Here is a 115,343-nt window from a genome sequence, read left to right as displayed (position 1 = left end):
CGGCTCTTCGTCGCAGCCTGGTCGTAGCCGTGCAGAATGATCGCGTCGCCGAGGTCCCGACGGTTACGCAGCCAGTCCTGGGTGCTCTCGTCCTGCGTCAGCCGATACTTGTCCTTCAATCGCGGGGCAACGAGGAGTGAGAGCGCCACACCGCGCTTGTCGAGCTCGCGTGCAAACTCCGCCGCGTACTCGCAAGTGTCGTCCCTGATTCCGCTCACCGACACGATCAGTGCTCCAGACATGCCGCGAGCCTCGCACACCAGGGTGAACGAGGCTCGACGTCAGGATTGATCGCTGCTAAACGGCGATGGATTCCTTCGGCAGAATCTTGTCGATCGCTGCGAGGACCTCGGGCGCGTCCGGTTCGGTACGAGGACGAAAGCGGTTGGTGACGACGCCGTCGGGCGAGATCAGGAACTTCTCGAAGTTCCACTGGATGTCGCCTGCGGTGCCGTCGGCATCCTCGGTCTTGGTGAGCTCGGCGTACAGCGGGTGCCGGTTCTCGCCGTTGACCTCGATCTTCTCCGTGATGGGGAAAGTGACGCCGTAGGTGGTCGAGCAGAACGTCTCGATCTCCTCGGCGGTGCCGGGTTCCTGTCCGCCGAACTGGTTGCAGGGAACGCCGATGACCGACAGTCCCTTCGCCGCGTATTCGGTGGCCAGCTTCTCGAGCGTGGCGTACTGCGGGGTCAAGCCGCACTTGGAGGCGACATTGACCACCAAGACCGCCCTCCCTGCGTACTCATCGAGCGAGGTGGGCGCACCGCCCAGCGTGTTGATGCCGATGTTCTGGACTTCAGTCATTCCCTGAACTTACCCGTGGGTACCGACTTTCGGTGAGTCGGCTGCACGAAGCCTGTCCGCGCACACACAAGAGCGGCCCTCGGGTAGGAGGGCCGCTCTTGTACTACACACCTGGTGACGGGGGGTGCGCGTCACCAGGTGGGGTCTCTATGCCTTGGCGACGGCTTTATCGAGGGCGACGTGACGGTCATCGCCGTCGACCACTCGCTTGTCGTCTTCGGGCAGGTGGTCGTCGACCATGGTCTCCTCGTCGAACGGCATGTCGCCGTCGAGCACGGTCTTGACGCGTGAGGCGTCGATCGTCTTGGTCCAAGTGCCGATGAGCAGGGTGGCGACGGCGTTGCCCGAGAAGTTCGTGACCGCACGAGCCTCGGACATGAACCGGTCGATGCCGACGATCAGGCCGACGCCGTCGAGGAGCTCGGGACGGTGGCTCGACAGGCCGCCGGCCAACGTTGCCAGACCGGCACCGGATACACCGGCCGCGCCCTTGGACGCGATGATCATGAACAGAAGCAAGGAGAACTGCTCGGGGATCGAGAGCGGCATGTTCATGGCATCGGCGATGAAGATCGAGGCCATCGTCAGGTAGATCGCGGTGCCGTCCAGGTTGAACGAGTAGCCGGTCGGGACGACGATGCCGACGGTGGTGCGCTCGACTCCGACGTGCTCCATCTTGGCGATCAGACGCGGCAGCGCCGACTCGGAGGAGCTGGTGGCGACGATGAGCAGGTACTCACGAGCGAGGTACTTGACGAGCTTGAAGATCGAGAAGCCGGAGACGAACTTCAGGATCATTCCGAGGAAGCCGAACACGAAGATGAAGCAGGTGATGTAGAACGCCAGCATCAGCGTGCCGAGCTGAATCACTGCGTCGAAGCCGGTCTTGCCGACGACGCCTGCAATGGCGCCGAAGGCACCGATCGGCGCGAGCCACAGGATCATCGTCAAGATGCGGAAGACGAGCTTCTGCACTGCACCGATGCCCTTGAGGATGCCTTCGCCTTGCTTGCCCATTGCCTGCAGTGCGAAGCCGACCAGGATCGCGACGAAGAGTGTCTGCAGCACGGATCCGGCAGTCAGCGACGAGAGCAGCGATTCGGGGATGATGCCGGCGATGAAGTCCATCGTGCCGCCGGCGCCCTCCGCGGTCTTGGCGTACTCTTCGCCGGCTCCTGAAGAGGGGATGTCCAGGCCGGTGCCCGGCTGGATCAGGTTACCGACGACCATGCCGATTCCAAGGGCGATGGTCGACATCGCGATGAAGTAAGCGAGGGCCAGGCCACCGACCTTGCCGACACTCGCGGCGGCCCGGACCGAACCGATGCCGAGCACGATCGTGCAGAAGATGACCGGGCTGATCATCATCTTGATCAAGCTGACGAACAGTGTTCCGAGCACTGCCAGCTCGACCGCGAACGTCTTTGCCGTCAGACCGACGATGACGCCGCCGATCACGGCAATGATCACCGCAATGTAGAGCCAGTGAGTCCTGTCGCGCTTCTTCTTGGGTTCGGCGACCGGGTTTCCGTTGCCGTCAGCATCGATGCTGGTAGTCATGGGTACGTCCTTTGTGACTTATGGAGTGAGTTGGATCACGCCTTGCTAGAAGATGATGTTGGTGGAAATCGTGACCGTAGTCACGGATACGTTCATTCTGTTCACGAGAACCGGTTACCGAAACGAGGCACGAGACGTGGCGAAGCGCCCGATGAGCGTTGCGGGACAAGTCCTGGTTCTGCAGTTGATCGTCATGGCCGTCATCGTGCTCGCCGGTGGCTTCCTGACGATCGTCAACGAGAGAACCAACAGCGACGACGCGACGCGACGCGAGGTGACCGCCATCGCGGCCAGCATCGCGAACGAACCATCGACGCCGATATCGATCGCGTCCGAAGACCCGACGGCTCGCCTCCAACCGGAGACAGAACGGATCCGAGCGATCACAGGAGTCGACTTCATCGTCGTGATGGCCCCCGACCGAACGCGTTTCACCCACACGACCGTCGACCTCATCGGTCAGCCGTTCAGTGGAAACATCGATCGTGCTCTCGCGGGCGAGACGTTCACGGAGACATACGTCGGCTCTCTCGGCCCGTCGATCCGCGCGGTCACGCCCGTCACCGACGTCGACGGCGACATCGTCGGACTCGTCTCGGCCGGTGTGACCCGCGACAAGATCAGTGACCAATTCTTGGCCGGGCTGCCGCTGATCATCGGGGTCGTCATCTCGGCCTTCATCGTCGCGACCGCAGGCTCGGTAGCCCTGAGCCGGCGACTGCGTCGGCAAACGCTCGGCATGGCGCCGGACGAACTGCGTTCGATGTACGAGCATCACGACGCCGTACTCCACTCGATCAGCGAGGGCCTGGTCGTCTTCGGCAAAGGCGATACCGCCGAAATCGTCAACGACGAAGCCAGGCGGCTTCTCGATCTTCCCGACGGGCCGGTCCGTCGCCAAGATCTTCCCGAGTCGTTGCGGGACATGAGTTCCGGCGGCGAACTTCACCTGACCGACACCCGCGTGCTCGTCGTCAATCAGGATCCGGTGATGTGGGAGGGACGAAGCCTCGGCGACGTCCTTACCATTCGCGATCGAACCGAGCTTCAAGGCGTGATGGGCGAGCTGGACTCGGTGCGCAGTTTCGCCGAATCGCTGCGGTCCCAGGCGCACGAGTCCGCCAACCGGTTGCACACGGTCATCACCATGGTGGAATTGGGACGTCCGCAGGAAGCCGTCGAATTCGCGACGGCCGATCTCGAACTCTCGCAGAACCTCATCGACCGGCTGATGGGCTCCGTCAACGAGCCTGCCCTCGCTGCACTCCTACTCGGAAAGGCGAGCCAGGCTGCCGAGCAGGGCGTGGAACTCACCATCACCGAGGACACCGCGCTCGATCACGCCGGGATACTCACTCCACGCGAATTGGTCACCCTGGTCGGCAATCTGATAGACAATGCAATCGATGCGTCGAAGGAATCCGAACAGCCGTGGGTCGAAGTGACCGTTCGTGATTCGGCGACGGAACTGCTGGTCAGAGTCTCCGACAGCGGACCGGGCATGGGTGAGGATGTTCTCCGGAACGCGCTGCGGCGGGGCTACTCCACCAAATCCGGATCGCGCGGGCTCGGACTCGCGCTCGTGACACAGATCGTGGGGCGCTATCACGGATCGCTGACGTCGGAGGTCACCTACGGTTCCGTTCTGACGGTCACTATCCCTGCCGACGCCTCATGAGTCGGGCACTGCAATGATTCGCGTACTGATCGTCGAGGACGAACCCCTCATCGCCGAGGCTCACCGCAGCTATGTCGAGCGGGTTTCCGGCTTCACCGTCGTCGCCATGGCGCACACCGGATCAGCCGCATTGCGAGCAGCCGCGGAGGCCGTCGATCCGATCGACCTGGTGCTGCTGGACATCGGACTACCCGACGCCAACGGCATCGACGTAGCCGCGGCACTCGGAGGGCTGCGACCGAGTCCCGACGTCATAGCCATCACCTCCGAGCGCGACCTGTCGGTGGTGCGCTCGGCGGTGGCGCACGGCGTGGTTCTGTATCTACTGAAGCCGTTCACGTTCGCGGCATTTCGCGACAAACTCGAACGATATCGCGAATTTCACGACGCACTGCCCGCAGGCGAGAACGCGGCGAGCCAGCGCGACATCGATCGAGCGATGTCGCACCTGCGCACGGCCGACGAACGAGCGTCGACACCCAAAGGCATTGCGCCGCAGACCATGGACGGTGTCACCGCCATCGTTCGCGACGCTCCGGGCGGCCTCAATGCGTCCGAGGCCGCCGCGCTTGTCGGAGTGTCCCGCGTGACGGCCTGGCGCTACCTCGAACGCCTCGCCGACGACGGTCTGGTCACCCGAAACACCGAGTACGGCAAAGCCGGTCGCCCCCAGGTGCGGTACGTCTGGCGGTAGGCGGCTCCGCCACCAGTGGCATGGTTGAGTGCCCTAGAAGGCACCTAACCACGCCACTGGGCGCCCACAGATCTCAGGCCGCGCCGGTCTGCTGCACGATCCAGGCGTACTCGAACGCCGCTTCCTTCCACTTCTCGTACCGACCGCTGACACCGCCATGACCTGCGCTCATTTCCGTCTTGAGCAACAAGTCCGAATCACCGGTCTTGGTAGCCCGCAGAGCCGCAACCCATTTGGCGGGTTCGACGTAGAGCACCCTGGTGTCGTTGATCGAAGTGATCGCGAGGATCGCCGGGTAGTCCTTGGCCTCGATGTTCTCGTAAGGGCTGTACGACTTCATGTACTCGTACACTTCCTTGTCCGCCAACGGGTTACCCCACTCGTCCCACTCGATGACCGTCAACGGTAGCGACGGATCGAGAATGGAGGTCAACGGATCGACGAACGGCACGTTGGCGAGAATCCCGTTGAACAGCTCGGGCGCCAGGTTCGCGACGGCTCCCATCAACAGCCCGCCCGCGCTACCACCGTCGGCGACGAGGTGCTTCGGTGACGTGCGACCACTGTCGATCAAATGCTGTGCAGCCGCTACGAAGTCGGTGAAGGTGTTCTTCTTCGTGAGCGTCTTGCCGTTTTCGTACCAGTGACGGCCCATCTCGCCGCCACCGCGCACGTGTGCGACGACGAACACGATTCCGCGGTCGAGCAGCGAGAGTCGTGCCACCGAGAACGCCGGATCCATCGACGCCTCGTAGGAGCCGTAGCCGTACAGCAGCGTGGGTGCAGGCCCGTCGGGAACATCCTTGCGCAGGACGATCGACAGCGGAATCCGGGTACCGTCCGGTGCCACCGCCCAATCACGGTGCTGGACGTACTGGGAAGCATCGAAATCCCCCAGCACCGGCTGCGACTTACGCAAGAGCAGCTCGCCCGTCGCCAGGTCGTAGTCGTAGACCTGGCCAGGAGTGATGAACGAGGTGTACACCAGACGCAGCAACGGCTGCTTCCACTCGGGATTCGAGCCTGCACCGACGGCAAAGAGTTCCTCGTCGAATTCGAGTTCCTTGTATTCGCCGTAGCCCTCGGGTCCGAGTGGCCAGATCGCCAGTCGCGTCAGCGCTTCGCGGCGGTAGTTGAGCACGAGGTGGTCGGCAAAGGCGTCGACGTCCTCGAGACGAACATCGTCGCGGTGCGGGACCAGGATCGTCTGATTCGACGGATCGTCGACGGGTGCGTCGGCGAGCAGGAAGTTCTCCGCTTTCTCGCCCTCGGTGCCCCATCCGTTGACGGACCCGTTGTGCTGGATCAGGAATCGGTCTTCTCCCTTGACCACAGCATGGTCGACGCTGTACTCGACACCGGTCTCACGGGGAAGTACGACGCGGAACTCGCCCTCGGGGTTCTCGGATTCGAGGACCAGGCACTCCGAGGTGATCTTCGAGCCGACCCAGATCATCAGGTACTTCTCGCTGCGGGTCGACCCGAACCCGACCCAGTAGCTTTCGTCGGGCTCGTGGAAGACCTTGACGTCCTCCGAGGAGGGCGTTCCGAGCTTGTGACGCCACACGGTGTCGGGACGCCAGGACTCGTCGACGGTCTGATAGAAGACGTGTTGGTGGTCCACGGCCCACGTTGCACCCGTCGACACCTTCTCGATCTCGTCGGCGAGCAGTTCGCCGGTGCGAAGATCCTTGAAGCGCAACGTGTATCGCTCGTCACCCTCGGTGTCCGTCGAATAGGCGAGCAGGTTGCCGTCCTCGCTGATGGAGAAGGCACCGAGCGAGAAGAAGGAGTGGCCCTCCGCCTCGACGTTGGAGTCCAGAAGAACTTGCTCACCGGGTACCTCTCCGGAGAGAGTCGGCGGCGTCCAGTCGTCGGGTGAATCTACGGCGCACCGGCACTGGAGACCGTACGACTTGCCCTCCAACGTGCGCGAGTAGTACCACCAGTTACCGACTCGGGTCGGGACCGACAGGTCCGCCTCCTGCGTACGCGATTTGATCTCGTCGAAGATCTTGCCGCGTAGCTCTTCGAGTCCTTCGGTCTGCTGCTGCGTGTACGCGTTCTCGGCTTCGAGGTAGGCGATCACCTCGGGATCTTCCTTCGCACGCAACCACTCGTAGTTGTCGACGAAGGTGTCCCCGTGGTGGGTGCGCTCGAGCGGGACTTGCTTGGCAATAGGAGGAGTAACTGTCATGGCTTGACCCAATCGTCGAAGTTGAGGCCCGAAATACGTTCGTAGGCCTCGATGTACCGTGCACGTGTCGCCGCGACGACCTCGTCGGGCAGCGCTGGTGGCGGTGCGTCGCCGTGACGATCCCACCCCGACTCGCCCGTCAGCCAGTCGCGAACGTATTGCTTGTCGAAACTCGGCTGGACGCGCCCTTCGGAGTAGCTGTCAGCAGGCCAGTAGCGCGAGGAGTCCGGCGTCAGGACCTCGTCGGCGAGAACGAGATTGCCGTCCGAGTCCTGCCCGAATTCGAACTTGGTATCGGCCAGGATGATTCCGCGATCCAGCGCGAAGTTCGCAGCGCGGACGTAGATTTCGAGCGTGTCCTCGCGGAGTTTGAACGCCAGCTCTTCGCCGACCTTGTCGACCACGGCCGCGTAATCCACGTTCTCGTCGTGCTCACCGAGGGCGGCCTTTGCCGCCGGAGTGAAGATCGGCTCGTCGAGCTTGCTCGATTCGACAAGGCCCTCCGGCAGAGCGACGCCGCAGACCGCGCCGGTCTTCTGGTAGTCCGACAAGCCGGAGCCCGTCAGGTATCCACGCGCGACGCATTCGATCGGGACCATCTCGAGACGCTTGACGACGAGTGCTCGGCCGAGCAGCTCCTGCGGAATCCGCTCGTCGAGCGGATCGCCGGCGAGGTGATTCACTCCCCCGAGTTCTTCGAAGAAGAACACGCTCATCGCCGTCAGAACACGTCCCTTGTCGGGGATCGGAGTGTCGAGGACGTGGTCGTAGGCAGAGATGCGGTCGCTTGCGACGAGGAGAAGGTGGTCGTCGTCGACGATGTAGAGATCACGAACCTTGCCGCCGGCCAGATGCTGGTAGCTACTCAGTGTTGGGCGCACGGAACCAACCCTATCTGGGCCTGATGTCACCGTGCCTCGGTGACGGGAGAACAATGGTTGGTGATGGCAACGAACAAGATCGCAGACGTCGGCTTCCGCTCCGAACGTGGGCCCGTACTCATTTCTCTGATGCTGAGCACCTCCCTCGTCGCGCTCGATTCGACGATCATCGCGACAGCCGTCCTGTCGATCGTGGACGACCTCGGCGGTTTCAGCCAGTTTCCCTGGTTGTTCTCGATCTACCTGCTGGCACAGGCCGTATCGGTGCCGATCTACGGCAAGTTGGCCGACTTGTTCGGACGCAAGAAGGTCATGCTCTGGGGCATCGGCGTCTTTCTGCTCGGCTCGATTCTGTGCGGACTGGCGTGGTCGATGCCTGCGTTGATCGCGTTCCGCGCGGTCCAGGGCCTCGGCGCAGGCGCCGTTCAGCCGATGTCCATAACGATCGCGGGCGATATCTACACGCTGCAGGAACGCGCGAAAGTGCAGGGCTATCTGGCAAGTGTGTGGGCGATGTCGTCGGTGCTGGGACCGGCCCTCGGCGGGATCTTCTCCGAGTTCCTGTCGTGGCGATGGATCTTCTTCGTCAACATCCCGCTGTGCCTGTTGGCCGCCTGGATGCTGATCCGACGCTTCCACGAGGGGCCAGTCGAGCGCTCGAAGCCCAAGATCGACTACCTTGGCGCCGGACTGCTCACCGTCGGCGCCGCCGCACTGCTGCTCGGGTTGTTGGAGGGCGGTCAGACGTGGGCATGGGCGTCGGGCATGTCCGTCGGGATCTTCGCCCTCGGCGTCGTCTCGCTCGCACTGTTCACGTGGCAGCAGACCCGCGCTGAAGAACCGATCCTGCCGCTGTGGGTGTTCACGCGACGCGTACTCGTCGTCAGCAGTCTCGTCTCCCTGCTCGTCGGCGCGGTGGTGCTGGGGTTGACGTCGTACGTCCCGACCTTCGTTCAGGGTGTACTCGGCACCGGCGCCATCGTGGCCGGGTTCGCGCTGGCAACTCTGACGCTCGGTTGGCCGATCGCCGCGTCGCTGTCGGGCAAGTTCTATCTACGTTTCGGGTTCCGTGCCACGGCGTTGACGGGTGGTTCCATCGCGGTTCTCGGCACCGGGTTGGCGACGTTGATCGGCAAGGGCTCCCAGATCTGGATGATCGCCGCGGTGTGCTTCGTCGTCGGCCTCGGGATGGGTCTCATCGCGAGCCCCACGTTGATCGCCGCGCAGTCCGCGGTCGATTGGTCCGAGCGAGGCGTCGCGACGTCCACCAACATGTTCGCCCGGTCCATCGGCAGCGCCGTGGGCGTCGCGGTCTTCGGCGCGATCGTCAACGCCCGAGTCTCAGGGGATCCGGAGCCCGAACAACTGTCCGACGCCATCCATCTGGTCTTCCTCGGTGTCTTCGGGGCCGCGGTCCTGATGCTCCTTGCCGCTGCCCTGATGCCCGGCCGGGGCTCCGCCCCAGTGGCGCGATTAGGTGCCGCGGAAGGCACTTAACCGCGCCACTGGGCCGGGGACTGGACGAGTGCTTCGGTCCGGCAACCAGAATCTTCTCGCCCGGCTGCACGCGATACGCCCAGTCGGATGCGAGACCGCCGTCGTGAATCGCGAAATCGACGGCCATCTCACCGGTGGATTCGTCGAACTTCCTGACCGTGTAGGTCCTGCTGTACGGAAAGGCCCCAGCAGGCCAGTCCACTGTTCCGTTGTCCAGATTTCGCGGAATGTCGAACGGCAAGGATCCGGTGGCGGGATCGACCGGAAGCAGCTTGATGTCGTCGTCGAAACCTGTTGTCCTGACGTCGGGAAGCTCGACGCCGTCGCGGTGGTGACTCCGCATCGACGGCCCACCCAGGATCACCCGTCGCATACCAGGAGTGACGTCCTCGACCTCGAGGACATCCATCTCGCGCATGCAGATCGGGAAGACCTCGACCTCACGTACCGTCCCTGCCATCTACTTGGCGAACAGCGTCTGGACCTGATCCAGGGTCGAGATGACCCCGTCGTAATCCGGTCGGTAACTCGTGGCGGGCAATTCGAAAACGTTGCCCGACGCGAATGCCGGCAAGCCTGCGTAGGCGGGATCCTGCTTCAGTTCTTCCAGGCTCCGGCCGGCCACCGGAACGACGATGATCACCGGTGCGCTCGCGACCGGCGCGAGAAGTTCGGGGCTGATGATGAACGAATCACCCGAACCGTACAGCTCGGGATTGTTCGCCTTGGTGAGCACGTCGTCCGGCTCTAGTCCGACGTTCTTCAGCAGGTCCGGCAACGTAGCGGTCTGAGGAATGAACGCCGGTTCGTTGGTGCTGAGCGACAACAGGTACGAGACGGGCGATCCCGGAACGGTGATGGCGTCCTTGACCTCGGCCACCTTGTCGTCGTACGCCTGAAGAAGCCCGTCGACCTTGTCGGACTCGCCTGCTGCATCGGCTACGGCTTCGAGCTGGCCCTGCCAGGTGTTGACGGTCGTCGGGATCAACACAGTCGGCGCTATTGCAGTCAACTGGTCGTACGCCTCGTCGGCCTGGACCGCTGAAATGCCCTGTCCACCACCGATGATGAGGTCGGGTTCGGCCTGCGCTATCGCCTCGATGTTCAATGCCTCGCCTGCGGGGAGCTCCTTGGTGCCCTGCTCCTCCGCCTTCTCTGCCCACTGCGGCGGGAACCCGCCGTCGAGGTTGGTGACACCGAGCAACCGGGTATCGGTGATCGCGATCGGCGCGTCGAGCGTGAACAGGTAACCGGCCAGGCCTGCCGACAGAACGGCAATGCGCTGCGGTTCTGCAGGCACGGTGACATCACCTTTGTCCGTCGAGATCACCCGGGTGTCGTTGCTCGCATCGCCGGTGGTGCCGCTATCACTACTACTGCACCCGGACAAACCGATCGCAACCCCTGCTAAGACAGCAAGGACACGCAGACCGCGTCGTCGAATAAGTGTGTCGGACAAAGTGGATCCTTTCGAAATCACGGTCGTACCGCATGACTGAGTCGAACGAAGTCTCGCCAAGCACTCCCCGGCAGAAGCCGGACCTTTGAGAAGCACTCGACCAACATCGAATGGGAGGTGAATAACTCGCCGTTGTGGTGGGTCAGGTTGTGCGGCGAAGCCGCCTACAGACCTACCCGCTCGAGCAAGGCGTCGAATTCTTCGCTCGCCTCGCCCTGGCTGCGCCCGGCTTCGAGCGCGCCGTTGTACACGGCAAGCGCTTCTTCCTGGTACTTCTCGTACTTCTTCAACCACTGTTCGGAGTTGGCGCGCCAGTACCCGATGATCTCGAATTGCCGGACGGGATAACCGAGTTCCTTGCGGAAGTACTTCCGCACCGTCCGCGATGACGCCGCTTCTCCGGCGAACCAGATGTACCCCTCGCCCTCGGGCAATGCGTAGTCACGAACAGCGTTTTCCAGCACGCTCGCGCAATCGCCGTTGCCGGAACCGATTCGCCAGTCGAACGTGACATCGCCCGCGGTCTCGAACTGCTGGATGTCACCACGTTCGAGCACCTCGACGATGGCATGTGCCTTCGCGCCAGCAGGCAGTTCTTCTATAACGCGGCCCAATGCGGGCAGTCCCGTCATATCGGCAACCAGCAGCTGCCACTCCGCGGTCTCGGGAATGTCGTACCAGGAACGGGGCCGAGTCCACAGAACAACCTGTCCGACGGTTGCGTTCAGCGCCCAGGTCGCCGCGACCCCACCCTCGTGCGCCACGAAATCGATGACGAGCTGCCCTGCCTCGGAGTCGATTCGGCGCACCGTGTAGTTGCGCCCATCCGGAACGGGCTCGACGTCGTGGTACCACCATTCGCCGTCGATCTCGGTCATGGCAGGCGGCCGTTCCTCACCTTCGCGGGCGAAGAAGATGGTGACACACTCGTCGGGCGCTCCGATGCCGACGTACCGAGCAACATCGTCACCTCCGAATGTCACCCGGACCATGTGTGTAGTCAATTGCTCGACAGCGACCACTTCGGCGAAGTAGAAACCCTTCTCGGTCATTCGTCGTCCTCGTCTTCGTCCAGATGTTCGGGCGTGCGCCTGCGGCTCCTAGGCTAGCCTACCCTCAGCCCTCACTCACCCTTCCGCGTCCGATACGAGTTAGGTGAGGCTATGGTGAACCGACCGAGTACCCTCCCACCGGAACATGAGCCTGCCGAAATATGACATCCGCCTGGAATCCGCCCAAGCACATACCTGTCTTCTTCGACATCCCGGACACGCCACCCCAGCGCCGAATCAGAATCCACGACGGCATGTCGCCGCAGCGCCTGGCGGCGTCGATCATCCGATCGGCCGGCTGGCATGCGGCACTCGGGTGCCTGCTCCTGGTGCTGTACAACACCGCGATGACGCTCGTTCCGCTGGCATTGGGTGCTGCGATCGATCGCGGCATCGGGCCGGTCACCACGGGCACCCCTGCCGGTGAGGCCGTCGGCGGGTTCCTGCAGTGGCTCGCCGTCCTCGCAGCCCTCTATGTGGCCATCAACCTGACGTACCGCTTCGGCGGGCGCATCGGTTGGTTCGCTGTACAGCGTGCGAAGTACGAGCTGTCGTCGCGAGTGATCGAGCGCATCCTCGACGCACGCGGAACCGCCGGTGGACCGCAGCTTCCAGGGCGGCTGCTGTCGGTGGCAACCTCCGACAGCGACCGGGCCAGCAGCGCAATCTATTTCGCGGTGTACCCACTCGGCAATGTCGTCGCCGTCGTCGTCGCGGCTGTGTCGCTGTTCGCGATCCACCCGATGCTCGGCCTGACCGTCATTCTCGGGTCGCCGTTGCTGTTGGCACTCATGGCCGTTGTCGCGCGTCCACTGCAGAAACGCGCGGAAGAGGAACAGGAAGGTATCGCGGACGCTGCAGGTATCGCCGCCGATCTGGTGTCCGGGTACCGAGTGATCTCGGGCATCCACGCCCAGCGCGCCGCCGCGAACCATTACCGAGGCGTGTCCCGATCCGCCCTGCGCGGCACTCTCGCGGCCAACAAGGCGGAGGGCGCGGTCATCGGCATCAACAATGCTCTCACCAGTCTGTTCGCTGGCGTGGTGACCGTCATCGCCGCGGCGCTCGCGTTCAACGGATCCATCTCGATCGGTGGTCTGATCGCCGCTGCCGCCATGGCACAGGTGCTCCTCGATCCGCTGCGAAATCTCATCGAAGACGCCGCAACGCTGGGTGCGACGGTGTTGTCGTCAGCCAAGCGTGTTCTCGATCAACTCCACATCGGGCCCGATCCGGAGGCACTCGGAACCCAACCGATCCCGGCGTCTCCGACGCTTAGGATCCACCCGCCCCAGATGACCGACCCGATCGACGTCGCCCCCGGCGAATTTCTCGTGATCGACCCGTCCGCGATCGATGCCGACGGGCTCGTCGCCGCGATGACCTTGACCTCGCGCGGCGAGCAGGACAAGAGCCCGAACATCACACTCGACGGACGGCCCCTGCGAGAACATGACCCTGACGAGGTCCGACGCCGCATACTCGTCGCACCCCATCAGCCGGATCTCCTCGAACCGACGTTGTTCGCCAATGTGGCATCCTCGGAGGCAGTTCCGGGGTCGGACGAGCACACCCGAGCCCGCGACGCCTTGCGGACCGCCCGCTGCGACAGCCTCGAGCACGAACTCCCCGACGGCTACGACACCCATATCGGTGACGGCGGCAGAACCCTGTCCGGTGGCCAACGACAACGCGTGGCACTCGCCCGCGCACTACATCGCCGGCCGCCGGTACTCGTCCTGCACGATCCGACGAATTCCGTGGACTCGGCCACCGAGAACGACATCGCCACCAGAGTGCGTTCGGCGCGAGAAGGATTCACCACGATCGTCATCACGTCCTCGCCCGCCTTCCACGCAGTGTCCACGAACAGCATCGCAGGAGAACTTTCGTGAGCGATTCCGAAGTGCAGCGTCTCCCGGTCGCCGACTGGCGCGAGATGCGCAACGAGATAACAGAACTCGCAGAGGGTAAGAAGGCGAGGATCGCGGGGATCCTCCTGCTGCTGCTGATCTCGGCGGCCACGACGCTCGTCCTCCCACTGACCATCGGATGGATCGTCGACACGGTGACCGCCAGCGGCGCGTCGGAAGTTCCCGCGGTGTTCTGGTGGCAGTTGACTGCGTTGGTCGCGGCTGCCCTCATCGGCGGCATCGTCGAGTTCTTCGGCATGGTCGCGCTCGGGCGCGTCATCGACATGATGGTCGCGGACCTGCGTGAGAAGTTCATGTCGGCGACACTGGATCTGCCGGAGACCGAAGTGGAACGAGTGGGTTTCGGAGACATCGTAACTCGCGCCGCTTCCGACACACGCAACGTGTCCGAGGATCTCCCGTCGATTCTGCCGACACTGTCGGCAGCGATCTTCACGATCGTGCTGACCGTCATCGGGGCGGCGGCCATCGACTGGCGCTTCGGCATCGCATTCTTGCTTGCCACGCCGCTGTACGTACGAGCATTGAGGTGGTATCTCCCGGCGGTGCCGCCGGTGTACGGAGCACTGCGCTCGGCAGACAGCACTCGCGGCGAACGCGTACTCACCACACTCACCGCGCTTCCCACTGTTACCGCATTTCAGACCGGCAAAGCTCGTGTCGACGAAATCCAGAGCGCTACTTGGGGTGTGGCCCGGTGGGAGGTGCGCGCTCGAATCATGCAGAACCGCTTCTTCGGCCGCATCAACCTCGCCGAGGCCATCTGTCTGCTGTTGATCGTCGGATGTGGGTTCGTCCTCGCTGCGCGCTACGGCACATCACTGGGTTCGATCACCGCCGCGTCGCTGTTGTTCCTGCAGGTCACCGGACCGATCTCGATGCTGATGTTCGTCATGGACGACTTGCAGTCCGCCGCAGCATCTCTCGCACGGGTCGTGGGTGTCACGAAGAACTACACTCCCCCTGCGGCCGCGCCGGCTTCAGTAGTCGGGCAGGACGGCCCCGTCGTCGCAGTTCGTGATGCATCCTTCTCCTACCTACCGGAGCACCCGGTTCTGAACGGCATCGATCTGACTCTCCACGCCGGGGAACACCTCGCCATCGTCGGCACGAGCGGTTCGGGCAAGACAACGCTCGCCCGCCTGATTGCCGGGGTGCGCGAGCCGGCCAGTGGAACCATCGACGCTTCGGTACATCGATCACAGATCGCGTACCTGAACCAGGAGGGACGGGTCTTCTCGGCAACTCTGCGCGAGAATCTGGCGTTAGCCGCGCCGGACGCTTCGGACGAGTCACTGACGCACGCACTGTCACTCGTCGGCGGCGATTCCCTTCTCGCGTCGCTCCCAGATGGCCTCGACACCGAACTCGGCGAGGAAGGCCACCGCATCACCGCAGCGGACGTTCAGCTGCTCGCGCTGGCCAGGCTGGTCCTGCACGACCCCGCAGTCGCGATCCTGGACGAGGCCACGGCAGAAGCGGATTCGCGCAACTCGGCTCTGCTCGACCAGGCGACGGCGAGGGCGCTGGAGGATCGGTCGGCGATCGTCATCGCGCATCGACTCTCACAGGCACGTGCGTGCGACCGCATCGTCGTCCTCGAACACGGGTCGATCGTCGAGGAAGGCACCCACGAGGAGTTACTCGATGCCGCGGGCCGCTACGCCGAGCTGTGGTCTGTGTACAGCGCCGACATACATCACCGAAATCAGGTAAGGCTAGGTTAAGCTGAGCAAGGTTAGGCTATCTGACGTCAGGCCTCGCCGGACCTACGCCGAGGAGCACCTGTGAAGACCTGCATCGCCACCGTGTCGCTCGGCGGAACCCTCGCGGACAAACTCGACGGCATCGCCGCGGCAGGCTTCGACGGCGTCGAAATCCTCGACGCGGACCTCGCCGCATCACCGCTGACCGTCGCCGAAGTTGCCCAGCGTTGCAACGATCTCGGCTTGACGGTCGATCTCTACCAACCCTTCCGGCGCGCCGAGGGCGTCACGGACACCGAATTCATCCAAGTCCTCGAACGCTTCCACCGCGAATGCGACACCATGGAAGCTCTGGGGGCCGACGCCATCCTCGTCGTCTCCAACACCGACGCCGACGCCATAGACGACCGGGACCTCACCGCCTCACAGCTGCACGCACTCGGCGCCGCCGCAGCCGAACACGGCGCCACCGTCATGTTCGAAGCCCTTGCCTGGGGCACCCACATCAACCGAGTCGCCGACGTCGAAGACGCGCTCACACGCGCCGACCACCCTTCACTGTCCCTCGTCGTCGACACCTTCCACCTCTACGCCGTCGGCGACGACATCACGGACGTGCAAGCCCTTGTTCCCCGCAGCATCGGGTTCGTTCAAGTAGCCGACGCCCCCTGGATGGACCTCGAACTGATCCAGTGGAGTCGGAACCACCGCTGCTTCCCCGGCGACGGCGACTTCGACGTCTTCGCCCCCGTCGCCGCACTCCTCGAATCCGGCTACACCGGACCACTGTCGCTGGAAATCTTCAACCCCGGCTACCGCGAACGCCCTGCGGCCGAAGTCGCCGCACACGGAGCGGAATCCCTCAGCGCCTTGATCAACCGGCTCGAATACACGACCACCTGAACCACGAAAGGTACAGATGACTGCGTCCACGCACGACCTCGCACCCCTCGTCCTGGACGGAGTCGTCCCGTATCCACCCGAGTTCGCGCAGAAGTACCGCGAGAAGGGCATCTGGCTCGACGAGACGTTCACCGAGTTCCTGTTCGCCTCGATCGAACAGCACTCGGAGGACGTCGCCCTGATCTTCGGTGACACCCGAATCACGTACGGCCAACTGGGCGAACGGATTCTGACGCTCGCGGCGGGGTTCGAGCGGCTCGGAATCCGGCGGGGCGACCGCGTCGTGGTCCACCTACCGAACATTCCCGACTACGTGGCGCTGGTGTTCGCGCTCTACGAGATCGGCGCAGTACCCGTCCTCACCCCGATTGCGCTGCGCCTGCACGAAATCGGCTACATTGTCGAAGAGTCTGCGGCCCGCGGGTACATCACCACCGCCGCACACGACGGGAACGATCTCGCGGCTCTCGCAGCCGAGCTGAAGTCGTCGTCGTCCACGCTCGAACACACGATCATCGTCGGTTCCGGTGGACTCGAGCCGCTTCTTGCGCAGGGCACACTGGAACACCGTCGGCGATCCCTGCCGTCGGATGTCGCGTTCCTGGCATTGTCCGGCGGCACGACCGATCGCCCGAAGCTCGTTCCGCACACCCACGAGACCTACCTCGCGTCCGTCCGAGCCGCAGCGGCAATGACCGACATCACCTCCGACACCGTGCAACTCGTCGTGCTGCCGATGTCGCACAGCTTCGCGATGCGCTCCCCGGGATACCTCTCCACCCTGGCGGCCGGCGGCACCGTCGTCATGGCTCCCAACGGCAGCCCCGACGTCGCCTTCCCTCTCATCGCCGAGCACGGCGTCACCATCGTCGCGCTGGTCCCCCCGCTTGCACTCGCCTGGCTGAACTCGTCACTGAAACTGCAACACGACCTGTCCACGCTCGCCGTCATGCAGGTCGGCGGCGCCAAGTTCAGCCCCGACTCGGCCCGGCGCGTCCGGCCGGAGCTCGTCGCAACCGTCCAACAGTCCTTCGGCATGGCCGAAGGACTGCACACCTTCACCCGACTCGATGCGAGCGAGGACATCATCACCACCCGCCAGGGCCGGCCGACCACCGACGCCGAGGAAATCCGCGTCGTCGACGCTCACGACATGGACGTCGAAATCGGCAGCGCCGGTGACCTTCTGACCAGAGGACCCTCCACGATCCGTGGCTACTACAACGCCCCCCAGCACCAGCATGTCTTCACCGAGGACGGGTTCTATCGAACCGGCGACATCGTCGTCCAGGACGCCGACGGTTACCTGACGGTCACCGGACGATCCAAGGACCAGATCAACCGTGGCGGTGAGAAAGTCGCACCCGCCGAGGTCGAGGATCTGCTATTGGCACACGAATCGGTCCACGAAGCATCGGTACAAGGCATGCCCGACGCCGTCCTCGGTGAACGGGTGAAGGCCTTCCTGCTGCCACGCGCGGGTGTGGATCCGAAAACGCTGTCGCTACCCAAGGTTCGCCAGTTCCTGAAGGGCAAAGGTCTCGCCGCCTACAAGCTGCCCGACGTGGTCGAACTGGTCACCGAGTTCGAGCGGACAGCTGTCGGCAAGATCAGTAAGCGAAAGTAAAAACACTGCGCTGCAACGAGTGTGGGCTCGGATCTGATCCGGGCCCACACTCGTGTATCCCTACACCGATTCCGCAGGCTGCTGCAGGTCCGCCAGGACCTCGAGCCAACGTTCGAGCCGTGGATCCTCCGCCAGCACGATGTAGTCGACCTTCTCTACCCCTGCGGTGCGCCACTGCTCGACGAGTTGCATCACGCGCACCGAATCCATCCCCTGCTCACGCAGGTCCAGCCCGTGGTCGAGTTCGTCTACCGCCATGTACAGCACGTGTGCGACATCTTCCTGTGCCTGTTCGCTACTCAGCATCATTGTTGTTCGGCTCCTTCATCGCCTTGTTCCAGTAGTCGTGTGAGCTGTGCACCCCAGTGGGCTCGGCCGCCTGCGGTGAGGATCACCGACGTGTGGTCTTCGCCGTCGGCCTGTGTCATCACGGTCCGCGGGAGATGGGTACGCCAGGCGTCGACTCCAGCGGTGAGTCCCTGGGCTTCGAAACTGTCGATTGTTTCCTGGGCCACCACGACGAGCGACGCGCAGTCGAGTCGGCCTCTGGTGGGTTGCGCCATGAGTTGTTCACATCGGCTGCCTGACACCGCGAACGCTTTGACGAGCGTCTGGTTCGCAAACAAGGCGCGGCTTCCGTCGTCGCCGAGAATGGCGAACAAGTCCTCGCGTCTGCCTTCCAGGTACTCCAGCTGGGCCTGCCGGTCGTCGACGAGCGACACATCGGACGCAGGCGCCTCGTGGGCGCTCGTCGGATAGGTGTCGATGATCGTCAAGGAGTGGATCTCCTCTCCTCTCGAGCGAAGCTCCTGTGCCACAGCGAACATGATGTGTCCGCCGTAGGACCAGCCGAGGAGGTCGTACGGCCCGGTCGACTGCACACGTTGCACCGCATTCGCGTAGACGACGGCCAGATCGGCGAGCGTGTCGAATTCGATGTCGACGCCGCCGTGAGCCGGGTCCTGCAACCCCACGATCCCCAGCCCGGCCGGCACGTACTCGGCCAACACGTCGTACGCAGTAGCATCGCCGCCGTACATCGTGTGCGCACAGAACAGATAGCGCCCCGACGAGGACGGCGACAGCGGGACGAGTATCGCGTCGCACACGTCGGTCGAGGTGACCGTACTGTCCGCGCGCACCTGCGCTGCGACAGCCAAACTTGCAACGGTCGGGTTCTGGAACACGTCGTTCAGAAGCAACGACGTTCTGATCTCCTCGTTCGCCCGCGCGACCAACCGGACGGCGAGCAACGAGTGCCCGCCGAGACGGAAGAAGTGGTCGTCTGCGCTGAGCACAGTGTCGACTTCGAGTCCCAAGACCTCGCGGAACAACCGCCCGATGGCCTTCTCCACGTCGGTCGTAAGTTCCCGTCCGCCGGCGCGGGCTGCTGTGAGGTCGGGTGTGGGCAAGGCCCGGCGGTCGAGCTTGCCGTTCGGGGTGACGGGGACGGTGTCGATGGGGATGAACACCGTCGGGACCATGTAGTCCGGTACCCGGTCGGTGAGGAACGCGCGCAGTTCCTCACCGGTGACCTGGGTGCCGGTGTGGTAGGCGGCGAGGTATTTTCCGGTGCCGTTCGGGTGGTCGACGGCGGTGACGATCGCGGTCGACACGGCGGGGTGGTGCTCGAGGACGACGCGGATCTCGTCGAGTTCGATGCGGAACCCGCGGATTTTGACCTGATCGTCCGAACGCCCGAGGTAGTCGAGGTGCCCGGTGGTGTTCCAGCGGACGAGATCGCCGGTGCGGTAGAGACGTTCGCCTGCGGCGATGGCGATGAAGCGGGTGGCGGTGAGGTCGGGGCGGGAGAGGTAGCCGTCGGCGAGTTGGGTGCCGCCGAGGTAGAGCTCCCCTGTCACACCGACGGGTACGGGGCGTAGCCAGGTGTCGAGTACACGGGTGACGGTGTTGGCCACCGGCACCCCGATCGGCACGGTCACGGTGTCGGTCAACGCGTCGGCGTGGACGGGTTCGGCGGTGACGTCGACGGCGGCTTCGGTGGGGCCGTAGAGGTTGTGGAGTTCGGCGCCGGCGAAGAGTCGGTCGGCGGCGGCGGCGTTCGCGGCGGGGAGGGCTTCGCCGGAGAAGAACACCCGCCGCACCGAGGTCAGTCGGTGCGGGTCGGGGGTGGCGGTGAGGAATGCGGCGAGCATGGCGGGGACGAAGTGCAGGACGGTGATTCGGTGGCGGTCGATGATCTCGGCGAGATACGACGGGTCTTTGTGGCCGCCGTCCTTCGCGACGACGAGGGTGGCGCCGACTAGGGCGGGGAGGAAGAATTCCCACACCGAGACATCGAACACCGACGGTGTTTTCTGCAGGATCCGATCGCCGGCGCCGATCCGGTAGTCGGTGGCCATCCAGATAAGACGGTTGATGATCGCCCGGTGGGAGATCGCGACACCTTTGGGGCGTCCGGTGGTACCGGACGTGAAAATCACGTAGGCGGTGTCGGCAGGGGTCAGGGCCCGGGCCAGGACCGGCGCCGCGCTCTCACCCTGTGTGAGGCGTGCAGCCACTGCCGGGTCGCTCAAGAAATCGTCGGTGACGATCATGGCCGGGGCCGCGTCGTCGAGGATGTGCCCGATCCGTTCATCCGGATACTCAGGATCGATCGGCACATACGCGGCCCCTGCTCGGATCACCGCGAACAGCGCGGTGACCAAGTCGAGACTCCGCGGCAGGATGACTGCAACCCGGTCTCCTACGTGTACTCCGTGCTCGATCAACACATGTGCCAACGCGTTGACCCGGGCATCGAAGTCGATGTACGTCCACTCGGATCCGCGGTCGTCTATGACGGCGAGCGCATCCGGAGCGACAGTCACACGGTTCGCGATCAACGCATCCAACGTCGAATCCGCCACCGACACAACCGGACCGGCAGACCACGCAGCCACCGCCGCCACGTCGCGCGAGGGCAACACGTCCAGCGACGCGATCGAGCGGCCCGGGTCGGTTGCGAACACATCGACGATGCGTTTCAGAACAGTGGTGAACCTCGTGGCAACCTCGGCGTCGAACAGATCGGGCCGATACGACAACCGCACCCACGTCTCGGCGCCCGCTTGCGCGGCGAACGTGAGCGGGTAGTGCGTCGCTTCCCGCCCGGACTCGCCGAGAATCTTGATTCCAGCGTTGTCCCGGACGAGTTCGAGCGTCTCGGAGTCGGACGGATAGTTCTGGTAAACCATCAACGTGTCGAACAGCGGATGGTGTCCGCCCAGACGCTGCAACTCGGCGAGCGATACCTGATGGTGCTCGATGATCGCGGAGTTCTGGTCCTGCACCCGGCGCACCGTCTCGGCGAGGCTCGCATTGCCCTCGAGCTGCACGACCACCGGAACCGTGTTGATGAACGAACCGACTGCGTCCTCGACCGCGTCGACCTCGGGGGGACGACCCGACACGACGGCACCGAAGACCACCGTGCTCTGACCGGTGATCGTATTGAGGAAGACCGCCCATACGGTCTGCAGCAGGCTGCTCATCGTGGCGCCGGCAGATCGCGCCACATCGGCGAGCGCGGCGCTCGTCGCGGCGTCGAGAGTCACCACGATGTCTTCGGGCAGACTCGCGACGCTCGCCGCGGCACCCGGCGCAACGACGGTCGACTCGATGACCGGGGCGAGCACCTCGGCCCACCGCTGCAGCGAGGCGTGCGCATCGCGTGCAGTCATCCAGGACAGGAACTTCGCGAACGACAGGTCCGGTTCGACCACTTCGGCCGGCCGGCCGTACGCCTCCCACATCGTTTCGAGGAGTCGCACCATCGACCAACCGTCGACGAGTGCGTGGTGAATGGTCAGGATGAACGCGTGTCCGGTCGGATACCGCACAACCGTCGCACGCACCAACGGCGCACGGGAGAAATCGAAGCGAGTCGCGCGGTCGCGCTCGGCGACCTCACCGACGGCGGACTCGTCAGCGACGTCGATAACGGTGACCGGGAGGTCCACGGCGGCCGGCACGACTGCAACGGACTCGCCCCGTGACGTATGAGCGATCGCGATCTTCATGTTCGGGAACCGCTCGAGCAACTGGTCAAGGGCAACCCGGAATCGATCGGGCTCACCGGCACCGTCGAGGTGATACACGGTCTGAGCCGAGTAGACGTCGACTCCCCCGTCACTCGAACCGAGCATCGACTCCAGCACGAGCCCATGCTGCAGCGGAGTCAGCGGGTGCACATCGGCGAGCTCACCGTAGAAGCCCTCCCAGCGCTCGAGGTCGGCTTGCGTCACGCCGGGGGCGAGAACGTCCGACGGCGAGCGCCTGACCAGGACCGCAGAGCGAGCGTATTCGGCGAGAGCGCCCAGCGCCTGGACCCACAGTTCGACGAGCTCGGCGACCTCGTCCGCGGTCAGGACGCCGGACGCGTAAGCGATGTCGCCGCTGAGCATCCACCCGTCGCCTTCGGGCACCGCGGCTATGTTGATATCGGCCGCCGAGTCGATGCTTTGACCGGCTGTCTCGTACGCGTCGATACCCGGCAGTTCCGGCGCAAGATCCCACGCCGCATTCTCATCGGCAGCGTCTCCGCCAGCGAACTGACCGAGGTAATTGAACCCGATCTGTGGACCGCGCCCGGACCCAAGCCGCGTGCCCACGTCAGGATTCAGCTGCCACAGCATCCCGAAACCGATACCGCGGTCGGGGACCGCGGCGAGTTGTTCCTTGACGCGAAGCACCGCCTCCGCCGCGCTCTGCGGGTCGAGGACGGCGTTGACCGGATCGACATCTGCGGTGTCCAGCACCACGGGGAAGAACGATGTGAACCAGCCGACGGTGTGCGACAGGTCCGCACCGGGAACGATGTTCTCCTCCCTGCCATGGCCTTCGAGGCCGATGAGCACTCGCCGATCGGTCGTTCCCCGTCGTGCGCGCCATGCTCCGACTGCGATCGCCAAACCGCCGAGCAGGACGTCGTTGATCTCCGCCGAGAGCACATGAGGAACGTCGGTCAGCAACGCCGTCGTCAACGCAGGCGGTACTCGTACGGCGGCGACGGCCGTCGTGTCGGTGGTGTCGATCGCCGGGTCGAGTTCACGTGAACCCAGCAGTGGCTCCTCGATTTCCGACGCCGACCAATAGTCGGCCTGAGCGAGAAGGTCGGCGTCACGAGCACGCGCGGCCAGTGCACTCGACCACGCCGCGAGTGAAGTACCCACCGCAGGAAGCGGATCCGTCGCCACGCCGGTTTCCAATTCCCAGGCATGGGTCAAGTCGTCGCCGATGATGCGCCACGACACACCGTCCACGACCAGATGGTGGATGACGAGCACCAGGCGCCCGGTGGGCTCGGCGTCGCTGGTGACCCAGCTCGCCTGCCACAGCACACCGTCCTGCAGGTTCATCGACTGTCCGAACTCGGCGACCAACTCGCCGGCACGCGCGACCCAGTGCGGATCGGACCACATGTACGACGTCGCCTCGGAGCGTAGGCGATCGGCCGTCGAACTCTGTGATGCGATCTCGAATCGCCAATCCCTCTCTCGCACAAGCCTGCCGCGCAGTGCCGCATGGTGATCGACTACGCGGCTCAGTACCCGCGACACGAGCTTCTCGTCGGCACCCGCGGGTGTCACGAAGACTGCGGACTGCACGAACGTACCGAAGGTCGGTGAATCCACCATGGGAACCGCAATCGGCCACAGACCTGACGACAGCACCTCGGGGCTGGCGTCACCCGATTCCTCCGCGGCGCGCGCATCGGCCAGCCGGGCCAATGCCGAGACCTTTCGCGCAGTGAAGACCTCGGAGGCCTTGATCGTGACGCCGGCACGCCGAGCCCGCGACACCACCTGGATCGACAGGATGCTGTCACCGCCCAGCCGGAAGAAGTCGTCGTCGACCGAGAAGGCTGCGTCCGCCGACAGGCGGAGCACGTCCCGAAAGATCTCGGTGAGCGTGCGTTCGGTGTCGGTCTCCGCTGCCCGTCCCGAACCACCTGTCGGCGTCAACTCCGGCGCGGGCAGAGCGCGTCGATCGAGCTTGCCGTTCGGTGTCAGCGGGAAGGAGTCCACGCGGATGTAGCTACTCGGCACCATGTATTCGGGCAGTCGTTCTTCCGCGTGCGTGCGCAAGAACGTGCTCAGATCGTCGGTAGCGGTGTAGTACGCGGCGAGCATTTTTCCCCCACCCGGATGATCCGCCGCGATGACCGCAGCGGACACCACGTCCGGATGGGTTTCGAGCACCGCCCGAACTTCGTCGGGTTCGATGCGGTAGCCGCGGATCTTGACCTGCTCGTCGGCGCGACCGAGGTAGTCGATGTTCTCCGAAGAGTTCCAGCGGGCCAGGTCACCGGTGCGATACATACGCTCGCCCGGTTCCCACGGGCACGCGACGAAGCGGTCCGACGTGAGGGCGGCCTGCCCCCAGTAGCCGCGCGCGATGCCTGCGCCCGCGAGGTACAGCTCACCTGCAACACCCGGCAGGGTCGGCTGCAGATTTTCGTCGATGATGTAGGCACGCGTGTTGAAGATGGGGGTTCCCACGCTCGGCGTGGCGCTGTCGGAAAGGTCGGCACCGAGCGCGTTGATCGTGTACTCGGTCGGGCCGTAGAGGTTGTACGACTCGACCCCGGGTGCATCGCGCAGTTGCTGCCACAGGCGCTCCGGCACTGCCTCACCACCGAGTGAAACGAACACAACTCCGGGCGCATCGGACGACACCGATCGTCCCGCCGGACGGTCGCGTTCGAGAAGTCCCTCATCGACCAGTACCTGTCCGTACGACGGCGTGACATCGAAGCCGTCGACGCGTGTGTGGTCGTAATGCGTGAGCAATCCGTGTGGATCGCGGCGCAGCTCGTCGTCGATGACATGCACCTCGTGGCCGTTCAGCAGCCAGAACAGCTGTTCCCACGAGGCGTCGAACGAGAACGACGTGGTGTGCGCGATTCTCATCCGTCGTCCGGCCTGATGCGCGACGACGCGGTCGAAGATCTTCTCGACATGGTTGACGTACATGTTCGTCAGGCCGCGGTAGCCGACGGCGACGCCCTTGGGCCGACCCGTCGAGCCGGAGGTGAAGATGATGTACGCGAGGTGGTCGAGCTCGATCCGGCCGCCGCGGTCGGCATCCGTGATCGGGCCGGAGTCGAAGGCGGCGATGCGCTCGCGGGTCGCGAGATCGTCGAGGTCGACGCCGCGCGTTTCACCGATCCGGTTCGCGTCCCGACCGGTCACCAAGGTCACCGTCGGACGCGCGAGACCGAGCATGTAGCCGATGCGGTCGTCGGGCAGCTTGGCGTCGATCGGCACGTAGGCCGCACCGACGGCGAAGACCGCGAACATCGCGACGACCATGCGTTCGTCGCGTGGCAGAAGCAGCGCGACGCGGTGCTCGGACCGAACGCCCGCGTCGAGCAGCAGTCGAGCGTACTGATTGACCTCCGCGGCGAACTGCGTGAACGTCAGGACGCGGTTTCCCGCGACCAGCGCCGTCTCCGCCCCGGACAGGCGGACCTGCTCGTCGAGCAGATCCGCAACCGTGACTGCCGGGACCTCGCGGATCAGGTCCGCGGCGATGCCGGTGTGAGGCACTGCTTCGTCGGCCAGCAGGGCGGAGAGCGCGCCGACCGGACCGTCCAGCGTTGCCACGAGCGCGGTCAGCACCTGCAGGAAACGTTCGAGCAATTCCTGCGCAGCCGCCTCGGTGTACGCGTCGTGGCGGTACACCAGCCGAACATGCAGGAAGGGCTTACCGTCGACCTCGGACGGATCGATCGCGAACGTGACCGGATAGTGCGTCTCGTCGTCGACGTCCGTCGCCACCAGCTCGAGGTCGCCCTCTACGGCCGCGGCCTCGGGAGGAAGGTTCTGCACCACGAACAGCGTGTCGAACATCGTCGACATGTCGGCTGCGGCTTGGATTTTGGTCAGCGACGCGTAGGGATGATCGATCACCTGCAACTGCTCGCGCTGTACGCGGGTCAGCAGGGTTCGAATCGAGTCGAACGGTGAAAAGCTCACGCGCAACGGGACAGTGTTGAACAGCAGTCCGATGATTCGGTCGGAGTCGGCGAGCTCCGGCGGACGTCCGGAGACGGTGTTACCGAACACGACATCGCTGCTGCCGACCAACTGCCCGAGCGTCACGCCCCACGCTGCCTGAAGCACCGTGCCGACGGTGACACCGGACGTCCGCGCGGCAGCATGTACTGCGGCCGCGGCCGCGCTGTCGAGATCGCGATGCAGTTCACCCGACCCGTCGCGCCCTTCACCGGCGCCGAGCCCGGCCGGCCAGACGAGCGTCGGACCGGCCAGCTCGGCGAGGTACGAACTCCACGCGCGATATGCAGCGTCGACGTCCTGATCGGCCAGCCAGTCGAGGTAACTACGGAACGACGCCGGACGCACTCGCGCCGGGTACTCGGGGTCACGGTAGGTATCGAAGATCTCGTCGAGAACGGCGCTCGTCGACCAGCCGTCCAGCAGGATGTGCTCGAACGTCATCGCAAGCTTCCACTCGTCGACACCGTGCTCGACGAGGGTGAAGCGAATGAGCGGCGGCATTTCGAAGTCGAACGGCACACCGCATTCCTCGGCGAGGAATTCCGTTGTCCCGATACCCAGTTCGCGCCACTGCGCCAACCGGATGATCCGGATCGGTGCGTCGGCGATCGCCGGGATGACCTGAGCCTCGCCCGACGGCAGGAACGCCGAACGAAGATTCGGATAGCGACCGAGAACTATGCGGACGGCCGCCACCAGACGGTCCGGATCGAGCGCGCCGACGACGCCCTGCGTCACCTGGGACATGTACGAGTTGTGGCCACCCGACTCACGGGCCCGGACCATGTGATAGAGCAGACCCTGCTGCAGAGGTGACAGCGGAAGCAGTTCGGCGGCGCTGCCGTAGCGTGCTCGGACGCTCTCCTCGTCTGCGGCGGAGAGGGTCAACCGGTCCGCGCGACGCACACTGAGCGGTGAGCCTGCCGGGACCTGCGGGGCTGGCTGGACTGACGGGGCCGCCGCGATGACCAAGTCTGCGATCTCGTCCACGATGGCTGCAGCGATCTCGTCGGCCGGCAGGACAACTGCAGCGTCGGCGTCGACCTCGACCCGCACCGACCGTGTTCCCGAGTCGGTGCCAGGTGCGCCGACGAGTATCCGAACCGCGATCGGTGTGGTCGTTGGACCGGCCGACGTACTGTCGGCGTCGGTCGTGAAGACACTGACCCGCGCGTGCGGTGTCGGGAGGTCGTCGAAGAACGAACCGAATCTGGCATGCCCGGCAAGTCCGGCATAGTCCTCGGCACGTTCGCGAATCGGCTCTAGGCGTGCGGAAATCGACGTACCGGTGACATCCGCGGCACGCTGCGCGTCGTCGACGACAACCGGCAGGCCCACCACCGAGTCGATGTTCAACGGTTCGGCGACCTCGAGAACCAGATCGCCGTCGACGAGATCGCTCGCGTCGAGCGCACGCACCACCGCGGCGACGATCGCCGCCCGCACAACGCCCGCATCCGCAACCGCGGGAGTCTCGCGGACCGTGATCGTGGAAAGCTGCCGTGCCGATTCCACCGGCCCGCGGGCCGGCTCTGCGCCGTCGCAGTCGGCAAGTTCGTCGACCCAGTCCTCCCAGAACGGATCGTCGAGAACCGCGGTCCAGTCCTCGTCGGAACGCGAATCCCGATCGCTTGGAACAGCGACGATCTCCATCGCGGTACCAGCGCGGTACGCGGCAACAAGGGCGGTCACGACCTCCCGCGCAGTGTCGAGAAGCTCTGGGTTGACCACGTCGGCGGATAGCTCACCGCTGCCGTCGTCGCGGACGCCCAACCGAAGTGACGCCAATTGCGGCGCCGCGAGTGCGAGGTGCGAGGTCGCCGCGAGCCACATCGAGTCATCGCGAACATCGAAGTCAGGCAGCAGAATTCGGGAGCTGTACGAGTCGGCAGCGGTCGGTTGCGCCGTGCGATGAAGTGCCGCACGAACGAGCTGCGCGAGCTGCCGGACAGACAATCCGGGGTGACGGGCACCCAGGACCAGGAAATGTCGAGCGGTCTCGAGCAGGCGTGATGTCGTCTCCTCGACGAACAGTTCACGGGTGGCATCGAGTCCGATGCTCAGGGTTCCGTCGGACCGCCGATCGAGGGAGTACACCAGGTCGTACAGCGCCGGGATCGAATCGTCGACGCCATCCTGGGAAGGCAGTAAAGGCACGAGCGCCGCGTCCGGATTCGCGGCAGCCTCGCGATTGTCGCGGAATGCGGCCATGACCTGAAAGATCGGACTCAGACCGGGAATTCGCGTGGGGTTGACGGCCTCGACCACGTTCTCGAATGGCACGAGCTTGTGTTCCACCGCACCGAGGAGGCGGTCCCGGACGCCACTGAGCGTGTCGCCGAAGCCGAGCGCCGCATCGATGTCCACCCGCACGACCACGGAGTTGACGAAATATCCGACGAGGTCGGCCAATTCGGGTTCATCGCGCAGGGTCACGGGCGTACCGACCGGCACGCGTGGACCGGCGCCTTCATTCCACAGTGCGAGCGAAAGCGCCGTGATGACCGCATGCAGCGGCGTGGCCCGCTGCTCGACGAGGAGATCGTCGACCGTGTCGGTGTCGCCCATCGACAGCACTGCCTCGACGGATCGAATCGTGCGCTCGTCGGTGTCGCCGCGGGCATGATCGAGCGGCAGGGGCGTTTCGACCGGAAGGCCGGCGAGCAGGTCCCGCCAGTAGCCGAGTTCGACGTGGTGACGCGAACCGACATCGTCTCGGTCGCCGAGGACTTCGCGGTGCCACACCGCGAAGTCGGCGTACTGGACCGTGAGTGGTTCGACGTGATTGCCCGTGTAGAACGCCGTCAGGTCGCGGATGAGCGGCTCGACCGAATTCTCGTCGGTGACCATGTGATGCGCATGTGCCACCAGTACATCGCCGTCTTCGTGCCGCAGCAGCGTGAACTGCATACCGAAGTCGGTCGCCAGTTCGAGTGGTGCGACAAGGAGTTCGCCGATACGCGCGTCGACCTTGCTGCGCTCGATCTTCTCTTGTCTCAGCAGGCCCTGCCGAGCTTCGTGCACGACCTGAATCGGTCTCGACGATGCCTCGTCGAAGACGAACGTGGTGCGCAAGACTTCGTGTCGGTCGACCAGTCGGCGAATCGCGTCCTGCAGCGCGTCTACGTCTGCGCGATCTCGGAACTGCAGTGCCTCGACTGTGCGGTAGATCGTCCGGTCCGCGACCTGCTCGGCCAACCACAGCGATTGCTGACCGAACGACATCGGCAGCTTTTCGGGTCGTTCGACGTGACCGACTCGAACCACCGAAGGAGACACGCGCGAGGCGTCCCCGACGACCCGGGATAGTTCTGCGATCGTCGGATTGTCGAAAACCTCACGCAGAGACAGCGACACGTTCATTGCCGCATTGACTCGGGAGACCACGCCGCTCGCGAGCAGCGAGTGGCCGCCCAGGCGGAAGAAGTTGTCGTCGACGCTGAGGACGACGTCATCGCCGAGATGCAGAACTTCGGAGAACACGCGCGCGAGTGTCTGCTCGGACGCGGTTACCGGCAGTCGGCCGCCGTTTCCCGCGCCTGCTCCGAGATCGGGGGCGGGCAGAGCGCGACGGTCGAGCTTGCCGTTGACCGTCACCGGGAACGCATCGAGCACCGTGAAGGTCGACGGGACCATGTATTCGGGCAAGGTGCCTGCGGCTTGCTCCCGGAGTACCTCGACGAAGTTCGCAGGTGACTCGCCCGTGGCCGTGACGTAGGCGGCGAGGAACTTGCCACCTGCCGGGTGATCCAACGCAAGCACCGCTGCGCGCCGAACCCCGGGATGCGCCGAGATCGCAACCTCGACCTCCTGGAGCTCGAGGCGCTGGCCGCGGATCTTGACCTGGTTGTCGGCGCGGCCGAGGAACTCGAGCGTCCCGTCCTCGGTCCACCGTGCGAGGTCTCCGGTGCGATACATGCGCGAGCCGTCGGCATCGAACGGGTTCGCGACAAAGCTGCCCGCGGTGAGGTGCCCACTGCCGACGTATCCACGGCCCAACAGGAAACCGGCCGCGTACAACTCGCCGCCGGTACCGACCGGAGTCGGTTCGAGGTCCTCGTCCAGGACATAGAGCTGGGTGTGTGGATTCGGGCGACCGATCGAGGTCGCAATTCGCTCGGCCCGCTCGCGGTAGATGACGTGAGAGACACCGATCGTCGCTTCCGCCGGGCCGTATCCGTGGTACAGCGTCGTCGTCAACTGATCGCGGAACCGACTGAACAAGTCGGGGGTGAGGACCTCGCCGCCACACCACACGTGCCGGACACCCGTGAGCGCCGACGCGCCGCGTGCCGACCGTTCGAGGTCGAGCACAAGAAGCGCATCGAGCATCGACGAGACGAGGTACAGGTACGTGACCTGCTCCTTCGCGATCAAGTCGAGCAGGTACTCGGGGTCCTTCTCGCTGCCTGTCGCCGCGACGACGACACGTCCACCAGACACGAGCGGAAGCAGAATCTCGTTCACGGAGATGTCGAACGCGAGGGGCGCCTTGAACAGCGACGCGTCGTCGTTGCCGAACATGAGCACGTGGTCCCGCTGCCACGTGAGTCGCTCGCAGATCGCATCGTGTCGGATCATCGCGCCCTTCGGCGTTCCGGTCGATCCCGAAGTGAAGATCACGTATGCGAGCTGGCTGCCGTCGAGCTCGAGCTGTGGAGCCGCAGACGGGAAGTCACCGTACTGCCAGTCGTCGAGGTTCACCACGATCGACTCGATCGGAAGCGACGGCTGGTCCTCGGCCGAGACGACAGCGATCTTCGCTGCGGAGTCTGCGATCACGCGGTCACGTCGAGCCGCGGGCCATTGCGGGTCGACCGGCACGAAGGCACCACCGGCGGTCATGATCGCCAGCGCCGCGATGACCATCTCGGCCGATCGCGGCAGGCAGATCCCGACGACCCCTTCGGTGTCGAGGCCGGACCGGAGCAGCCGATGCGACAGTTGTGCGATCTTCTCGGACACGTCGGAATAGGTGAGTCTCCGGTCGCCGTCGACGAGAGCGACAGCATCCGGAGTAGCGCGAGCCGCTGCCGCGAACAGCTCGGGGACAGTGGCGGTGACCTTGGGAGAAGTGTGGTCGTTCCACCGTTCGTGCAGGTCGGCAATGTCCACGGACGCGGTCATGAATCTCCCAAAGTTAGCTTAGCCAAACCTATTGCTTTAATACTGTGTGCCGGCCGTTGGTGATGTCAAGCTGACAGCCGTTCACTCCCCGGTGACACACGTCGATACCTCCGGGGACAGCGATCTCAGCGTCGACGACGGACCTCTCGGATGAGCAACCACACGAGATATCCGCCTCCCGCAACCACGGTCACCACACCGACCGGCAACGCGACCGGGAGTAGGTGCTGCGCCGTGACGTCGGCCCCGGCCAGCAAGAACGCTCCCGTGAACGCCGCAGGCGCGAGGGTCATGCCTGGGCTGCGAGTTAGGCGACGGGCGATCTGCGGGGCCGCGAGCGCGACGAACACGATCGGGCCTGCCGCCGCCGTCACGGTCGCGGTGAGCGCGACACCGATCACGAGCACGACGAGGCGGACACGTTCCACACGCGCACCCGTGGCCTTCGCGGCGTCGTCGCCGAGTTCGAGCTGTTTGAGGGCGGGCGAAAACACGGCCATGATGCCGAACAGTAGGAGGATGACTCCAGTGCCCCAGAGCACTTGATCCCAGCTGGTACCGGTGAGCGATCCGGCACCCCACGCTGCGGCACTCAGAGCGACCTTGAGCTTTGCGCTGAGCATCAACCAGGTGTTCAGCGAGGTCAACATCGCGGAAATTGCGATTCCGACGATGATCAGGCGAAATCCCTGCACCCCGCCACGCCACGCGAGGAGGTAGACGACGGCCGCCGTAGCGATACCGCCGACCAGCGCCCCTGCGGCCAACTGCAGATAGGAACCCTGGATCAAGATGATCACGATCAAGGCGCCGGAGTAGGACCCTGCGGTGAACCCGATGATGTCCGGTGACGCCAGCGGATTGCGGATCAGCGACTGGAAGGCCGCGCCGGACACCCCCAGCGCGGCACCGAAAACGACCGCTGCGACTGCCCGCGGTGCCCGCCATTCGACGACGACAGTGCGAGCGAAAACGGCGTCCGGATCACCGGTAAGTGCCGCCCACACCTGGTCAAGGCTCAGCGGATAGTCGCCGAGGGTCAGTGCCCACACCGTCACCACGAGGGTCGCCACCGCCAGAAGGGCGCACACCACGGTACTTCGGCCGTGCCAGCGTGCGGCGTAACCACCCTTGCGAACCACGAGCGTGCGGTGTCCGAAATCCACCCGCCGCTCGGTAGCAGTCGCGAGAGAAACCGAATTCACAGGCCACTCACCTTTGCTCGGCGGACCAGATAGATGAGCACCGGGGCGCCGACGAACGCGGTCACGATGCCGGCCGGGAACTCGCCCGGCCGGATGACGACGCGTCCGACGAGGTCTGCGGCGAGCACGAGCGATGGGGCTAGGACGAGCGTGTATCCGATGATCCAGCGCTGATCCGGGCCCACAATCCAGCGCGCGACGTGCGGCACCATCAGGCCGACGAAACCGATCGGACCGGCGATCGCCGTCGCGCCACCGGCCAGTAGCGTCACCGCGATGATCACGATCACCCGCGTGCGAACGACGTTCGCGCCGAGCGCGCTGGCCAGATCGTCCCCCAGTGCGATGGTGTTCAGTGAACTGGCCGCGATCGCGGCCAGCACCACTCCGATGATCAGGAACGGGAGCACCGGCAGCAGAACGTCCCAACCACGATCGACGAGACTGCCTGCGTACCAGCCACGCATCTGGTCGAACGTCTTCGGATCGGTCAGAACCCAACCGGTCACAATGCCGGACAGGACCGCTCCGAATGCGACACCCGCCAGCGTCAGTTGGACGGGGTCGGCACCGCCGCGCCCCATCGATCCGATCACGTAGACGACGACGGTGACGACCAGTGCGCCGAGAAATGCGAACCACACGTACCCGCTGACGGTGGTTACCCCGAACGCCGCAATACCGACCACGACGAAGAATTCGGCGCCGGCGTTGACCCCGAGAATGCCGGGATCGGCGAGCGGATTGCGGGTCAACGCCTGGATGAGCGCGCCGGACACCCCGAGTGCGAGGCCGACGGCGAGACCCACTGCCGTCCGAGGAATACGCATGTCCCACACGACGAACGCGTCACCCTTGCCCGTGTTGTGCAGCAGTGCGTCGAACACGACCGACAGCGGGATGTCCTTCGATCCGACGGCGATGCTCAGGAGCACCAAGACGGCCAGCGAAGCGATCGCGACGATCAATCCCAGTGCGCGACGTCCGAGGCTCGTCGACGCAGTTGCGCGGCGAACCCCCTCCGGCGTTTGCGCGGGCGGAGGATTATGTCCAGTTCGTGTTGTCACTCGGCTTCTCTCATGACGGTGGACGCACATCCAGCCGCCTCGTTCGCTACGAGGCGGCTGGATGAAAGATGGCTCTGTCCTAGGCGCCCGTGTTGAGCGCCGATGCCTCCAACTGCGGAACAACCTCGTCGAGCCACCACTGCACGCTCGATGGAGTCGGCGGATTCACCGCCAGCCACTGCGGTCCGTAGAGGTAGACGAGCGTCCCGTTCTTCGCGGCGAGGAGCTCGGGAACGCGGGGATCGGCCTCGAACGCCGTCCTGAACTTGTTTTCCGGGTCGGCAGACTCGTGGGTGACGATGAAAACGACGTCAGCGGAGAACTTGTCGATATTTTCCATCGAGTACTTGGGCGCGTTCGCCCCGATACTGTCCGCCCCGCCTGTCGGCTGTCCGTCTCCGGGCGTCAAGCCCAAGGCCTCGATGGGTTCGTTCGCATATTCGGTGAGCTGAAGCTGCTGATCCTCGCCATCGAGCACACCCAGCTGAAATGTTTTGCCTTGCAGGCCAGGCAGTTTCGCGGCGGCATCCGACAACGCGGCGTCGTACTTGGCTTCGGTCTCCTCGACGATCTTCTCGTCATGCCCGGTGAGCGCCGCAAGCGACGTCAGATTGTCCTGCCAGCTGGTATCGCCGCCTTCGTCCGTCGTCTCCAGACCGACATAGGTTGGCGCGATGGAAGAAAGTCGCTCGTAGAGCTGCTCGTCGACGCTCCAGACACTCGTCAGAATCAGGTCTGGCTGCAGCGCTGCGATCGCCTCAGGCGAGTCCGTGTAGTCCGCAGTGAAGAGGTCTGCGTTGAAGTCACCGTCGTAGCGGCCCTGCAACCACGGGTAGTCGTCGAGGTCGGACTCTTCCCCCGAAACCGCGACGGGCTTCTCGCCGAGGATGTCCAACAACCCGATCCAGTCCGTTCCTACAGCGACGATTCGCTCGGGCTTCTTCTCAACGGTGACGTCACCGTAGGCGGCGTCGATCGTCACCGGGAACGCACCGTTGCTCGACGCACTGTCGCTCGGCGCACCGTTGGTGGCACCGTCGGACGAGTTGCTCGCGCAGCCCGCGAGCACCAAGCCGGCACTGACCACGCCGGCAAGGAGTGCTGTCGCGCGACTTCGCGCGGAAAGCGGTTTCATTGATGATCCTCTCGTTACTTCCAAAGTTCGGGGGTCGGTCAGATGTTCGCGGAAACGGTGACCTCGAAGGACTTTCGCTGCGCAATCACGTCTCGGAGCGACTTGGGACGCAGGTCGGTCCACTGCTGTTCGATCCACTCGAGCACTGCCGCGCGCGACGCACCGTCGGGGGCTCCGAAAACGATCGCCCATCCACCTGGGACCGGCTTGAAGGTAGGCCACAGCGAGTACTGCTCTTCATGGTTGACGAGCGCGAAGAAGCGGCCCTCGTCGTCGTCGAACGGGTTGTTCGCCAACTCTTCTCCTTCGGTTGGTCGCCTGCAGCTACTCGGTACAGCGATACGGATTGACCGACAGGTTGCTCGCGCAGCGGACATATCGCAGAGGAGAGTAGCAACGAAAGCGAGTTAAGGCTAGGCTATCTTCAGCACCGCACGCTCGCCTGGGTCCCGCGATTGCCGGATTCGAGCGTGAGGCCACCGGGCTCAGATAGAAGGATCAGACGATTGCCGAAAATGACCATCCACCAAGACGGTCGCTCCACCTCGTCTGGCCTCGCCTCCACACCGGTTTCCACTGACCGACTCAGCGTCGATTCCGCCACGATCGGTTACGACCGACGAGTTATCTCCGAGCAACTCAGCGTGTCGATTCCCGACCAGTCGTTCACCGTCATCGTCGGACCGAACGCCTGCGGCAAGTCGACGCTGCTACGCGCACTGTCTCGGCTCATCAAGCCGAACGCCGGGCAGGTGATTCTCGACGGGATGGACATTCGTACCTACCAGACCAAGGAGGTCGCCCGCCGTATCGGCCTGTTGCCGCAAAGCGCCATCGCGCCGGACGGAATCACCGTCGCCGACTTGGTCGCCCGCGGCCGGTTCCCGCATCAGAAGCTCATTCGGCAGTGGACCGCATCCGACGAGTCGGCGGTGCTGACGGCAATGGACGCAACGGGCGTCACCGAACTGTCCGGACGACCGGTCGACGAACTGTCGGGCGGACAGCGCCAACGCGTTTGGGTGGCAATGGCTTTGGCGCAAGAGACCGAGATCATGCTGCTCGACGAGCCGACCACCTTCCTCGACATTTCCCACCAGATCGAACTCCTCGAGCTGTTCACGGACCTGAATCACCTCGGCCGGACACTCGTCGCGGTACTGCACGACCTCAACCACGCGGCCCGGTACGGAACCCACCTCATCGCTATGAAGGACGGCGCCATCGTTGCCGAAGGCGCGCCGTCGGAAATCGTTACCGCCGAACTCGTGCACGAGGTCTTCGGACTCGAGTGCGTCGTCCAGCCCGACCCGATCACAGGCACTCCGGCGGTCACACCGCTAGGCCGACAGCGCATCCCGCAAACGGCGAAGTAGCAGCCCGCAACTCCTCCTCACAACGGCTCCAACACTAGTGTTAGGTTAGGCTAAGCATTTCCCTAGTGAAGGAGTTCGGTGTGATCGAGGTTCGTCTTCCGCTGACGTCCGCGCAGTTGGGCGTTTGGACTGCAGAGCAGGTCACACCGGGTGCCGACGCCTTTCGAATCTCGCAACTGATCTGGCTGGACGGCGAGATCGACACCCCGCTCTTGGAGCGTGCGATCGACGTCGCGATATCCGAAGCAGACGTCCTCGGCCTTCGCCCCGTCGAGGATGCCGACGGACTACCGGTGTTGCGCCGGACGAGCGGGGCAGTCGGCACGACGACTGTGGTCGAGGTCGCCCAACCGGATAACCGGATCCGGGCCGAAGCGTGGACGAGGTGCCACGAATTCGGCGCAGGCGACGACCGGTTCGAATCGATGTCGGTCATCCACCGCCGAGCCGAAGGCTGGGCGTGGGAGTTCGCCACCCATCACCTGTTCCTGGACGCCTACGGCCTCGGATTGGTGACCCGCCGCGTCGGCGAGGTATACACCGCGCTCGTCGACAACGAGGAGATCCCGCCGCGATGGTTCGGGGCGTACTCCGAGCTCGCAGAAGCGGGCGCCGCGAACGTCGACGACCACTGGTTGCAACGATTCGAAGCCGTCGACGACATCACTCCGATCACCTTCGACGCGTCCCGACAGTTCTTCCTCACCGACGCTCGAACGCACGTCACGATCTCGGCCACCGTGGCCGAGTCGATCGACCAGTTGGCTCGTACCGCCCGCGTGACGTGGTCCGATGTAGTCGCCCTGGGCTGGGGCCTCTACACCGCAGCCCTCGTCGGCCGAGATGCGTTCGCCGTGCGATTGCCGCAGATGAACCGGTCCGGGCGGCCCGCTCTGACGACTCCGGCCATGCTCGTCGGAGCAGCCCCGGTGGTCTTCCGTCCAAGCCCGTCGGCAACCGTGCGCGAACTCTTGCAGCAGGTGAGCAGTGAAGTCCGAACCGCTGCGCGTCACACCGTGGCCGGGGAGAAACTGGCGCGCATGTGGCCGAACGGGCCCGACGACTACCAAGCGATCCCACAGTTGAACATCAAGGCGTTCGACTACAACCAATCGTTCGGTCCGATCCGCGGACGCCAAGAGACGATCGCCAGCGGACCGGTCGGGTTCCTCGACCTCATGGCGTATCGCGATTCGATCCACGGCTTCCTCCTGGATGTGGCCACCAGCGATCCTGCGATGGCCGCTTCCGGAGTGATCGACACAGCGAATGGATTCGTGCAGTTCCTGGGTCGGCTCGCTGCCGATCCAGAGGCTCGGATCGCGTCGCTGAGGGTGGTCGACGCTGATGTCGCGTTTTCGTCCGGTCCGGTTGTGTCGGTGGCTGATTCGACGTTGGATGCGTTGATTCAACGCCGGGTGGCCGGGTCTGTGGGTGCGGTCGCGATCATCGACGACGGTGGTGTCAAGTGGTCGTACGCCGACTTCGATGCCCGGGTCAACGCGTTGGCACATGTCCTGATCGAACACGGTGTGCAGGTCGGCGACCGTGTCGCAGTCCAACTCCCCCGCAGTGTCGACTTGGTCACCGCGCTGTTCGCGGTGATCCGTGTCGGCGCCGCCTACGTCCCGATCGACCCCGAGTATCCGGCCGAACGCATCACCCACATCCTCGACGACGCGGCCCCGGCCCTGGTGGTCACCCTCGAGTTCCTCGACGACCCCACGGTTGCGGCACGCCTCACACAGGGTAAGAGTGCAGCACCGGTCCTGGCCCGGGCCCTGACCCCCGCCGACACCGCCTACGTCATCTTCACCTCCGGTACCACCGGACGGCCCAAAGGTGTCGCGATCTCGCATCGGGCGATCGTCAACCGCCTGTCGTGGATGGCCACCGACTACCGGATCGGCGCCGGCGATCGGATCCTGCAGAAAACCCCGTCGGTGTTCGACGTCTCCGTCTGGGAATTCTTCCTCCCCGCCGTCGTCGGCGCCACCCTCGTCGTCGCGAAAGACGGCGGCCACAAAGACCCCGACTACCTCGCCGACATCATCGACCGCCACCGAATCACCGTCCTGCACTTCGTCCCCGCCATGCTCGCCGCATTCCTCACCTCGGCCCCCGACCCGCATCGACTGACCTCGGTGCGGCGGGTGTTCTCCGGCGAAGCCCTCCCCGCCCCGAACGCCGCCGCCGCAGACCGGTTGTTTGCCGAAGCGGAGTTGCACAACCTCTACGGCCCCACCGAAGCCGCCGTCGACGTCACCGCCGAACCCGTCCACGCGCACGCCCTCGACGGTGCGGTGACCGTCCCCATCGGGGTGCCCGTCGCCAACACCGTCACCCGGGTACTCGACACCTGGCTACGCCCCGTACCAGTCGGTGTGACAGGGGAGCTCTACCTCGGCGGCATCCAACTCGCCGACGGCTACCTCGCCCGCCCCGACCTCACCGCCACCCGCTTCATCGCCGACCCCACCACCGATTCGGGTCAACGCCTCTACCGCACCGGCGATCTCGTCCGCTGGAACACCGACGGGCACCTCGACTACCTCGGGCGTTCGGACGATCAGGTCAAAATCCGCGGGTTCCGCATCGAACTCGACGACATCCGCACCGTCCTCGAACACCACCCCGCCGTATCGACCGCCATCGTCACCGCCGTCGACCACCCGAACGGCACCGGTACCTATCTCGCCGCCTACCACACCGGCACGGGTCACCGGTGAGGAACTGCGTTCCTCACCGACCGGATTTCCATCCCATCGACACCATTCCCGTCACACCAACGGCAAACTCGACCGCCTCCCACTTCCCACCACTGCTTCCACTCCACCACTCCACCGTGTTCACCGACATCCTGCACCACCCACCACCGATTTCTTTCCACGATTTTCGGCTCGATCCAGTCCACCGCCCATCATCCATCCACCGCCGCATTCCACCACCGCCCATCCAATTCCACACCACCACCACACCCGCCCGATCGCGGTCACCACCTCACCACTACTGCCGATCGCCGCCCGCTACATAGACCGACCCGGCTTCGACCACTTCACCCAATCCTTCGTCTTCACCACCCCACCCGACCTCACCACCGACACCCTCCAACGAATCCTCACCCAGGTCCTCGGACATCACCCGACCCTGCAGGGCCGCCTCGGAATCGACAACTCCGGCGCACCGCACTTCACCGGCGCCGCCACCCCGATCGAGGTCACCACGCGACTCGACACCACCGAGTTCACCGACGGCTGGTCCGGACCGCGCTGGCCTGCATACGTCACTGCTGTGACGACGCGGCTCTCGGAGCAACTCGATCCGACGAACGGGATTTTGTGGCGCGCCATGTGGTGCACCAACTCCGGTGACAGCACCGGCCGGCTCGTCATGGTCATCCATCACCTCGCCGTCGACGGCGTCTCCTGGCGCATCCTCGAAGACGACCTCACACACGCCTGGGCACTCGACACCGGCACCACCACAACCGAATTGCTACCGGTCGGTACCTCCATCACCACCTGGACCCACGCACTCACCGAACGCGCACACGACCGCGACCTCACCGACCAACTCGAACACTGGACCACCGTCGCCGACGCCACACACCCCCTCTTCGGCGACCGCAGCATCGACCCCGACCGCGACACCCACGCCACAACCGGACACATCCACCTCACCGTTCCCGCCGACCTCACCGCCACCCTTCTGGGCGACGTCACCATCGCACTCACCGCGAGCGTCGAAGACATCCTGCTCACCGCACTGACCATCGCAACCAGCGCCTGGCGCGCACGCCGCGGCCTCGACCCACTCCCGATCACCATCGGCATGGAAGGCCACGGCCGCCAAGAAACACTCGTCCCCGGGGCAGACCTCTCACGCTCGATCGGCTGGTTCACCACCTGGTACCCGGTCCTGGCCGACCTCACCGACCTCGACCCGAACACCACCGTCACCGACCCCACCCTCGCCGCCGACGCAGTACTACGCATCAAAGACGCACTCGCACGCATCCCCGACCGCGGCATCGGCCACGGCATACTCACCCACCTCAACCCCGACGTAGCCCTACCGACGACCACCCCCGACATCGGATTCAACTACCTCGGCAACTTCAGTGCCGGCAACGGTGCCGCCAAACCATGGTCCAATTCGCCGGAGTGCTCCGGAATTCGCGCACACCTACCCGCAGAACTGCCCGCCGCAGCAGTGGTGGATGTCAACATCGCGGTTCTCACAGGTAGCGACGGCGAGCCTACGTTCGACGGATCCGTCGCCTACGCCCAGAACATCCTGACGAGCGAACAGGCTCACGAACTCGTCAAGTTGTGGACCTCCGCGTTACAGACTCTCGTTACCTACGCCACCAGCGTGGGTGCAGGGCGCGTGCGCCGTTCCCTCACGGACTTCACCGCCAGCGGTACGACTTACGGTGACCTCACCGTGTGGGAAGAGCGCTACGGCGAGATCACCGACGTCCAACCCCTCACCCCACTCCAACACGGCATGGTCTTCGAATCCATGCTCGACGACACCACCGACGCCGACCTCTACCTCACCCACACATTGATCCACCTCACCGGCCCACTCGACACGGACCGGCTCGAAGGCGCACTACACACACTGACCGAGATCCACCCCAACCTCAAGGCCGCAATCACACCCACCACCCACGGCACCTACATCGCCGTCATCCCCACCCACGCCACCGTCGAACTCACCACAGTGAACGGCACCGGCGAGTCAGATGCCGTGGACAAAGCCGTGGCACAGAACCGGAAAACCGGGTTCGTTCTCGACGCCGCGCCGTTGATGCGTGTCACCGCCGTCACCACCGCAACAGACCAGCACACCCTGATCCTGACCATCCACCACGCCATCACCGACGGCTGGTCCACCCCACTGATCAGACACACTGCGCGCCTGCAACAACCCACCACCAGTCCCCGACCCGACCCCACCCCACCTTCCTGAACTGGCTCACCCACCACGACCACACCACCTCACTGCACACCTGGGCACCGCCCTCGCCCAGGTCACCAGACCCACCCTCATCGCCACCACCCACCAGCCAGGTTTCCAGGCACTGGTTCCTTCCCTTCCACCCCTGACATCCATCCTTCCAGCCTGTCCATTGTATCCATTTCCATTTGTTCCATCCACCACCTTCCATTCTTCCATGAACTCTGGTCCATCCCCATCCCTGCGTCCTCCATTCCACCACCACCACCCTCCACCATTCACCACTTCGACCACCCTCTACCGGCCTACCATCATTTGACATTGGCCACAACCAACTGACCTCCCCACCCTCACGTCACGTCCACGTCCACCACTACCCCCTCCCCCTCGTCCACCACCACCACATCCCGTCCTTCCACCATCCACGACAGAATCCACCCTCCACTCCTTCCACCACATCCGCCACCACTTGTTCCTTCCACTCCATTCCACCCTTCCTCCATCCTTCATCCACCTGACGTCCTTCCATCCCTTCCTCATTTCAGGCCCCCCCTGGGACTCCATTGTCCATTCCATCCTGATCCATCCACTCCCACCTTTGTCCAGTCTGGTCCCAGCCCCTCGATCCAGCCTGGCCATTCCATCGACTCCATTCCACCAGACGCATCACCCCCCATCCTCCCGAGACTCTGCCCATCGCAGTCATCACCACCATCGACCTCCACACCCGCCACCACAAAGCACTCGACGGCAACACCGTCGTCACCACCACCGCACTACACCAATCCCCAACTCCCGACACCACACTCGCTGACTCCACGCTCACACCCGCCGATACCGCGTACGTCATCTTCACCTCCGGCACCACCGGACGCCCCAAAGGCGTCATGATCTCCCACCACGCGATCATCAACCTCATCACCTGGCGCCAAACAGTCTTCCCCCTCACCGAAGGCGACCGCGTCCTCCAGAAAACCAGCATCGGATTCGACGTCTCCGTCCCCGAAATCTTCTGGCCCCTCACCATCGGCGCCACCATCCGCCTCACCGCCCCGGCGGCGACAAAGACCCCCACTACCTCACCGACATCCTCCACACCGAACCCATCGCCTTCGTCGAACTCGTCCCCACCATGGCCCACGCCATGCTCGACACCGGACTCGACCTCAACCACACACCCCCCTACGCCACCTCGCCCTCGGCGGCGAAACATTCCCACCACCCTCGCCACCCCTTCCACCAACCACCTCCTGAAACCCCACCATTCGACACCGGCCACCGACACCCACGGCACCAGCGTCCCCATCGGCACCCCATCACCAACACCACCACCCACGTCCTCGACCCTGGCTGCAGGGTCCCCACCGGCATCACCGGCGAGCTCTACCTCGGCGGCACCCAGCTCGCCGACGGCTGTCGCCCGCCCCGACCTCACCGCCACCCGCTTCATCGCCAACCCCACACAGCACCAGCACCAGCACCGGCACCGGCACCGGTGAGCGTCTCTACCACCGGCGACCTCGTCCGCTGGAACACCCACGGACACCTGATACCTCGGACGCACCGACGACCAAGTCAAAATCCGCGGCTACCGCATCGAACTCGACGACATCCGCACCGTATTGGAACAGCACCCCGCCGTCTCCAGAGCCGTCGTCATCGCCACCGACCACCCGAACACCCACGGCGGCGGCACCGGAAAATACCTCGCCGCCTACCACACCGGCGACGACGTCACCGACGCGGAACTGCGGGCATACCTCACCGACCGGCTACCCACTTGTGGTCCACCGTCTTCATCCCCATCACCGACATCCCCACCACCCCAACGGCAAACTCGACCACCGCACCCTCCCCACCCGACCTCACCACCACCCTCACCGGCGGACGCGAACTCGACACCGATACGGAAAAGACCCTCGGACGGCTCTTCCGTGAGGTCCTGGGACTCGCGGACGACACCACACTCACCGCAGGCGACCACTTCTTCCGCCTCGGCGGGCACTCCCTGACCGCCACCCGCGTCGCCGCCCGCATCAACACCGAACTCGGCACGTCCCTGACCCTGCGAGAGGTGTTCACCACCCCCACCATCACCGACCTCGCCACCCTCATCGACACCACCCTCGACATCGACGACGCCACAGCGCCCTCACGAGTGCGCATCACCGACATCGCACTCACCGACCCCATCCCCGCCTCCTACGGCCAACAAGCACTCTGGGTCATCGACCAACTCGGCGGACCCGCCACCCAATACGTCGTACCCACGATCTGGTCCCTCACCGGCAACCTCGACACCACCGCCTTCACCGCCGCCATCAGCGACCTCGTCACCCGCCACCAACCCCTACGCACCCTCCTCGTCGAACACGACGGCACCCTCACCCAACACATCGTCGAACCCGCTCACGTCGCCGAACGGCTCTCGATCCAGGTCGTTGACATGCGGCACAGCACACCAGCGCACATCGACACCGCCCTCGACACCCTCATCGGCACACGATTCGACCTCGCCGCCGACCTCCCCCTCCGCGTCGCCGTCTACCGCACCGCCGACGACCGATGGACCATCGCCCTCATCGCGCACCACCACGCCATCGACGAATGGTCCACCCCCGCCCTCATCGCCGATCGCCGCCGCCTACCGCCACGCACGACAGGCCGGAACCACCACTACCGGTCACCTTCCACTCCATCCACTCCTTCCACCACTCCACCCTCCATTCCACCACCAGACTTTGGCCACCCCGCCACCACCGCCGCCACCCTCACCAACTCCACCAGATCCGATGTTCACCCCTCCACCACGTCACCATAATCACCACACATCCCTCCTCGGCGCCGGCACCGACATCACCATCGGCTCCCCCGTCGGCGGACGCACCGAAGACGGACTGCACGAGCTCATCGGCTACTTCGTCAACCCTCCCCCCCACCCCTCCACCCACCACCTCCACCACCACCACCACCACCATCCTCGACGCATTCGCCCACCAACACGCACCCTTCGAACACATCACCCGCACCACCAACACACCCCGCACCACCAACCGCACACCCCTCTTCCAAATCCTGCTCACCCACAACACAATCGACAGCGACACCGAACCCACACCAGACCTACCCGGTATCGACGTCACCAACAACGGGCCCTCCGCGCTCGGCGCCGTCAAGACCGACCTCGATCTCGACATCGTCGACACCCCCAACGGCATGACCGGCTACCTCACCTACGCCACCGAACTCTTCACCCCCGCAACGATCGACCGATTCACCACCACCTTCGAACGCGTCCTCAAAACCCTCACCACCGCACCGGAAACACGACTGGCAGCACTCGATGCATTGCCCGCAGCCGATTCGGACCAGATCTCCGCGCTCTCGACGGGTCCGATTGTGTCGGTGGCGAGTTCGACGTTGGATGCGTTGATTCGGCGTCAGGCGAGTGTGGATCCCGATGCGCTCGCGGTCATCGACGACCGCGGATCCGAGTGGACGTACACCGGGTTCGACGCACGCATCAACGCGTTGGCACATGTGTTGGTCGAGCACGGGGTGCAGGTCGGGGACCGTGTCGCAGTCCAACTCCCCCGCAGAGTGGACTTGGTGACCGCGTTGTTCGCGGTGATCCGAGCAGGGGCCGCGTACGTCCCGATCGATCCTGCGTATCCGGATGAGCGGATCGGGCACATCCTCGACGACGCGACCCCGGCCGTGGTGATCACCCGCGAGCTCCTCGACGACCCCACGGTTGCGGCACGCCTCACACAGGGTGAGAGCGCAGCGCCGGTCCTGGCCCGGGCCCTGACCCCCGCCGACACCGCCTACGTGATTTTCACCTCCGGCACCACCGGACGCCCCAAAGGTGTCACCATCTCCCACCGGGCGATCGTCAACCGATTGTCCTGGATGGCCACCGACTACCGGATCGGCGCCGGTGATCGGATTCTGCAGAAAACCCCGTCGGTCTTCGATGTGTCGGTGTGGGAGTTCTTCCTCCCCGCCGTCGTCGGCGCCACCCTCGTCGTCGCGAAGGACGGTGGCCACAAAGACCCGTCGTATCTCGCCGACATCATCGACCGCCACCGGATCACCGTCCTGCACTTCGTCCCCGCCATGCTCGCCGCATTCCTCACCTCGGCCCCCGACCCGCATCGACTGACCTCCGTGCGGCGGGTGTTCTTCTCCGGCGAAGCCCTCCCGCCGCGAACGCCGCCGCCGCAGACCACCTCTTCGCCGGCGCCGAACTGCACAACCTCTACGGCCCCACCGAAGCCGCCGTCGACGTCACCGCCGAACCGGTCCACGCGCACGCGCTCGACGCCGTGGTGACCGTGCCCATCGGGGTGCCGGTGGCCAACACCGTCACCCGGGTACTCGACACCTGGCTACGCCCCGTACCGGTCGGTGTGACAGGTGAGCTCTACCTCGGCGGCATCCAACTCGCCGACGGCTACCTCGCCCGCCCCGACCTCACCGCCACCCGCTTCATCGCCGACCCCCACACCCACACCGGCACCGGCACCGGCACCAGTCAGCGTCTGTATCGCACCGGTGACCTCGTCCGCTGGAACACCGACGGGCACCTCGACTACCTCGGGCGTTCGGACGATCAGGTCAAAATCCGCGGGTTCCGCATCGAACTCGACGAGATCCGCACCGTCCTGGAGCACCACCCCGCCGTGTCGACCGCGATCGTCATCGCCGTCGAACCCACCACCAGCACCGGTACCTATCTCGCTGCTTACCACACCGGCACAGACATCGATCCCGACGAACTACGCGCCTTCCTGACCGCCCGACTACCGGACTACATGGTCCCGACGGTGTTCATCCCCATCACCACCATCCCCGTCACCCCCAACGGCAAACTCGACCGCCGCGCACTCCCCACACCCGACCTCACCGGGGCACTGGCCGGCGGACACGCACCCACCACGGCCACCGAAACCGTCCTCGCCACCGTGTTCGCCGACATCCTGCACCTCCCCACCGACACCCCACCCTCGATCGACGACGACTTCTTCCGTCTCGGCGGTGACTCCATCTCCTCGATCCAGGTCGTCACAAGAGCCCGACGCGCCGGCATCACCATCACCGCCGCCGAAATCTTTACCCACCGCACCATCCACGCTCTGGCACACATCGCCGACACCCGTACCCACAATGAATCCGGGCTGACCGCGGTGACCACCGCACCACTACTGCCGATCGCCGCCCGCTACATAGACCGACCCGGCTTCGACCACTTCACCCAATCCTTCGTCTTCACCACCCCCGCCGACCTCACCACCGACACCCTCCAACGAATCCTCAGTCGGATAGCCGCAGCCCACCCCACGCTCGGGGCTCGCATTCGCCGCTTCGAAACCTGGGAGTTCACGCTTCCGCCTACAACGGTCGAACCGCCGATCGAAACGCTGACGGTGTCGGATGGTTGGTCGAGCCCGCAGTGGCTGACGACAGTCGACGATCTCGTCACCCGAATGTCCCTTCAGCTCGATCCGACGAACGGGATTTTGTGGCGCGCCATGTGGTGCACCAACTCCGGTGACAGCACCGGCCGACTCGTCATGGTCATCCACCACCTCGCCGTCGACGGCGTCTCCTGGCGCATCCTCGAAGACGACCTCGCACACGCCTGGACCCTCGACACCGGCACCACCACAACCGAATTGCTACCGGTCGGCACCTCCATCACCACCTGGACCCACGCACTCACCGAACGCGCACACGACCGCGACCTCACCGACCAACTCGAACACTGGACCACCGTCGCCGACGCCACACACCCCCTCTTCGGCGACCGCAGCATCGACCCCGACCGCGACACCCACGCCACAACCGGACACATCCACCTCACCGTTCCCGCCGACCTCACCGCCACCCTCCTGGGCGACGTCACCACCACACTCACCGCGAGCGTGGAAGACATCCTGCTCACCGCACTGACCATCGCAACCAGCGCATGGCGAGCACGCCGCGGCCTCGACCCACTCCCGATCACCATCGGCATGGAAGGCCACGGCCGCCAAGAAACACTCGTCCCCGGGGCAGACCTCTCACGCTCGATCGGCTGGTTCACCACCTGGTACCCACTCCTGGCCGACCTCACCGACCTCGACCCTCACCACACGATCACCGACCCCACCCTCGCCGCCGACGCAGTACTACGCATCAAAGACGCACTCGCACGCATCCCCGACCGCGGCATCGGCCACGGCATACTCACCCACCTCAACCCCGACGTAGCCCTACCGACGACCACCCCCGACATCGGATTCAACTACCTCGGCAACTTCACCAACAGCACAGTTGGTGACCGGCCGTGGACAAGCGCCCCGGAAATCCCCGGCATCCGCGGACACCTCCCCCCAGAACTACCCGCCGCCGCAGTGATCGACATCAACATCGCCGCAGTCTCGGACACCGACGGCGCCACCACCCTCGACGGATCCTTCGCCTACGCCCAGAACATCCTCACCAGCGAACACGCACACGAACTCGTCCAACTGTGGACCACCGCACTGCACACACTCGCCACCTACACCGGCCGCCGCAGACGCTCACTGACCGACCTCACCGCCAGCGGTATGACTTACGGTGACCTCACCGTGTGGGAAGAGCGCTACGGCGAGATCACCGACGTCCAACCCTTGACGCCGCTGCAACACGGCATGGTCTTCGAGTCGCTCCTCAGGGCTGTGACCGGTACCGACGTTTATCTCACCCACACTGGGGTGACGGTGACCGGACCGCTCGATCTTGACCGGCTACGCACCGCCCTCACGCGACTGACGGACACACACCCCAACCTCAAGGCCGCGATCGCACCCGCCGCCAACGGCGACTATGTCGCCGTCATCCCCGCGCACGCCACTGTCACCCTTTCCCACACCAATCTCGATGCGAGCCAGCACGACTCGTTGGATGCCGCCACCGCGATCGCAGCGATCATCGACGAAGACCGGGCCATCCCGATGGCGCTCGACGACGCGCCGTTGATGCGTGTCACCGCCGTCACCACCGCAACAGACCAGCACCCCCTGATCCTGACCATCCACCACGCCATCACCGACGGCTGGTCCACCCCCCTGATCAAGACACTGCTGCGCCTGCTCACCACCCCACCAGTCCCCGACCCGACATACCCCACCTTCCTGAACTGGCTCACCCACCACGACCACACCACCTCACTGCACACCTGGAGCACCGCCCTCGCCCAGGTCACCGAACCCACCCTCATCGCCACCACACCAGACACCACCAACACCAGCAGCACAGAACTACCCACCGAACTCACCTACACCATCGACACCACCCTCACCCACCAACTCACCACACTCGCCCGCACCCACAGCACCACCCTCAACAGCGTCATCCACACCGCCTGGGCACTGACCCTGAGCGCCATCACCGGCCAACCCACCATCACCTTCGGCACCACCGTCTCCGGACGACCCGCCCACATCGACGGCATCGACACCGCCGTCGGCATGTTCCTCAAACTCCATCCGGCCACCTTCCACCTCCTCAACCCACCATTCCACCACTCTTCCACCTACCCTCCATCACTTTCGTTTGTCCATCCACCCCCCTCATCCACCACATCACCATCCAGACTCCTTCCACCAACCATCACAGAATCCACCACCCCCTCACCACACTCCTCGACACCGCCCTACGCACCCTCGCCACCGCACCCCACACCCGCATCGCCGCCCTACCCCTCCTCACCGACGACGAACGCGACCACCTCGCACACTGGTCCACCGGACCCACACAACCCCCAGCCGACACCACCCTCGACACACTCATCCGCACCCAAACCCTCCACACCCCCAACGCCGTCGCCGTCACCGACGACACACAGACGCAATGGTCGTACACAACGATCGACACCCGCGCAAACGCGTTGGCGCACATACTCATCGAACACGGCGTCCAGGTCGGCGACCGCGTCGCAGTCATACTCCCCCGCAGCGTGGACCTGGTGACCGCACTACTCGCCGTCATCCGAGCAGGCGCAGCCTACGTCCCCATCGACCCCGACTACCCCACCGAACGCATCACCCACATCCTCGAAGACTCCACACCCACACTCCTGATCACCACCGACAGCGGCGTGAATATCGAGAGCGGCACGGGTATCGACGGAGTACTCGACGACCCGCGATCGCTGCACGTGTGACACAGGGCGAAAGTACGGCGCCGGTACTGACGCGAGCCCTCACACCCGCCGATACCGCGTACGTCATCTTCACCTCCGGCACCACCGGACGCCCCAAAGGCGTCATGATCTCCCACCACGCGATCATCAACCTCATCACCTGGCTTCTCACCCGATCTCCCCTCCATTCCACGTCTCCGTCCAGTCTTCTCTCCCATCCATCCGCTCCACCCCTCCACCATTCCATCCATTCCATCCTTCGTCCCCCACCATGAACTCCGGCCCCTTCGTCCCACCACCTCTTCGCCTTCATTTACCACCCGCCACCTTCCAAACCTGTCCAGGCTCCCTCCACCTCCAACCCCACACACCACCTACCGACACCGACACCGACACTTACGGCACCAGCGTCCCCATCGGCACCCCCATCACCAACACCACCACCCACGTCCTCGACCCTGGCTACGCGAAGTCCCCACCGGCATCACCGGCGAGCTCTACCTCGGCGGCACCCAACTCGCCGACGGCTACATCGCCCGCCCCGACCTCACCGCCACCCGCTTCATCGCCAACCCCCACACCAGCACCAGCACCAGCACCGGCACCGGCACCGGTGAGCGTCTCTACCGCACCGGCGACCTCGTCCGCTGGAACACCCACGGACACCTCGAATACCTCGGACGCACCGACGACCAAGTCAAAATCCGCGGCTACCGCATCGAACTCGACGACATCCGCACCGTATTGGAACAGCACCCCGCCGTCTCCAGAGCCGTCGTCATCGCCACCGACCACCCCGGAAACACCCACGGCGGCGGCACCGGAAAATACCTCGCCGCCTACCACACCGGCGACGACGTCACCGACGCGGAACTGCGGGCATACCTCACCGACCGGCTACCGGACTACATGGTCCCCACCGTCTTCATCCCCATCACCGACATCCCCACCACCCCAACGGCAAACTCGACCACCGCACCCTCCCCACACCCGACCTGACTATCGCGTTGGCCGGCGGGTCCACCACGACCAGTTCCACATCTTCACCGACGTGCTGGTCCACTCCCCACGATTCCCTCCACCTGAACTCCGTCCCTGCATCCACTCCACCACCTTCCCCCTCAGTCCCCACCACCACACCTCCCATCATCGACACACCACCGCCCTCCACAGTACCCTCACGACATCACTCCCACGACCCCATCCCGCCTCCTGACCAACAAGCACTCTGGGTCATCGACCAACTCGGCGGACCCGCCACCCAATACGTCGTTGCCACGATCTGGTCCCTCACCGGCAACCTCGACACCACCGCCTTCACCGCCGCCATCAGCGACCTCGTCACCCGCCACCAACCCCTACGCACCCTCCTCGTCGAACACGACGGCACCCTCACCCATCCATCCGACCTCTCACCTGAACGTCGATCCAGGTCGTTGACATGCGGCACAACACCAGCGCACATCGACACCGCCCTCGACACCCTCATCGGCACGATTCGACCTCGCCGCCGACCTCCCCGCGTCGCCATCTACCGCACCCGACGACCGATGGACCATCGCCCCCATCGCGCACCACCACGCCATCGACGAATGGTCCACCCCCGCCCTCATCGCCGACCTCGCCGCCGCCTACACCGCACGACAGGCCGGAACCACCCCGACCTGGACACCACTACCGCTCACCTACGCCCACTACGCAACCTGGCAACGCACCACCCTCGGCGACGCCGCCGACCCCACCTCCGAACTCGCACACCACCTCGAATACTGGGCCACCACCCTCACCGACGCCCCCGACGAATCGATCATCACCCTCGACCACCCCCGCCCACACCCCCCGGGCACGGCACCGACATCACACCCGCCGTCGACCCACCGCCAACCACCATCCACCACTCCCTCCTTCCTTCCATCCATCCGGGCTTCCCTTTCACCTTCCATCCACCACCACCCCACCACCCTTCCACCACCACCACCACCATCCACATTCCGCCCTGCCACCCTTCGAACACATCACCCGCACCACCAACACACCCCGCACCACCAACCGCACACCCCTCTTCCAAATCCTGCTCACCCACAACACCACCGACAGCGAAACCGGTGAGCTAGCTTCGTCGCTGCCCGGCCTGGTCGAATCAGCGCTTCCGACGGGCACGAACACGGGGTTGGGTGCGGCCAAGACCGACCTCGATCTCGACATCGTCGACACCCCCAACGGCATGACCGGCTACCTCACCTACGCCACCGAACTCTTCACCCCCACCACCATCGACCGATTCACCACCACCTTCGAACGCGTCCTCAAAACCCTCACCACCGCACCGGACACACGACTGGCGGACATACCAGTCCTCACCGACTCCGATCAAGAACAACTCGCACACTGGTCCACCGGACCCACACAACCCCCAGCCGACACCACCCTCGACACACTCATCCGCACCCAAACCCTCCACACCCCCAACGCCACCGCCGTCACCGACGACACACAGACACAATGGTCGTACACAACGATCGACACCCGCGCAAACGCGTTGGCGCACATACTCATCGAACACGGCGTCCAGGTCGGCGACCGCGTCGCAGTCATACTCCCCCGCAGCGTGGACCTGGTGACCGCACTACTCGCCGTCATCCGAGCAGGCGCAGCCTACGTCCCCATCGACCCCGACTACCCCACCGAACGCATCACCCACATCCTCGAAGACTCCACACCCACACTCCTGATCACCACCGACAGCGGCGTGAATATCGAGAGCGGCACGGGTATCGACGGAGTACTCCTCGACGACCCCGCGATCGCTGCACGTGTGACACAGGGCGAAAGTACGGCGCCGGTACTGACGCGAGCCCTCACACCCGCCGACACCGCGTACGTCATCTTCACCTCCGGCACCACCGGACGCCCCAAAGGCGTCATGATCTCCCACCACGCGATCATCAACCTCATCACCTGGCGCCAAACAGTCTTCCCCCTCACCGAAGGCGACCGCGTCCTACAGAAAACCAGCATCGGATTCGACGTCTCCGTCCCCGAAATCTTCTGGCCCCTCACCATCGGCGCCACCATCCGCCTCACCCGCCCCGGCGGCGACAAAGACCCCCACTACCTCACCGACATCCTCCACACCGAACCCATCGCCTTCGTCGAACTCGTCCCCACCATGGCCCACGCCATGCTCGACACCGGACTCGACCTCAACCACACACCCCTACGCCACCTCGCCCTCGGCGGCGAAACATTCCCCACCACCCTCGCCACCACCCTCACCACAACCGCAACCGACGTACACATCTGGAACACCTACGGCCCCACCGAAGCCGCCGTCGAAACCACCGGACACCACCTCAACCCCACACACACCGACACCGACACTTACGGCACCGACACTTACGGCACCAGCGTCCCCATCGGCACCCCCATCACCAACACCACCACCCACGTCCTCGACCCCTGGCTACGCGAAGTCCCCACCGGCATCACCGGCGAGCTCTACCTCGGCGGCACCCAACTCGCCGACGGCTACATCGCCCGCCCCGACCTCACCGCCACCCGCTTCATCGCCAACCCCCACACCAGCACCAGCACCAGCACCGGCACCGGCACCGGTGAGCGTCTCTACCGCACCGGCGACCTCGTCCGCTGGAACACCCACGGACACCTCGAATACCTCGGACGCACCGACGACCAAGTCAAAATCCGCGGCTACCGCATCGAACTCGACGACATCCGCACCGTATTGGAACAACACCCCGCCGTCTCCAGAGCCGTCGTCATCGCCACCGACCACCCCGGAAACACCCACGGCGGCACCGGAAAATACCTCGCCGCCTACCACACCGGCGACGACGTCACCGACGCCGAACTACGCACCTACATGACCACCCGGCTACCGGACTACATGGTCCCCACCGTCTTCATCCCCATCACCGACATCCCCACCACCCCCAGGCAAACTCGACCACCGCACCCTCCCCCACCCGACCTCACCACCACCCTCACCGGCGGACAACCACCCACCACCCACACCGAACACACCCTCGCCACCATCTTCACCGACACCCTCGGCCTCCCCACCGACACACCCATCTCCGTCGACGACGACTTCTTCCGCCTCGGCGGCGACAGCATTTCCTCGATCCTTGTCGTCTCGAAGGCTCGCCGAGAAGGACTGCAGTTCACCGTTCGAGACGTCTTCGAAAAGCGCACGATCGCGGGTCTGGCCGAGGGCTTGGACATTCCGGAGACCGCGGCGGAACCGATTCCGCTGCGGGCCTCGACAACGCTCGAACGGCTCCGCGAGGCCGGCGACGAGCCGAACGACTGGGTCTACACCGAGCTGGTTGCGATCGACGGGAGCGCGCTGTCGGGCCTGCAGTCCACGTTCGTCACGCTGGTGAACACCACCGATGCGTTGCGGATCAAGGTGTCGCCGTTGAACCGTCGTCTGTGGACATCGGAGATCGCCCCAACGGGAACGCTCGACCTCTCGAAGCAGGTTCTCGAACTCGATCCGGATACCAGCGCCTCAGCCGCAGCGAATCGCGTCGCCTCGTTGATCAGCATCACGGAGGGTCTACCGGTGGCGATCGCAACGTGGAGCACCCAGACCCACAATTGGCTCCTGGTGGCCGCGCATGCTGCGGCTGCCGACCGAAGCTCGATCCATGAGATCGCCCGTAGTCTGACCGGGCGCGTCGAGAGTTCGTCGCCCGTGTCACTCCACACCGCACTGGAAGCGATCGATACCGACGGACAGAACCTGGATGCCGAACTCGCTCACCGTTGGGTCGACGCGACTGGAGTCAGCCGGCTCGACGATTCGACGATGTGGTCGGAAGGTTCCCATGCGGGCATCCGAGCTGATCTGACGATCGGGGCATCGGACCTCCCCGAGCTCATCGCCGGCGCCCTTCGGCAGGTTGCCCAGCGCAACTCGACGGAGGCGACCATCGACCTCGAGACGGGCATGGCGTCACCGCGACCCGCGATCGGGCCGTTCACCGCAACGTGGCCGTACATCGGCGGGGTGTCCGAATCCGAACGACGAGAGTATTCGTTGCTTCGCTACCACAATCGGACAGGGCGGCGCAGCTTGCGGAAGTCGAGCGGTTCCGCCGCGCTCGTGACGCACAACGCCGGCCAACTAGCTGTCCCGGGCTCGCGGGAAGGCGTCGAGACTGCCTACCGTTGCGTGATCCGCTACCGCGTGGCCGACGGTGCCGCAGAGCTAGACATCATCGGTCTGTCAGAAGGAGCCGTGGCAGCACTGGAAATCGAATTGTCCGTGCAACTCGACGCGGCCATCGACAGGAAGCGCAGCTAGGCGTCACGACAGCCTGGACCCACCGAAGCACCTAGGGCTCACGCAATAGGCGCTTCGGTGGGGAGGGCAGTGCCTACAGCCCGGCTTCTTCGAGCATTTCCTCCCAGCGGTTCTCGGCGTCTGCCTCTTCGGCTCCGGCGTCGATCAACTGCTGGTACTCGCTGTGTAGCCGGTCCTCGACCGCTTCGTACTTCTGAAGCCACTCTTCGGCGCGAACGCGCCAGTATCCGATGGTTTCGAATTGCGCGTTGCCGAAGCCACGCTCTTTGCGCAGGTACTTGCGTACGTCTCGGCTCGTGGCCGCCTCTCCGGCGAACCACACGTAACCTGGTCCGTCCGGAAGGGTCTCGGCGCGTACGGCGTCAGCCAGGCGCGACGGCCCGTGACCGTTTCCGCCGATCAGCCACTCGATGCTCAGGTCCGCATTGGTCTCGATCGGAATTTTGTCGCCGTTGTCGAGAACTTCCACGATCGCCCGAACCGGGAACCCTTCCGGCAGCTCTTCGACGGCTCGAGACAGAGCTGGAAGCCCTGTCAGGTCGGCAACGAGCAGTTGCCATGCGGTATCGCTCGGCGGGTCGTACCAGCCTCGAGGTCCCCACAGTCCGAGGACGTCGCCGGGTGCCGCCTTCAGTGCCCACGACGCCGCAATGCCGCCCTTGTGCGCAACGAAGTCGATCGACATTTCCTTGGCAGCCGCGTCCCAACTCCGAACCGAGTAGTTGCGATATTCGGGCTCGTCGATGTCGTGGTACGCCCAGTCGCCGTCTTTCTCGGTCATCGCCGGCGGCTTGTCCTCGCCCTCGCCGGCGAAGTACAGCGAGACGCACTCGTCCGCGGCGCCGTTCGAGGTGTAATCGGCCAATCCATCACCGCCGAATACCACTCGCACGAGCGAGGGCGAGATACGTACCGTCCTCACCACCTCGGCATAGAAGAAGCGCTGCTTTCTCTTGACCGCCACGTGACACCCTTCCCTTTCGGTTATCTGGTCAGTCTGGTTCGGCCGTGAGGTACCCTCCGCCACTCGGGAAGTACTCGAGCGCAGCGTAGTCCGTGCCGTCGCTGGTTCGGAGACGGTCGATGACGAGTGCGTGGTTACGGCCGCGATGGGCGTTGGGGCCGGCGACGATGGCCATTCCGTCGTCTTCGCGGATGAATACCCTGCCTGGCGTCCCGCCGTAGATGCCTTCTGAGATGTGAGCCTGTGTGATCGAAATGCGCTCGCCGCGATAGTAGGTGAACGCGTTCGGGTACGGGTCGGACATCGCTCGAATGAGCCGGTCGAGGTCGGCTGCCTCCCACGACCAGTCGATCAAACTGTCGGTTTCGTGCCGCTTGTGAAAGAACGTGCGTTCCTTCAGGTCCTGGGGACGCCACCGGGCGGTTCCGGACTCGATACTCTCGAGAGCTTCGAGCAGCACTTTGGGAATCAAATCGATTGTCGCCCTGACCAACTCCGTCGCGGTATCTCGGGGGCCAATGGGAATCGCAGCCTGCGTAAGGATGTCTCCGGTGTCGAGTTGGCCATCCATTCGATGTGCGGTCAAACCGACTTCTTCGGCACCGCTGATCAGCGCCCACGCGATCGGTGAGAACCCCGTGAACCTCGGAAGCAGCGAGTCGTGCAGATTGAGCGTTCCGTGTGCTGGGTAGGCGAAAATCTCCGGCGGCAACCAGGTGCGCCAATTGTTGGCAATGATGATGTCGGGCTTCCACGCATGAATTTGTTCACGCAGGTTTGCGTCCGGGCGTCGAGCAAGATGGACTTCAAGTTCGTGCTCGCGGGCAAGATCCTCGACCGAGTCGGCCCAAATGCTTTCGTAGACCTGGTCGCTGGCCGGATGAGTGACGACGCCTACCACTTCGTGCCTGGACTCGATCAAGGTCTGCAGAGTCTTCTGCCCCCAGGTCTGGTAACCGAACATCACAACTCGCATGACGACCCTTTCATCGAAACAACATCTTCGAACATGGCGCGTGAGGCGCCTCCGGCCTACGTGAGCACCGCGTCCAGCATCGCCCGGGACGCCAAGGAATCGACGAGCTCTCCGGAGCGAACGGCGATGTTGGACAACAACGACGACGTCAGACCGTGCGAATGTTCGGTACCACCCTGGAGGTAGATGCCGCCCGTGACGTTGCCTGTCGTGCGCAGACGGTAGTCGCGCTCGACTTCGGGCGTCCCGTCGGGGCCGAATACGCACTCGTCCGCCAGAGGCCCCAGGATGCCGCGCAGGTCCAACGGCCGGAACCCTGTTGCGTAGATGACGGCGTCACAGATCAATCGTTCCTCGCGGCCGGTTGGACGATGCAACACCGATACCTCGACGCCGGAGTCGGTCTCGCGCGGGATCGACACTTCCGAGGCACCGCGAACGAACAGTCTGCGTGTGCCTGCCACCCGCTCGGTGTACTCGCGGTTGTAGAGGTCCTCGATCAGCGGGAGATCGACGGCCGAGTAGTTGGTGCTGCGGTGATAGGCGATGAGCTGCTCGCGAAGCTGCGGCGACGACACATAGAAATCGTCGACGGCTTCGGGATCGAAAACCCGGTTGGCATAGGGACTGTCGTCCGCAGGACTGTAGCCGTACTTGCCGAAGACGCCGTGTACTTCGGAATCGGGATAGCGGTCGTGGAGGTGAGCCACCACCTCGGCCGCGCTCTGCCCTGCACCGACGACTACGAATCGGCCCTGCGTCGGTTCTGGGAGAGCCTCGAGATGATCGAGCACGCGATGATTGTGAAAGACCCGGGTGCCGGCCGACACGCCGTCGGGAAGGATTGCCGTGAGACCACCGGCCAGTACGACGTTGCGAGCACGCAGGAGCTGCGACCCGAGGGCACCCCGTACTCGGACTTCGAAAAGTTCCCCGTTCCAGGAGACTTCGGTCGCCGTGGTGCCGTACAGCACATCCGCGTCGACCTTGTCCGCAGCCCATCGCAGGTAGTCGTGGAACTCGATGCGGGAAGGAAAGAACGTCTGAAGGTTGATGAAGTGGTTCAACCGGTCTCGCTGCGCGAGATACTCGAGAAACGTGTACTCACTTCTGGTGTTGCGCTGGGTCGCCAGGTCCTTGAGGAACGAAATCTGCATCGTCGCACCGGGCAGCAGCATTCCGGGGTGCCATCTGAACTCCGGCTGCTTCTCGACGAACACCGACGTGATTCGTTCTTCGACAGGGACTTCGGCATTGCGTTCCCGCAGCGCTATGGCCAACCCCAGGTTGGACGGGCCGTATCCGACTCCGAGAATATCCACTACATCGGTAGCGCTGTTCACCTTGAGCACGGGCCGTCCTTAGTCTGTCGGGGTCAACTAGCTAAGCCTAACCTATCCAACGTCGAAAGGTTCGGGCTATCTATGCGCGCCGACGAGCCAGCGGAATGACGAGGGGAGTGTGCGACTCCGGATCCTCGATGATGCGACACGGAAGACCGAACACCGATTCGACCAGCTCAGCAGTGATTACATCCGCAGGTTTTCCGGACGTGACCACCTCACCGTCTTTCATGGCAATGATGTGGTCGGCGTAGCGGCACGCGTGATTGAGATCGTGCAGCACTGCCACCATAGTGCTGCCCTGCTCACGGTTGAGTTGCGAGCACAACTCCAGCAAGTCGATCTGGTGTGCAATATCGAGAAATGTCGTCGGCTCGTCGAGAAGCATCAGCGGTGTTTGTTGAGCGAGAACCATTGCCACCCATACCCGTTGCCGCTGACCACCGGACAGCTCGTCGACCAACCGACCGGACAGCTCGGTAACCCCGGTTGCGTTCATCGCGAACACGACGGCGGACTCGTCCTCGCGCGACCACTGCTTGATCAGCTTCTGATGCGGATACCTGCCTCGCGCAACGAGATCCGCGACGGAGATGCCGTCGGGTGCAATCGACGTCTGCGGCAACAGACCCAGTCGTCGGGCGACTTCCTTGGCCGGGTACGAGCTGATTGCCTTACCGTCCAGCAGGACATGCCCGGCTTCGGGCTTCAGCAGCCGCGACAGTGCTCTCAGCAGAGTCGACTTGCCGCACGCGTTGGGACCGACGATCACGGTGAATTTGCCGTCGGGTATCTCGACGGACAAGTTCTCACTGATGATCCGCTTGTCGTAACCGATCGTCACGTTGTCCGCGTGCAGTCGCGGTTGCTTCTTCTCGGTCATCACCTGAGTCACTGCTTTCTACCTTCCCGAGCCAACAACCACACGAAGTATGCGCCGCCGATCGACACCGTCACGACCCCGACAGGCAGCTGAGTCGGCGCGAAAATGCGCTGCGCCACCCAGTCGCTCACGACGAGCAGGAATGCGCCCATCACCGCCGACGGGATCAATGCCACGCCCGCAGTCTTGGTCAGCCGCCGCACCAGCTGCGGCGCGGCCAACGAGATGAACGAGATCGGGCCGGCAGCGGCAGTGACCAATGCCGTCAGAGCGACTCCGAGAACCATCAACAGCAGCCTTGTCGGCTCGGCGCGAATACCGAGCGCCTTGGCTGCGTCGTCACCCATCTCCAACATCGGCAGTCGCTTCGCGATGACAGCCAGAAGCGGGGTGATGACGATCAGGACGGCAAGGACCGGTCCGACCTGCGCCCAGCTCAGACCGTTGAGGCTGCCCGCACCCCACACCGCCGCTGCCATGGCGTCGGCCAGGTCCGCCTTGATGATGAGCCAGGTGTTGATCGATGCCAGAATCGCGCTCATTGCGATACCGACGATGATCAACCGGAAGCCCTGCACGCCCTTCTTGAACGCGAGTAGGTACACCACTGCGGCAGTGCAGATTCCGCCGATCAACGCGCCGGCGCCGGTCTGGTAGTACCCGCCACCGAGGGTCAGAATAACGACGAGGGCGCCGGTGTAGGCACCGGTATCGAAGCCGATGATGTCGGGACTACCCAAAGGATTTCGCGTCAGCGACTGAAAGATCGCCCCGGACACACCGAGCGCACCACCGAGCAGCAGCGCGAGCGCGACGCGAGGGAAACGCCACTCCATGACGACAAGTTCGGTGAACCTCGGTGCGTCGGAGAACAACGCCTGCAGTACTTCGCCCGGCGCGATCTGGTAGTCCCCGGTCCCGAGTGCGATGACCGACACCACAAGGGACAGCAGCGCCAGAATCGAACAGACAAGAACGGTTCGGACGTCGATGCGTCCGTTGATCTTGTCGTCGGCGATCCTGAGTATGCGTACCTTGCGCCCGAAGTCCACAACCGTCACAGGCTCATCCGATTCACTCCGCAGGCTGCGCTCACAGGCCACTCACCTTCTTACGACGAACCAGAAGGATGAGCACCGGAGCCCCGACGAAGGCCGTCACGATGCCGACCTGCAGTTCCCCGGGCCTGATGACGATGCGGCCGACGACGTCGGACAGCAAGAGCAGGCATGGCGCCGCCACCACGGTGTACAGCAAAATCCACCGTTGGTCGGGGCCGACGAACCAACGGACCATGTGCGGAATCATCAGGCCGACGAAGCCGATCGGCCCGGCCGCAGCGGTCGCGGCACCCGCGAGCAGTGTGACCGCGATGACTCCGATAACCCTGGTGTTCTTCACCTTCGCACCGAGCGATTGTGCGAGGTCGTCGCCGAGGGCGATGGCGTTCAGGGGCCGTGCGATGACGATCGCCAGAATCAAACCGAGGATGACGAACGGGCTGATGGCGAAGGAGATGTCGAGGCCGCGCCCGGACAGTGAACCTGCACCCCAGAATCGCATCTTGTCGAAGGCTTCGGGGTTGAGCAGGGTCATCCCCGTCGTGATACCGCCGAGCACCGCGCCGAGCGCAATACCGGCCAACGTCAACCGAATCGGCGTTGCACCGGCCCTACCCATCGACCCCAACACGTAGACCGCGACCGTCGCAAGAATCGCCCCGAGGAAGGCGAACCAGATGTACGACCAGATTCCGGTGAACCCGAGCAGCCCGACTGCCAAGGTCACCAAGAACGCCGCGCCCGCATTGACGCCCAGAATTCCTGGATCCGCCAACGGGTTTCGAGTCATCGCCTGAATGAGCGCGCCGCTCACTCCGAGGGCGACTCCGACGATCAGGCCCAGAATCGTTCGCGGAACACGGAGTTCGCGGATGATGACGGCATTGTTGGAGTCGTCGTAGGCGAACAAGCCGTTCCAGACTTCGTTCAGCGGGATGTACTTGGTACCGACCGCGATGGAAAGCAGACAGATGGCGGCCAGAAGGCCGATGACGAGAATCAGGCCAGCCGTCCGGCGGGCGTTGGTCTTGGCCAGTCCGCCGGGAGTGGACGGGCTTTCCAGCTGGCCGGATGCCGGTTCCTCCAGGTGGGCTGCGTCACCTGCCTTGTTCTGAACCGTCGTCATGCTTTACCTGCCTTCGAGGACTGCGTCGGCAACGGGGCCGGCTCGACGCAGGTCCAGCGCCGATATTCCCCATCCGAACAGTTGATGTGCAGTGACGACCAATCCCGCTCGACGCGCAAGTGCGTCGAACTCGGCTCGGGTCCTGACCCCGCTCCCGTACATGCACAGCAACAACAGATCGAACTCGGCTTGATCCTCGCCCACCGCCGCGTCGTCGAGCAAGCGCTCCACGACGACGAGCTTTCCGCGGTCACCGATGCCTACTGCCGCATTGGTGAGCAAGAGGACGAGATCGTCGTCGGGATAGTGCCCTGTGACCTCGACGAGCAGGTAGACATCGAAGCCGCCGTTCGGAATCCAGGCCGGCTCGGCGGTCGGACTCTGAGCTGCGTCGCGGACACGGCCGCCTGCGGTGGGCCAATTCGCCAGGTCTCGACGAACCCGCGCGAGCTCGCTGGGCATTCCGAGCACACCGGCTTCGATCTGGGAATACTTCGACAGGATCGAGCCGAGCACCACGCCCGACCCAGGACCCGTCACGAGGAGCGTCGATACCCCGTCGAAAGAATAGTCCTCGATCAGCGCCGGACCGAGGAAGGCTGCTTCGTCGGCGATGTGGTCGTGATGAAGTCCAGCCAACCGGGGATCTTCGTCGAGGTCGACGCTCAGTGTCCGTCCCGTTATGGCACTCGAGCTGGCCGCACCGCCGCGTAGGCTTTCGACGAGCCCGGTGACGGACAACTCCACCCGCGCTTCGATGCCGTCGAGATCGAGCCAGTTCGAGATCCAGTCGTCCCCGAGCATGGCGTCCCCGACGTCTCCGGGCACCAACTTCCCGGTCCCGTCGAACGCGAGCACCTCGACGGCCACCAGATACCGGACGAATTTCGCCAGAGCTCTGGGATCGGTCCCGGTTGCTGCGGCCAATTCCGCCGTCCCGGACACCCCGCGTGAGACGTGCCACGGAATCCTCAGCGTGTTGGCAGCACGAATGGCGAAAGGTGAGAAGATCTCTGCGCGCTCGCTCAGCTTGTCGAACGGCTCGGGATCGTCGACGAGTGTCGGCACGTCCACCCGCCGCCAGTACCCGGTGATGTCGACCATGTCCGGCGGCAACGCGCGGTCCTCGCGAAGATAGCGACGAATCCCCCTCAACGACGTGGATTCGCCTGCAACCCATGCGAACACGCTGCCCTGCGGCCACGGTGCAGCTCGAACAGCCGTCTCGAGCGGGCTGGAAGACTCCGAATTGTCTCGGTACACCCACGTGACCTCGGCGCGGGCATTCGTGGGCATCGGCAGTCGTCGTCCGACGTCGGCAACCTCCACGAACACTCGAATGCTCGATTCCGGTGACGCTTCCTCGAGGTAGCGCGCCATCGCCGGGAGGGCGGTTTCATCTCCGACAAGCAGAACCCAGTCGACTCCCGTCGGCGGAAGTCCCGATCGGACCGGCCCGACGAACGAAATCGAATCACCTGTGACGCAGCGTTTCCCCCACGTCGATGCCACTCCGGTGTCGTGCGAGGCGAAGTCCAGTACCAACTCCGCCGTGTGCTCGTCGAAGCGACGGACGGTGTAGTTCCTCGACACGGGCCGAGGATCTTGTGGCCATTCCACCGTCCGTTCGTGCTGGATCGGCAGGAGCACGGTCCCGGCGTCGTCGACCGGAAAGAACAACCGCACGAAGTCGTCGAACCCCTCGCTGCGAAATGCCGGGAACCGGAAGCCTCCCCGCTCGAATGCGCGAAGTTCCTCCCCGCGCAACACAACTCTCCGCATGCCAGGGCCCAGTTGACGCGTGTCGGTGACCGTGGCGGTGCGGATGACTTCAGGAAATACGACCTGCGGCCGACGGGACCGGGCCATGCCGAGTCAGCCCTGGACGTTCTCGGCAGCGGCGTTCAGGGCGGACGCGACGTCGTCGAGAATGTAGGGAATGGTCAGCACGGTCAGGCCGCCGAACGCGAAATTCTTGTCCACGCTGAAATCCTCCGTCGACGCAATTCGGCCTTCGGTCGAGACGGGCTGTGTTGCAACTGCGGGTTCGGTGAGAAATGCAGTCAGCGTTTCCTTGTCGTAGGCGACGACGAACAACACATCCGACTCGATCGACGACGCCTGCTCCAGACTCAGCTCGAAATAGACGGCCTCGGCATCCTTGGACGGGTCTGCCTTCTGGATGTTCGGTTCGTTGACGAGTCCCAACTGTTCGAGAAATTCGACTCGGACATCGTCGGACTTGCTCACCGCGAAGGTACCCGGGGCGTTCGGAAGCGCGATCGTCACGGTCTTTCCTGCGAGCGCAGGGTATTTCGCTGCTGCATCGGCAATCGAGCTCTCGACGTCCGAGACCAGATCCGCAGCTTCCTTCTCTTTGCCGAGGGCTTTACCCGCGATCGTGAGCTGGTCTTCCCACGAGGCGGTCCACGGCTCGCCCGGATATCCGACGACCGGTGCGATCTGGCTCAGTGCGTCGAATTCTTCCTGGCTCAGGCCCGAGTACGGAGCGAAGATGAGGTCTGGATCTGCTTCGGCGAATTGTTCGATCGGGGCCGCACCCGTCCCGTCTCCGGACAGGAGCGTGGGCGTCTGCACGCCGAGATCCTCCAAAGCTTGTGCGTCCCATTGCAGTACGCCGCGATCATCCGCTCCGTACTGAGCTTCCGCGAAAGTCGGCATTGCGACGGGAACGACGCCGAGCGCGAGGAGTGCATCCTGATTGGACCAACCCCACGTCGCGATTCGTGTCGGGGCTTCGGTGATCTCGGCTTTGCCGAGTGTCGACTCGATAGTCACCGGAAAGGCGGAGGAGTCTGCGGCGGCCGACGATTCGCGGGAGGGTGTCTCGTTCTCACTGCTGGCGCAGCCCGCGACAAGACCGACCGTCACACCTCCGGCAAGAGCGATCGAGGCAACGTTCCTCATCCATGTCGTGCGCATCAACATCGTCGTGAACAACCTTTCGGCAACAGTCATCCGCGCCCGAGAAGGCGAGGCGAGCTACTGTAACACCGACCGAGGATACCCTTACCTCAGTATCCCGCTAGTGGAGCGCCTCGACGATCGCGGCAGCCTTGGTGTCGAGCTCGTCCCGCCGCGGAGATGTCGGACGTGCTCTCAAGCCGAAGCCGTCACCCGTCGTCCGGGGGATCACGTGGAGATGTACGTGGAAAATCTCCTGGCCAGCTACTTCGCCGTCGGCGAGGAAGAAGTTGACCCCGGCACATCGGGGGTCGATCGCCCGGAGAGCGGCGGCGACCTTCTGCCCGACGACGAACAAGTGACCGCCCGTTTCCGGATCCAACTCGGCCAACGATCGCGCTTGCTTACGCGGCACCACGAGGACATGTCCGCTGGTGAACGGACGGATGTCCATGAACGCGACGGCATGTTCGTCCTCGTAGACCATGCTGGACTCTGCGTTCCCTGCAATGATGTCGGCAAAGATCGTGTAGGGATTCATATCTCAACCCTAATTCTGGTCATTCCGCAGGCTGCACTCCCGCTCTACTCTGGTCATTCCGCAGGCTGCACTCCCGCTCTACTCTGGTCATTCCGCAGGCTGCACTCCCGCCCGAGTCCAGGGCCGCTGAAACTGCAACACTGCAGGCCCACGACTAAAGTCTGCCCATGGGTTTATTGGGAGGCGTTCTTTTCGACATCGACGGCGTGCTGGTGACGTCGTGGAAGCCCGTACCAGGCGCAGCAGAAGCACTCGATTTCCTCAACAGCAAGGACATTGCGCGAGCGTTCTTGACCAACACCACCTCCAAGACCCGCGCCCAGATCGCCGACGCCCTGACCGAGGCGGGGATGGCTGTCCACGCCGACGAGATCGTCACAGCAGCATCGCTCACCGCGGATCACCTGCGCGAGACATACCCGGGTGCGCGAACGGTTCTGATCAACAATGGCGACATCGCTGGCGACATGCCGGGCATCGAATTCGTGGAGGAGACCGGAGACGACCCCGACGTAGTCGTCATCGGCGGTGCCGGACCGGAATTCACTCACGAGCGCTTGAGCCGCGTCTACGACTGGCTGTGCCGCGGCGTACCCGTCGTCGCTATGCACCGAAGCCTCATGTGGACCACCGGCGCCGGCTTGCGGATCGACACCGGAATGTACCTCGCCGGGATGGAGAAGGCGTCGGGACACAAGGCCAAAGCCGTCGGGAAGCCCGCACCGCTGGGATTTCAGACCGCCGCCGAGCGCATGGGCGTCGACCCGGTCGATGTGGTCATGGTCGGCGACGACCTGGACAACGACGTACTTGCCGCCCAGGTCGTCGGGATGACCGGAGTGCTCGTCCGGACCGGGAAGTTCCAGCAGGACGCATTGGACCGCCGGGCGAAGCAGGAGTTCGGGCTACAGCCGAGTCACGTCATCGACTCGGTCGCGGATTTGCCGGAGTTGCTGCGCGGGCTACAAGATCGGTGACGGTGTGTACGCCGCCGCCGACGGGTACCGATCGACGAGTGTCTCGACCTCGGACACCACGGCCGCGACCTGAGCTTCGGCAGATCCGATGAATGCGGACTTGTCGGCCAATGCCGCGTCCAGCCCGGCGCGATCGAGCGGGATGCGCTCGTCGGCTGCGAGACGATCCAGTAGGTCCGGCTCCTGGCCCTGCTCGCGCATTGCCAACGCAACCGCGACGGCGTGCTCCTTGATCGCCTCGTGCGCAGTCTCGCGACCGACGCCTGCGCGCACGGACGCCATGAGCACCTTCGTCGTCGCGAGGAACGGCAGGTAGCGCTCGAGCTCCTTGGCGATGACCGCGGGGTACGCCCCGAACTCGTCGAGCACGGTCAAGAACGTTTCGATCATGCCGTCGACAGCGAAGAAGGCGTCGGGAAGGGCGACGCGGCGGACGACGGAGCAGAAGACGTCGCCTTCGTTCCACTGCGCGCCCGCGAGCTCGGCGGCCATCGAGCCGTATCCACGGAGGATGACCTGGAGACCGTTGACGCGCTCGCACGAGCGGGTGTTCATCTTGTGCGGCATCGCCGAGGATCCGACCTGACCCGCTTGGAAGCCCTCGGTGACCAGTTCGTGGCCTGCCATCAGGCGAACCGTGTGTGCGAACGACGACGGGCCTGACCCGATCTGCACGAGAGCCGAGACGACCTCGTGATCGAGCGAGCGCGGGTACACCTGGCCGACGCTGTTGAGTACGTGCCGGAAACCGAGATGGTCGGCGACGATCCGCTCGAGGGCGGTGAGCTTGGCCGAGTCGCCGTCGAACAGATCGAGCATGTCCTGGGCGGTGCCCATCGGGCCCTTGATGCCGCGCAGCGGATAGCGCGCGATGAGTTCCTGAACGCGCGCCAACGCGATGAGCAGCTCGTCGGCGGCCGAAGCGAATCTCTTACCGAGGGTGGTGGCCTGCGCCGCGACGTTGTGGCTACGGCCTGCCATCACGAGCGAGGAGTACTCGGCTGCGCGCTCTGCCAGGCGGGCTGCGACGGCCACGCCGTGGGAGTGAACATGCTCGAGCGAGCGGAGGATCTGTAGCTGCTCGACGTTCTCGGTCAGATCCCGGCTCGTCAGGCCCTTGTGAATGTGCTCGTGCCCAGCGAGAGCATTGAACTCCTCGATACGGGCTTTCACGTCGTGACGGGTAACTCGCTCGCGTTCGGCGATCGAATTCAGGTCGACCTGATCGATGACGCGTTCGTAGTCCGCGATGGCGGAAGCGGGAACGGCCACTCCCAAGTTGGACTGTGCCTTGAGGACCGCGATCCACAGCTGGCGTTCAAGGACGATCTTGTGTTCCGGAGACCAGAGGTCCACCAGTTCGGGGCTTGCATAACGGGTGGCGAGGACATTCGGAATGGTCACGGGAATTCAGTTTACGTGCCTCGTCATCCAGGAGGCGCGACCACGTCGAGAACCTCGAGCAGCATGCTCTTCGCCATCGACCGAGGCTCGGGATCGACTTCACCCAACGCGCCGACGACGGCTCCGTCGACGACGGCGACGAGTCGGCGCAGTTGTTGTTCCCGAACGACCCGGCCGGATCTGCGCAGGACGTCGGTCAGCAGGTCGTCGGTCTGTGCACGAAGCCTCTGCTGGACCTCGCGCAGCTGTGGATGCCGAGCGGATGCGATGAAACGCTCGTACCGGGCGATCAGCCGTTCACGGCCTTCCTCGGCGCCGTCCTCGGGGCCGATGAGCAGATCGACGATCAGATCGACGGTCGATTCCACGTCGTGCGCCAAGTCGCCGAGCTCGTCGATCCGCCCCCGCATGACTTCGAGCTCACGATGGCCCAACACCTCGACTGCGCAGGCGATCAGATCGTCGAGCGATTCGAAATAGTAGGTGGTCGACGCCAGCGGAAGCCCGGCCCGCGACGCGACCGCACGATGCCGCACCGCGTCGAAACCTCCCTCGACGAGCAGATCGGCTGCCGAACATGCCAGTGCGTGACGTCTGCGCTCCCCCTTCGGGGTAGCGCCCGACGCCTTGTGCGAGGCACTTACCTGACCGGTCGACATCGGGATTCATCGTGCCAGCCCGCAGGTCTCCGTCTCAGGCAAACGGGCCATTCACCCATGTGCAATCGTGAACTACATGGGCTTCGCCGCGATAGATCTTCGTTCCGACACTGTCACCCGTCCCGACGCAGCGATGCGGCGAGCGATGGCCGACGCCGAAGTGGGCGACGATGTCCTCGACCACGATCCGACGATGGCCCGACTCGAGGAGCGTGTGGCGTCGGAACTGGGTTATGACGATGCGTTGTGGGTCCCGAGCGGTTCGATGGGCAACCTGATCGCACTGATGCTGCACTTGCAGCGCGGTGACGCGTTTCTCGCGCCCGAGAACGCGCACGTCCTCGGCTCCGAGCTCGGCACCGCCGCGTGGCTAGCGCAGGGGATGCCGCGGGTCCTGCCCCACGACGCCGGTCCTGGTCGCCCGACGCCCGAGACCGTCTCGGCAGCAACGGCCGCCGGTCCGTATTTCGCGCTGAAGACGACACTGCTCTGCTTGGAGAACACCCACAACTTCGCGGGCGGATCGGTCTTCGACGTCGCCGAGTGGAAGGCGCTGCTCGGTGCGGCGCGGACAGCCGGCCTTCTGGTTCATCTAGACGGCGCGCGGGTGTGGAACGCAGCGGTGGCCCTCGGGGTGCAGCCCGGCGATCTGACTTCAGGCGCGGACACCGTCCAGGTCTGTTTGAGCAAGGGCCTCGGTGCACCTGTCGGATCGATGCTCGCATCCGATTCTGCGCGCATCGCCGAGGCCAGACGCATCCGCAAGATGCTCGGTGGCGGCGTCAGGCAAGGCGGGATTCTGGCCGCAGCGGGGCTGCTGGCACTCGACAATATCGGTTCGCTTGCAGGTGACCACGCCAATGCCAAGCTCCTGGCCGACGGCCTCCGGGAGCGGGGCTGGACCGTCGAGGATCCACAGACGAACATCGTCCTAGCCGACGGGCCCTTGTCCGTCGCCGAGCTTGCCGACCTCGGAATCGCTGCGGTCACCGTCGTCGGAAAGATCAGGTTCGTGACACACCGCGACGTGTCCGAGGCCGACATCCGCGAGACGCTCGATCGTCTCTAGAGCCTCCTGCGTGCCGCACCGACCGCCACCACCGACAGCGCGGCAATCACCACCCCGACGAACAAGGGCGAGTAGAGAACAACCGTCGGCGGCACGTAGTTCTCGGCGAGACCGCTGGTCCAGCCGTAGTCCGGCGGCGGCGCGGGCGCAGTGTCCGAGAACAGCGTCGTACACAGGGGAAGCATCGGACCGACCACCGACGCGGCAACTCCCGCGGGCAGGCACGAGCTCATCGCCATTCCCACGGCAAATGGGAATACGACCGCATAGGCGATGGTCGGCACCGCGCCGAGCCACGCAGTGCCTGCCAGCAGGCCGGATGCCGTCACTGCAACGAGCAGACCTGTAGCGACCTTCACCGAGGGACGAAAGAGACCCATTACGGCGCCGCCGAGCAGCGCCAGAACCCCGAGGACAGCTACCCACCACGACGTCGGCCCCCAGCCGAGCCCGTTGACGGACGCCGCGGCGACGGCGAATCCGGCGAGGAGAACATTGCCGTCTCGGGCGTCGACGATTCTGGATGCGGCGAGGACGAGAACGAGAGAGACGATCGCGGCCACAACCCAAGTCGTGGTGGTCGAGGTGAACGAACCCAGATAGACGTACGCCAGCAGAAACCCGAACGGAAGCGCGAGCAGAACGACGGTCGACGGAACGTCGAGTTGATCGATCCCGGACGCGGCACGCAGAGCGACCGCAGCGATCGATGCAGCGACGACGGCGAGAACCACGATCGGGATCGTCGAACTCACTTCGAACGGTTCGGGAAACGAGACCGTCCACCGACCCTCGTCTGCGGGCAGGTGGACGTCCACGGCGCCCTTGAACAACACCGCCGCGAGGATGCCGAGTGCGAAGGCGAGCTGGGACAGTCGGTGACCCGCAGCGATCGCGCCGACCGCCCCGAGGAGCAGCCCTGCGCCGACCGAGTTGGTGCTGACCGCGATGTTGCCGCCGACGGGAACGAACGACGGCACTGCGATGACGATGCACCCCGCCACTGCGGATGCCGCGACGAGTGCCGAACTGCGGCGAATCTGCAGTGCGATCAGGGTCAGCACCGCAGCAACGACGGCGACGGTTCCTGCCCACTGCGGCGAGACGAACGAGCCGAACCAGACGTCGAGCGATTCGGCGATGAGACCGTCGTTGCCGGGAGCCTCCAGAATCGAGTACGCGCCGACGGCGGCGCCCAGTACCGCGGCCAGAGAGGCGCCGTAACGATCGAAGATGTTCACGACCCGAGCAGCGGATTCAGACGCTCGAGCGCCTCACTGATATCGGCGGTCGCGCCTGCAAACGAGAATCTGACGGTGTGGTGGCCGTGGACGGTGTCGAAGTCGACGCCGGGTGCGAGCGCCACTCCTGTTGTCGCCAGGACGTTTTCGCACCACGATCGAGAGTCCTGCGTCAGGTGCCCTATGTCGGCGTACGCGTAGAACGCCCCGTCGGCCGGTGCCAGGTCGGTGATGCCTGCTGCGGTGAGCCCGTCCAACAGGATCCGGCGGTTGTCGGCGTAGCGGCGAACGTGACCGTCCAGTTCGGCGCGCGATTCAGCGGTGAAGGCCGCGATAGCGGCGACCTGCGAGATCGCGGGTGGGCAGACCGTCATGTTCGACGCCAACCGCTCGACCGCGCGGTGTAGATACTTCGGAAGCAGCATCCAGCCGAGTCGCCAGCCGGTCATCGAAAAGTACTTCGACACCGACCCGACGACGACGGACTCGCGTGAGGTTTCCCACGCGCTCGAGGTCTTCACGTCACCGTAGGAGATGCCGTGATAGATCTCGTCGGAGATCAGAAGGGTGCCGTTCGCCTGGCACCACCGGGCGATTGCGGCGAGTTCGTCGGCGTCGACGATGGTGCCGGTTGGGTTGGCCGGACTGGCGATGATCAGGCCCTTCGGCGGTTCCGGCAAGGCGTCGAGCATCGACACCGTCGGCTGAAATCTTGTGTCCTGGGTGCACTCCAGTTCCACTACCCGGCACCCGAGGGCTGCGAGCGTGTTCCGGTAGGCGGGATACCCGGGTCTCGCCAGGACCACGGTGTCGCCGACGTCGAAGGCCGCCAGGAAAAGCAGCGTGAACGCCCCCGACGAGCCGGTGGTGACGACCACATCGTCCGGATCGACCGCGGTTCCCGATTCTTCGGAGTGATACCGCGCGATGGCCTCGCGCAACGGCAGGATGCCGAGCGTTTCGGTGTACCCGAGCAGGTGTGCGTCGAGGGCGTCACGCGTTGCCTGCAACACTGGTGCCGGCGCAGAGGTCGACGGCTGGCCTGCAGCGAGAGAGAGCACATCGCCGTGTGTACGAGTCCGCACGGCGGCGGCCTTGAACACGTCCATGACGTGAAATGGTTCAATCTTGGATCTGCTCGACTCGATGACCACTCGTCGAGGCTATCTTCGAAGAAAGTACCCATGACACATCCCACCGCCGATTCCGTCGCCGACGCCCTCGCGGCCCTGCGTGAGAACGCCCCGCTGGTGCAATCGCTGACCAACATCGTGTCCGCCAACTTCGTGACCAACGTCCTTCTCGCAGCGGGCGCAAGCAATGCACACATCGACAATGTCCACGAGGCCGCGGGTTTCGCAGCGGTGGCTGGGGGCGTTCTGATCAATCTCGGGACTCCCGACGACGGCACGGCCGAGGCATTCGAACTGGCAGCCGACGGTGCAGTGGCCGCCGGGACGCCGTGGGTGCTCGATCCGGTCGGGGTCGGCGGGCTGCCCTGGCGCACACAGCTGGCCGCACGGCTTGCGACGCAGAGCCCGACGGCCATTCGCGGCAACGCATCCGAGATCATTGCGCTTGCCGGTCTGGGCAATTCGACTCGCGGAGTCGACTCGGCGTCCGATTCCGGTGACGCCGTCCCGGCAGCCGTGACGCTTCTCGATCGGGCCACCGCGGTGTCGGCGTCGGGGCCGGTCGACTACGTGGTTGCGCGCGGCGAGAACGGCCCGATCGGCGTCACGGTATCGGGCGGCAGTGCACTCCTGACCAAGGTCACCGCAACTGGATGCTCGCTCGGTGGCCTCGCTGCTGCCTACCTCGCAGTTGCCGAGTCACCGCTACTCGGCCTCACCGCTGCGCACGCGCACTTCGCCGTCGCATCCGAGCTGGCAGAGCACAATTCGTCCGGGCCAGGATCGTTCGCCGTCGCGTTTCTCGATGCACTCGCGTCGGTGTCCCCCGAAGATCTGAGAACACACGCACGTATCGAACCCTTGAACCTGTGAGCCGTTCATCCACAGGTGGGCCGGTTATCCACAGATGTCGTTTCGGCCGACACCGAGCTCCGATTTTCGCGCAGTGTATTCATGCATGGGGGTTTACACACGTGCACAATTGGCAGCGGCCGGGGTCGCACGATCAGGGCTGACGCGGAGAGTGCGTGCCGGCACCTTGGTAAGACTGTTGCCCGGCGTGTATTCCGATCCTGAGCCATCGATGATCGATCGCTGGGTGGCTCTGACTCTATGGCGCGAGGATGCCGTTCTGAGCCATGCCACCGCGGCGTATCTGTGGGACTTGCTCCCAGACGCACCGCCGACCGTCGACGCAACCGTCCCCCGCGCAGCCAGACCGGAAGCGCCTGAGTGGCTCACCCTTCACCGTCGGACGGTCGTAGCCGCCGAACGCCACGGGTTTCCTGTCGTGCCGGTAGCGCAGTGCTTCATCGATGTCGCCGCGACGCTTCAGGGGGTCCCGTTGGAGCAATTCTTCGACCGCAATATCGGGATGCGGGTGTCATGGCGGGCCGTGGCCGATCACTGCGATGAGGCCAAAGGCATGGCGGGTATAAGCGAGGTACGACGACAGCTTCTGCTGTGCTGTCCGGGGACACTGTCGGAGCCGGAACGACTCGTAGCACGGGCAGTTCGCAAACGAGGAGTGCGGATGGATATCAACGCACCGATAGGCCCATACGTCGGAGACCTGGTCGAGTACACCGCGAAAGTCGACATCGAGGTCGACGGGCGGAGCTATCACATCGCACCGATCCCGTTCGACAACGACCGGACACGTCAGAATTGGATGGTCCTGCGGGGCTGGCTGGTGCTGCGCTACTCCGCTGCAACTGTCTACCGCGATGTGGACAAGGTCGCCGACGAAATCGTTGCGGTGGTGCGCAGGCGTAGGAGGAACAGGGGTGCATAGAGCTCCACGATTGAGGACAATATGCGGGAAACCGTAGTCATCCGAATATTGTGGAGCGTAAGGCTCGCACTACAGCTGTATACGACCCTCGAGCGCAGCCAAGCCGATGTCCGTGCGGAAGTGGCTGCCCGGCAGACGGATGGACTCGATCTTGGAGTACGCGTCAGCTCGCGCAGCAGCGAGGTCCGCGCCGCTACCCACCACGCTGAGCACACGGCCGCCGGACGAGACGACAACGCCGTCCTTGATAGCAGTGCCGGCGTGCAGTACGCCCTCCGCGTCGGCACCGGAAATCGCATCCCCCGTGCGCGGACGGCCCGGGTAGTTCTCCGCGGCGAGAACTACGGTCACTGCGGCGCCGTCCTTCCACTGCAACGGCGCGAGCGAATCCAACGTTCCGGTCGCGGTGGCGTTCAGTGCCTCACCGAGCGGAGATTCGAGTAGAGCCAGGACAGCTTGGGTCTCGGGATCACCGAAACGACAGTTGAATTCGACGACCGCGGGGCCCTCGGCACCGATCGCGAGACCGGCGTAGAGCAGACCGTTGAAGGACGAACCGCGCTTGACCAGTTCTGCGGCAACAGGTTCGACGACCTCGGTGACGATCTGCTGGACGACCTCCGCGGGCAACCACGGTAGCGGCGTGTACGCGCCCATCCCGCCGGTGTTGGGTCCGGTGTCTCCGTCGCCGACGCGCTTGTGGTCCTGCGCGGGCAGAAGGGGTACGACGGTTTCGCCGTCGACGAGGCAGAACAGCGACACCTCGGGTCCGTCGAGGAAGGATTCGAGCAGCACCGGGTGTCCGGTCTCGAGCAGTTCGGCAGCGTGATCACGAGCAGCAAGGCGATCGGTGGTGACGACGACGCCTTTGCCTGCGGCGAGCCCGTCGTCCTTGACGACCCAGTTGGGCCCGAAGCGGTCGAGGGCTTCGTCCAGCTTCGCGGGCGAGTCGACGATTTCGCTGTGCGCGGTGCGAACACCGGCCGCCGCCATGACGTCCTTTGCGAACGCCTTCGAGCCCTCGATACGCGCAGCCGCGGCCGAGGGCCCGAAGGTAGCGATACCCGCGTCGCGGAGCGCGTCGGCGACACCGAGAACCAACGGGACCTCGGGGCCGATGACCACGAGATCGGCTTCGAGTCTCTTCGCCAGCTCGGTGACAGCTTCACCCGAGGCGACGTCCACGGAATGCTGCTCCGCGAGCTTCGCCGTGCCTGCGTTGCCAGGAGCGACCAGCAGCTTACTGACCTTCGGATCCTTGCTCAGCGCAAGAAGAAGGGCGTGCTCACGAGCACCTGAACCGATTACGAGTACGCGCACAGTGCATCAGACTATCGGCTCGAGCGCGACGAACGAAAAACGCATCAGCTCAGGTCGTACAAGGTCACACCGTCGACCGTGGTGGCTGTGTAGTTCGCGGTGACCCACTTCGAGATCTCTGCGGATGTTCCCGAGTCCGAGCCGCGCATTCCCCCACCGGCGATGAAGTAGTGGATCTGGCCGTCTGCCACGTATTTCTGGAACTGTTCGAGCGTCGGTGACGGGTCGGAGCCGTTGAATCCGCCGATCGCCATGACGGGTTCCTCGGTGGCCAACTGGTAGCCGGATGCACTGTTGGATCCCACGGCTGCCGCGACCCAGGTGTACGAGTCTGCATCTGCCTCGAGAAGCGACGTGATCGCTTCGGTCGGTGTGCTGCCGTTGAGCAGGCCGCCTGCGCCCATCGGCATTCGATCCTGCCTCTGTCCCATGCCGCCTCCGTCGGGCATGCCCATTCCTCGGCCACCGCCCATGCCGCCGGGTCCACGCATACCGGTCGACGGACCAGCGGTGACGATGGATCCGGTGTGCGGGGTGCCGATGGTGTCCACGGCATAGGCCGTCGGGCCGGCGAGCGAACCGAACATCACCGCAAGAACCGACGCGACTGCGAGCTTTCCGCGGGTCATCGCGGGGATGAGCAGCAACACTGCTGCGACCGATCCCACCACCAGAACCGCCCATCGGAGCCACGGAACGAAATCGGCACTGCGGCCCAACAGGATCCACGACATCGCTACCGCAGCCAGAATCGCGATGGCCATGCCGATACGTACCCAGTACCGTTCACGGTTGCGCCATGCCAGCACACTTCCCGCGCCGATCGACGCGGCGATCGCGGGTGCGAGCGCCACCGTGTAGTACGAATGAAAGATCCCTGCCATGAAGCTGAAGGTCAGCCCAGTGACCAGCAGCCACAGGCCCCACACGCCGAGCGCGGCGCGCTGCGGGTCGGTGCGACGAACGCGGCCGCGCAGAACGAATCCGAGCACCAACAAGATCAGAGCCGATGGGATCAGCCACGCGATCTGGCCGCCCTGCGAGGAATCGAACATTCGCGTGATGCCAGTTTCGCCCCACATGCCGCCGCCTGCGCCCTCGCCTGCCCCGTCGGCGCCGATGGCGCCCGGGGTCACGCTTCCGGTTTCCTCGCCGCTCAGGCGACCGAGACCGTTGTAGCCGAGCGTGAGTTCGAGGATCGAATTGTTCTGGGAGCCACCGATCCACGGCCGCGAGGATGCGGGCCATAGTTCGACGACGAGAAGCCACCACCCGGCCGAGGCGATCGCGGCACCGAGCGCCGCGAACAACTGAAGAAGTCGTTTCACGAATGTGGGCGGCCCGGCTGCGATATACATCAGCGCGATCGGGGGGACCACCAGCATGACCTGGAGTTGCTTGGTCAAGAACCCGAACCCGACGAATACTCCGGTGAGCACCAGCCAACGAGTGCGTCCGTCCTCGACCGCCCGCATCGAGGCCCACACCGCAGCGATCATCAGCAGCACGAGCAACGCGTCGGGATTGTTGAAGCGGAACATCAGTGCAGCAACCGGAATCACGGCGAGCGTGAGACCGGCGAGAAGTCCGGCGGCTGCTCCGAATTGGCGTTTGATGGTCGCCCAGAGCAGCGCGACGGATCCGACGCCGAGCAGTGCTTGTGGGATCAGCATCGCCCAGGAGCTGAGGCCGAAGATGCGAACCGACAGCGACATCAGCCACAGCGACATCGGCGGTTTGTCGACGGTGATCGAGTTGGCGGCGTCGGACGAACCGAAGAAGAACGCCTTCCACGATACCGAACCAGCCTGTACTGCAGCAGAATAGAAGGAGTTCGCCCAGCCCGAAGCGCCAAGGCCCCAGATGTAGGCGATGGCCGTGCCGACGAGGAGAGCCCCGAGGCCGATCCATTCCCATCGCCGGCCCCCACCCAGCGCCGGCTTCTCGATCGGACGTTCTAGCACGACAGTCACTTCTGCACATCCTTCTCGCTATTGAAAACCCAACGGAGGGCGATGAATCGACACACTGTCGCAACGAGATTCGCGACAACGAGGACGGCAAGTTCGACGTGCCTGGACACGCCGGGAGCCCATTCGTGCAGGAGCGCAAGCGAACCGCTGGTAACGAGAAGCGCGAATCCGAAGACGAGCAGCCCCTGGAGCTGATGCTTTCCCGCGTCCTCCGATCCCCGGATACCGAACGTGAAAGCGCGGTTGGCTGCTGTGTTCAGCACGGCGGTAATGAGCAAGCCCATGAAGTTCGCCGCCTGTGCTCCGATCAACGGATGCAGTACCAAGTAGAGCAGGCCATAGGCAACGGTGCTGGCAACGCCGATGATGCCGAATCGAACCAGCTGCCCGACCATTCCGTGCGGCACACCGGTCACGAGCGGCTCCCGTCCGAGACTCTTGCGCAGTTCGGCGACCGGAAGGTCACCCGATGCGAGCGCTCGGCCGACGCGCCAGCACCCCAACAGGTCCGTCACCGCGGTATCGATGATGCTGACGCTGCTGTTCGGGTCGTCGACCCAGTCGACCGGAACCTCGTGGATCCGCAGGCCGGCTCGCTCGGCGATGACGAGTAGCTCGGTGTCGAAGAACCAGCCCGTGTCCTGCACGAGAGGGAGCAGTTCACGGGCGACGGTGGCACGCATCGCCTTGAAGCCGCACTGTGCGTCCGAGAACCGCGCTCGGAGAGAGGTGCGAAGAATGAGGTTGTAGCTCCGCGAGATGAACTCACGCTTCGCACCGCGGACGACGCGGGACGAGTGAGCGAGCCGGGAGCCGATCGCGAGATCGGAATGTCCCGACATCAGCGGGGCAATCAGCGGCATCAGTGCATTCAGGTCGGTGGAGAGGTCGACGTCCATGTAGGCGACCACGTCGGCGTTCGAGTCGAGCCAAACCTCTTTGAGTGCGCGCCCGCGGCCCTTCCCCTCGAGGTGACGGACGCGGACACCGTCGATTTCCCCGGCCAGACGAGTCGCGACCGCGAGTGTGTTGTCGGTACTCGCATTGTCGGCGATGGTGATCCGCGAACGAAACGGGATTTCGGACTCGAGGTGGGCGTGCACCCTGCGGACGCATTCTTCGAGGTCGGTTTCCTCGTTGTGGACGGGAATGACCACCTCTAGGGTGGCAGCCCCGACCGAGCCTGGCTCACGGCCGTCTGCTCGTCGTAGCGAGTTCGTTGTCATAGGACAAAAGACTCGTCCGCTCCCCTGCGTTCCTCCTGGGTCGAGGCTGGCAGTCTCCTGGGAGTACCTGCGCATATCCTGGGCCCATGGCATCGATTTTCAGCAAGATCATCAGCGGCGAGATTCCGGGACGATTCGTATGGGAGGACGAGGACGTCGTCGGTTTCCTGACGATCGCTCCGTTCACCCAGGGCCACACGCTCATCGTTCCGCGCGAAGAGATCGACCAGTGGCAGGACGTCGACGGGGCTGTCTTCGGCAGGCTGACGGCCGTGGCACAGAAGGTCGGTCAGGCCGTGGTCAAGGCCTTCGACGCGCCGCGAGCAGGCTTCCTGATCGCAGGTCTCGAGGTGCCGCATCTGCACCTGCACGTCTTTCCCGCATACGAGATGGGCAACTTCGACATCTCCGGCGCCGACCCGAGCCCGACGGCGGAATCCCAGGACGAGGCGGCCGTAAAGATCAAAGAGGCTCTCACCGACCTGGGCTACGGCGCGAACGTACCTACCTGATCGGTTCGAGTAACCGTCGCGGCGAACGCAGAGCCTTCGACACTGCGTTCGGCCGGGCGGTTTCACCGATGCCGGGACCCGGACGCATGGATACCTCCCGTGGCCCCGGAACCACCCTGCACGACGGGCACATTCCGACGCCCGTCAGCAGGCTTCCGCAGTCGGCGTGAAGGAATTCCCGACGCGCACCTCCTGGCGACGGCACGTGCCGGCCACCCCATTGGTTCAGCGCGAACACGACGGGCCACAGATCCTCCATGGCACTCGTCGGCACATATTCCTCGCGTCCGCCGTGCGGCATACGTTGCAGCAGTCCGGCATCGACGAGGCCGGCGAGTCGCTGCGTCAGAACGGCTTTGGACATCTCCAGGTGTGTCTGGAAGTCGGAGAATCTACGGACGCCGAACAGCGAGTTGCGCACGATCAGAAGCGTCCACCGCTCTCCGATCAGTTCCAGTGCGCGCGCCATCGAGCAGTCCTGACCTTCGTAGTCGACGCCCAGTGCCATACCGGCGAGCCTACCTCAAATGGTCTGTTGACCGAACCATATTGCCGGGTTACAGTTCGGCCACCGAACCGAAGGGTACCGATGACCACCACCGACCCAGTTGTGCTCCAAAGGCGCTCGCTGATCGTCGCCGCGTTGGGCACCCTGCTCACACTCGTCGCCTTCACTGCACCGCTGGCGACCATCAATTCGACGGCGTCGAATCTGGGCAGTGATCCCGCGGGCAAGACCTGGATCCTGAGCTCCATGAGCATCGGACTCGGCGCGGCCCTCCTCACCGCCGGAACCGTCGCCGACGATTTCGGGCGTCGTCGCACGTTTGCTGTCGGCGCGATCGTCCTTGCCGCAGGTTCCATTGCATGTGCGGTCGCACCCAACACGCTGGTGTTCGTTCTGGCCCGCATCGTTCAAGGCCTCGGCGGCGCCGCCCTCGTCGCATCCAGCCTCGGCATCATTGCGCACACACATCCCGCCGGGCCGTTGCGCGCCCGCGCCAGCGGCATATGGGGTGCAAGTGTCGGAGCTGGTATTGCCCTCGGCCCGTTGATCTCTGCCGGCTTCGACCGCGTAGCCACGTGGCGTGACGCCTACGTCCTTCTCGCCATCGCGGGTGCAGCCCTGGCCTACGCCGCCCACCGATTCGTCGCCGAGTCACGCACCGACACACCACGGGGTCTCGACCCGGTCGGGGCACTCCTGCTGGGCCTCGGCGTGAGCGCACTGCTCGCCGCGCTTGTTGAGGGCAGACAGGGCTGGGCGCAACCGCTTCCGATCGGCCTGTTCGTCGTCTCCGCGGTGCTCCTCGGCATCTTCGCAATCATCGAGTACCGCAGCCCGTCCGCGATGTTGGATCTGAAACTGTTCACCCAACCTGCGTTCGTCGCAGCCACCGTCGCGGCACTGATGACCGGTGCGGGCATCATCGCGCTGATGTCGTTCATGTCCGGTTTCCTTGGCAACGCGTACGGAATCGACGCCCTCGGTGCCGCATTCTTGCTGTTCGCCTGGTCGGGCACATCCGTCCTGACCGCGCTGCTCGCCCGCCGAATCCCGCCGAGCATTTCCGGCGGCACGCAGCTCGCGGTCGGCCTGCTGGGAGTTGCAGTGGGACAGGTGTTTCTGCTCGGCTTGTCCGAGGATTCAACCTGGACGAGGTTGCTTCCTGGGCTGCTGATCGCCGGTGTGGCGAGTGGAGTCCTCAACGCGGCCCTTGGACGCGAAGCCGTAGCCAGTGTTCCCGCCGGACGCGCGGGCATGGGGAGCGGCGCGAACAACACCGCCCGCTATGTAGGCTCCGCAGTCGGCGTGACGGTGGTGGCCGTGCTGGCAGTTCCCACCGGAACTCCCACTGTCGCAGGACTGGTCGAGGGCTGGAACAGCGCTGTCATCTTCACAGCTGCGGCCTCGATCGTCGGTGCACTCGTCGTACTCGCATGCAGAAGCAAGTCCCGCTAGAGCACACGAGGAAGTTCCACGCGGAAGGTCGCGCCCGCGCCAGAAGTGCTATCGACGGTCACCGAACCACCATGTGCGGCAACGAGCGCCGCGACGATCGACAAGCCGAGGCCGCTCCCCCCGCTCTCGCGCGTACGCGAGCTGTCGGCGCGGTAGAAGCGTTCGAAGACGTGATCTGCTTCTTCGGTGGAAAGCCCGGGTCCGGTGTCACGAACCTCGAGCAATACCGACGTGTCCGTCGTCCCGACGCGGACGGTGATGGTCGCGTCTTCAGGGGTGTGCCGGATGGCGTTTCCGACGAGATTTCCCAGTACCTGACGAAGCCGCGCGTCGTCGCCGACCACCTCGGGAACCCCAGGACCGGATAGCATTTCGAGGGAGATGATGCGATCGGGGGCAACTGCTTTTGCGTCGTGTACCGCGTCGGCGGCGATGGTCAACACGTCCACCGATGTCGCTTCCAATGGGCGCTGCGCATCGAGTCGCGCCAGCATCAACAGGTCCTCGACGAGCAGACCCATACGCGCGGACTCGCCCTCGATCCTGTTCATCAGCAGCGTGATGTCGCTCATCGCGCCCTGGCGGTAGAGCTCGGCGAACCCGCGGATCGTGGTCAGCGGGGTCCGCAGTTCGTGGCTGGCATCGGCGACGAAGCGCCGCATCTTCTCCTCCGACGCGCGGGCTGCTTCCTCGGACGCTTCACTGGCGGCGAAGGCCCGTTGAATCTGAGCCAGCATGCCGTTGAGCGCCGTCGAGAGCTTTCCGATCTCGGTTCGAGTACTTCGCTCGGGGACCCGCTCGTGCAGATCGCCCGCAGCGATGGCCGCCGCCGTTTTTTCCACCTCGACCAGGGGTCGCAAACTTCGCCGTACGACGAAATATGCCAACACCGCCAGAACAGCGAGAACTATTGCACCGATGATCAATTGGAGGACTATCAGCTTGTCCACCGTGATCTGTGCAGGCGTCAGAGACTGAGCGACCAACGTGGTCCCCTGCGAATTGGTGACGGTCAGCGCTCGCCACTCGGTGCTGCCACCGTCTTCCGAACCAACCGTTGTCGGCCGTGAGGTATCGATGCCGTCGACGTCGGGAACGTCCACGCCGGCTTTCTCCTCGAAGTTCACCGCACCGGAAGAGTCGACCGATTTGACGTAGAAGTCCGTCGGTGGCCGCCTGGATCCGTTCGGCGGTGGCGGGGCGTCGTTCCGCGGCTCCGCCCACCCGCGCGAGGCGTCGAACAGGGTTTTGTCGACACGATCGACAAGCGACTGCTCGAGTGCGGAGGTGACCGCCACACCCGACGCCAACAGGCCCGTTGCCACGAGCAACAGCAGCGCCGCGACCAGGGTGAATCGCAGCGGCACGTCCCTGAGCTTGGGCAGCGTTGTCACCGCGGCTGCCGCATCACGTATCCGACACCTCGGAGCGTATGGATGAGCCGGATATCGCCGGTGTCGACCTTGCGCCTGAGGTAGGACACATAGGACTCGACCACGCCGACCTCCCCGCCGAAGTCGTAGTGCCACACGTGGTCGAGGATGCGCGGCTTGCTCAATACAGTGCCGGCGTTGACCATGAAGTAGCGCAACAGCGTGAACTCCGTGGGAGACAGCGAAACCGGCTCTCCCGCCTTCCACACCTCATGTGTGTCGTCGTCGAGTTCGATGTCCGCGAACGAGATTCGTGACGGCGCGGTCTCCTCGGTCTTGCCGGAGCGGCGCAGGATGACACGTAGACGGGCGACGACCTCTTCGAGGCTGAACGGCTTGGTGACGTAGTCGTCGGCGCCGAGGGTCAGGCCGGAGACTTTGTCCTCGACGGAATCACGCGCGGTGAGGAACAGGGCGGGCGCGTCGACACCGTCGGCACGTAGACGTCGCAACAGACCGAATCCGTCCATGCCGGGCATCATGACGTCGAGAATCACGGCCTCGGGGCGGAAGGTTCGTGCCTTGTCGAGCCCCTCCGGGCCGGAGGATGCCGTCTGTACGTCGAATCCTTGGAATCGCAGGCTGACCGACAGCAGTTCCAGGATGGTCGGTTCGTCGTCCACGACCAGTACGCGCGCCTCGGGTGTTTCGCTCACTCGTACATGATGAACCCGGTAGCTACTCGCTTGCTGCACACTCGCTGTGAACTTCCTGTGAGGACTCGGGTGAGTGCACAATGGACCGCAATGGTGGAGACGGAGCGGCCGGTTCGCACCCGCCGACCAGTCGGTTCCATGCACGTATTCGCACTGTTGCTCGTATTGGCGATCGTGTTTCGCGACCGTCTGGTGTCAGTCGTCGATTCCGTTCCCGAAGTGCGGACCGGCGCGACGATCTTCCTCGGTGTCTTCGTCCAGGCGACGCCGTTTCTGGTGCTCGGGGTGCTGGTGAGCGGTGCGATCGCAGCGTTCGTGTCGCCGAGGGTCCTGCGGCGAGTGTTGCCCTCGAACGAGAAGGCCGCCGTCGGAGTATCGGGCCTTGCAGGGATGGCGCTGCCCGGCTGCGAGTGCGGGGCGGTGCCGGTGTCGAGACGCTTGATGGATCAGGGCGCGCCTGCGTCGGCTGCGTTGGCCTTTCTGTTGTCGGCACCCGCGATCAATCCGGTAGTCCTGGTCTCGACGGCCGTCGCGTTTCCGGGCGAGCCCGAAATGGTGCTGGCTCGCTTCATCGCCTCGCTGTCCACGGCTCTGGTGATGGGCTGGCTATGGGCACGGATCGGCAAGGCGGAGTGGATCACGGCCCGCTTGGCCGAACACCACGGAGACGAAAACCGGTCCAGATGGGAGGTGTTCTCCGAAGCCGCAAGGCACGACCTGCTGCAGGCAGGGGCGTTTCTGGTGTTCGGTGCGGGAGCTGCGGCTCTGCTGCACATCGTTGTTCCCGACTCGATTCTCGAACACCTGGCCGGCCGGATGCTGCTCGCAATCCTCGTGATGGCCGTGCTCGCCGTCGTGCTGGCACTGTGTTCCGAGGCCGACGCGTTCGTCGCTGCGAGCATGTCCATGCTTCCGCTGCTGCCTCGGCTGGTGTTTCTGGTCGTCGGGCCCGCCGTGGACGTGAAGCTGATGGCGATGCAGGCGGGGAGCTTCGGGCGCGGCTTCGTCGCGAGATTTGCGCCGATCACCTTCGTCGTGGCGATCGCGTGCGCAACGCTGACCGGATATCTGGTCCTGGGTGGTGCGCGATGAAACGCGAAGTGCAGAACGTGCTGCTTCTTCTTCTCGGCGGCGCCATGGTGAAGATCGCGTTCGACGGCAGTTTCGTGAGGTACGTCAAACCGTCGCTGCATCCTTACCTGCTGGTCAGCGGAGTTCTCATTGTCCTGCTGGCTACTGTGGCAATCACCCGAGACATCGCACGAGGCGGTCCCGTTGACGACGGCCATGCGCACAGCAGCCGTCCGTACTGGTTGCTACTCGTCCCCGCCGCTCTGATTCTCCTCGTCCAGCCTCCTGCCCTCACGGTCTCGTCCGTGTCGGATCGCGTCGTGTCGGCCGGACCCATCGAGCGGACCGCGTTTCCACCCCTTCCCGACGGCGATGCCCCCGAGGTTGCGCTCCTCGACGTCGTTCAGAGGGCAGCGAGGGACTCGGCTGGGAGCCTCGACGGCCGGGAAATCACGGTGACCGGAATGCGGGTTCAGAACGCCGACGGCAGCGTCGACCTCGCTCGGATCTTGATCATCTGTTGCGCCGCAGATGCGCGATCGATCCGTATCCACCTGGACCGGCCGCTGGAGGGAGAGTGGCTTCGGGTGCGCGGAACCGTCGCGCAGTCCTCGCCCGAGACCGGCAACATCCCGGTCATGACCGTCACAGGCGTCGAACAGATCCCGGAACCGGCGAACACGTACGCCTATTAGTGGTACTTTGGTACCAGTCCTAACGACTAGCGGACGAGCGCACCGTACCCGGCCAGCGACAAGACGGTGCATGGGAGTGTTTTCTCATGGCTTGGATTGTTCTCGTAATCTCCGGCGTCCTCGAAGCAGTGTGGGCCACAGCCCTCGGCAAGTCCGACGGATTCTCACGCCCTATTCCGACGATCGTGTTCGCCGTCGCCCTCGTAGCCAGCATGGGCGGTCTGGCGTTCGCGATGCGTACTCTTCCTGTTGGCACCGCCTACGCCGTGTGGGTTGGCATCGGCGCCACGCTGACCGTCGCCTACGCGATGATCACCGGCGACGAGACGGCGTCGTGGATCAAGATCGCGCTGCTCATGGGCATCGTCGGCTGCGTCGTCGGCCTGAAGCTGCTGCACTGATGCGTCCAGGAGTTACAGTAACTCCATGAACTGGGTGTCCGCGATCACACTGCCTGCACGCGCTGGGATTGCCATCGCGGAAACCGCCCTCGAGGTGACAGGGACGATTCTCACCACGACGCGTTTCGCGCTCGAAAGCGGAATGGCGTCCCCTGCCAACATCGCCGCTGTCGCCAACCCCAAGGGCGGAACGATGCAGCTGCTCACGCAGCTCGGGCAGCTCACTTCCGACGACCGCGCCCTCGGCAACGCCCTGCGCGAAGGCGGGCCGTTGGACCGCTTGCTCGCGCCGGGTGGCGTCGTGGACCGGTTGACGTCGGAGGAGGGAACCCTCGAACGCCTCCTTGCGGCAGGTGGACCCGTCGACCGCGTGACGGCCACCGACGGCCCCCTCGATCGCCTGCTCGCCGAGGACGGCCCATTGGAGAGATTGCTGGCCGAGGGCGGACTGCTCGATCGAATCACCGCTGTCGACGGTCCGCTCGAACGCCTCACTGCCAAGGACGGCCCCCTCGAACTCTTGACGCGCGAGGACGGCGTCATCGAGCGAGCAATGGCCGAGGGCGGACTGCTCGAGCAACTGTTGTCCGACGGCGGGGCCATCGAACGGTTGACGGCCAAGGGCGGTCCGCTGGACCAGTTGGTCACGCTGTCGGAAACGCTGGCCCAGCTCGCGCCGAACCTCGAACGCATGGGTATCAGTATCGACATCCTGCAGGATTCGGTAGAGATCTTGTCGCAGGCCGTAAATCCGTTGGGCGAGTTGGTCGGACGGCTACCGAACCGGTGGCTCAAGGGGAAGCAGACGGTACACGAGCTTCAGTGAAGGTGTTCGCCGAAGAAGCTGAACACTCTCGCGAATGCGTCCTCGGCCTGCTCGCCTCGCCACCCCATTCCGGTGATCTTGACGAATTTTCCTGCTGCGCCGTCGGGTAGGGCGTTCGCGAAGCCGTGAGATGCACCGGGGTAGGTCTTCACGTCGTGGGCAATACCCTTGGCTGCCAACACTTTCTCGACCTTCTTGCCCGCACCGATCAGCGTCGGATCGTTCTTTCCGTACGACGCCACGATGGGGCACGCGCCGTCGAGGGTCTCCTCGATCTTCTTGGGAGTGATGCCGTAGAACGGCGCGCTGGCGTCGAAACCCCTGGGCGAGAGCAGAAGTGCGAATCCGCCGCCCATGCAGAAGCCGACGATTCCCACCTTTCCAGTGACGCTCTCGTGCTCGGCCAGGAAGTCGCGGGCGGCAAGGAGGTCGTCGATTGCGACGCCGCTCTGGCCGAACAGCGCCCGGAAGACACCGGTCACACACTTCCTGACGCCGCCGCGTGTGTAGAGATCCGGTGCGAGCGCGACATAACCTCTGTCCGCGAAGCGTCGGGCAATGTTTCGTGTGTCGTCGGTGAGACCGAACGCATCGTGGACGATGACGACACCCGGCCCCGAGCCGTTCGGCACCTCCAGCACGGCATCGATCGGACCTGCTGGTGTCTGGACCTCGATGTCAGCCATACCCGCAGGCTAGCTCACGATCGAAGGCTTCGTGCGATGACCAGGCGCTGGATCTGATTGGTGCCCTCGAATATCTGGGTGATCTTGGCGTCTCGCATGTACCTCTCGACGCGGAAGTCGCGAGTGTAGCCGTAACCGCCGAACACCTGCACGGCGTCGGTGGTCACCTTCATGGCAGCGTCGGTCGCGACGAGTTTCGCGACCGATGCGCAGCGTGAGTAGTCGAGGCCGGCGTCACGTCTGCGTGCCGCGTCGATGTAGGTGGCCCGGGCCGAGTCGACGGCTGCGGTCATGTCGGCGAGCAGGAATCCGAGGCCCTGGTGGTCGACGATCTTCTTGCCGAACGTGGTGCGCTCGTTGGCGTACCGGACCGCATCGTCGAGCGCTGCCTGCGCGATGCCGACTGCCACCGCCGCAATGCCGAGCCGACCGGAATCGAGTGCGCTGAATGCAATCTGGAGACCCTGGCCTTCGGTGCCGAGACGTCGCTCCGAGGAGATGAAGGCGTCGTCGTAGCTCGCCGAGGTTGTCGGGACTGCATGCAGGCCCATCTTTTCCTCCGGCTTACCGAACGACAGTCCTTCTTGATCCCGTGGGACGAGGAAGCAGGAGATGCCCTTGGAGCCTTCGCCGGTGCGCGCGAACAGGTTGTAGAAGTCCGCGATGCCTCCATGCGTGATCCAAGCCTTGGCGCCGTTGACGACGTAGCCGTCATCCTTCGGGGTTGCCCTGCAGCTCAGCGCAGCCGCGTCGGAACCGGCCTGCGGCTCGGAAAGGCTGTATGCACCGATGAGGCTGCCGCCCAACATGTCCGGAAGCCATCGCTGCTTCTGCTCTTCGGTTCCGAAGGCGAGCAGAGGCGAGCAGGCGAGGCTGTGCACACTCACGGCGACTGCGACAGCTGCCCACCTCGCGGCAAGTTCCTCGAGCACCTGCAGGTACACCTCGTAGGGCTGACCGCCGCCGCCCCACTCCTCCGGGAACGGCAGGCTGAGCAGCCCAGCGTCGCCGAGGGTGCCGAATACGCCGACTGGATAGGTCTCGTTTTTCTCGTGCTCGTCGACGATGGGATCCAAGACCTTGTCCGCGACGTCGCGAGTCAGCTGGATCAGGTCACGCGCTTCTTCGGTCGGGAGCAGACGGTCAACAGGCACTTGGAGACTCCTTACAGTACTGGCGGCTCCTCGACAGTACTACGTGAAGTACTGTAGCCGCTACTGCAGTACTGTCTGATGTCATGACCGCAGCTCACGCGACTGCTCGACGCGCCGAACTGTTCGACCAACTCGTCGAGTTGTTCCTGTCCGAGGGCTTCGCCCACTTGACGCTCGACGACATCGCCTCACGCCTGCGGTGCAGCAAATCGACGCTCTACACACTCGCCGGCAGCAAGGAGCAGCTCGTCCGTGCTGCGACGGTGCATTTCTTCCGCGGCGCAACGGACCGGGTCGAGGCATCGATTGCGGGCGTGCACGGGTTCGCCGACCGTTTGACCGCGTACCTGTCTGCGGTCGGGGTGGCGCTCGAACCCGCGTCGAGCAAATACATGGACGACCTGGCTGCGTTCGCCCCAGCCCGCGAAGTGTACGAACAGAACACGGCGTTCGCCGCGAAACGCGTTCAAGATCTGATCGACGACGGTGCCGCGGCCGGCGAGGTACGCAGTGTCCACGCGGCTTTCGTCGCCGATGTCGCCGCCTCGACGATGGCGCGTATTCAATCGAGGGAGGTCGCGTCGAGGACCGGATTGGACGATTCTCAGGCCTACTCCGAACTCGCGCAACTGCTGACCAACGGGATCACCGGCCGCTGACGCGCAGTTGAAGTTCGATCAGGACACGCTCGTCGGCGTCGGCGAGATCGGCGCCGAGGATCTCCTCCACTCGTTTGATTCTGTAGCGCAGCGTGTTCGGATGAATGTGTAGTTGGATCGCTGCAGCTCGAACGTCGCCGAAACAGGACAGGTAGGCACCGAGGCTTTCGATCATCGCCCCGCTGTTCTTCTCGTCGTATGCGCGGAGTACGCCGATGCGCGGGTCGAGCAGGTGTTCGTGATTGGCAACGAGTTCGACTATTTCACCGAGCAACACCGACGTACGAGACTCGGCGAGGGTGGTAACCCGGTTCTCCCCGGTGGTTCGATCCAAGACCCTGTCCACTTCGTAGCGCGCCGCGGCAACGTCGGACAACGACGCCACCGGCGCTACCAACGCTGCGCGGATGGCGGTGCCGGTGCGTGCCTCGGTTCTGGCGATCAGCTCGCGCGCCCACGACTCGAGAGGCTTCACCGCCGTCTCCCCGGGGAACAAGACGTAGATGCGGTCGCCCATCGCCGTCGCCAACGAGCTTCGATGGAAAGCGCTGGCAGCCAATCTCAGCACAGCCGAAAGGTGTGTCGTCTCTGCGCCCGCTACACCGGCGAACCCGAGGACCGCGGCAGGTCCTGACGGTGAGATCGACAGTGCCGCAGCGAGAGACGGTATGTCGACGCCACCGCCGCGCGCGCCCAGGAGACGCTGGATCTGCACCGTTTCGTTGGTCGGGGCGTCGATGATCCGTTTGATCAGACGAGCCGCCACTGCGGCGGCGCCGCGGAGTACCGCGTCGGCGTCGCTCGAAATAGGTTGTCTACCTTCTTGAATCCAGATCGAACCCAGATTGGCAACACCGCCGGAGGCGTCGGGGATCGATCGAATGCCCACGACCAGACGACGCCTGATGCCGAGTTCCTCGTCGGCCGGCACTTCCACCACGTCGTCGCTGCGTCTGATCCGGTCGAACACTCCCCACTCGCTGAGGCGTCGCAGGTAGGCAGCAGGCCCCTCGCGGCCGAGGATCGACAACGTGCGGAGTTCGTCCGCGGCATCGCCGGCGGCCGAGTACGCCAGGACATGCGAGCGCTCGTCTTCGATGCTCACCATTCCTTCGGTCAACGAGGCGATGGTGTGCGCCAGCCCGTACAGGTCGGTGTCGTCGCCTATCGGATCGAGTTCGAGGCGTTGCGTCGAATGCTCGAGCACCCCGCGGATCGTCGACAGCACCCTCTCCCAGCGCGACTGAGCATGAACGGTCACCAGTGCGACACCGCTGCTTCTGGACGCGTGGCGCAGAGCTGTCGACGATCCCTTGACCATCAGCGCCCGAGGCCGGTCCTCGGGTCCGCGCAGCGCCAGCTCGTCGAGCCAAACGGCGATCGCCTGCTCGGGAACTCCGACGATCAAGCACAGGTCCGGTGTGGGCTGGGCGGCCTCGATGTCGTTCTCCTCGACCAGCCCGACCGATGCGATGCGAACGTCGCTCCCGTTCGGTGCGACCACGAGCTCGACGAACGCCCCGTGGAGTGCCCGCACCACCTCCGCCAGAGGTACCCCTTCGTTCATCTGGACAAGTCAACCACAGATCCTTTGGCCGATCGGAAGAATACAAGTGTGCCGGTCTCGACTTCAATTAGCAGCACCCCGTCACCGACAAAGGAGGTTCGCCGTGGACGCCGTCACCTCGGTTCCAGCACCGATCAACGAGCCGGTGGGCACTTACGCTCCCGGCAGCCCGGAGCGCGCCCGGCTTCGAATCCAACTCGACTCACTTCAAGCCGATCCGACCGAGATACACCAGGTGATCGGCGGCGTACATCGGACGGCGTCGGGACCGCGCGAGAACGTCGTACAGCCGCATCGGCACTCGTCCGTCATCGGCAGTTTCGCGAATGCCACACACGACGACGTCCGGGACGCCATCTCGGCGGCAACGGCAGCAGCGCCCGCATGGCGGGACCTGCCGTTCGACGACCGAGCTGCGGTCTTTCTTCGCGCGGCCGACCTCTTGTCCGGACCGTGGCGCGAGAAGATCGCCGCAGCAACGATGCTCGGCCAATCCAAGTCGGCCTACCAAGCCGAGATCGACGCTCCCTGCGAGCTCATCGACTTCTGGCGCTTCAACGTTGCGTTCGCGCGGCAGATCCTTGCCGACCAGCCAGTGTCCTCCCCCGGTGTGTGGAATCGCGTCGAGTATCGGCCGTTGGAAGGTTTCGTCTACGCGATCACCCCGTTCAACTTCACCGCGATTGCCGGAAACCTCCCCACCGCACCGGCATTGATGGGCAACACGGTGCTGTGGAAGCCGTCGCCCACGCAGGCGGTCGCGGCCTACCTGACGCTGCAGCTCCTCGAAGCCGCAGGCTTGCCGCCCGGCGTCATCAACCTCGTGCTCGGCGACGGCCCCCTCGTATCCGAGGTCGCGCTGGCCGATCCTCGTCTCGCGGGTATCCATTTCACCGGTTCGACAGCGACGTTCCAGCACCTGTGGCAGGAGGTCGGCCGGAACATCGCGAACTACGACTCCTACCCCCGCCTCGTCGGCGAGACCGGCGGCAAGGACTTCGTCGTCGCGCATTCCTCTGCCGATCCCGACGTTCTGACGACTGCCTTGATCCGAGGCGCATTCGACTACCAGGGCCAGAAGTGCTCGGCGGCATCGCGCGCGTTCGTGCCGAAGTCGGTGTGGGCGAAGATGGGCGATCCGTTCATCGAGCAGGTATCGCAGCTGAAGTACGGCGACGTGACCGATCTGTCGAACTACGGCGGCGCCGTCATCGACAAACGCGCGTTCGACCGCAACGCGGCGGCATTGGATCGCGCCAAGTCGACCCCCAGTCTGACCATCGCGGCGGGTGGCACCTGCAACGATTCGGAAGGCTACTTCGTCGATCCCACAGTGCTTCTCGGCGATGACCCGACCGACGAAGCGTTCAGCACCGAGTACTTCGGGCCGATTCTCGCGGTGCATGTCTACGAGGACGCAGACTATGCCGAGGTGTTGCGGACAGTCGATTCCGGATCGAAGTACGCACTCACCGGTGCCGTGATCGCCAACGACCGCGGCGCGGTCGACGACGCCCACAAGGCGCTGCGGTTCGCGGCAGGCAACTTCTACATCAACGACAAGCCGACGGGTGCCGTCGTCGGCCAGCAGCCTTTCGGTGGGGCACGGGCGTCCGGCACCAACGACAAAGCAGGTTCCCCGCAGAATCTGCTGCGTTGGGCGTCGACGCGAACTGTCAAAGAGACGTTCGTTGCTCCTGTGTCACACCGTTATCCGCATCAGGATGGGGATGGGACGAAATGACAACTGTGCTGAACAACCCGCTGCGTCCGGCTTTGCTGGCGGCTGCTCGGTCGCCGCGACTCGAAGCGACGATGAGCAAGATGCGCATCACCAGGCAGTTGGTCGACCGGTTCGTTGCGGGTGAGTCCGAACCCGAAGCGGTCGCCGCGGTGCGGGGGTTGTTGGATTCCGGAAGGTTCGTCTCGGTGGACTATCTCGGCGAGGACACCACCGATGCGGCGCTGGCTGCAGCGACCGTCGATGCCTATCTGTCCCTGATGCAGTCGTACTCGACGCTGGGTGCTCGCACTCCGGCGCTGGAGGTGTCGCTCAAGTTGTCGGCGTTGGGGCAGGGTATAGATCGCGACCTTGCCCTCGAGAATGCTCGGACCATCTGTGCGGCCGCTGAGCATGCGGGTGTCTGGGTGACCGTCGACGCCGAGGACCATACGACGACGGATTCGACGTTGTCGATCGTTCGTGAACTGCGAGAGGACTATCCGGACCTCGGAACCGTTCTGCAGGCCTATTTGAAACGGACCGAAGCTGATTGCCGGGCGATGGCCGGACCTCGGTCACGTATTCGCCTGTGCAAGGGTGCATACAACGAGCCGGCATCGGTCGCGTTCCAGAAGCCGGCCGATGTCTCCGACTCCTACCTGCGGTGTCTACGTGTGCTGATGGAGGGCGACGGTTACCCGATGGTTGCGTCGCATGATCCTGAGATGATCGACGCTGCAGACCGATTCGCACTCGCAGCCGGGCGCGCGGTGGACACGTACGAATACCAGATGCTCTACGGAATCCGTGACGGCGAGCAGAAAAGACTCGTCGCCGACGGTAAGAACGTGCGGGTGTACGTTCCGTACGGCAACCAGTGGTATGGCTACTTCATGCGCCGCCTCGCCGAACGCCCGGCGAACCTCATGTTCTTCGTCCGGTCCTTGGTGTCCAGATCGTGATCGGTCGGTAGCCTGGGATCGATGAGCAGATTTCGCGCCAGGACCGTCTTCTGGGTTGCGTGTCTCGCTTTCGTCGGATCTCTGGCCTGGGTCGCTTTCGGGGTCGGCGGCGATCTTCCCGCGCAGTTCGACGGATCCGGCGCCGTGACGCGACGGGAATCTTCGTCGTCGTTCGTCCTGTCGCTCGGCGGCGGCGGTGCGGTCTTGGCAGCATTGTTCGGCGGAGGACGGTGGTGGATTCCGCGTCTGCCGTCACAGATGATCAACCTCCCGAGCATCGATGCGCACCGTTACTGGACGGCTCCCGAGCGTCGTTCGGACTTCGACAGCATGATCTCCGGCGATCTGGAGTGGATCGGTGCAGCATCGTTTGCTCTCCTCACTTGGATGACGGTGGTGTCCGGGACTGCGGGCGAGTCCGTGAGCGTCTGGCTTCTCGCAATCCCGACGGCCGCATTTGTGGTTGGCATCGTCGCGTATGCCGTGTACATAGTTCGCGGCGGGAAGTACCGCGTGCGTTCCTAGCCCCGCCCACTACACGATGCGGTTCCGGCTGGCCGTGCTCACGGACTCCCCAGCATCTAGTAGGGCGGTGGTTCGTTGTGTTCGCGGAGTTTTCGGATCTTGTTGTGTTCTCTGAATTTTCGTCGGATGTCGCGCATCTTCGCGCGGGCGGTGTCCGATTCTGCGGTGTCGAGGTCGGTTCGGGTCGGTGGCTGCGCTCCTGCTGGCATGTGGGTTTCCCACCAGGTCGGTGAGGTGATATCGACGGGGTCGGGAATCGCATTCTTTCGTTTTCGTTTGCGTGAACGCGGCGGTGTCGGTAACCCGAGGCGCGGCAGCGTGATAGCGCGGATTCCGGCAGGGCTGGTCCACACGATCGCACCCCCGGTCAGCATCGCTACGGACCAGGCTTTGCGGGTTTTCAGTTGGTGGTGGCCTTTGCACACCGGGTGCAGGTTCGACGCGATCGTCCACCCACCGCGGCGCGGATTCTTGTGGTCGAAGGGCACGATGTGGTCGAGTTCGCAGCGCGTGGAGGGTCTCTCGCATCCGGGGTGGGTGCAGGTGCTGTAGGTCATCCGCACTTGGGCAGCGACATCGGAGGAAGGACGGTAGGTCAGTGCCCCGGCGGGTGGTTCACTGCCACCACCGTGTCCGTCGGGGTAGATCCCGGCGGCCAACGCCGGATCCGCATCGATCGCCGCGGTCAGCGCCGCAATGAGCTGGGTGCGTGCGTATTCTTCGGAGGCGCCGCTGATCGTTCCCGCAGCGCACGGTGCAGAACCTGTTCGAGCACCGGCTACGCCGTCGCCGACGAGACCGGCCCATCCGCAACTGAAGATCCCGCCGCCGAAGCGGGGAGTACGTGGTGCTCCGTGATGGTCGTGGGTGTCACTGTTGCGGCGTGCGCGGACATTTGGTACCGCGCCTGCCGGCCGTATGCGGCCTCGGAAAACCAACCGCCACAGACCTAGTCCTGGGCCACCCACGCCTGTCCCACCCAAGCCTGTCCCATCCGAACCAGTACCGTTCGAACCCTCGCCCTGAGGATTGTCACCGCCACCCGGTGCACCGGCGGAACCACCGGAATCCACTCCCTCCGTTCCTGCGTCCAGACCCGCACCACCCGGCACCGCGCCATCCGGCACCGCTCCACCGGACGAACCTGCCGCATCCATCCCGGCCGTATCCGTATCCGATGCCTGTGCAGTCTCATCGGCTGCCGCATCCATCCCGGCCGCATTCGTATCCGATGCCTGTGCCGTCTCATCGGCTGCCGCAGCCGCCGGCCCAGCTGCCGGCCGCGCTGCTGTGTGTGCCCGCGCTGCCCGCGCTGCCTGCGCGACATCGGAGCTCGCCAGCTCCACCAACAATCCCTGCCACGTCGCATCCTGCGCCAGAATCCGCGCCGCCTCCGCATCCAGCGCAGTCCCATCAGCCAACACAGCCGGGTTCTCGTTGAGTCCCAACAACGTCTGCACATCGATCAATATCTGCACCAACTGCCCACGACGACCGTCCGACAAATCCGCCACGCCGAACTGAGGGCACCCCTCACCGAGCTCGCACCTGCACACCAACGCGTGCTCACCATGTAGCAACCCCACCAACGCATCCACCCGCAACTCCTTGGCCGACCGCGGATCCTGCGAACAGACCGACCCGACCATCTCCTCGACCAACGCCTCTGCCTCCGCACCCTCCACATCGGACATCGTCACCTGCAACCGCGACACCCCACCGCCCTCCTGCCGCACCGACAAGCCCCGCTCGCCCTTCACCGACGCGGTCCGCGCCGCCGACGCCTCTGCCGCATCGAACTCCATCCACATCCGCCACAACAACAACCGCAAAGACCGCGCACCCATCCGTTCCGCCGCCGCGACCGCTTCGAATTCGAGCGCACGAATCGTCGCATCCGAGGCCTTCCCCAACACCGTCTCGATCACCGACACCCGCGCCCAATCCAACGATCCGAACACGAACCGCACCGCCGTCAACGGCAACCGATCCAACCCCAATCCCGTCTCCACCAACGGCCGCGCCACCATCTGACTCACTCGCAACGCCGCCGCCACCTCGCACACCACACCGCGCTTCACCTCGAGCGGATCACCGTCGGCGCCCTCGGCATCGGCAAACCGAACTTCCGCGATCTCGCACACCGTCTCCACCGACCTCGCCCGAGCCACGTTCTCCACTACTCGGCATCTCGCCGCCACCACTGACAACCCCGCCACCACCGCATCCGACACACCCACACCCCACGCGGCCTCACCCCACGCGGCCTCACCCCACACCGCCTCACCCCACACAGCGTCACCCCAGGCCGCCCAGGCCCCGCCAGCAGCACCGACAGTGCCGCCAGCCTCGCCCTGCGCACCGGCATCACCCACAGTGCGCGTCCCCGCCGAAACCCCCGAATCGAACATGTGTTCGAGTCTAACTCGGGGGTCCGACACAAAACCGGAACGTATTCGCGCCGAATCCCGGCACTTCCATACGGCCCCGGGCGGATCCGTCCACTTCCCATCGGCACGACGTCGCGGCCGTGGACAAGCGAACGCGTCTTGCGAGAGAAGTCCGTGATTGTCGAAGCATTCAACCTAGCTACCGAAATAGGTAGCTCTCACGTCGAAGCGAGCGGCGTGCCCTGATGATGCACGATCTGCCAACCAACGCTCGCAAGGCGCCACAGCGAGGTCCGCCGCGCAGAGACCCCTCCTCGATGCGAACTCCATTGAAGCATAACCAGCTCCGGACCTACTATCCGTCCAGTCAATTCATGGATTTCGATCTCGGGAGTCGAGTCCCCCTCCCCTGCTTCACGTTCGAGGAGTGCAAGGATGGACTTCCTGTCGTACACAGCGCCCGAGGACCCCACTTCGACGAAGTCGAAGGCCAGCAAAGACTCGAGGCGAAGTTTATCTCGGCGGCAGGCGGGGTTTGAAGTTCCCGTTCGACCGCCGATGCAGCCGCAATCATGCCGAGGTCGCATGCGTCGCTCATCCCGCCAGTCTACGAACGACCCGACAGCAGGTAGTCGGAGCCGCCGACGTAGAAGGTATGACCGGATTCGAGAGTGGCAGTGGATGCCTCGACCACAGTCGCTGCGAAGTCCTCGATCGTCGGCAGCGCACCGTGCTGCCGACGGGCCGATACGGCGTCGGGATTTCGTCGATCGAGCAAACGGACGATTATCGTCCCATCGATCATGTCTCCTGACACCACGGTGAGATCGACCCCGCATGCTCGGAGCTGCGGAATCATCTCTCGGAGCGCATCTTCGCCTGCGCGTTTACTGCGGGCGATGGGTTCGTATTCACCGGGCACAGGCTTTTCACCGACAAAGTGAGCCTGATGGCTGGTGACGAACACGATGCGACTGCCGGGCCCCATTATCGGGAGAGCCGATTCGACGAGTTCGATCTGAGCATCGCGATTGAGCCGCATCGCGTAGTCGGGATCTGCATCCCGCTCCAACCCGCCGGATGCGTTCAACACAACGACGTCGAGGCGGCCGAACCTGCGCTTGATGTCATCGATCATCGCCGCCACGCTCGATCCATCGGCCAGGTCGGCTCCGGCGGAGACAGCGCGGCCGCCGGCTCGTTCTATGTCCGCAACGACGTGTTCCGCCCGAACTCGTTTCTCGCGGTAATTGACTACAACGACATCGCCCTGCGCTGCGAGACGACGGGCCACCTCAGCGCCGATCCCTCTGGACGCCCCCGTAACCAGCGATACTCGCGAACTCCGCTCCACATCCATCACATCGCCCTTTCGCAACCACCCAAACGCTTCTATTTCAGAAGCTACTATCGTGCTTCTGAATGAGAAGCGCAAGCGAGCCATCCTCACCCCGCGGGGGCGATTCGCAACACACCGCGGCAGCCCACGCGGCCATGGATCTCCTCGGTCAGAGGTGGAGTCTCCGCATCCTCTGGGAACTCGAACCCGGCCAGATGGGGTTCTTGGAACTCAGACGACGCATGGACAATTGCTCGTCCAGCATGCTGTCGGAGCGTCTACGACTGCTGCAGGAAGCGGGCGTCATCGAGAAGAATCCCTCACGTACTTACGAGTTGACCTACGCGGGGATCCGGCTCTGCCAGGCGCTGGAGCCTCTGTGGGAGTGGTCGCAGACCTGGGCGTCCGGCGGGCGGTTCGAGCATTTCCCGCCCGGCGCCGGAAGCTGACGACGCCACTACCTCAAAACTCCGCCGCTCAGTTGCACTCGGTCGACAAACACAGCGGATGCCCGGCCGGGTCGAGCATCACCAGGAACCGCCCACTGCCCGGCTGATGGGAGGCGCGGGTGGCGCCCAGTCCCACGAGCAACTGCGCCACCTGTTCGAGATCACCTACAACGAAGTCGAGATGCAATCGTCGTGGTGCGCCGCTGTCGGGCCACTCCGGCGGACGGTGGTTGTCGACGCGCTGGAAGTCCAGGCGTACGGAGCCGTCGGTGGTCAGGACAACGAAATCCGGGTTCGACGAGCGCAGCTCACCGCCGAGAAACTCCCGGTAGAAGTTCGCAAGCGACAAAGGATCCGGGCAATCGACGGTGACGGCGAACAGACGCGCGACTGTGGGCACGGTGATCTACCGCCTTCTGTACAGTCGCTCGGGCCGCCCGACATTCCCGTAGTCCAGCGACACGTCGACCGTGCCGATACTTGCAAGGTATTCGAGATACCGGCGGGCACTGGAACGCGAAATACCGGACAGCTCAGATAATTCCGACGCCGATACTGGTTGCTCGACGCCTTTCAACCGGTCCTCGACCAACTCGAGGGTGACTCGACTCAACCCCTTCGGCAGATCCGCGCTGGTGCCGGCGATGCCGAACGCCTTGTCGACCGCAGCTTGCTCCGCCTCGTCGACCGCACCCAACGACTGCCGGGTGGTGCGGTACTGAACCAAACGATCATGCAGCACAGCGAATTTGAACGGTTTGATCAGGTAGTGCACCACCCCGCTTCGAAGAGCCTTCTGCACCGAAGCGACTTCACGCTCGCTCGTGATGACCAGAACGTCCAGGTCAGGCACCTCCTCACGGAATCGGCCGATGAGGTCGAGTCCGCTCACGCCCGGCAAATGGACATCGAGCAGCACGAGATCCGGCCGCAACGAGGACACCGCGCCCACCGCCGACTCCGGGGTGTGCGCGACTCCGCACACTTCGAAACCGTCCGTCTTGCCGACGAATCCGGCATGCACCTTCGCCACCATGAAGTCGTCGTCCACGACGAGAACCCGTATCACTGCTGCTCCTTCATCACCGCACGAAACACCGTCCACCCGCCTTCGGACCCGACCGACACGTCCCCGCCTCGCCGCCGGCACGCCAACCGAACGAGAGCCAGGCCGAACCCATTGCCCGTGGTGGCCGATCCTCTGGTGCTCCACCCTTGCTCGAATATCCGGGGTACATCGGACGGCGGCACACCAGGTCCGTCGTCGAGTACCTCTACAACGACGCCTTCTTCACCCTCACGTAACGAGATGCGAACCCTGCTTTCGCATGCCGTCACCGCATTGTCGACCAGATTGCCCAGTACCGTGCAGAGATCACGCGACAACGCCCCACCGTGGTGCCCCAAGGAGGAACCGTCGACGATCTCCACGGTCACCGAACGGTGCGCCGCTGCACCGATTTTCGCGATCAGCAGCGCAGCCACCCCGACGTCGCCGACGGAGTCCGTGACCGCGGATGTCGCGTCCTCACGCCTGGCCGTAAGCCCGTCGACGTAGCGGACCACCTCGTCGTACTCGTGCAGTTGAACGAGGCCCGAAATGGTGTGGAGCTGATTGTCGAACTCGTGGATGTGTTCGCGCAGCGCGGTCGAACCGGTCTTGGTCACGCCCAGCTCTTCCTCGATGTCGGTCAGTTCGGTGCGGTCACGGAACGTGGTGACGGTTCCGACCGCCTTCCCGTCGGAGACGACCGGAACGGTGTTCAGCACCAGAATTCGGTCGCCGACCAGGACTATCTCGTCGGGAGTGGTCTCGGTACCGAGCAGCACATCTCGCAACCGATCCGTCAGGCCCAACTCGTCGACGGTGCGGCCCTTGCTTCCGTAATCGATGTGCAGCAACTCGTGCGCACTTTCACTCATCAGCAACACGCGCCCATGTGGGTCGAGCGCGATGACCCCTTCCTTCAGGCCGCGCAGCATCGCCTCCCGCTGGCCGACCAGGTCGAGTATCTCGCTGGCCTCCATTCCCAGAGTCTGGCGCTTGACCCGGCGCGCTAGTAGAACCGATCCGGCTCCGCCCAACACCGAGGCCACCGCTAGATAGACGATCAGGTTCGGCGCGGACTGCAGGAACCGATCGAGCGCCGACGGATAACGATCACCCACGACGGCAGTCCCGACGAGTGTTCCCGAATCGTCGATCACCGGAACCAGTGCCTCGACCGCTTTTCCGAACGAGGTGTCGGTCAGCCCCACCCACGACGACGACCCGGAAGTAGAAGGAACCACACTGCCGACCTGCTCGGGCACTGTGGACAACACCACAACCCCGTCGACACCCGCCAACTGCGCGTAATCCAAGCCCGAGACGGCACGCACCGATTCGACCGCGCTCTGCAGGCCGGTCCGGATCCGCGGCTGCGCGAGCGGCAACAACTGCCGTACGACGGGGTTGGCCGCAAGCGTTTCGGCAGCGGATTGGGCGCGCCTACCAGCGTCACGCTGGAACGCCGCGGACGATTGAGCGAGCGACAACCCCCCGATTGCGACGAGCACGACCACGACGATCAGCAGCTGCAGCCGGAGCAGCTGAGCGGCCAGCGTGGTTCTTCGCACCAAAAGACCCTACGTCGCGCCCTCCCAACCCGAACCGAGATCGGCGTGAGCACAATGAACACAAAAGAAACTGTGGCCGCAAGGGTGACCGCAATCACAAAGTGTTGTTGACTCCTCTCATGCCCACTACGAGACTCCGATCTGCGACGAGCGCCCTGTGCGTCGCAGTCGCGGTTCTCGCAGGAGGGTGCGGCACCGAACCTGCGGTCTTCTCGGGTTCGTCGAGCAACGATCGCGTGCGTTTCGTCGTCCCCTCCGACGCCGGTGGCGGTTACGACCTGACAGCCAGGAACCTCGCTCAGGCGTTGGACACCGACGGCACCGACTACGACGTCGTCGTCCTGCCCGGATCGGGCGGCGTCGTCGGTCTCGGACGGCTGGCCCTCGAGAGCGGCGATCCCGATCTCGCGATGGTCATGGGACTCGGCCTCATCGGTGCTCTCGAAACCACGGAATCGGATCGTTCCATCGCCGACACGACCCCGATTGCCAAAATTCTCGAAGAGCCGGAAGTCGTTCTGGTTCCGTCGAGCTCACCGATCCAGACGATGACCGACCTGGTCGACGCCTGGCGAGCCGATCCATCCGAGTTGAACTTCGCCGGCGGGTCGGCGGAGGGCGGGCCGGACGGACTCTTCCGCATCCTGCTCGCCCGAGCAATCGGCGTCGACGCCTCGGCATCGACGTACCGTCAGTTCGAAGGCGGCGGGCAGCTCCTACCGGCTTTGCTCACCGGCGATGTCGACGTCGCCACCACCGGTGTGAGCGAGTACCTCGATCAGATTGCAGCGGGAACCGTTCGCGCACTTGCGATCAGCACCGCCGAACGAATCCCCGTCGTGGATGCGCCCACGGCTCGCGAAGCAGGCGTCGACGTCGTCTTCGCAAATTGGCGCGGTCTTCTCGCACCTCCCGGTCTGACACAAGAACAGACGGAGAAGTGGATCGACCGGATCGAGACACTCGACGCCTCACCCGAGTGGCAGGACATCCTCACCAGAAACGGTTGGCGGGCAGCCCTGCTGACCGGCTCCGATTTCACTCGATTCCTCAGCGGTCAAGCAGCATTCGTACACGAGACATTGCCCGTCTCGGACCACAGCTGACTCTTCAAGCACCACACCTGCTCTAGAAGGAGTACACCCATGCTCGTGATACTTGGCTTCCTCATGGTTGCGGTCTTCATGTATCTGATTCTGACGAAGCGCGCCACCCCCGTGGTTGCGCTGACGTTGGTACCCGTCGCGTTCGGCCTGATGGCAGGCGCCGGCCTCGGGATCGGAGACATGATCACCGACGGCATCAAATCGCTGGCACCCACCGCAGCGTTGCTGTTCTTCGCGATCATCTTCTTCGGCATCATGATCGACGTCGGACTGTTCGATCCTCTGGTGAAGGGCATCCTCAAACTCGTCAAGAACGATCCGATGAAGCTCGTGGTCGGCACGGCGGTACTGGCAATGGTCGTCTCGCTCGACGGTGACGGTTCGACGACGTTCATCATCGTCACCTCCGCGATGCTCCCGCTGTACCTGAAACTCGGTGTCAGCCCGGTCATTCTGACGGTTGTCGCCGGCTTGGCCAACGGCACGATGAACATCATCCCGTGGGGCGGCCCCACCGTCCGCGCAGCATCAGCGCTCGGCATCTCACCGTCCGAGGTGTTCGTTCCGATGGTGCCGTCGTTGATCGTGGGCCTGATCATCGTGCTGGCGTTCTCCGTTCACCTCGGCATCATGGAACGTCGCCGCATCGGAAAGCTGGTCTACGAACCAGAAATGGTGCGGGCAGCTGCATCCGGCGGAATCGGTGGAAATGGCACGACGCCGCCTCCGAGCGGCTCTGCAGGTGACGGCGGCGCAGGCCAGTTCATCGACGGACTCGACCCGAACCGCGACACCCTTCGCCCGAAGCTTCTGTGGTTCAACGCAATCCTGACCGTGGTCCTGCTCGTCGTACTCGTCATCGACATTCTCCCGATCCCGGTGCTGTTCATGATCGCCGCGTCGATCGCGCTCGCCGTCAACTTCCCGAAGGTGAAGGAGCAGGGCGAAGCCATCGCTCGGCACTCGTCGTCGATCGTGTCCGTGGTTGCCATGGTCCTCGCTGCCGCCATCCTCACCGGCGTCTTCCAGGGCACCGGCATGGTCGAAGCCATGGCCGAATGGCTGCTCAACGTCATTCCGTCCGGCATGGGCCCGTACCTGGCCGTCATCACCGGTATTCTGTCCCTCCCGTTCACCTTCTTCATGACCAACGACGCGTTCTACTTCGGCATCCTCCCGGTGCTCAGCGAGACCGCCGCACAGTACGGCATCGAACCGGTGGAGATGGCACGTGCCTCGATCACCGGCCAGGCGTTCCACCTGCAGAGCCCCTTGGTACCCGCGATCCTGCTGCTCGTCACTCTCGCCGGCGTCTCGCTCGCCGACCACCACAAGAAGGTGCTCTGGCGCGCAGCCGTCGTCTCGCTCTCCATGCTTGTCGTCGGTGTCGCCCTCGGGCAGATTCCGTTCGGCTGACCTTGAAATGACATACGCACCGAAAGGCACCTGAGATGTCCGTAGCAGTAGTCCACAATCAGTCCGACGAAGGCCGAGCCGCCCTACAGGCGGGGGTGCGCGAATCGCGGAGCCGGAACACCGACCTCGTTGTGATCCACGCTCTTTCGGGATCACCCAACGCCCAGGCCCAGGAACTCTCGGCCGTCGAGACAGCCGTCCACGCCGTCGCCCCGGACGCACGCGTCGAGGCCGGTGTGCCCGATCCGGATGCGACCAGCACACTGCTCACCCTGGTGGACAAGGTCGACGCCGAGTTGGTCGTCGTCGGTTCGCGTCACCGCAGCGCTGTAGGCAAGTTCTTGATGGGCCAGACCGTCCAGAGACTGCTCTTGGAGATCCCCGTCGAGATTCTGCTCGTCAAGTCCCGATAGCGAGGATTTCAGTGGTGCCGGGGTTTCGCGACCCCGGCACGTGGGCACCCAGCCGAAGCCAGCAAAGATGACTTCGGCATACACGCCCCGCTTCATCTGAAAATCGAAGGACTCGAGATCGGTGCCGTCATGACCACCAGCACAGCCGACGCCGTCGTTATCGGCGCAGGCCACAACGGCCTCGTCGCCGCGGCCGCGCTCGCGGATGCAGGGTGGGACGTGGTGGTGCTCGAGGCGGGCCACGAGCCTGGAGGCGCCGTCAGAAGCGCCGAGCTGATCCCCGGTTACACAAGCGATCTCTTCAGTGCGTTCTATCCGCTCGGCGCGACATCTCCGGCCATGACTGCCTTGGAACTCGAGCAACACGGACTTCGGTGGCGTCGTTCTCCTGCCGCGTACGGCCACGCACGATCATCCGGCGACGAGGACGCACCCGTCGTACACGCTTCTGTAGATGCCACCGCCGACGCGCTGTCTTCGTACGATCGACGCGACGGCGACGCCTGGTCGGCGTTGTTCGAGCAATACCTGCAGATCAAGAAACCGCTGCTCGACGTCTTCTTCGGCCCCTTTCCGCCGGTACGCGCGGCTGCCTCGCTCGCGAGGACCCTCGGCACAGCGGAGACGTTGCGGTTCGCACGGTTCATGGCGCTGCCAGCCCGCGTCATGGCCGCCGAAACGTTTCACAGTTCCGCAGCCCGGTGCCTTCTTCTCGGCAACGCGATGCACGGCGATGCCCCTCTCGAAGCTGCGGTCAGCGGCGCGATGGGGTACCTGCTGACCATGGCGGCGCAAGACGTCGGTTACCCGGTTCCCGAAGGCGGTGCTGGCGCACTGACGGACGCGCTGGTTCGCCGCGCCGGACGCGCCGAAGTCAGGTGCGAGAGCGAAGTCACCCGCATCGAGGTCGTCGACGGGCGAGCGCGAGCGGTGCACACCGCGTCGGGCGACATCGTGCGTGCCCGGCGGGCGATCATCGCCGACGTGTCCGCTCCCGCCCTGTACCAGCGCCTACTCCCCCAGGACTCGCTCCCTCCCCGGCTGAGAACTGACCTCGAGAAGTTCGAGTGGGACACCCCCGTGGTCAAGGTGAACTACGCGCTCGACTCCCCGATTCCGTGGCGTTCGAAGAGCCTGTCTTCGGCGGGAACCGTCCATCTCGGAGCCGACGAGGACGGACTACTGCGATGGACGACGGATCTGGCCACCGGGGTTCTGCCGAAGCGTCCGTTCATGTTGTTCGGACAGATGACCACGGCCGACCCGACCCGATCGCCGAGTGGCACCGAAAGCGCCTGGGCCTACACACATCTGCCACGCGGCGTAATCGACGACGCGTCGGCGGACACCGTCGCCGAGCGTGTCGACGAAGTGTTGGAAGAACACGCACCCGGATTCGCGTCGTCGATCGTCGGACGTGTCGTTCAACGCCCCTCCGACCTGTCCGGGGCCAATTCGAATCTGTACGGAGGTGCCGTCAACGGCGGAACGGCCCAGTTGCACCAGCAGCTGATCTTCAGACCGACCCCCGGACTCGGCCGGCCCGAAACCTGCGTCGAGGGCTTGTTTCTGGGAAGCTCGTCGGCGCACCCAGGTGGCGGGGTGCACGGCGCCGCCGGTATGAATGCGGCGCGGGCGGCGTTGAGACAGCAAGGAATTCTCGGCGCGGTACGAAAAAAGGTGACCAGTTCCCTTCTGGAACTGGTCACCCGTTAGCGGCTTTTACAGAAGTGCGAGCTCGACTGTCTCGAATCGCTCGACAGTCGTCGCCACCGTGGCGGCCTCGAGCAATCGATGAACCGCGCGGCCTTCGACCAAGCACCAGCTGGCATCCGAGGCCTCGACGGCCTGATCCAGCGCGGTGAACACCGTCAGGCCAGCGATTCCGAAGAACCCGACGACGGACAAATCGAAGACCACTCGTACGCCGGTCGACACCCTGCCGCATACGTAGTCGGCCAGAATCGGCGCGCTACGCATATCGACGTCGCCATGGACCTTGACCACGACGGTGTTCGTACCGGCCGGTGTCGCGGAGAAGATTGCGCCGGTCTCGGCCACGGAAACCGAACTGTGGTTCGCAGCCTGCGACTTGGTCGAGCCTTCGTCGTTGAGATTGTGTGGAGTAATGGTCATAGCCATCCCATCGTCGATCGACTAGGGAGGAAACCGCACGTGAGTACTTACCTTCAGTACGTGGAATCGCCGAGCGACACCCACCGCGGAGAATCCTCCGACAATGGCTGTTAGCTCAACCACGACCAACAGTACGCGAAACTTACCGCCGCGTATACCTGCGTTTCACGTGACCACTGCCGGGGCATCCGCGATGCGTGACACATGTGCGCATCGTGAAGAACGGGCCTCTGATGGTCGACGGTCCTGTCGAGATCGAGATGCCCGACGGCACCGTCGTCGAATCGGATCGCGGTGTCGTGGCGCTGTGTATGTGCAAGCGCAGCAAGACATTTCCGCTGTGCGACACCAGCCACCGCACGCGGCGCTAAGCGGTCCAGCGGTCCATCAGCGCGTCGGCGAACCGGTTCTCGACAAGGGTCAGCGCCCGCATACCGAACACGACGTCCGTTTCGAGCTCGGGATGCTCGGAGATGAGCGACCCGACGACGTCGTGACGCAGTATCTGCTCGTGGACGGCGTCGGCCTCGACGTGCTCGGCGTAGAAATGTACGCACTCGGGGGGTGCATCCAGCCTGCTCAACGCCGTGACCAGCCGCGCAGCGCCCGGCGACGATGTGATCTCGGTTGCCGCGAAGTGCCCTACCACCGCTCCTCGCAGGGAGCGATGCAGACCGAACAGCGACATGAGGTTGACGATCGCCAGCATTTCAGGAAGTGCGTCATCGATGTACGCGAGGTAGTCGGTGTCCATACCGGCCGCGTGCATCGCCTCGACGTACAGCCTCTGATGCATGCGGTCTGCGCGGCCTGCGCCGTATTCGTCGAACTCTACGGCGACGAACGACGCCTTGGTGTTACCGGTCAGCCGCGGTATCGCCCAGGCGTGCGGGTCGGCTTCCTTCAGGTGGTAGAGCGAACGGTTTGCGAGGTATTCCCGCATCTGCTCCCAGGTGCCGCGATCGCGTAGGTACCAGGACGGACCGGTCCCACTCCGCGGTTCCACGGACATCTCGTCCATGTCTGCTTCGGCGTCGGACCCCGCTTCGACCGAACTCCTGATGCAGGAGAGGAATTGACGCTCCAACTGTGCGCGCAAAGCCAAGAGGTCGGTGTTCCACTCCCACTCGTCGTCCACACCGAGAAAGCCTCGGTAATGCAACTCATAGCAGACGTACAGCGCTAGTTGAACATCACCGCCGAGAGCGTCGACACCCTCCGGCACAGCGGGAAACGAGGTCGGTTCCGACGGGTCTCGCTTCAATGCCTCGATCACGGCCTTCGACAGCACGCCTCGTGGGCGGGGAAGCTTCCCCGGCTGTCCCGAGTCGAGCGATTCGGCAACGGGGGCTGTGGAAGTCATGAAACGCGGTTACCCCGGGCGTCGCCGCACGAAACTCGTCTTCAGCCTGCGTGCAACTCGTCGTGGTGTTCGCGCATCGCGTCGATGAGCACACCGAACACCCGATGCGCCGCGGCGAGATCGGAGTCCGGTACGTCGGACAACGCCGACGACGTTCGCGCCCCCAGCGGCCCGAAGAAACCGCGCGCGACCTCCATGCCGTGGGCGTCGTAGCGCAGGATGACCTTGCGCCGATCACTCGCGACCTTTTCGCGCCTGATGTGCCCCGACTCGATCATCCGCTCCACTAGGTAGGTCATCGCGGCGGAGGAAAGACCGAGACGGTTACCCAGTTCTCCTGCGGTCAGCGGGGTACCTTCGACATCCGCAACCATGATCAGGAGCAGAGCCCGAAAATCGTTGGGTCGCAGTTCGTGTTGCGCTCCGAACGCTCGGCCGATCTCTTCGGAAACGGCCGAGAGCGCGCGAATGTCCGATGAGATCATCGACTCCAGTTCACTGCGGTCCGGCACTGACATTCCTCTCGGTTCGGCGTTCGAGCCAGACTATCCCGCCCACGCGTCACGGATCTCTCAGTTGCTTAATTGTTAAGTAGATGAGATTGTTTGGAGGTGGACATGTGGACCCGATTCGCCCGAATTGTCAGCTCGCGTCGCTCGTGGGCGCTCTCGCTTGCAGTGATCATTCTTTCGTTCGGCTTCATGGCGCTCGTCGGAGAGAACGACTCGGCAGGCCAAGCTCCCTCCTCGGTTCCGCCTGCCGCCGACTCTGCGCAGGTAACCGAGCTTCTCGATCAATTCCCTGGCTCGGATACCGCTCCGGTGATCCTGGTCGTGAGCCGGGACGATGGATCCGAGCTGAGCCCGCCGGACTTGGGCGCCGCCCAGCAGGCGCTTGGACGCCTGTCCGACGCAGCCACACCCCTCGTGCCCGCCCCGGACGGCAAAGCCGTCCTCGGAATCGTCCAAGTCGACTCCTCGTTGTCCGGCTTCTCGCTCGACGACACCGTCACGTCACTGCGAGCCGCGGCTGTTGACGGCCTACCGGACGGATTGACCGCCCAGCTCACCGGCGGTCCGGCTTTCGGGGCCGACATCGCGAACTCCTTTTCCGGCGCCAACGTCACCTTGCTCGCCGTCACAGCGCTCGTCGTCGCGATTCTCCTGATCGTGACCTACCGATCGCCGATCCTGTGGCTCGTCCCGCTGATCGTCATCGGTCTCGGCGATCGCGTCGCCACCTCGGTCGGCACCGCACTTGCCGAACTGACGGGTCTGTCCTTCGACGGGTCGACCTCGGGAATCACCAGCGTCCTCGTCTTCGGCGCCGGCACCAACTACGCCCTGCTGCTGATCTCGCGGTATCGGGAAGAACTCCGCTCCCACGCCGATCACAGGGATGCCCTCGCACATGCCGTCCGCCACGCCGGACCCGCCATCCTCGCCAGCAATGCCACCGTCGTACTTGCTCTTCTGACGTTGCTGCTCGCCATCCTTCCCAGCACTCGCTCACTCGGGGCACTGGCCGCGGCAGGACTCGTCGTGGCCGCGGTGTTCGTTCTCGTTGTGCTACCGCCGTTGCTCGCACTGTTCGGACCGAAGTTGTTCTGGCCCTTCGTACCGAAGGCCGGCGACAAGGACACCGCGACGACGGGCGTGTGGCATTCGGTTGCCGCAGCGGTGGCCAGGCATCCCCTTCGCACGGCATCGGTCACACTTGTTGCATTGATCGCCTGCGCTGCAGCACTGTTCGGCACCGGCATCGGCCTGTCGCAAACTGAGCAGTTCCGGGTCACAGCCGAGTCCGTCGAAGGTTTCGACACTCTGGCAGAGCACTTTCCGGCGGGTCTTGCCGACCCCACCACCGTCGTCGCACCGACCGAGTCGGCCGATCGGGTCGAGTCCGTTCTCGCGTCGAACGAATCCGTCGACTCGTTCACCCGCGGCGCCGACTCGAATACCGGACTGACGCAGTGGTCCGTCGTCACCGATGCAGCTCCGGCGTCGGACGAGGCATTCGCCGCCGTGGAGTCGCTGCGCGCCGGATTCGCCGACGTACCGAACGCGCTCGTGGGTGGCAGCGACGCGCAGGCACTCGACACGAGTGATGCCGCCGCACGCGATCGTCTCGTCGTCGTACCTGCGATCTTGATCGTGGTGCTGATAGTGCTGATCGCGTTGCTCAGGTCACTGGTCGCGCCGTTGATCCTCGTCGGGACGACGGTGCTCAGCGCACTCGCCGCCCTCGGAGTGGGAAGCCTGTTCAGCAGCAGCATCTTCGGGTTCCCAGCACTCGACGACAACGTTCCGCTGTACGCATTCCTGTTCCTCGTCGCACTCGGTGTCGACTACACGATCTTCCTCGTCACCCGCACCCGCGAGGAAGTGCCGGGCCACGGGACTCGTGCGGCCATCGTCCGAGCCGTCGGCGCGACAGGCGGTGTCATCACCAGTGCAGGCATCGTGCTGGCCGCGGTGTTCTGCGTGTTGGGCGTGCTTCCGCTGATCACGCTGACTCAGCTCGGAATCATCGTGGGATTCGGCATCCTGCTCGACACGTTCGTCGTGCGCACTCTGGTCATTCCAGCAATGTTTACCCTTGTCGGCCCGGGGATATGGTGGCCGAACAGATTCGATTCCAGCAGTACCGAACTGGTGGACGTGAAGGAGTGAGTGTCATGAAGGTACGTTCCCTGGCTGCACGTGCGGTGATCGCAGGAGCCTGCGCAACAGGACTCGTCCTTGCGGGCAGCACAGCTCAGGCCGCACCGGCCGAGTCCGGGTCCGCGGGTTTCGTTCCGCTGACCCCGGTCCCGTCTCTCGACGTCGAGCGATACCTCGGAACGTGGAATCAAATTGCCGCAGTGCCGCAGCCGTTCAACCTCGAGTGCGCGCGCGACACGCAGGCCAACTACCAGCTCATCGATCCGGCGAACATCCGCGTCGAGAACACCTGCACCACGTGGACCGGTGAGCAGAACCGTATCGTCGGCAATGCTCGCGTCAACGACACGGTCACCAATGCTCAACTGCACGTGAGCTTCCCGGGTGTACCGACTCAGGAGAACCCGGAAGGGCCGACCAACTACATCGTCGCCTACATCGCCGACGACTACTCCTGGGCGCTCGTCGGAGATCCGCTGCGGACCTCGGGCTTCATCCTGTCCAGGTCGCCCGAGGTGAGCCAGGAGAAGTTCCGTGAGATCCGCTCGGTCGTCGAGTCGAAGGGGTACAACTCCACGTTCATCCTGACCTCGCCCACGCCGGGCGGGGCTACGGATATCCGCTCGCTCTCGACGGTCTAGCCCTCCCACCCAGTGGTGTGGTTAGGTGCCCCGGAGGGCACTCAACCACGCCACTGGCGGATCCGCTACCCCACGTTCAGCGCCACCTTGCGCAACAGAGCCGCCAAGGTGTCGAGTTCCTGGGCGTCGAGTCCGGTCAGCAGTTCCCGGTCTTTTTCGAGCCTAGTGGGAAACACTCTGTTGACCAGCTCGGTTCCGGAGTCGGTCAGTTGAAGCAGCACCACCCGAGCATCGCGTTCGAAGCGGAGGCGTTCGACCAACCCCTCCCTGACGAGACGCTCGGTGATTTTCGTCGTCGACGCCCCACTCATCAGGGTCACGGAGGTGACCTCGCTGGCCCGCAGCGCGCGGCCCGCCCGTCGCAACGCACTGAGCACGTCGAACTCGGCACGCGACACCCCCACTGGGGACAACGCGGCGTCGAGTAGGTGGTTCGTTTTCGAGGCGATTCTGTTGATGCGCGCCAGAATCTCCATGGGTGACAGATCGACTTCGGGGAATGTTGCCGTCCATTCGCGTCGAACGTGGTCGACGAAGTCTCCACCCGATCGCTGTGCCGCTGTCATGCTGCCCACCCTACGACGAGAATCACAGTACTTCACAATCTATTTACTAGTGAAATACCTGTAAAGTTCCGTTGGTGGCTACTTCTCTCGATCGACTCGAACACTCGCGATCCGCCTTCGCCCACGCACTGTCGGCACGCACGTGGCGTCGAGCATTCTCGATCGGGCAATCCGATGCGTCCGTCGCCCCTGCCCTCCGGGTCGGTCTCGCAGTCACGATCGTTCTCGTAGGCGGGGGTATCCTCGGACGCCCCGATCTTGCAGGCTTCGCCGCGCTCGGCGCCTTGTGCTCGGCATTCGGACGCTACGAGCCATACCCTCGCCGAGCAGGGAAGATCGCCATGATCGGTGCGCTCATCATCGGCTTTGCAGTGCTCGGGGCGGTAATCGGCGCCGCGGTGAGTTCCACCGGCGTTCAAGTCGCAGCGCTCTCGATAGCAGCGGGCATCGCGGCGTTGATTCTGGCTGCGTTCACCATCAACGGACCCGGCCCGGTCATTCTGGTATTCGCTGCGACGGCGGCCGTCGGTTTCAGTCACGACGCCGCAGCCGTAGGGACGGTATTTGCGGCCGTGTCGGTCGGTACCGCGATCGGCTGGGTCGCGGCCATGCTACCTGCGCTTCTCCACCCCGTCGGGCCTGGCCAGCTCGCGGTCGCACGCGCGCTGGCCGCTGTCGACTCCCGGTCCGAACCCCTGGCCCGCGCTGCGATAGCCCGCGCTCGGACCGTCGTCTCGCTGAACAACCACGCTCGGCGCCGGGACCACAGCCTCGGACTGGTCACGCTCCTCGACGACGCCGAGGCCCTGCTCGATGCCCGGGCTCGCGGCGAGGATCCCGGCCATGCCGCCGCCGTACTCGCCCATGAACGCGCTCTACGGAAGATGCGCCGATGCGATCTCCCGGTTCGAGCGGCCGAGCTTACGACGCGCCCCCGCAGCTTCTTCGCCGACGGCCTCGGACGCCTCACCGACCGGTCCCTGGTCATCAACGCATTCCGAATCACTGCAGCCGCCGCGCTCGCAGCCTGGTGCGCAACAGCCTTCGGCTTCTCGCATCCGTTGTGGGCCGCGATGGGTGCACTAGCCGCAATGCAGGGCATCGCATTTCGCACGACGGTCGAGCGCGGCATTCAGCGTCTACTCGGCAACGTCGGTGGCGCAATCGTCGGAGCCGGTCTCATCGCGCTCTCGCTCGGATATTGGCAGACCATCGTTGTCATCGTCGTCATGCAGGTGGCCGCAGAGCTTCTCGTGCTCAAGAACTACGGGCTCACCTCGTTCGTCATCACCCCGATGGCCCTGATGCTGACCGGCCTCGCCAGCCACCTGTCCCCAGCCGTCGCCGTCAGCCGCATCGGCGACACACTCATCGGCGTACTGATCGGCATCGTCATTGCGGCAATTACCATCGAGGCCGGGGATCGTCAGCATTTGAGCTGACGAGCCCCAGCGCTCCCCCGCGAATCAACTCAGGATCAGCCCAGGATCGACGCCACCGGGGTGGAGCTGCGGCCGATGAGCTTCTGCAGATCGCCCGAATCGGTGTCGAGTTCACCGCGCGCGATGCCTGCGTCGGCGCTCGACAGCATGTCCGCGACGAAGCCCGGCAGACCTGCGCCTTCGAGGATCGCCTGGTAGTCGGACTGCGGAACGTCCTTGTAGACGACGGGCTTGCCGGAAATCTGCGCAATCACCGCAGCGAGATCGGCGTAAGTGAGCCGCTCGTCGCCGCCGAGTTCGTAGATCTTCCCCTCGTGACCATCGGTGACGAGGACCTCGACCGCAGCGGCCGCGTAGTCGGCGCGCGATGCGGCAGCAAGCTTGCCCTCGCCGGCGGAACCGAGAAGAACGCCACCATCGATGGTCTGCTGCAGCGAACCCTGGTAGTTCTCCCAGTACCAACCATTGCGCAGCAGCGCCGACGGGATCGACGACGCGGCGAGCCTCTTCTCTGTTGCAAGATGCTCGACGGCGAGGGTGACGCCCGAGGTGTCCGCCTTCAGAATGGAGGTGTAGGCGATGAACGAGACTCCTGCGGACTCGGCAGCCTCGATCACATTAGTGTGCTGCGCAATTCGCTGACCGATGTCCGATCCGGAGACCAGCAGAAGCTTGTCGACGCCCGACAGCGCCGCCTTCAGCGCATCGGTATCCGCGTAGTTCGCGACGCGCACGTCGATGCCGCGGTCGGACAAGCCGGCCGCCTTGGCCGCGTCCCGCACGATCGCGACGATGTCCCCTGCTGGAACGCCGCGTGCAATCAAACCGTCGACGACGAGGTTTCCGAGCTGCCCGGTTGCGCCTGTCACTGCTGTGCTCACGTGAGTCTCCTGAAGATTGTCGGTTCGAGTACGCGAACCACTATGCACTTACTTTTTCGCTAGTGCAACACCAAGCACAAGTACTTCCCAAGATGCGTGCGCTAACATTGTCAACGTGACCGACACCGACCCTTCCCTCGAGGCCGACGTCTTCGCGCGGAATTGTTCGTCGCGTGAGGCATTGCAGAACGCGACGAGCAGGTGGGGCATCCTCTCTCTCGCCGCGCTCGCCGAGGGTGACTACCGATTCAACGCTCTCCGCCGACGCGTCGACGGCGTCAGTGAACGGATGCTGTCCCAGACGCTGCAGACGCTCGAGCGCGACGGTTTGGTGGTGCGCACCGTGCTCGAGTCCATTCCGCCCAAGGTCGAGTACAGCCTCACACCGCTCGGCCGCGCCGTTGCCGAGCAGTTGACCGGCCTGATCGAGTTGATGCAGTCCAACCTCCCGGCCGTGTTGGCCTCGCGCGAGGCTCACGACAAACGCTGAATCTCGTTCGAAGTACACGCGCGCACGTGGCCGATAACGTACTCCGAGTGAACTCTGCGCCGACCCGAAGAACATTCCTAGCCGCGACGGGCGTGGCAGCACTCGCATCGACGACGCTCGGATCCCCATCCGCGTGGGCGTCGCCCGCCGGTTCGGATGGCGCGATCGATGTGGGCCGCGGTATCGGCGACATGACCGGGGAACCTCTCGGCGCCGGCCTGAACGGCTATGCAGTACTGGAACAGTCGTCGGCTGGGCTCCACCTCCGCCAGCGTGCACGCGCGTTCGTGTTCGTCGACACCGCGTCGTCTCAGCGCCTCGCCCACGTCACGTGCGAGGTGGGTTTGATGTTCGAGAGCATCTTCGAGGAGGTTCTGACGCGACTCGCCTCGAGGTTCGGCGACCTCTATCACCGCGGCAACGTCCTTCTGTCCGCGACGCACACGCACGCAGCCCCCGGCGGTACCGACGGTCACCTGCTCGTGGACATCACCACGCTCGGCTTCCGCCCGATCACGTTCGAGGCCAACGTATCCGGCATCGTCGACGCCGTCGTCCGAGCTCATGACGACGTCCAACCCGGGCACGTCGTCATCACCGCCGGGTCACTGAACGATGCGGGCGTCAACCGTTCGCCGCTGGCGTTCGATCGCAATCCCGACGCCGCCGAATTCCCGTCGAAGATCGACCCTCGATCGGTCGACCTACAGTTGATGCGCGACGGCGCCTTGGTCGGCGTCATCAATTGGTTTGCGACACACGGTACCTCGATGAAGGCGACGAACCTGCTCGTCAGCAGCGACAACAAGGGTTACGCGTCCTGGCACTGGGAGCGTGAGGTTGCCGGCGTCGACTATGCCGATCCATCGTTCGTCGCGGCCTTCGCACAGTCCGCCCCCGGTGACGTCACCCCCAATCTCGGAAAGCAGCCGGGAACCGGGCCCACCGACGACGAATTCGACAACACACGCATCATCGGACTACGCCAGTTCGAAGCGGCCCGCGCCCAGACCGGAACGACGGGAACACGCGTCACCGGCGGAATCGAGGTCCGATGGATGTACGTGGACTTCTCCGGCTATACCGTCCGGCCCGAATTCACCGGTGATGGACGTACCCACACCACCGCTCCTGCCGCACTCGGTGCTGCCTTTGCCGCATCGAGCCAGGAAGACGGCGGAGGACTGCCCGCACTGGGGCTGCAGGAAGGCGAACGAGGCGGCAATCCCGCACTCGCAGCGCTGAGTTCGCTCGTGATGCCAGGGTGGCTTCGCGACGCCCACGCGCCCAAGGACGTCATTCTGCCGGTGGGCCTGATCCCTGGAATCGTTCAGCAGGTCCTCCCGTTCCACCTGGTACGCATCGGCGCGTTCTACCTGTTCACCTGCCCGTTCGAACCGACCGTCATGGCTGGCTCCAGACTGAGAACGGTGTTGGCGAACACTCTGGGCGCAGACCGCGAGCTGATCGTCATCCAGGGGTACACCAACGGGTACGGGCATTACGTGACCACTCCCGAGGAGTACGACCAGCAGGACTACGAGGGCGGCGCAACAGCATTCGGACGCTGGCAACTGCCGGCGACCGAACAGATCGCGGCGGACCTCGCGTCGTCGATGCGCGAGGGCACCGCAATCGAGAGCGGGGGTCCGACGGGTGACCTCACGGGGTCGATCCCCACTTCACCCGGCGGTGTTCCACTCCTCGACATCGCAGCTCCAGGAACGGTATTCGGACAGACCCTGGCTCAACCCGCGCCCTCCTATGCACGCGGACAGCAGGTGACGGTGACGTTTTCCGGCAGCAATCCCAATTCCAATCTTCGACACGACGACACCTATCTCGCCGTCGAACGCGAGGACGGCTCCGACTGGGTCCGGGTGCACGACGACGGTGACTGGTCCACCAAGATCCTGTTCGAGAACGCGGGCCCGATCACGACGACCACCGTCGTGTGGGACATCCCGGTGGCAGCGCAGGCGGGGCGCCATCGAATCCGCTACTTCGGCGATTCCCGCTCACTGGACGGGCAGCTGACGCCGTTCGTCGGGACATCCGCGGCCTTCGACGTGGCGTGAAGCGCGACGTGACTCACAGCAGTGATCCGAGCATCCGGGCCGTCAGGGCTACCACCACGTCCTGATCGGCGGATGCCAGTTCCTCCAGCGTCCCCGCGACGCGGCCCAGTGCGATGCCGGACAACGCTGCCGCCGCAAGCTGCGCCCTCAGCCGCGGGGAGCTCAGCCCGCTCTCGCGCATTCGGCGTTCGAGACCCTCGGTCAGCCGCTTGTCGACACGGTCGGATGCGGCAGCCTGCACGGTTGCGTCGTCGTGCGCCCGCATGACGGCTTGAAGTACCGGCCCGGATCCCAATTGACCGACCCGCGCGATCAAGTCCCCGATACGCGCAGGATCAGCGATGTCGGCGAGCTCGGAGCCCGTGTCGTCGGTGGGCAAGGTCGCCAAGTAGAGCGCCGCCTTGTTCCCGAAATATCGTGCGATCAAGGCAGGGTCGGCACCTGCGCGATCACCGATCTCGCGGGTGGTCGTCTTCTCGTAGCCTCGCTCACCGAACAGCTCCGCGGCGGCGTCGAGCAGATCTTGCCTAGTTCTGGCCGAATTTCTGGTCCGAGAACCGTCACTTGGCCGCGGGTTATCGACTGGCACTCTTCAAGACCTCCTCGGAACGGTCGGTCACATCGTACGTGGCAGTCCGTGTGCTCGACCTGCGCCGCGCGTAGGGCAACACCAGGGCCAGCACGGCCGTCCCTACCCACAGGCCAGCCCCGACGACGATGATGGCGGAGTACCCGTCGTCGGTCGGAAACACAGCACCCGGGAGGGTGTACGCGGCGAGAACCGTTGCACTGAGTGCACTTCCGATGGCACCTCCGACGGTTCGAGTAACGGTGTTCACCCCTAGCGCACTCCCCGTCTCGTGTGCGGGAACAGCACTGACGATGAACGCGGGCATCGCGGCGAACGTGAACCCCACTCCGAGTCCGGCAATTCCCATGACCACGAATACGATCCAGAGCTCGGACCGCCCGACCAGGAAGAGCATGAGGGCGGCGACGAATGCGAGCGCGCCGATCGGCATGATCAGGTTGCGGGGCAACCATCGACTCACGATAGGCAGCAATCTGTTGGCAGCGACGCTCGCCAGTGAGAACGGAACCAGCACCAGGCCCGCGATCATCGCGGACCGGCCGAGTCCGTACCCGGTGTCCGCCGGGGTCTGCACGTACCGAATGACCGTCGAGGACATCACGAACATTCCGATACCCGCGAGCAGTCCCGTGACGTCGGCCGTCAGCACGGATCGGTTGCGCAGCAGGCGAAGTTGCACGATCGGATGCTCGCACCGCAGTTCGTGCCGAGCCCACAGGCCGAGAAGGACTGCGCTCGCGACGAGACATCCGATCAACGGGATCGACGACCACCCCCATTGCCCGCCGAGGCTGATCGCGAGCAGGAACGAGGTGAGGCCCGCCGCGAGCAGGCATGCACCCGACACATCGAGTGGGTGGTGCTGGAGGTGCCCGCTGCTCGGTACGACGAGGACTGCGGCGAGCAGAACTCCG

88 protein-coding genes, 5 pseudogenes and 1 riboswitch (2 of these 94 only partly in view) are annotated in these 115,343 nt (G+C 64.5%); of the genes and pseudogenes, 44 read left to right on the top strand and 49 right to left on the bottom strand.

Features of this window, described 5'->3' with window-relative positions:
* The 3 genes from D8W71_RS09315 to D8W71_RS09305 form a co-directional block, all read right to left on the bottom strand.
* Nucleotides 1–242: the 5' portion of a DUF2334 domain-containing protein gene (locus D8W71_RS09315; RefSeq protein ID WP_121112903.1), read on the bottom strand. 454 nt of this gene lie to the left of the window's left edge; only the first 242 of its 696 coding nucleotides appear in the window; it begins with the start codon at nucleotides 240–242; its stop codon lies beyond the left edge, outside the window.
* A 55-nt stretch (nucleotides 243–297) separates the two neighbouring features.
* Nucleotides 298–804 carry a glutathione peroxidase gene (locus tag D8W71_RS09310; RefSeq protein ID WP_121112901.1) on the bottom strand — a complete coding sequence of 169 codons (507 nt, stop codon included), beginning with the start codon at nucleotides 802–804 and terminating at the stop codon, nucleotides 298–300.
* 147 nt (nucleotides 805–951) lie between these two features.
* A complete protein-coding gene (locus D8W71_RS09305; protein ID WP_121112898.1) occupies nucleotides 952–2,364 on the bottom strand; it encodes a cation:dicarboxylate symporter family transporter in 1,413 nt (470 codons plus the stop codon).
* Nucleotides 2,365–2,515: 151 nt separating this feature from the next.
* On the opposite strand from D8W71_RS09305, the gene D8W71_RS09300 reads away from it, so the two are divergent.
* Nucleotides 2,516–4,042, top strand: coding sequence for a sensor histidine kinase (locus D8W71_RS09300; protein WP_121118892.1), 1,527 nt, complete (start codon nucleotides 2,516–2,518; stop codon nucleotides 4,040–4,042).
* Nucleotides 4,043–4,055: 13 nt separating this feature from the next.
* Nucleotides 4,056–4,736, top strand: coding sequence for a response regulator (locus tag D8W71_RS09295; RefSeq protein WP_121112896.1), 681 nt, complete (start codon nucleotides 4,056–4,058; stop codon nucleotides 4,734–4,736).
* A gap of 73 nt (nucleotides 4,737–4,809) precedes the next feature.
* Here D8W71_RS09295 and D8W71_RS09290 read toward each other — a convergent pair whose 3' ends face one another.
* A complete protein-coding gene (locus D8W71_RS09290; protein WP_121112894.1) occupies nucleotides 4,810–6,933 on the bottom strand; it encodes a S9 family peptidase in 2,124 nt (707 codons plus the stop codon).
* A complete protein-coding gene (locus D8W71_RS09285; RefSeq protein WP_121112892.1) occupies nucleotides 6,930–7,814 on the bottom strand; it encodes a phosphoribosylaminoimidazolesuccinocarboxamide synthase in 885 nt (294 codons plus the stop codon). The genes D8W71_RS09290 and D8W71_RS09285 overlap by 4 nt, the downstream gene beginning before the upstream one ends.
* 63 nt (nucleotides 7,815–7,877) lie before the next feature.
* Between D8W71_RS09285 and D8W71_RS09280 the strand changes: the two genes are divergently transcribed.
* Complete coding sequence (locus tag D8W71_RS09280; RefSeq protein WP_121112890.1) at nucleotides 7,878–9,311, top strand: MDR family MFS transporter; 1,434 nt, start codon at nucleotides 7,878–7,880, stop codon at nucleotides 9,309–9,311.
* Nucleotides 9,312–9,351: 40 nt separating this feature from the next.
* Here the strand turns inward: D8W71_RS09280 and D8W71_RS27925 are convergent.
* The 3 genes and pseudogenes from D8W71_RS27925 to D8W71_RS09265 all read right to left on the bottom strand — a co-directional run.
* Nucleotides 9,352–9,720 (bottom strand): annotated as a pseudogene (locus D8W71_RS27925) (siderophore-interacting protein); the annotation flags it as partial.
* Nucleotides 9,721–9,771: 51 nt separating this feature from the next.
* Complete coding sequence (locus tag D8W71_RS09270; RefSeq protein ID WP_121118890.1) at nucleotides 9,772–10,770, bottom strand: ABC transporter substrate-binding protein; 999 nt, start codon at nucleotides 10,768–10,770, stop codon at nucleotides 9,772–9,774.
* A gap of 164 nt (nucleotides 10,771–10,934) precedes the next feature.
* Nucleotides 10,935–11,822, bottom strand: a complete 888-nt coding sequence (locus tag D8W71_RS09265) for a siderophore-interacting protein (RefSeq protein ID WP_121112888.1) — start codon at nucleotides 11,820–11,822, stop codon at nucleotides 10,935–10,937.
* Between the two features lie 161 nt (nucleotides 11,823–11,983).
* Between D8W71_RS09265 and D8W71_RS09260 the strand changes: the two genes are divergently transcribed.
* Genes D8W71_RS09260 through D8W71_RS09245 form a run of 4 tightly spaced genes read left to right on the top strand, consistent with a single transcriptional unit; the run spans nucleotide 11,984 to nucleotide 17,992 of the window.
* Nucleotides 11,984–13,717, top strand: coding sequence for an ABC transporter transmembrane domain-containing protein (locus D8W71_RS09260; RefSeq protein ID WP_121112886.1), 1,734 nt, complete (start codon nucleotides 11,984–11,986; stop codon nucleotides 13,715–13,717).
* On the top strand, nucleotides 13,714–15,483 hold the full coding sequence (locus D8W71_RS09255) for an ABC transporter ATP-binding protein (RefSeq protein ID WP_236077809.1): 1,770 nt from the start codon (nucleotides 13,714–13,716) through the stop codon (nucleotides 15,481–15,483). Before D8W71_RS09260 ends, D8W71_RS09255 begins: the two co-directional genes overlap by 4 nt.
* A gap of 60 nt (nucleotides 15,484–15,543) precedes the next feature.
* Nucleotides 15,544–16,365, top strand: coding sequence for a sugar phosphate isomerase/epimerase family protein (locus D8W71_RS09250; RefSeq protein WP_121112884.1), 822 nt, complete (start codon nucleotides 15,544–15,546; stop codon nucleotides 16,363–16,365).
* A gap of 16 nt (nucleotides 16,366–16,381) precedes the next feature.
* A complete protein-coding gene (locus tag D8W71_RS09245; RefSeq protein ID WP_121112882.1) occupies nucleotides 16,382–17,992 on the top strand; it encodes a (2,3-dihydroxybenzoyl)adenylate synthase in 1,611 nt (536 codons plus the stop codon).
* Nucleotides 17,993–18,052: 60 nt separating this feature from the next.
* Here D8W71_RS09245 and D8W71_RS09240 read toward each other — a convergent pair whose 3' ends face one another.
* From D8W71_RS09240 to D8W71_RS09215, 6 genes are all read right to left on the bottom strand, one after another.
* Complete coding sequence (locus tag D8W71_RS09240) at nucleotides 18,053–18,301, bottom strand: phosphopantetheine-binding protein (RefSeq protein WP_121112875.1); 249 nt, start codon at nucleotides 18,299–18,301, stop codon at nucleotides 18,053–18,055.
* On the bottom strand, nucleotides 18,298–31,143 hold the full coding sequence (locus D8W71_RS09235) for a non-ribosomal peptide synthetase (protein ID WP_121112873.1): 12,846 nt from the start codon (nucleotides 31,141–31,143) through the stop codon (nucleotides 18,298–18,300). Before D8W71_RS09235 ends, D8W71_RS09240 begins: the two co-directional genes overlap by 4 nt.
* Nucleotides 31,144–31,268: 125 nt before the next feature.
* Nucleotides 31,269–32,348, bottom strand: coding sequence for a FecCD family ABC transporter permease (locus D8W71_RS09230; protein WP_121112871.1), 1,080 nt, complete (start codon nucleotides 32,346–32,348; stop codon nucleotides 31,269–31,271).
* A complete protein-coding gene (locus D8W71_RS09225) occupies nucleotides 32,345–33,415 on the bottom strand; it encodes an iron chelate uptake ABC transporter family permease subunit (protein ID WP_236077808.1) in 1,071 nt (356 codons plus the stop codon). Before D8W71_RS09225 ends, D8W71_RS09230 begins: the two co-directional genes overlap by 4 nt.
* A gap of 79 nt (nucleotides 33,416–33,494) precedes the next feature.
* Complete coding sequence (locus D8W71_RS09220; RefSeq protein WP_121112867.1) at nucleotides 33,495–34,550, bottom strand: ABC transporter substrate-binding protein; 1,056 nt, start codon at nucleotides 34,548–34,550, stop codon at nucleotides 33,495–33,497.
* A gap of 38 nt (nucleotides 34,551–34,588) precedes the next feature.
* Nucleotides 34,589–34,846: an MbtH family protein gene (locus tag D8W71_RS09215; RefSeq protein WP_121112865.1), complete on the bottom strand. Its 258-nt coding sequence runs from the start codon at nucleotides 34,844–34,846 to the stop codon at nucleotides 34,589–34,591.
* A 210-nt stretch (nucleotides 34,847–35,056) separates the two neighbouring features.
* On the opposite strand from D8W71_RS09215, the gene D8W71_RS09210 reads away from it, so the two are divergent.
* The 12 genes and pseudogenes from D8W71_RS09210 to D8W71_RS09145 all read left to right on the top strand — a co-directional run bounded on the left by D8W71_RS09210 (nucleotide 35,057) and on the right by D8W71_RS09145 (nucleotide 54,396).
* A complete protein-coding gene (locus tag D8W71_RS09210) occupies nucleotides 35,057–35,926 on the top strand; it encodes an ABC transporter ATP-binding protein (protein ID WP_121112863.1) in 870 nt (289 codons plus the stop codon).
* 80 nt (nucleotides 35,927–36,006) lie between these two features.
* The gene (locus D8W71_RS09205) at nucleotides 36,007–38,655 is read left to right on the top strand and encodes an amino acid adenylation domain-containing protein (RefSeq protein WP_153275351.1); all 2,649 of its coding nucleotides are present in this window, start codon (nucleotides 36,007–36,009) and stop codon (nucleotides 38,653–38,655) included.
* Complete coding sequence (locus tag D8W71_RS09195; protein WP_328588827.1) at nucleotides 38,618–40,903, top strand: condensation domain-containing protein; 2,286 nt, start codon at nucleotides 38,618–38,620, stop codon at nucleotides 40,901–40,903. The genes D8W71_RS09205 and D8W71_RS09195 overlap by 38 nt, the downstream gene beginning before the upstream one ends.
* Nucleotides 40,904–41,475: 572 nt before the next feature.
* Entirely contained in the window at nucleotides 41,476–42,390 is a 915-nt protein-coding gene (locus D8W71_RS28395) for an AMP-binding protein (RefSeq protein WP_121112855.1), read from the top strand.
* 281 nt (nucleotides 42,391–42,671) lie between these two features.
* Complete coding sequence (locus D8W71_RS09185) at nucleotides 42,672–43,712, top strand: condensation domain-containing protein (RefSeq protein WP_161965433.1); 1,041 nt, start codon at nucleotides 42,672–42,674, stop codon at nucleotides 43,710–43,712.
* Nucleotides 43,679–46,072 (top strand): annotated as a pseudogene (locus D8W71_RS28390) (AMP-binding protein); the annotation flags it as partial. The gene D8W71_RS09185 and the pseudogene D8W71_RS28390, both read left to right, overlap by 34 nt.
* An 8-nt stretch (nucleotides 46,073–46,080) precedes the next feature.
* A pseudogene (locus tag D8W71_RS09175) lies at nucleotides 46,081–48,402 on the top strand (condensation domain-containing protein); the annotation flags it as partial.
* Nucleotides 48,285–49,085 (top strand): AMP-binding protein, encoded by an 801-nt coding sequence (locus D8W71_RS28245; protein WP_328588826.1) that lies wholly within the window; start codon nucleotides 48,285–48,287, stop codon nucleotides 49,083–49,085. The pseudogene D8W71_RS09175 and the gene D8W71_RS28245, both read left to right, overlap by 118 nt.
* Complete coding sequence (locus D8W71_RS28385) at nucleotides 49,082–49,339, top strand: AMP-binding protein (protein WP_161965432.1); 258 nt, start codon at nucleotides 49,082–49,084, stop codon at nucleotides 49,337–49,339. Before D8W71_RS28245 ends, D8W71_RS28385 begins: the two co-directional genes overlap by 4 nt.
* A gap of 134 nt (nucleotides 49,340–49,473) precedes the next feature.
* Nucleotides 49,474–50,063, top strand: a pseudogene (locus D8W71_RS28380) (AMP-binding enzyme); the annotation flags it as partial.
* Nucleotides 50,064–50,618: 555 nt separating this feature from the next.
* Nucleotides 50,619–51,173: pseudogene (locus tag D8W71_RS28375) on the top strand (condensation domain-containing protein); the annotation flags it as partial.
* On the top strand, nucleotides 51,061–54,396 hold the full coding sequence (locus D8W71_RS09145; protein WP_442972043.1) for a non-ribosomal peptide synthetase: 3,336 nt from the start codon (nucleotides 51,061–51,063) through the stop codon (nucleotides 54,394–54,396). The pseudogene D8W71_RS28375 and the gene D8W71_RS09145, both read left to right, overlap by 113 nt.
* Before the next feature lie 73 nt (nucleotides 54,397–54,469).
* Here D8W71_RS09145 and D8W71_RS09140 read toward each other — a convergent pair whose 3' ends face one another.
* From D8W71_RS09140 to D8W71_RS09100, 9 genes are all read right to left on the bottom strand, one after another.
* A complete protein-coding gene (locus tag D8W71_RS09140) occupies nucleotides 54,470–55,360 on the bottom strand; it encodes a siderophore-interacting protein (RefSeq protein ID WP_121112839.1) in 891 nt (296 codons plus the stop codon).
* Between the two features lie 28 nt (nucleotides 55,361–55,388).
* Entirely contained in the window at nucleotides 55,389–56,336 is a 948-nt protein-coding gene (locus tag D8W71_RS09135) for a methionyl-tRNA formyltransferase (protein WP_121112837.1), read from the bottom strand.
* Between the two features lie 56 nt (nucleotides 56,337–56,392).
* Nucleotides 56,393–57,688 (bottom strand): lysine N(6)-hydroxylase/L-ornithine N(5)-oxygenase family protein, encoded by a 1,296-nt coding sequence (locus D8W71_RS09130; RefSeq protein ID WP_121112835.1) that lies wholly within the window; start codon nucleotides 57,686–57,688, stop codon nucleotides 56,393–56,395.
* Between the two features lie 70 nt (nucleotides 57,689–57,758).
* Nucleotides 57,759–58,562 (bottom strand): ABC transporter ATP-binding protein, encoded by an 804-nt coding sequence (locus tag D8W71_RS09125; protein ID WP_121118884.1) that lies wholly within the window; start codon nucleotides 58,560–58,562, stop codon nucleotides 57,759–57,761.
* Nucleotides 58,563–58,570: 8 nt separating this feature from the next.
* Nucleotides 58,571–59,623, bottom strand: coding sequence for a FecCD family ABC transporter permease (locus D8W71_RS09120; RefSeq protein WP_121112833.1), 1,053 nt, complete (start codon nucleotides 59,621–59,623; stop codon nucleotides 58,571–58,573).
* Between the two features lie 31 nt (nucleotides 59,624–59,654).
* Nucleotides 59,655–60,749, bottom strand: coding sequence for an iron chelate uptake ABC transporter family permease subunit (locus D8W71_RS09115; protein ID WP_121112831.1), 1,095 nt, complete (start codon nucleotides 60,747–60,749; stop codon nucleotides 59,655–59,657).
* A gap of 3 nt (nucleotides 60,750–60,752) precedes the next feature.
* Entirely contained in the window at nucleotides 60,753–62,618 is a 1,866-nt protein-coding gene (locus D8W71_RS09110; RefSeq protein WP_121112829.1) for a siderophore-interacting protein, read from the bottom strand.
* A 6-nt stretch (nucleotides 62,619–62,624) separates the two neighbouring features.
* The gene (locus D8W71_RS09105) at nucleotides 62,625–63,728 is read right to left on the bottom strand and encodes an ABC transporter substrate-binding protein (protein ID WP_236077806.1); all 1,104 of its coding nucleotides are present in this window, start codon (nucleotides 63,726–63,728) and stop codon (nucleotides 62,625–62,627) included.
* Between the two features lie 67 nt (nucleotides 63,729–63,795).
* Complete coding sequence (locus D8W71_RS09100; RefSeq protein ID WP_121112827.1) at nucleotides 63,796–64,215, bottom strand: HIT family protein; 420 nt, start codon at nucleotides 64,213–64,215, stop codon at nucleotides 63,796–63,798.
* 167 nt (nucleotides 64,216–64,382) lie between these two features.
* Here D8W71_RS09100 and D8W71_RS09095 point away from each other — a divergent pair, with 167 nt between their 5' ends.
* Entirely contained in the window at nucleotides 64,383–65,192 is an 810-nt protein-coding gene (locus D8W71_RS09095) for an HAD-IIA family hydrolase (protein ID WP_121112825.1), read from the top strand.
* Here the strand turns inward: D8W71_RS09095 and purB are convergent.
* Together purB and D8W71_RS09085 are read right to left on the bottom strand one after the other, a co-directional pair.
* Nucleotides 65,178–66,596 (bottom strand): adenylosuccinate lyase, encoded by a 1,419-nt coding sequence (gene purB / locus D8W71_RS09090; RefSeq protein ID WP_121112823.1) that lies wholly within the window; start codon nucleotides 66,594–66,596, stop codon nucleotides 65,178–65,180. The genes D8W71_RS09095 and purB overlap by 15 nt on opposite strands.
* 23 nt (nucleotides 66,597–66,619) lie before the next feature.
* A complete protein-coding gene (locus tag D8W71_RS09085; protein ID WP_121112821.1) occupies nucleotides 66,620–67,255 on the bottom strand; it encodes a TetR/AcrR family transcriptional regulator in 636 nt (211 codons plus the stop codon).
* Between the two features lie 76 nt (nucleotides 67,256–67,331).
* Between D8W71_RS09085 and D8W71_RS09080 the strand changes: the two genes are divergently transcribed.
* A complete protein-coding gene (locus D8W71_RS09080) occupies nucleotides 67,332–68,324 on the top strand; it encodes a threonine aldolase family protein (protein WP_121112819.1) in 993 nt (330 codons plus the stop codon).
* Here the strand turns inward: D8W71_RS09080 and D8W71_RS09075 are convergent.
* A complete protein-coding gene (locus tag D8W71_RS09075; protein WP_121112817.1) occupies nucleotides 68,321–69,565 on the bottom strand; it encodes a hypothetical protein in 1,245 nt (414 codons plus the stop codon). The genes D8W71_RS09080 and D8W71_RS09075 overlap by 4 nt on opposite strands.
* Entirely contained in the window at nucleotides 69,562–70,674 is a 1,113-nt protein-coding gene (locus D8W71_RS09070) for a pyridoxal phosphate-dependent aminotransferase (RefSeq protein WP_201265302.1), read from the bottom strand. The genes D8W71_RS09075 and D8W71_RS09070 overlap by 4 nt, the downstream gene beginning before the upstream one ends.
* A gap of 75 nt (nucleotides 70,675–70,749) precedes the next feature.
* Here D8W71_RS09070 and thiM point away from each other — a divergent pair, with 75 nt between their 5' ends.
* Both thiM and D8W71_RS09060 read left to right on the top strand, forming a co-directional pair.
* Nucleotides 70,750–71,571, top strand: coding sequence for a hydroxyethylthiazole kinase (thiM, locus tag D8W71_RS09065; protein WP_121112813.1), 822 nt, complete (start codon nucleotides 70,750–70,752; stop codon nucleotides 71,569–71,571).
* A gap of 85 nt (nucleotides 71,572–71,656) precedes the next feature.
* Nucleotides 71,657–72,493 (top strand): type IV toxin-antitoxin system AbiEi family antitoxin domain-containing protein, encoded by an 837-nt coding sequence (locus D8W71_RS09060; RefSeq protein ID WP_121112811.1) that lies wholly within the window; start codon nucleotides 71,657–71,659, stop codon nucleotides 72,491–72,493.
* Between the two features lie 69 nt (nucleotides 72,494–72,562).
* Here D8W71_RS09060 and purD read toward each other — a convergent pair whose 3' ends face one another.
* From purD to D8W71_RS09045, 3 genes are read right to left on the bottom strand one after another with little or no spacing between them, the layout of a single operon-like run.
* On the bottom strand, nucleotides 72,563–73,813 hold the full coding sequence (gene purD, locus D8W71_RS09055; RefSeq protein ID WP_121112809.1) for a phosphoribosylamine--glycine ligase: 1,251 nt from the start codon (nucleotides 73,811–73,813) through the stop codon (nucleotides 72,563–72,565).
* Nucleotides 73,814–73,857: 44 nt separating this feature from the next.
* Nucleotides 73,858–75,786 (bottom strand): glycosyltransferase family 39 protein, encoded by a 1,929-nt coding sequence (locus tag D8W71_RS09050; protein ID WP_121112807.1) that lies wholly within the window; start codon nucleotides 75,784–75,786, stop codon nucleotides 73,858–73,860.
* Complete coding sequence (locus D8W71_RS09045; protein WP_121112805.1) at nucleotides 75,783–77,012, bottom strand: bifunctional glycosyltransferase family 2/GtrA family protein; 1,230 nt, start codon at nucleotides 77,010–77,012, stop codon at nucleotides 75,783–75,785. The genes D8W71_RS09050 and D8W71_RS09045 overlap by 4 nt, the downstream gene beginning before the upstream one ends.
* A gap of 86 nt (nucleotides 77,013–77,098) precedes the next feature.
* Between D8W71_RS09045 and D8W71_RS09040 the strand changes: the two genes are divergently transcribed.
* The gene (locus tag D8W71_RS09040; protein ID WP_121112803.1) at nucleotides 77,099–77,524 is read left to right on the top strand and encodes an HIT family protein; all 426 of its coding nucleotides are present in this window, start codon (nucleotides 77,099–77,101) and stop codon (nucleotides 77,522–77,524) included.
* Here the strand turns inward: D8W71_RS09040 and D8W71_RS09035 are convergent.
* Nucleotides 77,517–78,032 (bottom strand): winged helix-turn-helix transcriptional regulator, encoded by a 516-nt coding sequence (locus D8W71_RS09035; RefSeq protein WP_121112801.1) that lies wholly within the window; start codon nucleotides 78,030–78,032, stop codon nucleotides 77,517–77,519. The two genes, D8W71_RS09040 and D8W71_RS09035, sit on opposite strands and share 8 nt — an antisense overlap.
* Before the next feature lie 81 nt (nucleotides 78,033–78,113).
* Here D8W71_RS09035 and D8W71_RS09030 point away from each other — a divergent pair, with 81 nt between their 5' ends.
* Complete coding sequence (locus D8W71_RS09030; protein ID WP_121112799.1) at nucleotides 78,114–79,487, top strand: MFS transporter; 1,374 nt, start codon at nucleotides 78,114–78,116, stop codon at nucleotides 79,485–79,487.
* On the opposite strand, the gene D8W71_RS09025 is transcribed toward D8W71_RS09030, so the two are convergent.
* Together D8W71_RS09025 and D8W71_RS09020 are read right to left on the bottom strand one after the other, a co-directional pair.
* Entirely contained in the window at nucleotides 79,484–80,872 is a 1,389-nt protein-coding gene (locus tag D8W71_RS09025; RefSeq protein WP_121118880.1) for a sensor histidine kinase, read from the bottom strand. The two genes, D8W71_RS09030 and D8W71_RS09025, sit on opposite strands and share 4 nt — an antisense overlap.
* 5 nt (nucleotides 80,873–80,877) lie before the next feature.
* Nucleotides 80,878–81,576, bottom strand: a complete 699-nt coding sequence (locus D8W71_RS09020; RefSeq protein WP_121112797.1) for a response regulator transcription factor — start codon at nucleotides 81,574–81,576, stop codon at nucleotides 80,878–80,880.
* A gap of 90 nt (nucleotides 81,577–81,666) precedes the next feature.
* Between D8W71_RS09020 and D8W71_RS09015 the strand changes: the two genes are divergently transcribed.
* From D8W71_RS09015 to D8W71_RS09000, 4 genes are all read left to right on the top strand, one after another.
* The gene (locus D8W71_RS09015) at nucleotides 81,667–82,668 is read left to right on the top strand and encodes a permease (protein ID WP_121112795.1); all 1,002 of its coding nucleotides are present in this window, start codon (nucleotides 81,667–81,669) and stop codon (nucleotides 82,666–82,668) included.
* Entirely contained in the window at nucleotides 82,665–83,342 is a 678-nt protein-coding gene (locus D8W71_RS09010) for a TIGR03943 family putative permease subunit (protein WP_121112793.1), read from the top strand. Before D8W71_RS09015 ends, D8W71_RS09010 begins: the two co-directional genes overlap by 4 nt.
* An 11-nt stretch (nucleotides 83,343–83,353) precedes the next feature.
* Nucleotides 83,354–83,415: riboswitch (guanidine-III (ykkC-III) riboswitch) on the top strand.
* 13 nt (nucleotides 83,416–83,428) lie between these two features.
* Nucleotides 83,429–83,743 (top strand): DMT family transporter, encoded by a 315-nt coding sequence (locus D8W71_RS09005; RefSeq protein WP_121112791.1) that lies wholly within the window; start codon nucleotides 83,429–83,431, stop codon nucleotides 83,741–83,743.
* 25 nt (nucleotides 83,744–83,768) lie between these two features.
* A complete protein-coding gene (locus D8W71_RS09000; protein ID WP_121112789.1) occupies nucleotides 83,769–84,569 on the top strand; it encodes an ABC transporter in 801 nt (266 codons plus the stop codon).
* Here the strand turns inward: D8W71_RS09000 and D8W71_RS08995 are convergent.
* Together D8W71_RS08995 and D8W71_RS08990 are read right to left on the bottom strand one after the other, a co-directional pair.
* Complete coding sequence (locus D8W71_RS08995) at nucleotides 84,563–85,255, bottom strand: dienelactone hydrolase family protein (RefSeq protein WP_121112787.1); 693 nt, start codon at nucleotides 85,253–85,255, stop codon at nucleotides 84,563–84,565. The genes D8W71_RS09000 and D8W71_RS08995 overlap by 7 nt on opposite strands.
* A 14-nt stretch (nucleotides 85,256–85,269) precedes the next feature.
* The gene (locus tag D8W71_RS08990; protein WP_121112785.1) at nucleotides 85,270–86,409 is read right to left on the bottom strand and encodes an acyl-CoA dehydrogenase family protein; all 1,140 of its coding nucleotides are present in this window, start codon (nucleotides 86,407–86,409) and stop codon (nucleotides 85,270–85,272) included.
* Between the two features lie 83 nt (nucleotides 86,410–86,492).
* On the opposite strand from D8W71_RS08990, the gene D8W71_RS08985 reads away from it, so the two are divergent.
* Nucleotides 86,493–87,068, top strand: coding sequence for a TetR/AcrR family transcriptional regulator (locus D8W71_RS08985; RefSeq protein WP_121112783.1), 576 nt, complete (start codon nucleotides 86,493–86,495; stop codon nucleotides 87,066–87,068).
* Here D8W71_RS08985 and D8W71_RS08980 read toward each other — a convergent pair.
* Nucleotides 87,055–88,635 carry a PucR family transcriptional regulator gene (locus D8W71_RS08980; protein WP_121112781.1) on the bottom strand — a complete coding sequence of 527 codons (1,581 nt, stop codon included), beginning with the start codon at nucleotides 88,633–88,635 and terminating at the stop codon, nucleotides 87,055–87,057. The genes D8W71_RS08985 and D8W71_RS08980 overlap by 14 nt on opposite strands.
* A 103-nt stretch (nucleotides 88,636–88,738) precedes the next feature.
* On the opposite strand from D8W71_RS08980, the gene pruA reads away from it, so the two are divergent.
* The 3 genes from pruA to D8W71_RS08965 are packed head-to-tail and all read left to right on the top strand — an operon-like array spanning nucleotide 88,739 to nucleotide 91,845.
* Nucleotides 88,739–90,379 carry an L-glutamate gamma-semialdehyde dehydrogenase gene (gene pruA, locus D8W71_RS08975; protein WP_121112779.1) on the top strand — a complete coding sequence of 547 codons (1,641 nt, stop codon included), beginning with the start codon at nucleotides 88,739–88,741 and terminating at the stop codon, nucleotides 90,377–90,379.
* Nucleotides 90,376–91,320 carry a proline dehydrogenase family protein gene (locus tag D8W71_RS08970; RefSeq protein WP_121112777.1) on the top strand — a complete coding sequence of 315 codons (945 nt, stop codon included), beginning with the start codon at nucleotides 90,376–90,378 and terminating at the stop codon, nucleotides 91,318–91,320. The genes pruA and D8W71_RS08970 overlap by 4 nt, the downstream gene beginning before the upstream one ends.
* Nucleotides 91,321–91,341: 21 nt before the next feature.
* A complete protein-coding gene (locus D8W71_RS08965) occupies nucleotides 91,342–91,845 on the top strand; it encodes a hypothetical protein (RefSeq protein ID WP_121112775.1) in 504 nt (167 codons plus the stop codon).
* A 56-nt stretch (nucleotides 91,846–91,901) separates the two neighbouring features.
* Here the strand turns inward: D8W71_RS08965 and D8W71_RS08960 are convergent, their stop codons facing one another.
* From D8W71_RS08960 to D8W71_RS08950, 3 genes are all read right to left on the bottom strand, one after another.
* The gene (locus tag D8W71_RS08960; RefSeq protein ID WP_236077805.1) at nucleotides 91,902–94,256 is read right to left on the bottom strand and encodes an HNH endonuclease signature motif containing protein; all 2,355 of its coding nucleotides are present in this window, start codon (nucleotides 94,254–94,256) and stop codon (nucleotides 91,902–91,904) included.
* Between the two features lie 197 nt (nucleotides 94,257–94,453).
* The gene (locus D8W71_RS08955; RefSeq protein WP_236077804.1) at nucleotides 94,454–94,822 is read right to left on the bottom strand and encodes a nuclear transport factor 2 family protein; all 369 of its coding nucleotides are present in this window, start codon (nucleotides 94,820–94,822) and stop codon (nucleotides 94,454–94,456) included.
* Nucleotides 94,823–94,842: 20 nt separating this feature from the next.
* The gene (locus D8W71_RS08950) at nucleotides 94,843–95,595 is read right to left on the bottom strand and encodes an SDR family oxidoreductase (RefSeq protein ID WP_121112773.1); all 753 of its coding nucleotides are present in this window, start codon (nucleotides 95,593–95,595) and stop codon (nucleotides 94,843–94,845) included.
* Between the two features lie 62 nt (nucleotides 95,596–95,657).
* Between D8W71_RS08950 and D8W71_RS08945 the strand changes: the two genes are divergently transcribed.
* The gene (locus D8W71_RS08945) at nucleotides 95,658–96,023 is read left to right on the top strand and encodes a winged helix-turn-helix transcriptional regulator (protein WP_236077803.1); all 366 of its coding nucleotides are present in this window, start codon (nucleotides 95,658–95,660) and stop codon (nucleotides 96,021–96,023) included.
* 28 nt (nucleotides 96,024–96,051) lie between these two features.
* On the opposite strand, the gene D8W71_RS08940 is transcribed toward D8W71_RS08945, so the two are convergent.
* From D8W71_RS08940 to D8W71_RS08930, 3 genes are read right to left on the bottom strand one after another with little or no spacing between them, the layout of a single operon-like run.
* The gene (locus D8W71_RS08940) at nucleotides 96,052–96,423 is read right to left on the bottom strand and encodes a VOC family protein (protein WP_201265301.1); all 372 of its coding nucleotides are present in this window, start codon (nucleotides 96,421–96,423) and stop codon (nucleotides 96,052–96,054) included.
* A 6-nt stretch (nucleotides 96,424–96,429) separates the two neighbouring features.
* On the bottom strand, nucleotides 96,430–97,092 hold the full coding sequence (locus D8W71_RS08935) for a response regulator (protein WP_201265300.1): 663 nt from the start codon (nucleotides 97,090–97,092) through the stop codon (nucleotides 96,430–96,432).
* Nucleotides 97,089–98,642, bottom strand: coding sequence for a sensor histidine kinase (locus D8W71_RS08930; RefSeq protein WP_121112769.1), 1,554 nt, complete (start codon nucleotides 98,640–98,642; stop codon nucleotides 97,089–97,091). The genes D8W71_RS08935 and D8W71_RS08930 overlap by 4 nt, the downstream gene beginning before the upstream one ends.
* A gap of 119 nt (nucleotides 98,643–98,761) precedes the next feature.
* Here D8W71_RS08930 and D8W71_RS08925 point away from each other — a divergent pair, with 119 nt between their 5' ends.
* From D8W71_RS08925 to D8W71_RS08910, 4 genes are all read left to right on the top strand, one after another.
* Nucleotides 98,762–99,748, top strand: a complete 987-nt coding sequence (locus tag D8W71_RS08925; protein ID WP_236077802.1) for a Bug family tripartite tricarboxylate transporter substrate binding protein — start codon at nucleotides 98,762–98,764, stop codon at nucleotides 99,746–99,748.
* 39 nt (nucleotides 99,749–99,787) lie between these two features.
* Complete coding sequence (locus D8W71_RS08920; RefSeq protein ID WP_121112767.1) at nucleotides 99,788–101,164, top strand: CitMHS family transporter; 1,377 nt, start codon at nucleotides 99,788–99,790, stop codon at nucleotides 101,162–101,164.
* Between the two features lie 35 nt (nucleotides 101,165–101,199).
* The gene (locus D8W71_RS08915; protein WP_121112765.1) at nucleotides 101,200–101,577 is read left to right on the top strand and encodes a universal stress protein; all 378 of its coding nucleotides are present in this window, start codon (nucleotides 101,200–101,202) and stop codon (nucleotides 101,575–101,577) included.
* Between the two features lie 129 nt (nucleotides 101,578–101,706).
* Nucleotides 101,707–103,293 (top strand): phytoene desaturase family protein, encoded by a 1,587-nt coding sequence (locus D8W71_RS08910; protein WP_121112763.1) that lies wholly within the window; start codon nucleotides 101,707–101,709, stop codon nucleotides 103,291–103,293.
* 6 nt (nucleotides 103,294–103,299) lie between these two features.
* Here the strand turns inward: D8W71_RS08910 and D8W71_RS08905 are convergent, their stop codons facing one another.
* Nucleotides 103,300–103,713, bottom strand: coding sequence for an STAS domain-containing protein (locus D8W71_RS08905; protein ID WP_121112761.1), 414 nt, complete (start codon nucleotides 103,711–103,713; stop codon nucleotides 103,300–103,302).
* 233 nt (nucleotides 103,714–103,946) lie between these two features.
* On the opposite strand from D8W71_RS08905, the gene D8W71_RS08900 reads away from it, so the two are divergent.
* Complete coding sequence (locus D8W71_RS08900) at nucleotides 103,947–104,084, top strand: CDGSH iron-sulfur domain-containing protein (RefSeq protein WP_121118870.1); 138 nt, start codon at nucleotides 103,947–103,949, stop codon at nucleotides 104,082–104,084.
* Here D8W71_RS08900 and D8W71_RS08895 read toward each other — a convergent pair.
* Both D8W71_RS08895 and D8W71_RS08890 read right to left on the bottom strand, forming a co-directional pair.
* The gene (locus tag D8W71_RS08895) at nucleotides 104,081–105,076 is read right to left on the bottom strand and encodes an iron-containing redox enzyme family protein (RefSeq protein WP_121112759.1); all 996 of its coding nucleotides are present in this window, start codon (nucleotides 105,074–105,076) and stop codon (nucleotides 104,081–104,083) included. The genes D8W71_RS08900 and D8W71_RS08895 overlap by 4 nt on opposite strands.
* Nucleotides 105,077–105,117: 41 nt before the next feature.
* Nucleotides 105,118–105,594, bottom strand: coding sequence for a MarR family winged helix-turn-helix transcriptional regulator (locus D8W71_RS08890; protein WP_121112757.1), 477 nt, complete (start codon nucleotides 105,592–105,594; stop codon nucleotides 105,118–105,120).
* 99 nt (nucleotides 105,595–105,693) lie between these two features.
* On the opposite strand from D8W71_RS08890, the gene D8W71_RS08885 reads away from it, so the two are divergent.
* Nucleotides 105,694–107,748 (top strand): MMPL family transporter, encoded by a 2,055-nt coding sequence (locus D8W71_RS08885; protein ID WP_236077919.1) that lies wholly within the window; start codon nucleotides 105,694–105,696, stop codon nucleotides 107,746–107,748.
* The gene (locus tag D8W71_RS08880) at nucleotides 107,745–108,380 is read left to right on the top strand and encodes a lipocalin family protein (RefSeq protein WP_121112755.1); all 636 of its coding nucleotides are present in this window, start codon (nucleotides 107,745–107,747) and stop codon (nucleotides 108,378–108,380) included. The genes D8W71_RS08885 and D8W71_RS08880 overlap by 4 nt, the downstream gene beginning before the upstream one ends.
* 65 nt (nucleotides 108,381–108,445) lie before the next feature.
* On the opposite strand, the gene D8W71_RS08875 is transcribed toward D8W71_RS08880, so the two are convergent.
* Nucleotides 108,446–108,946, bottom strand: a complete 501-nt coding sequence (locus tag D8W71_RS08875; protein ID WP_121112753.1) for a MarR family winged helix-turn-helix transcriptional regulator — start codon at nucleotides 108,944–108,946, stop codon at nucleotides 108,446–108,448.
* A 74-nt stretch (nucleotides 108,947–109,020) separates the two neighbouring features.
* Between D8W71_RS08875 and D8W71_RS08870 the strand changes: the two genes are divergently transcribed.
* Nucleotides 109,021–110,388, top strand: coding sequence for an FUSC family protein (locus tag D8W71_RS08870; protein ID WP_236077801.1), 1,368 nt, complete (start codon nucleotides 109,021–109,023; stop codon nucleotides 110,386–110,388).
* 35 nt (nucleotides 110,389–110,423) lie between these two features.
* Here D8W71_RS08870 and D8W71_RS08865 read toward each other — a convergent pair whose 3' ends face one another.
* Nucleotides 110,424–111,269: an SDR family oxidoreductase gene (locus tag D8W71_RS08865; protein ID WP_121112751.1), complete on the bottom strand. Its 846-nt coding sequence runs from the start codon at nucleotides 111,267–111,269 to the stop codon at nucleotides 110,424–110,426.
* 115 nt (nucleotides 111,270–111,384) lie between these two features.
* Between D8W71_RS08865 and D8W71_RS08860 the strand changes: the two genes are divergently transcribed.
* Nucleotides 111,385–111,759: a winged helix-turn-helix transcriptional regulator gene (locus tag D8W71_RS08860; protein ID WP_121112749.1), complete on the top strand. Its 375-nt coding sequence runs from the start codon at nucleotides 111,385–111,387 to the stop codon at nucleotides 111,757–111,759.
* A 47-nt stretch (nucleotides 111,760–111,806) separates the two neighbouring features.
* The gene (locus D8W71_RS08855) at nucleotides 111,807–113,837 is read left to right on the top strand and encodes a neutral/alkaline non-lysosomal ceramidase N-terminal domain-containing protein (RefSeq protein WP_236077800.1); all 2,031 of its coding nucleotides are present in this window, start codon (nucleotides 111,807–111,809) and stop codon (nucleotides 113,835–113,837) included.
* A 13-nt stretch (nucleotides 113,838–113,850) separates the two neighbouring features.
* Here the strand turns inward: D8W71_RS08855 and D8W71_RS08850 are convergent, their stop codons facing one another.
* Together D8W71_RS08850 and D8W71_RS08845 are read right to left on the bottom strand one after the other, a co-directional pair.
* Nucleotides 113,851–114,426: a TetR/AcrR family transcriptional regulator gene (locus tag D8W71_RS08850; RefSeq protein ID WP_236077799.1), complete on the bottom strand. Its 576-nt coding sequence runs from the start codon at nucleotides 114,424–114,426 to the stop codon at nucleotides 113,851–113,853.
* A protein-coding gene (locus D8W71_RS08845; RefSeq protein ID WP_121112745.1) for an MFS transporter crosses the window boundary here: on the bottom strand, nucleotides 114,413–115,343 show its 3' portion. 551 nt of this gene lie beyond the right edge of the window; the window shows 931 of its 1,482 coding nt (coding positions 552–1,482); its start codon lies off the right edge, out of view; its stop codon occupies nucleotides 114,413–114,415. Before D8W71_RS08845 ends, D8W71_RS08850 begins: the two co-directional genes overlap by 14 nt.

The sequence above is a fragment of the Rhodococcus sp. P1Y genome (assembly GCF_003641205.1).
Lineage (GTDB): Bacteria > Actinomycetota > Actinomycetes > Mycobacteriales > Mycobacteriaceae > Rhodococcoides.
This window is presented reverse-complemented; position numbering and strand designations above follow the sequence as displayed.

Coding starts and splice junctions, on each gene's coding strand:
- D8W71_RS08985 (WP_121112783.1), top strand. CDS start 86,493: ATGACCGCAGCTCACGCGACTGCTCGACGCGCCGAACTGTTCGACCAA.
- D8W71_RS09000 (WP_121112789.1), top strand. CDS start 83,769: ATGAACTGGGTGTCCGCGATCACACTGCCTGCACGCGCTGGGATTGCC.
- D8W71_RS09280 (WP_121112890.1), top strand. CDS start 7,878: ATGGCAACGAACAAGATCGCAGACGTCGGCTTCCGCTCCGAACGTGGG.
- thiM (WP_121112813.1), top strand. CDS start 70,750: ATGACACATCCCACCGCCGATTCCGTCGCCGACGCCCTCGCGGCCCTG.
- D8W71_RS08915 (WP_121112765.1), top strand. CDS start 101,200: ATGTCCGTAGCAGTAGTCCACAATCAGTCCGACGAAGGCCGAGCCGCC.
- D8W71_RS09245 (WP_121112882.1), top strand. CDS start 16,382: ATGACTGCGTCCACGCACGACCTCGCACCCCTCGTCCTGGACGGAGTC.
- D8W71_RS09040 (WP_121112803.1), top strand. CDS start 77,099: ATGGCATCGATTTTCAGCAAGATCATCAGCGGCGAGATTCCGGGACGA.
- D8W71_RS08960 (WP_236077805.1), bottom strand. CDS start 94,256: ATGTTCGATTCGGGGGTTTCGGCGGGGACGCGCACTGTGGGTGATGCC.
- D8W71_RS09045 (WP_121112805.1), bottom strand. CDS start 77,012: ATGACAACGAACTCGCTACGACGAGCAGACGGCCGTGAGCCAGGCTCG.
- D8W71_RS09080 (WP_121112819.1), top strand. CDS start 67,332: ATGGGCTTCGCCGCGATAGATCTTCGTTCCGACACTGTCACCCGTCCC.
- D8W71_RS08920 (WP_121112767.1), top strand. CDS start 99,788: ATGCTCGTGATACTTGGCTTCCTCATGGTTGCGGTCTTCATGTATCTG.
- D8W71_RS08955 (WP_236077804.1), bottom strand. CDS start 94,822: ATGCGACCTCGGCATGATTGCGGCTGCATCGGCGGTCGAACGGGAACT.
- D8W71_RS09115 (WP_121112831.1), bottom strand. CDS start 60,749: ATGACGACGGTTCAGAACAAGGCAGGTGACGCAGCCCACCTGGAGGAA.
- D8W71_RS09110 (WP_121112829.1), bottom strand. CDS start 62,618: ATGGCCCGGTCCCGTCGGCCGCAGGTCGTATTTCCTGAAGTCATCCGC.
- D8W71_RS09220 (WP_121112867.1), bottom strand. CDS start 34,550: ATGAAACCGCTTTCCGCGCGAAGTCGCGCGACAGCACTCCTTGCCGGC.
- D8W71_RS08925 (WP_236077802.1), top strand. CDS start 98,762: ATGCCCACTACGAGACTCCGATCTGCGACGAGCGCCCTGTGCGTCGCA.
- D8W71_RS09005 (WP_121112791.1), top strand. CDS start 83,429: ATGGCTTGGATTGTTCTCGTAATCTCCGGCGTCCTCGAAGCAGTGTGG.
- D8W71_RS09300 (WP_121118892.1), top strand. CDS start 2,516: ATGAGCGTTGCGGGACAAGTCCTGGTTCTGCAGTTGATCGTCATGGCC.
- D8W71_RS09085 (WP_121112821.1), bottom strand. CDS start 67,255: ATGTCGACCGGTCAGGTAAGTGCCTCGCACAAGGCGTCGGGCGCTACC.
- D8W71_RS09095 (WP_121112825.1), top strand. CDS start 64,383: ATGGGTTTATTGGGAGGCGTTCTTTTCGACATCGACGGCGTGCTGGTG.
- D8W71_RS08900 (WP_121118870.1), top strand. CDS start 103,947: ATGGTCGACGGTCCTGTCGAGATCGAGATGCCCGACGGCACCGTCGTC.
- D8W71_RS09135 (WP_121112837.1), bottom strand. CDS start 56,336: ATGCGAGTTGTGATGTTCGGTTACCAGACCTGGGGGCAGAAGACTCTG.
- D8W71_RS09035 (WP_121112801.1), bottom strand. CDS start 78,032: ATGGCACTGGGCGTCGACTACGAAGGTCAGGACTGCTCGATGGCGCGC.
- D8W71_RS08970 (WP_121112777.1), top strand. CDS start 90,376: ATGACAACTGTGCTGAACAACCCGCTGCGTCCGGCTTTGCTGGCGGCT.
- D8W71_RS08875 (WP_121112753.1), bottom strand. CDS start 108,946: ATGACAGCGGCACAGCGATCGGGTGGAGACTTCGTCGACCACGTTCGA.
- D8W71_RS09105 (WP_236077806.1), bottom strand. CDS start 63,728: ATGACTGTTGCCGAAAGGTTGTTCACGACGATGTTGATGCGCACGACA.
- D8W71_RS09265 (WP_121112888.1), bottom strand. CDS start 11,822: ATGACCGAGAAGGGTTTCTACTTCGCCGAAGTGGTCGCTGTCGAGCAA.
- D8W71_RS08895 (WP_121112759.1), bottom strand. CDS start 105,076: ATGACTTCCACAGCCCCCGTTGCCGAATCGCTCGACTCGGGACAGCCG.
- D8W71_RS09240 (WP_121112875.1), bottom strand. CDS start 18,301: ATGATGCTGAGTAGCGAACAGGCACAGGAAGATGTCGCACACGTGCTG.
- D8W71_RS09015 (WP_121112795.1), top strand. CDS start 81,667: ATGGTGGAGACGGAGCGGCCGGTTCGCACCCGCCGACCAGTCGGTTCC.
- D8W71_RS09290 (WP_121112894.1), bottom strand. CDS start 6,933: ATGACAGTTACTCCTCCTATTGCCAAGCAAGTCCCGCTCGAGCGCACC.
- D8W71_RS08995 (WP_121112787.1), bottom strand. CDS start 85,255: ATGGCTGACATCGAGGTCCAGACACCAGCAGGTCCGATCGATGCCGTG.
- D8W71_RS08910 (WP_121112763.1), top strand. CDS start 101,707: ATGACCACCAGCACAGCCGACGCCGTCGTTATCGGCGCAGGCCACAAC.
- D8W71_RS08905 (WP_121112761.1), bottom strand. CDS start 103,713: ATGACCATTACTCCACACAATCTCAACGACGAAGGCTCGACCAAGTCG.
- D8W71_RS08980 (WP_121112781.1), bottom strand. CDS start 88,635: ATGAACGAAGGGGTACCTCTGGCGGAGGTGGTGCGGGCACTCCACGGG.
- D8W71_RS09295 (WP_121112896.1), top strand. CDS start 4,056: ATGATTCGCGTACTGATCGTCGAGGACGAACCCCTCATCGCCGAGGCT.
- D8W71_RS08950 (WP_121112773.1), bottom strand. CDS start 95,595: ATGGATGTGGAGCGGAGTTCGCGAGTATCGCTGGTTACGGGGGCGTCC.
- D8W71_RS08885 (WP_236077919.1), top strand. CDS start 105,694: ATGTGGACCCGATTCGCCCGAATTGTCAGCTCGCGTCGCTCGTGGGCG.
- D8W71_RS09060 (WP_121112811.1), top strand. CDS start 71,657: ATGGGGGTTTACACACGTGCACAATTGGCAGCGGCCGGGGTCGCACGA.
- D8W71_RS09235 (WP_121112873.1), bottom strand. CDS start 31,143: ATGACCGCGTCCGTGGACATTGCCGACCTGCACGAACGGTGGAACGAC.
- D8W71_RS09070 (WP_201265302.1), bottom strand. CDS start 70,674: ATGGACGTGTTCAAGGCCGCCGCCGTGCGGACTCGTACACACGGCGAT.
- D8W71_RS09010 (WP_121112793.1), top strand. CDS start 82,665: ATGAAACGCGAAGTGCAGAACGTGCTGCTTCTTCTTCTCGGCGGCGCC.
- D8W71_RS09260 (WP_121112886.1), top strand. CDS start 11,984: ATGACATCCGCCTGGAATCCGCCCAAGCACATACCTGTCTTCTTCGAC.
- D8W71_RS09310 (WP_121112901.1), bottom strand. CDS start 804: ATGACTGAAGTCCAGAACATCGGCATCAACACGCTGGGCGGTGCGCCC.
- D8W71_RS08945 (WP_236077803.1), top strand. CDS start 95,658: ATGAGAAGCGCAAGCGAGCCATCCTCACCCCGCGGGGGCGATTCGCAA.
- D8W71_RS09305 (WP_121112898.1), bottom strand. CDS start 2,364: ATGACTACCAGCATCGATGCTGACGGCAACGGAAACCCGGTCGCCGAA.
- D8W71_RS09100 (WP_121112827.1), bottom strand. CDS start 64,215: ATGAATCCCTACACGATCTTTGCCGACATCATTGCAGGGAACGCAGAG.
- D8W71_RS09030 (WP_121112799.1), top strand. CDS start 78,114: ATGACCACCACCGACCCAGTTGTGCTCCAAAGGCGCTCGCTGATCGTC.
- D8W71_RS08890 (WP_121112757.1), bottom strand. CDS start 105,594: ATGTCAGTGCCGGACCGCAGTGAACTGGAGTCGATGATCTCATCGGAC.
- D8W71_RS09125 (WP_121118884.1), bottom strand. CDS start 58,562: ATGACCGAGAAGAAGCAACCGCGACTGCACGCGGACAACGTGACGATC.
- D8W71_RS08965 (WP_121112775.1), top strand. CDS start 91,342: ATGAGCAGATTTCGCGCCAGGACCGTCTTCTGGGTTGCGTGTCTCGCT.